Source organism: Undibacterium paludis (genome assembly GCF_022568815.1).
Lineage (GTDB): Bacteria > Pseudomonadota > Gammaproteobacteria > Burkholderiales > Burkholderiaceae_D > Undibacterium.
Genome location: NZ_JAKZHX010000015.1, coordinates 1 through 115,057, shown reverse-complemented (window position 1 = coordinate 115,057; position 115,057 = coordinate 1). Strand labels below are relative to the sequence as shown.

The 115,057-nt window shown below is 51.0% G+C and carries 118 protein-coding genes and 1 tRNA gene (1 of these 119 cut by a window edge); 23 read left to right on the top strand and 96 right to left on the bottom strand.

What is annotated here, in order from left to right:
* Positions 1-1,376 carry the 5' portion of a TonB-dependent siderophore receptor gene (locus LZ463_RS23395; RefSeq protein WP_241458709.1) on the bottom strand. Its footprint begins 769 nt before the window's first position, so the window shows 1,376 of its 2,145 coding nt (coding positions 1-1,376); it begins with the start codon at positions 1,374-1,376; its stop codon lies beyond the left edge, outside the window.
* Between the two features lie 313 nt (positions 1,377-1,689).
* Here LZ463_RS23395 and grxD point away from each other — a divergent pair, with 313 nt between their 5' ends.
* Both grxD and LZ463_RS23385 read left to right on the top strand, forming a co-directional pair.
* On the top strand, positions 1,690-2,001 hold the full coding sequence (grxD, locus tag LZ463_RS23390; protein ID WP_241458708.1) for a Grx4 family monothiol glutaredoxin: 312 nt from the start codon (positions 1,690-1,692) through the stop codon (positions 1,999-2,001).
* A gap of 7 nt (positions 2,002-2,008) precedes the next feature.
* Entirely contained in the window at positions 2,009-2,611 is a 603-nt protein-coding gene (locus LZ463_RS23385; protein ID WP_241458707.1) for a UbiX family flavin prenyltransferase, read from the top strand.
* A gap of 4 nt (positions 2,612-2,615) precedes the next feature.
* On the opposite strand, the gene LZ463_RS23380 is transcribed toward LZ463_RS23385, so the two are convergent.
* Positions 2,616-3,473 (bottom strand): hypothetical protein, encoded by an 858-nt coding sequence (locus LZ463_RS23380; RefSeq protein WP_241458706.1) that lies wholly within the window; start codon positions 3,471-3,473, stop codon positions 2,616-2,618.
* A 215-nt stretch (positions 3,474-3,688) separates the two neighbouring features.
* Between LZ463_RS23380 and LZ463_RS23375 the strand changes: the two genes are divergently transcribed.
* Positions 3,689-5,764 carry an esterase-like activity of phytase family protein gene (locus LZ463_RS23375; RefSeq protein WP_241458705.1) on the top strand — a complete coding sequence of 692 codons (2,076 nt, stop codon included), beginning with the start codon at positions 3,689-3,691 and terminating at the stop codon, positions 5,762-5,764.
* Positions 5,765-5,854: 90 nt separating this feature from the next.
* Here the strand turns inward: LZ463_RS23375 and LZ463_RS23370 are convergent, their stop codons facing one another.
* Complete coding sequence (locus LZ463_RS23370; RefSeq protein WP_241458704.1) at positions 5,855-6,739, bottom strand: LysR family transcriptional regulator; 885 nt, start codon at positions 6,737-6,739, stop codon at positions 5,855-5,857.
* 77 nt (positions 6,740-6,816) lie between these two features.
* Here LZ463_RS23370 and LZ463_RS23365 point away from each other — a divergent pair, with 77 nt between their 5' ends.
* Positions 6,817-7,236, top strand: a complete 420-nt coding sequence (locus LZ463_RS23365) for a DoxX family protein (RefSeq protein WP_241458703.1) — start codon at positions 6,817-6,819, stop codon at positions 7,234-7,236.
* A 12-nt stretch (positions 7,237-7,248) separates the two neighbouring features.
* Entirely contained in the window at positions 7,249-7,911 is a 663-nt protein-coding gene (locus LZ463_RS23360) for a glutathione S-transferase family protein (RefSeq protein ID WP_241458702.1), read from the top strand.
* A gap of 50 nt (positions 7,912-7,961) precedes the next feature.
* Here LZ463_RS23360 and LZ463_RS23355 read toward each other — a convergent pair whose 3' ends face one another.
* From LZ463_RS23355 to petA, 7 genes are all read right to left on the bottom strand, one after another.
* Complete coding sequence (locus LZ463_RS23355; RefSeq protein ID WP_241458701.1) at positions 7,962-10,148, bottom strand: S9 family peptidase; 2,187 nt, start codon at positions 10,146-10,148, stop codon at positions 7,962-7,964.
* A gap of 193 nt (positions 10,149-10,341) precedes the next feature.
* Positions 10,342-10,417, bottom strand: a tRNA-Thr gene (locus LZ463_RS23350).
* Between the two features lie 58 nt (positions 10,418-10,475).
* A complete protein-coding gene (locus tag LZ463_RS23345) occupies positions 10,476-10,964 on the bottom strand; it encodes a ClpXP protease specificity-enhancing factor (protein WP_241458700.1) in 489 nt (162 codons plus the stop codon).
* A gap of 129 nt (positions 10,965-11,093) precedes the next feature.
* Complete coding sequence (locus LZ463_RS23340) at positions 11,094-11,705, bottom strand: glutathione S-transferase N-terminal domain-containing protein (protein ID WP_110256517.1); 612 nt, start codon at positions 11,703-11,705, stop codon at positions 11,094-11,096.
* Between the two features lie 151 nt (positions 11,706-11,856).
* The gene (locus LZ463_RS23335; protein WP_241458699.1) at positions 11,857-12,621 is read right to left on the bottom strand and encodes a cytochrome c1; all 765 of its coding nucleotides are present in this window, start codon (positions 12,619-12,621) and stop codon (positions 11,857-11,859) included.
* 22 nt (positions 12,622-12,643) lie between these two features.
* Complete coding sequence (locus LZ463_RS23330) at positions 12,644-14,056, bottom strand: cytochrome b (protein WP_241458744.1); 1,413 nt, start codon at positions 14,054-14,056, stop codon at positions 12,644-12,646.
* Positions 14,056-14,670, bottom strand: a complete 615-nt coding sequence (gene petA, locus LZ463_RS23325) for a ubiquinol-cytochrome c reductase iron-sulfur subunit (protein ID WP_241458698.1) — start codon at positions 14,668-14,670, stop codon at positions 14,056-14,058. Before petA ends, LZ463_RS23330 begins: the two co-directional genes overlap by 1 nt.
* 343 nt (positions 14,671-15,013) lie before the next feature.
* On the opposite strand from petA, the gene mscL reads away from it, so the two are divergent.
* A complete protein-coding gene (mscL, locus tag LZ463_RS23320) occupies positions 15,014-15,433 on the top strand; it encodes a large conductance mechanosensitive channel protein MscL (protein WP_277624156.1) in 420 nt (139 codons plus the stop codon).
* A gap of 75 nt (positions 15,434-15,508) precedes the next feature.
* Here the strand turns inward: mscL and LZ463_RS23315 are convergent, their stop codons facing one another.
* Positions 15,509-16,270: a Nif3-like dinuclear metal center hexameric protein gene (locus LZ463_RS23315; protein ID WP_241458697.1), complete on the bottom strand. Its 762-nt coding sequence runs from the start codon at positions 16,268-16,270 to the stop codon at positions 15,509-15,511.
* Positions 16,271-16,284: 14 nt separating this feature from the next.
* Between LZ463_RS23315 and LZ463_RS23310 the strand changes: the two genes are divergently transcribed.
* A complete protein-coding gene (locus LZ463_RS23310; protein WP_241458696.1) occupies positions 16,285-17,460 on the top strand; it encodes a Do family serine endopeptidase in 1,176 nt (391 codons plus the stop codon).
* 7 nt (positions 17,461-17,467) lie between these two features.
* Entirely contained in the window at positions 17,468-18,148 is a 681-nt protein-coding gene (locus LZ463_RS23305; RefSeq protein WP_241458695.1) for a DUF2461 domain-containing protein, read from the top strand.
* Here the strand turns inward: LZ463_RS23305 and tatC are convergent, their stop codons facing one another.
* The 29 genes from tatC to phnD form a co-directional block, all read right to left on the bottom strand.
* Entirely contained in the window at positions 18,149-18,922 is a 774-nt protein-coding gene (tatC, locus tag LZ463_RS23300) for a twin-arginine translocase subunit TatC (protein ID WP_241458694.1), read from the bottom strand.
* Positions 18,923-18,967: 45 nt separating this feature from the next.
* Positions 18,968-19,453 (bottom strand): Sec-independent protein translocase protein TatB, encoded by a 486-nt coding sequence (gene tatB, locus LZ463_RS23295; RefSeq protein WP_241458693.1) that lies wholly within the window; start codon positions 19,451-19,453, stop codon positions 18,968-18,970.
* A gap of 58 nt (positions 19,454-19,511) precedes the next feature.
* Positions 19,512-19,730, bottom strand: coding sequence for a Sec-independent protein translocase subunit TatA (gene tatA / locus LZ463_RS23290; RefSeq protein WP_241458692.1), 219 nt, complete (start codon positions 19,728-19,730; stop codon positions 19,512-19,514).
* A gap of 75 nt (positions 19,731-19,805) precedes the next feature.
* Positions 19,806-20,177, bottom strand: a complete 372-nt coding sequence (locus LZ463_RS23285; RefSeq protein ID WP_241458691.1) for a histidine triad nucleotide-binding protein — start codon at positions 20,175-20,177, stop codon at positions 19,806-19,808.
* A gap of 50 nt (positions 20,178-20,227) precedes the next feature.
* Positions 20,228-20,581, bottom strand: a complete 354-nt coding sequence (locus LZ463_RS23280; protein WP_241458690.1) for a phosphoribosyl-ATP diphosphatase — start codon at positions 20,579-20,581, stop codon at positions 20,228-20,230.
* 10 nt (positions 20,582-20,591) lie between these two features.
* Positions 20,592-20,993 (bottom strand): phosphoribosyl-AMP cyclohydrolase, encoded by a 402-nt coding sequence (hisI, locus tag LZ463_RS23275; RefSeq protein WP_241458689.1) that lies wholly within the window; start codon positions 20,991-20,993, stop codon positions 20,592-20,594.
* Complete coding sequence (gene hisF / locus LZ463_RS23270; RefSeq protein WP_241458688.1) at positions 20,990-21,754, bottom strand: imidazole glycerol phosphate synthase subunit HisF; 765 nt, start codon at positions 21,752-21,754, stop codon at positions 20,990-20,992. Before hisF ends, hisI begins: the two co-directional genes overlap by 4 nt.
* Entirely contained in the window at positions 21,751-22,542 is a 792-nt protein-coding gene (hisA, locus tag LZ463_RS23265; RefSeq protein ID WP_241458687.1) for a 1-(5-phosphoribosyl)-5-[(5-phosphoribosylamino)methylideneamino]imidazole-4-carboxamide isomerase, read from the bottom strand. Before hisA ends, hisF begins: the two co-directional genes overlap by 4 nt.
* A gap of 139 nt (positions 22,543-22,681) precedes the next feature.
* Entirely contained in the window at positions 22,682-23,320 is a 639-nt protein-coding gene (hisH, locus tag LZ463_RS23260; RefSeq protein WP_241458686.1) for an imidazole glycerol phosphate synthase subunit HisH, read from the bottom strand.
* Positions 23,321-23,376: 56 nt separating this feature from the next.
* A complete protein-coding gene (hisB, locus tag LZ463_RS23255) occupies positions 23,377-23,979 on the bottom strand; it encodes an imidazoleglycerol-phosphate dehydratase HisB (RefSeq protein ID WP_241458685.1) in 603 nt (200 codons plus the stop codon).
* Positions 23,976-25,064, bottom strand: coding sequence for a histidinol-phosphate transaminase (gene hisC, locus LZ463_RS23250; RefSeq protein ID WP_241458684.1), 1,089 nt, complete (start codon positions 25,062-25,064; stop codon positions 23,976-23,978). Before hisC ends, hisB begins: the two co-directional genes overlap by 4 nt.
* Before the next feature lie 50 nt (positions 25,065-25,114).
* Positions 25,115-25,888, bottom strand: coding sequence for a DNA-methyltransferase (locus LZ463_RS23245; protein ID WP_241458742.1), 774 nt, complete (start codon positions 25,886-25,888; stop codon positions 25,115-25,117).
* Positions 25,889-25,928: 40 nt separating this feature from the next.
* Positions 25,929-27,242: a histidinol dehydrogenase gene (gene hisD / locus LZ463_RS23240; RefSeq protein ID WP_241458683.1), complete on the bottom strand. Its 1,314-nt coding sequence runs from the start codon at positions 27,240-27,242 to the stop codon at positions 25,929-25,931.
* A gap of 17 nt (positions 27,243-27,259) precedes the next feature.
* Positions 27,260-27,913 carry an ATP phosphoribosyltransferase gene (hisG, locus tag LZ463_RS23235; RefSeq protein ID WP_241458741.1) on the bottom strand — a complete coding sequence of 218 codons (654 nt, stop codon included), beginning with the start codon at positions 27,911-27,913 and terminating at the stop codon, positions 27,260-27,262.
* An 11-nt stretch (positions 27,914-27,924) separates the two neighbouring features.
* Positions 27,925-29,175: a UDP-N-acetylglucosamine 1-carboxyvinyltransferase gene (gene murA, locus LZ463_RS23230; protein WP_241458682.1), complete on the bottom strand. Its 1,251-nt coding sequence runs from the start codon at positions 29,173-29,175 to the stop codon at positions 27,925-27,927.
* Positions 29,175-29,411 (bottom strand): BolA family protein, encoded by a 237-nt coding sequence (locus tag LZ463_RS23225; RefSeq protein WP_241458681.1) that lies wholly within the window; start codon positions 29,409-29,411, stop codon positions 29,175-29,177. The genes murA and LZ463_RS23225 overlap by 1 nt, the downstream gene beginning before the upstream one ends.
* 126 nt (positions 29,412-29,537) lie before the next feature.
* A complete protein-coding gene (locus tag LZ463_RS23220; RefSeq protein ID WP_241458740.1) occupies positions 29,538-30,293 on the bottom strand; it encodes an ABC transporter permease in 756 nt (251 codons plus the stop codon).
* Positions 30,294-30,298: 5 nt separating this feature from the next.
* The gene (locus tag LZ463_RS23215) at positions 30,299-31,219 is read right to left on the bottom strand and encodes an ABC transporter ATP-binding protein (RefSeq protein ID WP_241458680.1); all 921 of its coding nucleotides are present in this window, start codon (positions 31,217-31,219) and stop codon (positions 30,299-30,301) included.
* Between the two features lie 206 nt (positions 31,220-31,425).
* Positions 31,426-31,701, bottom strand: a complete 276-nt coding sequence (locus LZ463_RS23210; protein WP_241458679.1) for an STAS domain-containing protein — start codon at positions 31,699-31,701, stop codon at positions 31,426-31,428.
* Between the two features lie 17 nt (positions 31,702-31,718).
* Positions 31,719-32,372 (bottom strand): MlaC/ttg2D family ABC transporter substrate-binding protein, encoded by a 654-nt coding sequence (locus tag LZ463_RS23205; protein WP_489686145.1) that lies wholly within the window; start codon positions 32,370-32,372, stop codon positions 31,719-31,721.
* A gap of 141 nt (positions 32,373-32,513) precedes the next feature.
* Positions 32,514-33,251: an MlaA family lipoprotein gene (locus tag LZ463_RS23200; RefSeq protein ID WP_489686144.1), complete on the bottom strand. Its 738-nt coding sequence runs from the start codon at positions 33,249-33,251 to the stop codon at positions 32,514-32,516.
* 32 nt (positions 33,252-33,283) lie between these two features.
* Positions 33,284-33,760, bottom strand: coding sequence for an outer membrane lipid asymmetry maintenance protein MlaD (gene mlaD / locus LZ463_RS23195; protein ID WP_241458677.1), 477 nt, complete (start codon positions 33,758-33,760; stop codon positions 33,284-33,286).
* Positions 33,761-33,907: 147 nt separating this feature from the next.
* On the bottom strand, positions 33,908-34,678 hold the full coding sequence (gene mlaE / locus LZ463_RS23190) for a lipid asymmetry maintenance ABC transporter permease subunit MlaE (protein WP_241458676.1): 771 nt from the start codon (positions 34,676-34,678) through the stop codon (positions 33,908-33,910).
* Positions 34,675-35,478 carry an ABC transporter ATP-binding protein gene (locus tag LZ463_RS23185; protein WP_241458675.1) on the bottom strand — a complete coding sequence of 268 codons (804 nt, stop codon included), beginning with the start codon at positions 35,476-35,478 and terminating at the stop codon, positions 34,675-34,677. The genes mlaE and LZ463_RS23185 overlap by 4 nt, the downstream gene beginning before the upstream one ends.
* Positions 35,479-35,807: 329 nt before the next feature.
* Positions 35,808-37,271 (bottom strand): glutamate synthase subunit beta, encoded by a 1,464-nt coding sequence (locus LZ463_RS23180; protein WP_241458674.1) that lies wholly within the window; start codon positions 37,269-37,271, stop codon positions 35,808-35,810.
* Between the two features lie 95 nt (positions 37,272-37,366).
* The gene (locus tag LZ463_RS23175) at positions 37,367-42,055 is read right to left on the bottom strand and encodes a glutamate synthase-related protein (RefSeq protein WP_241458673.1); all 4,689 of its coding nucleotides are present in this window, start codon (positions 42,053-42,055) and stop codon (positions 37,367-37,369) included.
* 448 nt (positions 42,056-42,503) lie between these two features.
* On the bottom strand, positions 42,504-43,202 hold the full coding sequence (locus LZ463_RS23170; protein ID WP_241458672.1) for a transposase: 699 nt from the start codon (positions 43,200-43,202) through the stop codon (positions 42,504-42,506).
* Between the two features lie 179 nt (positions 43,203-43,381).
* On the bottom strand, positions 43,382-43,729 hold the full coding sequence (locus LZ463_RS23165) for a nucleoside phosphorylase-I family protein (protein WP_241458671.1): 348 nt from the start codon (positions 43,727-43,729) through the stop codon (positions 43,382-43,384).
* Positions 43,730-43,980: 251 nt separating this feature from the next.
* Positions 43,981-44,958, bottom strand: a complete 978-nt coding sequence (gene phnD / locus LZ463_RS23160) for a phosphate/phosphite/phosphonate ABC transporter substrate-binding protein (RefSeq protein WP_277624152.1) — start codon at positions 44,956-44,958, stop codon at positions 43,981-43,983.
* Between the two features lie 204 nt (positions 44,959-45,162).
* Between phnD and LZ463_RS23155 the strand changes: the two genes are divergently transcribed.
* Complete coding sequence (locus LZ463_RS23155) at positions 45,163-46,353, top strand: aldose epimerase family protein (protein ID WP_241458669.1); 1,191 nt, start codon at positions 45,163-45,165, stop codon at positions 46,351-46,353.
* 9 nt (positions 46,354-46,362) lie between these two features.
* On the opposite strand, the gene LZ463_RS23150 is transcribed toward LZ463_RS23155, so the two are convergent.
* Together LZ463_RS23150 and LZ463_RS23145 are read right to left on the bottom strand one after the other, a co-directional pair.
* On the bottom strand, positions 46,363-47,205 hold the full coding sequence (locus LZ463_RS23150) for a heparin lyase I family protein (protein WP_241458738.1): 843 nt from the start codon (positions 47,203-47,205) through the stop codon (positions 46,363-46,365).
* A 58-nt stretch (positions 47,206-47,263) separates the two neighbouring features.
* Entirely contained in the window at positions 47,264-48,082 is an 819-nt protein-coding gene (locus LZ463_RS23145; protein ID WP_241458737.1) for an NAD-dependent epimerase/dehydratase family protein, read from the bottom strand.
* Between the two features lie 279 nt (positions 48,083-48,361).
* Here LZ463_RS23145 and LZ463_RS23140 point away from each other — a divergent pair, with 279 nt between their 5' ends.
* The 4 genes from LZ463_RS23140 (at position 48,362) to LZ463_RS23125 (ending at position 55,254) form a co-directional block, all read left to right on the top strand.
* Complete coding sequence (locus LZ463_RS23140) at positions 48,362-49,354, top strand: LacI family DNA-binding transcriptional regulator (protein WP_241458668.1); 993 nt, start codon at positions 48,362-48,364, stop codon at positions 49,352-49,354.
* 363 nt (positions 49,355-49,717) lie between these two features.
* On the top strand, positions 49,718-51,568 hold the full coding sequence (locus LZ463_RS23135) for a hypothetical protein (RefSeq protein ID WP_241458667.1): 1,851 nt from the start codon (positions 49,718-49,720) through the stop codon (positions 51,566-51,568).
* 85 nt (positions 51,569-51,653) lie between these two features.
* Positions 51,654-54,065, top strand: a complete 2,412-nt coding sequence (locus tag LZ463_RS23130) for a TonB-dependent receptor (RefSeq protein ID WP_241458666.1) — start codon at positions 51,654-51,656, stop codon at positions 54,063-54,065.
* A gap of 172 nt (positions 54,066-54,237) precedes the next feature.
* Positions 54,238-55,254, top strand: a complete 1,017-nt coding sequence (locus tag LZ463_RS23125) for a right-handed parallel beta-helix repeat-containing protein (protein ID WP_241458665.1) — start codon at positions 54,238-54,240, stop codon at positions 55,252-55,254.
* Positions 55,255-55,285: 31 nt separating this feature from the next.
* Here the strand turns inward: LZ463_RS23125 and LZ463_RS23120 are convergent, their stop codons facing one another.
* Positions 55,286-56,551, bottom strand: coding sequence for a DEAD/DEAH box helicase (locus tag LZ463_RS23120; protein WP_241458664.1), 1,266 nt, complete (start codon positions 56,549-56,551; stop codon positions 55,286-55,288).
* A gap of 276 nt (positions 56,552-56,827) precedes the next feature.
* On the opposite strand from LZ463_RS23120, the gene LZ463_RS23115 reads away from it, so the two are divergent.
* On the top strand, positions 56,828-57,601 hold the full coding sequence (locus LZ463_RS23115; protein WP_241458663.1) for a substrate-binding periplasmic protein: 774 nt from the start codon (positions 56,828-56,830) through the stop codon (positions 57,599-57,601).
* A 67-nt stretch (positions 57,602-57,668) separates the two neighbouring features.
* On the opposite strand, the gene sctC is transcribed toward LZ463_RS23115, so the two are convergent.
* From sctC to LZ463_RS23050, 13 genes are all read right to left on the bottom strand, one after another.
* Positions 57,669-59,588, bottom strand: coding sequence for a type III secretion system outer membrane ring subunit SctC (sctC, locus tag LZ463_RS23110; RefSeq protein WP_241458662.1), 1,920 nt, complete (start codon positions 59,586-59,588; stop codon positions 57,669-57,671).
* 129 nt (positions 59,589-59,717) lie between these two features.
* Positions 59,718-60,473 (bottom strand): hypothetical protein, encoded by a 756-nt coding sequence (locus tag LZ463_RS23105; protein WP_241458661.1) that lies wholly within the window; start codon positions 60,471-60,473, stop codon positions 59,718-59,720.
* Between the two features lie 108 nt (positions 60,474-60,581).
* On the bottom strand, positions 60,582-60,734 hold the full coding sequence (locus LZ463_RS23100; protein WP_241458660.1) for a hypothetical protein: 153 nt from the start codon (positions 60,732-60,734) through the stop codon (positions 60,582-60,584).
* An 18-nt stretch (positions 60,735-60,752) separates the two neighbouring features.
* Entirely contained in the window at positions 60,753-61,178 is a 426-nt protein-coding gene (locus tag LZ463_RS23095) for a hypothetical protein (protein ID WP_241458659.1), read from the bottom strand.
* A 5-nt stretch (positions 61,179-61,183) separates the two neighbouring features.
* Positions 61,184-61,417 carry a hypothetical protein gene (locus LZ463_RS23090; RefSeq protein ID WP_241458658.1) on the bottom strand — a complete coding sequence of 78 codons (234 nt, stop codon included), beginning with the start codon at positions 61,415-61,417 and terminating at the stop codon, positions 61,184-61,186.
* Positions 61,418-61,499: 82 nt separating this feature from the next.
* Complete coding sequence (locus LZ463_RS23085) at positions 61,500-62,306, bottom strand: hypothetical protein (protein WP_241458657.1); 807 nt, start codon at positions 62,304-62,306, stop codon at positions 61,500-61,502.
* 50 nt (positions 62,307-62,356) lie between these two features.
* Positions 62,357-62,974, bottom strand: coding sequence for a FliH/SctL family protein (locus LZ463_RS23080; RefSeq protein ID WP_241458656.1), 618 nt, complete (start codon positions 62,972-62,974; stop codon positions 62,357-62,359).
* Positions 62,971-63,582 carry a hypothetical protein gene (locus tag LZ463_RS23075; RefSeq protein ID WP_241458655.1) on the bottom strand — a complete coding sequence of 204 codons (612 nt, stop codon included), beginning with the start codon at positions 63,580-63,582 and terminating at the stop codon, positions 62,971-62,973. The genes LZ463_RS23080 and LZ463_RS23075 overlap by 4 nt, the downstream gene beginning before the upstream one ends.
* 18 nt (positions 63,583-63,600) lie before the next feature.
* Positions 63,601-64,446, bottom strand: coding sequence for a type III secretion system inner membrane ring lipoprotein SctJ (gene sctJ / locus LZ463_RS23070; protein WP_277624159.1), 846 nt, complete (start codon positions 64,444-64,446; stop codon positions 63,601-63,603).
* 18 nt (positions 64,447-64,464) lie between these two features.
* Positions 64,465-64,872 (bottom strand): EscI/YscI/HrpB family type III secretion system inner rod protein, encoded by a 408-nt coding sequence (locus LZ463_RS23065; protein ID WP_241458653.1) that lies wholly within the window; start codon positions 64,870-64,872, stop codon positions 64,465-64,467.
* Between the two features lie 164 nt (positions 64,873-65,036).
* Positions 65,037-65,825, bottom strand: a complete 789-nt coding sequence (locus tag LZ463_RS23060; RefSeq protein ID WP_241458652.1) for a hypothetical protein — start codon at positions 65,823-65,825, stop codon at positions 65,037-65,039.
* Positions 65,826-66,170: 345 nt separating this feature from the next.
* The gene (locus LZ463_RS23055) at positions 66,171-66,518 is read right to left on the bottom strand and encodes a hypothetical protein (protein WP_241458651.1); all 348 of its coding nucleotides are present in this window, start codon (positions 66,516-66,518) and stop codon (positions 66,171-66,173) included.
* A gap of 224 nt (positions 66,519-66,742) precedes the next feature.
* Positions 66,743-67,429, bottom strand: coding sequence for a response regulator transcription factor (locus LZ463_RS23050; protein ID WP_241458650.1), 687 nt, complete (start codon positions 67,427-67,429; stop codon positions 66,743-66,745).
* A gap of 306 nt (positions 67,430-67,735) precedes the next feature.
* Between LZ463_RS23050 and LZ463_RS23045 the strand changes: the two genes are divergently transcribed.
* On the top strand, positions 67,736-68,830 hold the full coding sequence (locus tag LZ463_RS23045) for a type IV pilus twitching motility protein PilT (RefSeq protein ID WP_241458649.1): 1,095 nt from the start codon (positions 67,736-67,738) through the stop codon (positions 68,828-68,830).
* A 38-nt stretch (positions 68,831-68,868) separates the two neighbouring features.
* On the opposite strand, the gene LZ463_RS23040 is transcribed toward LZ463_RS23045, so the two are convergent.
* The 36 genes from LZ463_RS23040 to LZ463_RS22865 form a co-directional block, all read right to left on the bottom strand.
* Positions 68,869-69,792 (bottom strand): hypothetical protein, encoded by a 924-nt coding sequence (locus tag LZ463_RS23040; RefSeq protein ID WP_241458648.1) that lies wholly within the window; start codon positions 69,790-69,792, stop codon positions 68,869-68,871.
* A 7-nt stretch (positions 69,793-69,799) separates the two neighbouring features.
* Positions 69,800-70,294, bottom strand: coding sequence for a hypothetical protein (locus LZ463_RS23035; protein ID WP_241458647.1), 495 nt, complete (start codon positions 70,292-70,294; stop codon positions 69,800-69,802).
* Positions 70,295-70,593: 299 nt separating this feature from the next.
* A complete protein-coding gene (locus LZ463_RS23030; RefSeq protein ID WP_241458646.1) occupies positions 70,594-71,040 on the bottom strand; it encodes a lytic transglycosylase domain-containing protein in 447 nt (148 codons plus the stop codon).
* Between the two features lie 15 nt (positions 71,041-71,055).
* A complete protein-coding gene (gene pilV, locus LZ463_RS23025; RefSeq protein ID WP_241458645.1) occupies positions 71,056-72,558 on the bottom strand; it encodes a shufflon system plasmid conjugative transfer pilus tip adhesin PilV in 1,503 nt (500 codons plus the stop codon).
* 12 nt (positions 72,559-72,570) lie between these two features.
* Positions 72,571-73,116 (bottom strand): type IV pilus biogenesis protein PilM, encoded by a 546-nt coding sequence (gene pilM / locus LZ463_RS23020; RefSeq protein WP_241458644.1) that lies wholly within the window; start codon positions 73,114-73,116, stop codon positions 72,571-72,573.
* The gene (locus tag LZ463_RS23015) at positions 73,106-74,095 is read right to left on the bottom strand and encodes an ATPase, T2SS/T4P/T4SS family (protein WP_241458643.1); all 990 of its coding nucleotides are present in this window, start codon (positions 74,093-74,095) and stop codon (positions 73,106-73,108) included. The genes pilM and LZ463_RS23015 overlap by 11 nt, the downstream gene beginning before the upstream one ends.
* 14 nt (positions 74,096-74,109) lie before the next feature.
* Complete coding sequence (locus LZ463_RS23010; protein ID WP_241458642.1) at positions 74,110-74,652, bottom strand: type 4 pilus major pilin; 543 nt, start codon at positions 74,650-74,652, stop codon at positions 74,110-74,112.
* Between the two features lie 225 nt (positions 74,653-74,877).
* The gene (locus LZ463_RS23005) at positions 74,878-75,954 is read right to left on the bottom strand and encodes a type II secretion system F family protein (RefSeq protein WP_241458641.1); all 1,077 of its coding nucleotides are present in this window, start codon (positions 75,952-75,954) and stop codon (positions 74,878-74,880) included.
* Positions 75,944-77,557, bottom strand: coding sequence for a GspE/PulE family protein (locus tag LZ463_RS23000; protein WP_241458640.1), 1,614 nt, complete (start codon positions 77,555-77,557; stop codon positions 75,944-75,946). Before LZ463_RS23000 ends, LZ463_RS23005 begins: the two co-directional genes overlap by 11 nt.
* Positions 77,554-78,078 (bottom strand): type IV pilus biogenesis protein PilP, encoded by a 525-nt coding sequence (gene pilP, locus LZ463_RS22995; RefSeq protein WP_241458639.1) that lies wholly within the window; start codon positions 78,076-78,078, stop codon positions 77,554-77,556. Before pilP ends, LZ463_RS23000 begins: the two co-directional genes overlap by 4 nt.
* Positions 78,062-79,348, bottom strand: a complete 1,287-nt coding sequence (gene pilO2, locus LZ463_RS22990) for a type 4b pilus protein PilO2 (protein ID WP_241458638.1) — start codon at positions 79,346-79,348, stop codon at positions 78,062-78,064. The genes pilP and pilO2 overlap by 17 nt, the downstream gene beginning before the upstream one ends.
* A gap of 12 nt (positions 79,349-79,360) precedes the next feature.
* Complete coding sequence (pilN, locus tag LZ463_RS22985; RefSeq protein ID WP_241458637.1) at positions 79,361-81,031, bottom strand: PilN family type IVB pilus formation outer membrane protein; 1,671 nt, start codon at positions 81,029-81,031, stop codon at positions 79,361-79,363.
* On the bottom strand, positions 81,028-81,705 hold the full coding sequence (locus LZ463_RS22980; protein ID WP_241458636.1) for a toxin co-regulated pilus biosynthesis Q family protein: 678 nt from the start codon (positions 81,703-81,705) through the stop codon (positions 81,028-81,030). The genes pilN and LZ463_RS22980 overlap by 4 nt, the downstream gene beginning before the upstream one ends.
* A gap of 521 nt (positions 81,706-82,226) precedes the next feature.
* Positions 82,227-85,574 carry a hypothetical protein gene (locus LZ463_RS22975; RefSeq protein WP_241458635.1) on the bottom strand — a complete coding sequence of 1,116 codons (3,348 nt, stop codon included), beginning with the start codon at positions 85,572-85,574 and terminating at the stop codon, positions 82,227-82,229.
* A complete protein-coding gene (locus LZ463_RS22970) occupies positions 85,571-86,050 on the bottom strand; it encodes a type III secretion system chaperone family protein (protein ID WP_241458634.1) in 480 nt (159 codons plus the stop codon). The genes LZ463_RS22975 and LZ463_RS22970 overlap by 4 nt, the downstream gene beginning before the upstream one ends.
* 216 nt (positions 86,051-86,266) lie before the next feature.
* On the bottom strand, positions 86,267-86,899 hold the full coding sequence (locus tag LZ463_RS22965; protein WP_241458633.1) for a response regulator transcription factor: 633 nt from the start codon (positions 86,897-86,899) through the stop codon (positions 86,267-86,269).
* A gap of 62 nt (positions 86,900-86,961) precedes the next feature.
* Positions 86,962-88,890 carry an ATP-binding protein gene (locus LZ463_RS22960; protein WP_241458632.1) on the bottom strand — a complete coding sequence of 643 codons (1,929 nt, stop codon included), beginning with the start codon at positions 88,888-88,890 and terminating at the stop codon, positions 86,962-86,964.
* A 398-nt stretch (positions 88,891-89,288) separates the two neighbouring features.
* The gene (locus tag LZ463_RS22955) at positions 89,289-89,696 is read right to left on the bottom strand and encodes a hypothetical protein (protein ID WP_241458631.1); all 408 of its coding nucleotides are present in this window, start codon (positions 89,694-89,696) and stop codon (positions 89,289-89,291) included.
* A gap of 381 nt (positions 89,697-90,077) precedes the next feature.
* Positions 90,078-91,175: a type III secretion system export apparatus subunit SctU gene (sctU, locus tag LZ463_RS22950; RefSeq protein ID WP_241458630.1), complete on the bottom strand. Its 1,098-nt coding sequence runs from the start codon at positions 91,173-91,175 to the stop codon at positions 90,078-90,080.
* Complete coding sequence (gene sctT / locus LZ463_RS22945; RefSeq protein WP_241458629.1) at positions 91,172-91,975, bottom strand: type III secretion system export apparatus subunit SctT; 804 nt, start codon at positions 91,973-91,975, stop codon at positions 91,172-91,174. The genes sctU and sctT overlap by 4 nt, the downstream gene beginning before the upstream one ends.
* A 239-nt stretch (positions 91,976-92,214) precedes the next feature.
* A complete protein-coding gene (sctS, locus tag LZ463_RS22940) occupies positions 92,215-92,478 on the bottom strand; it encodes a type III secretion system export apparatus subunit SctS (RefSeq protein ID WP_277624151.1) in 264 nt (87 codons plus the stop codon).
* Positions 92,479-92,487: 9 nt separating this feature from the next.
* Positions 92,488-93,147, bottom strand: a complete 660-nt coding sequence (gene sctR, locus LZ463_RS22935) for a type III secretion system export apparatus subunit SctR (RefSeq protein WP_241458627.1) — start codon at positions 93,145-93,147, stop codon at positions 92,488-92,490.
* Positions 93,144-94,214 (bottom strand): FliM/FliN family flagellar motor switch protein, encoded by a 1,071-nt coding sequence (locus LZ463_RS22930; protein ID WP_489686143.1) that lies wholly within the window; start codon positions 94,212-94,214, stop codon positions 93,144-93,146. The genes sctR and LZ463_RS22930 overlap by 4 nt, the downstream gene beginning before the upstream one ends.
* Before the next feature lie 41 nt (positions 94,215-94,255).
* Positions 94,256-94,843, bottom strand: coding sequence for a hypothetical protein (locus LZ463_RS22925; RefSeq protein ID WP_241458625.1), 588 nt, complete (start codon positions 94,841-94,843; stop codon positions 94,256-94,258).
* Positions 94,844-94,848: 5 nt separating this feature from the next.
* Positions 94,849-95,076 (bottom strand): hypothetical protein, encoded by a 228-nt coding sequence (locus LZ463_RS22920; protein ID WP_241458624.1) that lies wholly within the window; start codon positions 95,074-95,076, stop codon positions 94,849-94,851.
* 269 nt (positions 95,077-95,345) lie between these two features.
* Positions 95,346-96,665 (bottom strand): FliI/YscN family ATPase, encoded by a 1,320-nt coding sequence (locus LZ463_RS22915; protein ID WP_489686147.1) that lies wholly within the window; start codon positions 96,663-96,665, stop codon positions 95,346-95,348.
* 71 nt (positions 96,666-96,736) lie between these two features.
* Positions 96,737-97,726, bottom strand: coding sequence for an FHA domain-containing protein (locus tag LZ463_RS22910; RefSeq protein WP_241458622.1), 990 nt, complete (start codon positions 97,724-97,726; stop codon positions 96,737-96,739).
* Positions 97,727-97,811: 85 nt separating this feature from the next.
* Positions 97,812-99,905: a type III secretion system export apparatus subunit SctV gene (gene sctV / locus LZ463_RS22905; protein WP_241458621.1), complete on the bottom strand. Its 2,094-nt coding sequence runs from the start codon at positions 99,903-99,905 to the stop codon at positions 97,812-97,814.
* A complete protein-coding gene (locus LZ463_RS22900) occupies positions 99,895-100,212 on the bottom strand; it encodes a hypothetical protein (RefSeq protein WP_241458620.1) in 318 nt (105 codons plus the stop codon). Before LZ463_RS22900 ends, sctV begins: the two co-directional genes overlap by 11 nt.
* Positions 100,209-100,628 (bottom strand): hypothetical protein, encoded by a 420-nt coding sequence (locus LZ463_RS22895; protein ID WP_241458619.1) that lies wholly within the window; start codon positions 100,626-100,628, stop codon positions 100,209-100,211. The genes LZ463_RS22900 and LZ463_RS22895 overlap by 4 nt, the downstream gene beginning before the upstream one ends.
* Complete coding sequence (locus LZ463_RS22890) at positions 100,625-100,957, bottom strand: hypothetical protein (RefSeq protein WP_241458618.1); 333 nt, start codon at positions 100,955-100,957, stop codon at positions 100,625-100,627. The genes LZ463_RS22895 and LZ463_RS22890 overlap by 4 nt, the downstream gene beginning before the upstream one ends.
* Positions 100,942-102,174: a hypothetical protein gene (locus LZ463_RS22885; RefSeq protein WP_241458617.1), complete on the bottom strand. Its 1,233-nt coding sequence runs from the start codon at positions 102,172-102,174 to the stop codon at positions 100,942-100,944. The genes LZ463_RS22890 and LZ463_RS22885 overlap by 16 nt, the downstream gene beginning before the upstream one ends.
* Positions 102,175-102,431: 257 nt before the next feature.
* Positions 102,432-102,593, bottom strand: a complete 162-nt coding sequence (locus tag LZ463_RS22880) for a hypothetical protein (RefSeq protein WP_241458616.1) — start codon at positions 102,591-102,593, stop codon at positions 102,432-102,434.
* Positions 102,594-102,725: 132 nt separating this feature from the next.
* On the bottom strand, positions 102,726-103,859 hold the full coding sequence (locus LZ463_RS22875; RefSeq protein ID WP_241458615.1) for a hypothetical protein: 1,134 nt from the start codon (positions 103,857-103,859) through the stop codon (positions 102,726-102,728).
* Positions 103,860-103,959: 100 nt separating this feature from the next.
* Positions 103,960-104,292: a hypothetical protein gene (locus tag LZ463_RS22870; protein ID WP_241458614.1), complete on the bottom strand. Its 333-nt coding sequence runs from the start codon at positions 104,290-104,292 to the stop codon at positions 103,960-103,962.
* Positions 104,293-104,410: 118 nt separating this feature from the next.
* Positions 104,411-104,926 (bottom strand): GNAT family N-acetyltransferase, encoded by a 516-nt coding sequence (locus LZ463_RS22865; protein ID WP_241458613.1) that lies wholly within the window; start codon positions 104,924-104,926, stop codon positions 104,411-104,413.
* A gap of 247 nt (positions 104,927-105,173) precedes the next feature.
* On the opposite strand from LZ463_RS22865, the gene LZ463_RS22860 reads away from it, so the two are divergent.
* From LZ463_RS22860 to LZ463_RS22845, 4 genes are all read left to right on the top strand, one after another.
* Positions 105,174-105,794 carry an RNA polymerase sigma factor gene (locus tag LZ463_RS22860; protein WP_347176290.1) on the top strand — a complete coding sequence of 207 codons (621 nt, stop codon included), beginning with the start codon at positions 105,174-105,176 and terminating at the stop codon, positions 105,792-105,794.
* A 94-nt stretch (positions 105,795-105,888) separates the two neighbouring features.
* On the top strand, positions 105,889-106,119 hold the full coding sequence (locus tag LZ463_RS22855) for a hypothetical protein (protein ID WP_241458611.1): 231 nt from the start codon (positions 105,889-105,891) through the stop codon (positions 106,117-106,119).
* Between the two features lie 100 nt (positions 106,120-106,219).
* Positions 106,220-106,420, top strand: coding sequence for a hypothetical protein (locus tag LZ463_RS22850; protein WP_241458610.1), 201 nt, complete (start codon positions 106,220-106,222; stop codon positions 106,418-106,420).
* 925 nt (positions 106,421-107,345) lie between these two features.
* On the top strand, positions 107,346-107,507 hold the full coding sequence (locus tag LZ463_RS22845; protein ID WP_241458609.1) for a hypothetical protein: 162 nt from the start codon (positions 107,346-107,348) through the stop codon (positions 107,505-107,507).
* A gap of 29 nt (positions 107,508-107,536) precedes the next feature.
* Here LZ463_RS22845 and LZ463_RS22840 read toward each other — a convergent pair whose 3' ends face one another.
* The 4 genes from LZ463_RS22840 to LZ463_RS22825 form a co-directional block, all read right to left on the bottom strand.
* Positions 107,537-108,397, bottom strand: coding sequence for a universal stress protein (locus LZ463_RS22840; RefSeq protein ID WP_241458608.1), 861 nt, complete (start codon positions 108,395-108,397; stop codon positions 107,537-107,539).
* Between the two features lie 71 nt (positions 108,398-108,468).
* Positions 108,469-109,116, bottom strand: a complete 648-nt coding sequence (locus LZ463_RS22835; RefSeq protein WP_241458607.1) for a DUF3106 domain-containing protein — start codon at positions 109,114-109,116, stop codon at positions 108,469-108,471.
* A gap of 184 nt (positions 109,117-109,300) precedes the next feature.
* Complete coding sequence (gene pal, locus LZ463_RS22830; RefSeq protein WP_241458606.1) at positions 109,301-109,825, bottom strand: peptidoglycan-associated lipoprotein Pal; 525 nt, start codon at positions 109,823-109,825, stop codon at positions 109,301-109,303.
* 223 nt (positions 109,826-110,048) lie between these two features.
* Positions 110,049-110,567 (bottom strand): MarR family winged helix-turn-helix transcriptional regulator, encoded by a 519-nt coding sequence (locus LZ463_RS22825; RefSeq protein ID WP_241458605.1) that lies wholly within the window; start codon positions 110,565-110,567, stop codon positions 110,049-110,051.
* Positions 110,568-110,774: 207 nt separating this feature from the next.
* On the opposite strand from LZ463_RS22825, the gene LZ463_RS22820 reads away from it, so the two are divergent.
* The 4 genes from LZ463_RS22820 to LZ463_RS22805 all read left to right on the top strand — a co-directional run.
* On the top strand, positions 110,775-112,166 hold the full coding sequence (locus tag LZ463_RS22820) for a chloride channel protein (protein WP_241458604.1): 1,392 nt from the start codon (positions 110,775-110,777) through the stop codon (positions 112,164-112,166).
* A 74-nt stretch (positions 112,167-112,240) separates the two neighbouring features.
* The gene (locus LZ463_RS22815) at positions 112,241-113,488 is read left to right on the top strand and encodes a putative Na+/H+ antiporter (protein ID WP_241458603.1); all 1,248 of its coding nucleotides are present in this window, start codon (positions 112,241-112,243) and stop codon (positions 113,486-113,488) included.
* Between the two features lie 51 nt (positions 113,489-113,539).
* Positions 113,540-114,730 (top strand): cation:proton antiporter, encoded by a 1,191-nt coding sequence (locus tag LZ463_RS22810; protein ID WP_241458602.1) that lies wholly within the window; start codon positions 113,540-113,542, stop codon positions 114,728-114,730.
* 1 nt (position 114,731) lies between these two features.
* On the top strand, positions 114,732-115,057 hold a 326-nt coding region (locus tag LZ463_RS22805), incomplete at its 3' end, for a glutamate-cysteine ligase family protein (protein ID WP_241458601.1).

Here is a 115,057-nt window from a genome sequence, read left to right as displayed (position 1 = left end):
TGGGTATAGCGCAAGCCGGTCAGCAAGGACCAGTTGTCATTAAACCTGATCGTGTCGCTGGCAAACACGGCGTCCTGCTTGGTTTTTTCATCTTCATAAGTACCGCCGCTGTAGTTGGTGCCATACACGGAAATGATGGTCGGCGCATACAGGTTACCGGTCCCCAGATAGACTTTGGGCGTGACGACGGATGAAGTCGATGTCAGTTCCTGCGTCATGACGCCGGCAGTGATCTGGTGTTGCAGGAAGCCCGAGATGAACCTGCCTTCCAGCCCGGCCTGTACTTGCGAAAATTGATAGCCATGGTATTCCGAGGTCACGCGGTCGCGGTAGTTGCCGCTGTCGCTGCTCAGGTAATACTGGTCTTTCTTGTAGATGCGTGTTGAATCAGAGCCGCGATACGCGATACTGACCGTCCAGTCTGGCACCAGCAGATACGTTACACCCAGGGTCGCGAGTTTGTAATCCACATCACTGCCAGCGCCTTCGCTATGCAGCCGCGTATCGCCGCTGATTGGCTGTGGCAATGCATACAAGGTGCTGGTAATGACATCCGTGCCACCGACGGTCTTGCGTTTTTGGTAGATGCCATTCAGGTTGATGAGCAGGCTGGAATTGACACGGAAATCGAGATTCAGACCCAGGGCGTTACGATTGACCGTACCGCTTTCTTCAGCCACTCCACCATCTTCATGCAGCATGTTGAGGCGATAGCCAAAACGTTCACTTTCGCCAAGACGGCCGCCAGCATCTATATGTTCCTTGATTGCCCCGCCCTGCTGGTAGCCAAGGGCAGCACTGAAACTTTTTTCTGTTGTCGGACGTTTGCTGACGTAGTTGATGATGCCGCCAGGCGAGCCAAAACCGTACATAAAGCCGGACAAACCCTTCAGCGCTTCTATGCTTTCAAACATTTCCAGCGGCATCTCGGTGCCACGATTGATATTGGCCAGGCCATCAATCTTGTAGCCATTCAGATCATCCAGGCGCAGGCCCCGCATCTGTATGGTGGCCGGATGGGTACTGATAGGCGGGCTGATGGCAGTGACCGAAGCATCGTACTTCATGACTTCAGAAATACTGGTGGCCAGCCTGTCTTCAATTTCATCGCTGCTGACGGCCTTGGTGGAAAATGGTGTATCGAGTTCAGACCGGCGGCCCAGCACGCCACTGCTGACATTGTCACCGAGCTTCTTTTTTTCTACCGTCGCCTTGATCACCACTTGAGACAAGCCGGAGCTGCTCATATTGTCAGCTTCTGTTGCCGCACAGGCTGCGGGGATTTGCCAGACCCCTGCACACAAGCCGGCGCTCATCAAAGCGGTGTGCAGTTTGCCAAAGCGAAGTATTGTGGAAGTCGTGAAAGTAGTGTGCATACAGTTCGATGAAAAAAAGCCCGGGCGTACAGGGGACGCCTGCTCAGCTCTGTGGTTTGATTTAAAACATGTGCAAAAATATCTTTAATGACAATTGATATTTAAGCAATAAAACATCGCCAGACGTCTGATAGTTTGGGGATTTTTTCGCATGTCTTTACGGATGCGTCATCCTAGAGGTGGATTGTTACCCGGCTATGACGCATCGCAACACGTCAGAAGCAGCGCTAGCCCGGCTATAGCAGGGGCAGGCAGCGCCGCTTTCCTCTATAATGCAGGTATTCGCAATTCAAGTATTTTAAGGAAGATAGCCATGAGCGACGTTCAAAGCTGGATCAAAGAAACCGTAACCGGAAACCCTGTTGTCCTGTTCATGAAGGGAACTGCCCAGTTCCCGCAATGCGGCTTTTCTGGCCGTGCAGTACAGGTGTTGAAAGCCAGCGGTGTGCAAAACCTGGTGACCATCAATGTGCTGGAAGACCCGGAAGTGCGTCAGGGTATCAAGGATTATTCCAACTGGCCTACCATCCCACAACTGTATGTCAAAGGCGAATTCATCGGCGGCTCCGACATCATGAATGAAATGTTTGAAAGCGGCGAACTGCAAGCCTTGCTGAAAGACTAAGAAGCGCATGACAGATGCAGGCACACCGAAACGCGCCATACGCCTGATCGTCGCCATCACCGGCGCGACTGGTGCAGTCTATGGCGTACGCCTGCTGGAAGTCTTGCGCAACATCCCCGATGTGGAAAGTCATTTGTTGATTTCAGAAGCAGGGGTACTGAACCTGTATCAGGAAATGGACTTGAAGCGCAAGGATGTCGAAGCCCTGGCCGATGTGGTGCACAATGTGCGTGATGTCGGCGCCAGCATTGCCAGTGGCTCGTTTTTGTCAGACGGCATGATCATCGCGCCGTGTTCAATGAAAACCCTGGCAGCCGTCGCCCATGGCTTGTCTGATAACCTGATCACCCGGGCTGCAGATGTCGTCCTGAAGGAACGTCGCCATCTGGTATTGATGGTGCGCGAAACTCCCTTCAACCTCGCCCATTTGCGCAATATGACGGCCGTGACAGAAATGGGCGGCGTCATCTTCCCGCCCCTGCCAGGCTTTTACCATCGCCCCCAGACAATCGCTGAGATGGTAGACCATACCGTCGGTCGCGTCCTCGACATGTTTGCCTTGCCACATGACCTGACGCCACGCTGGCAAGGCATCAAAGACAGCCCCTGAACAATCAATAGCGATCCATGATGAGCTGGGTCTTGAGCGAATCCTCAGCCACAAACCAGCCACGAGATATCAGGTAAGCCTGCAGTTCATCATGCTTGGCGGACGCTGTTGCTTCGCTCGTGGTCTTGAAAGAGGCTTCGACGATGTACTCAATACCTGTGCCCGCCTGGTTCAATATGGGCCAGACTTCGATGTACAGTTTCTGACCACTCCAGGTGCCGACAGAGCGCTTGGCCAGTATTGGACCATACTTGCGTGAATTATCGAGCATGGATTTGCCCCAGCCGCTATACTGCCAGTTGTCCATCTTGCCGGGAATATTCTTTTTAAGCAGGCTGCGCGAATCACTGCTGGATGGTAAGTCCATACCGCTATAACCGGACTTGCTGTCCGTCTTTGTGTTGGAAATACTCAGGGTTTTCTTTTGATAACCCCATTCGATCTGGGCTTCATAATTCTTTTCTGAAGAATCAAAACCATCTGCACTGGCTTTATACAGGGCTTCACTGATATTGCCATTGTCTATGGGATAGCGTTTTTTGTAAGTCAGTTCAAAATTGCTCTCGCCTTCGGTCTTGCGTAGGCGTGCTATCCAGGTGTTGTTGTAGATATCCCTGGCATTGGTGTCCATGAACAGCACATTCATCTTGGTTACGGATGTTGGCATATTGAAGGTGCTGAGCACTGTGCTTTTGAGTTTGTGGTCTGCATCAAGAACCACATTCGGGTTCATCAGCAACTTCACTTCATAGTCGGGCACCATATTGCCGGCAGCACTTGCCAGGTTCAGCCCCGCCCCCAGCATTGCCAACGCAGCCAGGCCCGCGCGCATGGTCGATCTTACAGTCAATGTTTTCAACATGATGTGCTCTCCACAGTTTTTGGTGGGCACACTATAGGTGTCAAATATGACGGACCAGTGACGGATCAGCTACGGTCCTGTCAAGAAAAGGCATGTCACCATGTCATAAGTGGGTCATACGCATGGTGTAACTTCGCTGGATTTTCGCCTTCCATCGATTCGCTTTTCATCAATATCCACGAGGTCACTCCATGAAGTACAGCAAGCAAACCCCAATGCTGCCTACATTGCTGACTCTGACGACACTGGCAACAGCAAGCCTGCTGGCAGCCTGCGGCGGCAGCAATAACAGCACAGTCAGCACGACGCCCACACCTAGCCCCGTGAACGGGATTTTTCTTGATGCGGCAGTTGAGGGGCTGGACTACACTGCAGCAGGTGGCAGCAAAAACAGCACGGCCAGTAGTGGTGGTTACATCTGCAACACCGGTGACAGTCTGGTGTTCTCTGTCGGCGGTATTACACTTGGCTCCACGGCCTGCGCTACCACCGTTACACCACTGAACCTGGCCAACTCCAGCAACGTCAAGGACGATAGCGTAGTCAACCGCCTGCTGGCCCTGCAATTGCTTGATGAAGACAATGATGTGGCCAACGGCATCAAGATTTCTGCCGCTGTTAAAACCGCTCTGGCCGGCCAGACGCTGGACTTTAATGCACCGGCTGCGACATTCAATGCCAGCATGATAGCCTTGCTGGCCAAACTGCCGGGCAATTACCAGAGCCGCACGGTAGATGCCGGCCGCCGCACCCTGGTGCGTGAACATTTTGAAGACACCATGGCATCCAGACTAGGTACACCTGTCGTAGAAACAGTCACACAGAGCAATGCACTGGGTACGGTCAGCGCTGCCATCACCCGTTACCAGATACAGGCTGCCGATAATTTCTTTGTACCTTATGAAGGCAATAATGCTGCCGTCAGGGCAGAGTTCCCCAAAGGCTTCTTGCCATCCTATGGTTCTGGTTTGACATTCAAAGGCAAAGCAGCCGATGGCACGCTGGAGTTTTATGGCATTACCGATCGTGGCCCGAATGGCGATGGCCCCAAGGTACCCAACGCTGTCGTCACAGCTGGTGCAACAGGCACCAGTGATGCCAAATTCTTCCCGTCTCCGAGCTTCACACCATCGTATGGCCTGATCAGCATAGGCAAGGATGGAGCGGTACTGAAATCTGTCACGCCGATCAAATTCAGTTCTACCATCAATGCCTCGGGTTTATCCATCGCTGCTGGCAAGCTTGGTTCATCTGCAGAAGTACCATTGAATGATGCAGCCAGGTATGACGCCGGCAGCAAGACCACCTTCAGCGACTATGGCCTTGATACCGAATCCATCGTCTATGATGCGGCGCGTGGTGTACTCTGGGTATCGGATGAATATGGCCCCTTCATCCTGAAGATAGACATCGCCACCGGCATCATCCTGAAAAAATACCAGCCTGGCACAGGTGCGGGTGACTTACCGGCGGTCTTGCTGAAACGCCGCGCCAACCGTGGCATGGAAGGCTTGTCGCTGGAAGTTGCTACCGGCAAGCTCAATGGCTTCGTACAAAGCCCGCTTGACGATGGCAAGGCCAATTATGTCGTGCCTGGTGCAACAGTCGCTACCAGCGAAAGTATCAAGGACTATGCCAAGTTCAACCGTTGGGTAGAGTTTGATCCGGCGACAGAAAAAACCAGGCTGTATGCCTACCCCATAGACAGCACACAATACACCTCTGGCAAAACCGGCAACGCCAAACTGGGCGATCTGGTGTCACTCGGCAATGGCAAGTTCATCGTCATAGAACAGGGCACTGACCCTGACGGCAAGGCTTTCAACAAGCTGATGCTGGTGCAGGTGCCAAACAATGCTACCGACATCGCCAGCATGGGTACGGACCTGGAAAAAAGCAGCATGACGGGTGCTGCAGTGAATGGCGTCAATTATGCCAATATCGTCGTGCTTCAAAAAACTGTGCTGTTTGATCTGAACAATGCAGGCTGGCTGGCAGAAAAAGCTGAAGGTCTGGCTCTGGTCGATGAAAACACCCTGGCGCTGACCAATGATGATGACTTTGGCATGAAGACTGTGATTGTTGACCCTACTGGCGCCATCGTCGTTGGCGCTGACGTCACCAAGTGCACTGTCGATGCCAATGGCGCCATGACGACCACTGCCAGCGCCCTGGGCTGTACTGCAGGCAATACCATGCGCGTTGCCCGCGGCGCCGATACGGAAAGACCTAACCGTATCTGGCTGTTCAAGTTCAGCAAGAAACTGGCGGATTTTAACGTTCCGTCCTGATCCATCCTATCTTGTCTTTACCGACAGAAAGCCGCCGATGTACTGTTGGATTATCAGCGGCTTTTTTGCAAACAACACTCAAATCAATACTCAAGTCAACACGATCTCCTGCGCCAGATACGAATACACCGCCGACACCCGACGCAAATGCCTGGCTTCGGTATGTGTAAGCAACCATAGCTCGGTCTGACATTCGTCCAGCACCTCTGTCAATTGCAGCAAATCCTTGCGCCCCTGTGCAAGGAACAGGGGCAGGATGCCCAGACCCAAACCCTGGCCCACCAGTTCTGCTACCGTGAGTATGCTGTTGACCTTGTAAGTAACCTGTAACCTGGGAAAGTGCTTCTTGCGCCATATTACGGACGGATGTTCTGGCAAGGCATCATCTGGTGCAATCCAGTGATGGCGCTGGGCGGTTTCTGCGTCGAAATGCCTGATCTTGCTGGTTTTTCCAGCATACAGAGCCACCCTTATCGGCCCCAGGTGTTTGCCGATCAGATGTTGGGGTGGCCGTTTACTCGCACGTATGGCGATATCGGCATCACGCCTGGTCAGGCTGGCCAGTTCATTGCCAGCATGCAAATCCAGGCTCAGCAAAGGATGCAAAGCCTGCAAGGGCTTCAATACCGGCGTCAGCAAGCCATGCAGTATGGTGTCGGTCGTGGTGATACGCACCGCACCAGCCACCTGATCAGGCTGCAATTGCATGGCTGAGCGGGCGGCTTCGAGTTGCACTTCCATCTGCTCGGCATGCACAGCCAGCTCCTGTGCCAGTTCATTGGCTTGATAGCCTGTACGCGAGCGTTCAAACAGGCGTTGCCCCAAACCTTTTTCCAGTTTCTGTATGTTGCGGAAGACTGTGGACGCATCGAGTGACAGGCGCTCACCCGCCTCGACCAGTTTGCCGGTGCGTACCAGTGCCAGCACGACTTCCAGGTCGGCCGCATTTAGTCTGTATTGCATTTTTGCATTCATGGTTTGCTTTTATGCCTATTTTCATTGCGATGACGAAATTTTATATTAGCTCCATCAATCACTTCCTGGAGAACAAAATGACGCATTCAACTCTGTCTGGCAGCAATGCCTACGGCATCACCCTGCTGCGCGTCAGTCTGGGCATCATGTGGATAGCGCACGCTTTACTGAAACTCCTGGTGTTTACCCTGGCCGGCACAGCGCAGTTTTTTACCAGTATAGGCTATCCCGGTTTTCTCGCTTATCCCGTGTTTGCGCTGGAATTATTCGGTGGCCTGGCACTGGTGCTAGGCATCTATAGCCGCCAGGTTGCTCTGGCACTGGTGCCCATCATGGCCGTTGCTGCGACTGTGCATTTTGGCAATGGCTGGGTGCATACCAGTCCTAACGGTGGCTGGGAATACCCAGTATTTCTGATCGCGACATCGATCGCTGTCTGGCTACTGGGTGATGGTGCATTTGCCTTACGCCGCAGCGCCCGGTTTTCACTGGCATGAGCGGGGGAAAACATGAACAGTAAATACACCCTGATCAGTCACAAGCTTTGCCCCTATGTACAGCGTGCAGCTATCACCCTCACTGAAAAAGGGATCAGCTTTGAACGAGTGGAGATAGACCTGGCGCACAAACCTGACTGGTTCTTGCAAGTATCGCCACTGGGCAAGACACCAGTGCTGCTGGTAGACGGGCAAGCCATCTTTGAATCAGCAGTCATTTGCGAATACCTGGATGAAACAACTTCACCTCGCCTGCACCCTGAATCCGCACTGGAAAGAGCGCAGCATCGCGCCTGGATAGAATTTGCCTCAGCCACCTTGAACAGCATAGGTGGTTTTTACAATGCGGCAGACGAGCAGATGCTGCATGCCAAAGCGGCTGAATTACAGACGAAGTTTGTGCAACTGGAAAACCAGCTTGGCGATGGTCCTTATTTTTCGGGGAAAAATTTCAGCCTGGTGGATGCTGCCTTTGCACCGGTGTTTCGTTACTTTGAGGTGTTTGAAGAGATCGACGATTTTGGTTTCTTCAAAAACCTCCCCAGGTTGACCGTCTGGCGTCAGGCACTGCATTCACGTGCGTCTGTACGAAGTGCCGCACATGAAAATTATGCGTCTCTATTACATGAATTTTTACGCGTGCGCGGTTCTGCTCTGTCACATCTTATGCGATAAAAAAAACGGTGCTGTTTTTTGCACCGTTTTCATTTTCCTGCACTAAAAAATCAGAGATTGTTTCTCAGAAATTCCCACTTGGCTTTTTGCAGTGACCACATGGTCCAGTCACCGCGCGGGCCATGACCTGCGCCCGGATACAGTTGCAGGCTATAGTCCTTGCCATTCTTGATCAGTTCATCAATGAACATGATGGTGTTTTGCGGATGCACATTGTCATCCATGGTGCCATGCATGATCATGATCTTGCCGCTCAAATCCCTGGTCGCCTTGAGCACGCTGCCCTTATCATAGCCTTCGGCATTTTCTTGCGGCAGTCCCATGTAGCGCTCGGTATACACGCTGTCATATAAACGGTAATCCGTCACCGGTGCGCCGACAAAACCTATCTTCCAGGCCTTGCTGTGTGTCATCGCATACGAAGTCATATAACCGCCATAGCTCCAGCCGTTCAGTGCTATCCTGTTCATGTCGGCCCAGCCCTGCTTGCGCAGCCATTCCAGACCATCGAGCTGGTCCTGCAATTCCAGCTGCCCCAGTTTCTTGTGGATGGGCCAGGCGCTGACGGCTCCCTTGTTGCTGGCGCTACGGTTGTCGAGTATCCAGACCACATATCCCTGTTGTGCCAGGAAATGATGCCAGAGATTGCTGTTCCAGCGATCCGTCACCTGCGGTGCCATCGGACCAGCATACAGATGCTGATAGACGGGGTATTTCTTTTTCGGATCAAAGTCAGGCGGCAGGAACAACAGGCTTTCCAGCAAGAAGCCGTCGCGCGACTTCACCTGTTGTTGCGTCACCTTCGCCAGTTTCAGTCCCTGCATTTTCTCAGGCATGCCGGCATCATCAACCAGCTTCAGCTGCTGACCGGCATCACTGAACAGGGCTTGTCTGGGTGGCTGTTTCAAACTGCTCCAGCTGTCGATGAAATGGGTGTAGCTGGTATTCCAGCGGGCATAATGGGTGCCGGATTCCTTGCTCAGCTTTTGCAAATGACTGCCGTCGAGATTGACGGTGTAGACATCGTTGCCTATAGGATTGGCTTCATTGGCGGCAAACAGGACGCGGCTTTTTGCTTCATCAATGCCATAGACAGTCCGGATATCCCAATCACCTTTGGTGACAGCAGTTTTCAACTGGTATTGACTGTCATAGCGGTACAGATGCCTGTGGCCTGTGCGGTCTGACTCCCAGATAAAGCCGCCATCCTTGAGGAAGACCGGCAGCGGCAGGCGTTCGGTCCAGGCCGGACCGCTTTCGCGCAATACCTGCCGGCTCCTGTACTGCCCATCATAAATACGCAGATCCAGCCAGGTTTGCACTCTGTCTTGCCAACTGGCCAGCAATTTGCCATCCGGTGTCCAGCCCACCTGCACGATCAAGGTTTCCTTGCCTGGATAAGGACTGTCGGTCCAGCTGGTTTTACCCGCCATGTCAACAATACCAAGCTTTACTTCTGGATTGGGGTCGCCAGCCTTGGGATAACGGGTGCGTTCAGTCCTGATTGGCTGTGCATGGTCGCCACTGAGTGTATAGACCGGTACCTTGCTTTCATCAAAACTCAGATAGGCGATCTTTTTGGAATCAGGCGCCCACCAGAAAGCACGCAGATGACCACGGCCATAAATCTCTTCCATGTAGACCCAGTCAAGGCGGCCATTGAAGGTGGTCTCGTTACCCCCGGTTGTCAGGCGTTTTTCTGTGGCTGTGACGACATCGGTGACATACATGTCATTGCCTTTGAGGTAGGCAACTGATTGCAGGTCAGGCGAAAGTATCGCCTCATCCTCGGCCACGTCCGGCGTATGCGTTAACTCTTTGACCTTGCCGGCGGCCAGGTCCAGCAGCCACAGATCGTTCTTGTACGTAAATAAATAAGCCTTCAATTCTGGCTTGATCTGCGGCGTCAGCTTGTCAATTTGTACCTTTGCTTCTTTCTCTGCAATACCGGCCGCCAGCATCAGTTGCAGGATATTGCCATCGGCTGCCAGTGCCTGTTTCTCCCACGTCGCCGGATTCACCACGAACTGCTGGACTACGCCGTCTTTGCTCTGTGTTTCTATCAACCGGTTTTGAGCGTCCCAGGTCAGGCGCGTCAGTGGTTTGGTGTCGAATTTTTCTTTTTTTGTCGGGTGATACAGCATTTCAAGGCTAAGCATGCCGTCCTGGGCATAACTGGCGCCACTCAAGTTGCAAAGCAACAGGGGGAGCAGCAAATGCTCGACACGTATTTTCATGGGATTCCTTATCTTTTTTTATCTTTGGTTGGCTGTAAGAATGCAAATTGCATCGATTAAATAATTATGACCACCCTGATGCAATGTGGTTCACCACGAAAAACAGAAACGGAAAGAAAATACCGGAATTGAGAAAGAGGAGAAAGGAAAAAAGAAAAAACCCACCGTTATTGCTAACGATGGGTTTTTAATTTGGTGCCGACTGCCGGAATCGAACTGGCCACCTGATGATTACAAGTCAACTGCTCTACCAAATGAGCTAAGTCGGCGAAACTGTTTTCGTTCTTGCTTCGTTGCCGTTGCATTCCCGAAGACCAAGATTATAGGCTACTTTATTATTTTTAGCGAGGGCTTTTCTGATTTTTTTTCAGATTTTTTTTCTTCGGCTGCCAAAACCGGTGTTTCCACGGCTGTCGGCTTGCTAGTGACCGCTGCCAGGCCCAATGCCGGTTTGCCGATTTCCGGTACCGATGCTTCGGCTTCAGGGCTGGTTTCTGTTTCGGTCAGGTCAACTTCAAAGGCCATGCCCTGTCCGTTTTCACTGGCGTAGACCGCAAGCACATTCTCGACCGGCACATAGATGTCGCGTGACACACCGCCAAAGCGGGCTTTGAAGGCAACCGCATCATTATCCATCTTCAGGCCACTGGTTGCGCCGAAGCTGATGTTGAGCACGATCTCACCGTTCCTGACGAATTCCATGGGAACACGGGCAGCGTGATTCACCTTGACCGCCATATAGGGGGTAAAACCGTTGTCGGTGCACCATTCGTAAATGGCGCGCATGAAATAGGGTTTAGTTGAAATCTCTTGCATGGTTCTACAATCAGCGAAATGTACTAAATGTACTTTTAGGAAAGATACTGTAAGGATAGGCGTGGAGTCAAAAAACAACAAGGCTGACGTATTACATCAGCCTTGTTATCCTTACCATGACAGTGCAGCTTATCTGCGCATGACTTTTTCGGACGGTGTCAGTGCTTCGATATAGGCAGGGCGGGAGAAAATACGTTCTGCATATTTCATCAAAGGCGCAGCTGTCTTGGACAGTTCTATGCCGTAATGATCAAGGCGCCACAACAATGGAGCAACGGCTACGTCCAGCATGGAGAACTCATCACCGAGCATGTATTTGTTCTTGACGAACAAAGGGGCCAGCTGGGTCAGGCGGTCGCGGATTTCTGCGCGGGCCTTGTCCTGTACCTTGGCAGAGGCCGTGTTCTTGTCGTTTTCCAGCGTATGGACGTGGATGAACAATTCTTTTTCAAAATTGAAAAGCATCAGACGTGCGCGGGCACGCTGCAGCGGGTCAGCAGGCATCAGTTGCGGATGCGGGAAGCGTTCATCAATGTATTCGTTGATGATATTGGATTCATACAATATCAATTCGCGTTCAACCAGGATAGGCACCTGACCATAAGGATTCATGGTCGAGATATCTTCCGGCTTGTTGAACAGGTCAACATCGCGGATTTCAAAGTCCATGCCTTTTTCAAACAGAACCAGGCGGCAACGTTGGGAAAATGGGCAGGTTGTACCCGAGTAGAGAACCATCATTTTTATAGTTCCTTAGAAACGATCAGGGCGAGGAGCCATTTTTGCGCACCTCACCCCTGGGATTACACGTCCGTCTACGACGGAGAAAAACGGACGATCTCAAAAATTTCCCGGTTTGCACCAGTTGTAGTGCAGACCAGAAAGCTTACATTTATTTTACTTCTTTCCAGTACGAAGCGTTCAGGCGCCATGCCAGAGTCGCCAGGCCAGCCAGGAACATCAGTACCCACACACCGAGGCGTTTGCGTGTACTTTGTGCTGGTTCACCCATCCACTGCAGGTAGGCAACCAGGTCGCCAACCGCATTGTCATACTCGAGGGCAGTCATCGTGCCAGGTTTGACAGTTTCAAAGCCGGCAAATTTATGAACCGTTTTGGATTCATCATGCGCGTCTTTTTCTTCAACCATCTTCACAGTACGTGTACCTTGCAATTCCCACAGTACATGCGGCATGCCGACGTTAGGAAATACCATGTTGTTCCAGCCGGTCGGACGTGAATCATCTTTGTAGTAAGTACGCAGATAAGTGTACAACCAGTCGGCGCCACTTCCTGCTTCAGAGGCTTTAGCGCGGGCGATCACGGACAAATCCGGTGGTACTGCACCAAACCAGGCCTTGGCGTCTTTGGGAGCCATGGTATTTTTCATCAGGTCGCCGACTTTTTCACCGGTGAACAAGAGATTCTGCTTGATCTGCTCATCTGTCAGACCAATGTCTTTCAAGCGGTTGTAACGCATGGCTGAAGCCGAGTGGCAGTTCAGGCAATAGTTAACAAACAGCTTGGCGCCGTTTTGCAGGGCAGCCATGTCCGTAGAACGGTTAGGTGCTTGATCCAGTGGGAAAGTCCCGCTGTTTGCCAGGGCCAGTGCAGGCGCCAGTGCCGCTACAGCGATCAGTTTTTTAAGTAATTTCATGCTTGTTCTTCCTCGCTATTTCTCAGTGCGCTGCAAAAGTAACGCGCTTAGGCACGGGCTTAAATGTTCCCATTGCACTCCACCATGGCATCAGCAGGAAGAAGCTGAAATAAATCAGTGCGCAAACTTGGGAAATACGTTCACGTACAGGGGATGGCGGTTCCACACCCAGGTAACCCAAAGTGATGAAAACGATCCCGAAGACGATGTACACATATTTGTGCCAGTCAGGGCGATAACGGATGGATTTAACCGGGGAAACATCAAGCCATGGCAGGAAAGCCAGGATCACGACAGAACCGCCAAACAACACCACACCCCAGAATTTTGCATCAAGGCCAAAAGGCATCATGCCGACGATGGCCACCAGGGCAACTGCGGCAATCGCGATTTTCAGCAATTGTGGCAGTTTGGTGGTCAGCCAGATCAGGGCAACATAAGCTGCTGCGCCGAACTGAACGACATACAGGAACTCGGAAGTGGTTGCACGCAAGATCGAGTAGAAAGGCGTGAAGTACCAGGTAGGAGCAATATGCGGAGGCGTTTTCAGAGAATCTGCCGGGATGAAGTTATTGTATTCCAGGAAGTAACCACCCATTTCCGGTGCAAAGAAAACCACTGCACTGAAGATAGTCAGGAACACTGTCACGCCAAAAATATCGTGGAAAGTGTAGTAAGGGTGGGAAGGGATACCATCCAGAGGATGACCGTCAGGGCCCAGGTTTTCCTTGATCTCGATACCGTCAGGATTGTTAGAACCCACTTCATGCAGGGCGATCAGGTGAGCAGCCACCAGACCCAGCAATACCAGGGGAATCGCAATCACGTGGAAGGAGAAGAAGCGGTTCAATGTCGCATCAGACACCACATAGTCACCACGTATCCACAGGGACAGGTCAGGACCGATGAAAGGAATAGCGCCAAACAGGTTGACAATAACCTGAGCACCCCAGTAAGACATCTGACCCCAAGGCAGCAGGTAACCGAAGAAGGCTTCGGCCATCAGGCACAGGAAAATGGCAAAACCGAACAGCCAGATCAGTTCACGTGGCTTGCGATAAGAACCGTACAGGAAGGCACGGGTCATATGCAGGTAGACCACGATGAAGAAGGCCGAAGCGCCGGTAGAGTGCATATAACGCACCAGCCAGCCCCAGGGTACTTCACGCATGATGTATTCAACAGAAGCGAACGCCAGGTTGGCATCTGGTTTGTAATGCATGACCAGGAAGATACCGGTCACGATCTGGATAACCAGAACCAGCATCGCCAATGAGCCGAAGATGTACCAGAAGTTGAAGTTCTTTGGCGCATAATACTTGCCCCATTGATCATTCCACAGTTTGGTCAGCGGGAAACGCGAATCAACCCAGTTGAGGGCCTTGTCTACGACAGGCGCGTCTGCCGGGAGTTTTTTCTCAACAAATGCCATGATTAAGCCTCGCCTTTCTCATCTTTACCGATGACGATTTTGGTATCCGACAAAAACATATGGGGAGGCACGTCCAGGTTTTGTGGCGCCGGTTTGTTTTTATATACACGGCCGGCCAGGTCGAAAGTCGAACCATGGCATGGGCAGAGGAAGCCGCCATTCCAGTCATCTGGCAAAGAGGGCTGTGCACCTGCCTGGAACTTGGAGCTTGGGGAGCAGCCCAGGTGGGAACAGATACCGACTGTCACCAGGATATCGCTATGTTCTTTGCGTGAACGAGTCTGCTTGTCGCAGTATTCAGGCATCGCCATTGTGTAAGGTTTTTCCGATTTTGGATCGGCGACCTTGTCTTCAGTCTTTTTCAGACTGTCCATCATCTCTGGTGTGCGTTTCAGAATCCACACTGGCTTACCGCGCCATTCCGTCGTTTGCATTTCGCCTGGTTTCAAGGCCGAAATGTCCACCTCCACCGGAGCACCCGCCGCCTTGGCGCGCTCGGATGGCTGGAAAGTGCTTACCAGCGCTCCTGCCGTTGCCAAGCCAGCCACACCACCCGCTGCGCAAGTGGCGACGAGCAAACCGCGACGGCCGGAATCGACCTGCTTTTCGATACTCATACCAACCCCAATCTGTCAATAATCAAAACTTGATGAAGCAAAACCCAGCTTCTAGCAACCTTAAATTATAAATGAGGCGGATATGGTTTTAAAGAAAAAGATATCTGAAACGCCAACTTGCAGGCATTTTTCAACAATTCAAGCCTGATTTTCCAATTAAGACTAGGTCAAAGTCATGATTGAGCACAAAATTCCATGCAATAGGCAGTATTCAGGCACGGGCAGAAAAGAAAATTGACAAAAAAGCGATGTCAAATTCAAGCTTTTTGCCGTCTTTGCGCATTAAAATCTTGTTACTTATTTTTCGGGCATGTCTTTTTGCCCATCAAACCGGAGATTTTCTATGGGTATGTTGCAAGAATTTAAAACCTTTATCAGCCGCGGCAATGTTGTCGACCTGGCGGTAGGTGTGATTATCGGTGCAGCCTTTGGCAAAATCGTTGACTCCCTGGTCGGTGATATTGTCATGCCTGTGATAGGCCGCATTGTCGGCGGTCTCGATTTTTCGAATTACTACATTCCCCTGAATGGGCAGGGAACACACCTGGTATTGGCAGAAGCCAAGAAGGCGGGCGGTGTGATCGCTTACGGTAATTTCCTGACAGTGACACTCAGTTTTGTCATCCTGGCTTTTGTGATCTTCCAGATGGTGAAACTGGTCAATGCCTTGAAAAAGGCAGAACCGGCTCCGGAACCCGCGCCCGAGGTCACCGCGGAAGATATTTTGCTATTGCGCGAAATCCGCGATTCCCTGAAAAAATAACATCAGGACTGATACCCGCTACGCTCCCTGTCAGAACCTGACAGGGAGCGTAGTCAAAAGAATAATTCCTGCTCTTCACACAGGATTATCAATATCCACAAAAGTATGGCGTATGCCAAACTGTCTGGCGATGAATTCGCCGAGGTTCTGTACGCCAAAACGTTCGGTCGCATGATGGCCGCAAGCGACATAGCCTACGCCTGATTCCCTGGCCAGGTGCACGGTAGGCTCGGAAATTTCACCACTCAGATAGACATTGGCGCCGGCAGCAATGGCCTGATCCAGCATATTTTGCGCAGCACCGGTACACCAGGCCACACGACCAGGTCTGGCTGCAGGTTCCCCTATCAACAAAGGCTTGCGCCCCAGCTTCAATTCTATATGCATGGCCAGATCCTCCAGGGTGGCGATCTCCGGATTATCCAGCATACCAAGCCAACCTAGGTCATTCTCGCCAAATCGCCCGTCAGGAGTAATACCCAAATGACGAGCCAGGCCTATGTTATTGCCAAAATCGGCATGACTGTCGAGCGGCAAATGATAAGCGAACAGTGATATGTCCTGTTCCAGCAGCAGTTTAAGACGCTTGTGTTTTTGACCAATGACACGCATGTCTTCACCACGCCAGAAATAACCATGATGCACGAGTACGGCATCAGCTTGCATTTCCACCGCTTTTTCTAATAATGCTAAACTGGCGGTCACCCCGCTGACGAGGTGTTTAATCGTGCTGCGCCCTTCCACCTGTACGCCGTTTGGGCAATAATCACGAAAGTAATTGACTTGCAATTCTTTTGCCAGGAATTGCGCTAAATCATCCCGATTCACTGATTTCATACTGTAAGCTCTCTATGCGTCGTCTTTGGTTATTGTTTGCTCAAACTATCACTGTCGGTCTTGCTATCTGGTTTATTGTAACCACCTTGAAACCCGATTGGGTGAAAGCCGGTTACAACCCCCGGCAGACCCAGACCCTGAATGCCGGCGTCAACGTGAAAGAAGCGCCGGCCAATAGCGTGCTGGCACAGAGTTCATATAGCGCGGCGGCCAAGCACGCGATGCCTTCGGTGGTCAACATTTTCACCTCGAAAGAAGTGCGCCAGCGCCGCAACCCTTTACTCAATGATCCTTTCCTCCGACGTTTTTTTGGCGAGCAGCAAAATCCCCAGGCAGAACGCCTGTCCAGCCTTGGTTCGGGGGTCATCGTCAGCGACCAGGGTTATATCCTGACCAATAACCACGTCGTCGAATCTGCCGATGACATAGAAGTAGCGCTGTCTGATGGCCGCAAGGCCAGCGCCAAGGTGGTCGGCACTGATCCTGAAACCGACCTGGCCGTCATCAAGATTGATGTACCGAACTTGCCAGCCATCACCTTTGGACGCTCTGACCAGGCGGCGGTTGGCGATGTGGTACTCGCCATAGGCAATCCCTTTGGCGTTGGGCAGACTGTCACCATGGGCATCATCTCTGCCGTTGGCCGCAACAACCTGACAGAAAACGCCTTTGAAAACTTTATCCAGACTGATGCTGCCGTCAATCCCGGCAATTCCGGTGGCGCGCTGGTTGACGTCAACGGTAACCTGCTTGGTGTCAACACGGCCATTTATTCACAGACTGGCGGTTCGGTCGGCATAGGCTTTGCCATACCGGTGACCACCGTCAAGACTGTGATGGAATCCATCATCACCAACGGTCATGTAGTGCGTGGCTGGATAGGCGTGGAGCCACAGGACATCACACCCGAACTGGCTGACAGTTTTGGTCTCAAACAAAAATCCGGCGCGATCATTGCCGGTGTCATCCGTGGCGGCCCGGCTGACAAGGCGGGCATGAAGCCAGGCGATATCCTGATTGCCATCGAAGGCAAGCCTGTCGGCGACACGACCCAGATGCTGAACCTGGTGGCGCAGTTAAAACCGGGCAACAAGGCCAAAATCACGGTTTTGCGTGATACCAAGGAACCTACACTCGATGTCTTGATAGGCAAACGCCCGACAGCACGCAAAGAAGAATCGAAAGAATAAGGACACCATGCACCTGATCGACCTGAAAGCCTACTTATCCGAACTGGGCGAAAACAATAACCGCGCCTGGTTCGTCATGAACAAGCCACGCTATGACATCCTGCGTGCAGAATTTTTACAACTGGTCACAGAAATGATTGCCGAGATCAGCAAGTTTGATCCAGCCATCATCGGCCTGGAGCCGAAAAAAGCCTTATTCCGCATCAATCGTGATGTACGTTTCGCCCATGACAAATCGCCTTACAAAACGACATTTTCTTCATCCATCGTACCCAGTGGCCGCAAAAAGCCCAGTGAAGGCGGTGGTCCTGCATACTACTTCCAAATGGACGGTACGGGTCGCCTGTTCTATGCAGTTGGTGAATACATGCCACCTTCTGACCGACTGAAAGCGATCCGCAATCATATCGTGGCTGACCCGAAGGGTTTTGCGAAGGTCCTGAAAGACAAGAAACTCAAGCAGTATTTTGGCACCCTCCAGGAAGAAGGCAAGCTACAACGCCCGCCCAAGGGCTTTGACGCCGATCTGCCCCATATAGAACAGATCAAGCTGAAAAATTTCATGGTCTGGACAGAATGCCCGATGAAGGGAATGGACAGCGACGAACTGAAAAAGACCCTGCTGACGGCCTATCGCAGCGCCTTGCCGCTGGTCAGCTGGTTGAGATCCGCCCCAGTCAGCGCCTGATCATTGATTGTCTGATTCATCAGTTACCGGCGCCTGAGTTGCCCTGACAAACATGGGGGCAAGCAGCAAACCCAGCTCATACAAAACCCACATCGGTATGGCCAGTGAAAACTGGCTGACGATATCAGGTGGCGTCACGATGGCGGCAATCACGAATGCACCGACGACGACATAAGAGCGTATGGCCTTGAGTTTTTCCAGCGGCACCAGGCCCATGCGCACCAGCACCACTACCACCACCGGCACCTCAAAGGTCACACCAAAAGCCAGGCACATGGAAATAATGAAGTCCAGGTAATTCTCAATGTCCGGTGCAACGCTGATCGATGTTGGGGCAAATTCATTGATGAATTTGAAGACACGGCCAAACACCAGGAAATAACAGAATGCCACGCCGCAAAGGAACAGGACAGATGAAGAAATCACCAGCGGCGCCACCAGCCGTTTTTCATGGGTGTACAAACCGGGTGCAACGAAAGCCCATATCTGGTAGAGAATCCAGGGCAAGGCGAGCATGAATGCGACCAGCAAAGTCACCTTCATCGGGACCAGGAATGGCGAGATAACGCCGGTCGCAATCATTTTCGAACCGGCAGGCAGCGATGCCAGCATGGGCTGTGCGAGAAAGTCGTAAATCGCCGAAGGCCCGGGCCACAACATCAGGGCGGCACAGGCAATACCCAGACCATACATGGACTTGACCAGCCGGTCTCGCAACTCCACCAGGTGGGAAATGAAACTTTCTTCGGGACCTTGTTCCGTATGCTCGCTCATGCGAATACCGCCAATTTAAAAGTGCGCAAAAACATAAGCGGGAAATTAAAAGAAACTGCTGCCGGAACGCGTGTTGACTCTATGGCGCGCCATCCTGGCGGCGCCGGAGATCACGCGCTGTCTTTGACCACTGCGATTTTTATACCAGGCAGGCACAGCAGATGTACGCGCCAGTTTTTTGCGACGGAAATCCTTGACCTTGACTGACAGCTGCTCGGGCGTGGCCGTGTGCAACAGAGCAGAACTGGTTTCCTGCTCCAGGGAGCGCATGCCCTGCTCAGCTTCTGACCAGGTCTGATGGATGGTCTGTTCAACGTTATGAGCGGCTTCTTGCACATCTTTCTGCATCTTGCGCAATTCTTCCAGCTCGATCTCGCGGCTGACTTCGGATTTCACTTCATTGATGTAACGCTGTGCACGCCCGAGCAGTGTGCCAGCCATCCTTGCCACTCTGGGCAATTTTTCAGGACCGATCACGATCAAAGCCACCACGCCTATCAGGGCGAGCTTGCTGATTCCCAGGTCTATCATGTCATCAGGCTGGGAAAAGGTGTTAAATCGCCAGGCAAACCAGCAGTACGGAAAACAATCACAGCTTGGATTTTTCTTTTGCTTCTACATCAATGGTGCTTTTGTCTGCAACCTGCTGTGACGCAGCAGGTTTTTCTTCTTCACCTTTGACACCATCCTTGAAGCCTTTGACAGCCTTGCCCAGGTCGGAACCCACATTACCGAGTTTTTTCGTGCCAAAAACCAGCACGATGACAACCAGAACGATCAACCAGTGCCAGATACTCAATGAACCCATTACTTACTCCTTGTGAGAGCCTTGCTCTCAGAAAATATAGTTGAACCTGCCGGTATTAACCGGCATGGCCGGTAATCAGCGTTGCCCGCGCCATGGCTTGGGGCCGCCTATCACATGCATATGCAAATGATACACCTCTTGCCCGCCATCCGGTCCGGTGTTGATCAGGGTTTTATATCCTCCTGACAAGACGCCATCAGCCTGCTGCACTGGTGCGCAACCATGTTCCTGTGCCAGTTTCGGCGCCAAAGCCAGCATTTTACCCAAGACAGCATGATGCTCCGGTTGTATGGACGATAAAGTATCAATATGTAGCTTGGGGATAATCAACAGGTGCACAGGAGCAGCCGGATTGATATCTTTAAAAGCCAGCAATTCTTCATCTTCATACACGCTGGCGGAAGGAATCTGTTTGGCAGCGATCTTACAAAAAATGCAGTTATCCACGTTTTTATCCATTCATATCAACAAGCAAGCAGGTTTCAAGGCCGCCAGTATCAGGCGTCCTTGCGCGCTGCTTTTTCTTCAAGACCAGAGATACCTTCACGTCTGGCCAGTTCATCCAGCACTTGCTGAGGGTCAAGATCATACTGGGCCAACATGACAAGCGAATGAAACCACAAGTCAGCACATTCATACAATAATTTGCTGGCATCACCAGAAACGCGGGCATCCTTGGCGGCCATCACGGTTTCTGTTGCTTCTTCACCAATTTTTTTGAGTATGGCGTCATCGCCCTTGGAAAACAAGCGTGCGACATAGGACTTGTCCGGGTCACCGCCATTCACCAGTTTGCGGCTTTCTATGATCTTGGCCAGGTGCTGCAAGACCTGTTCTTGCGAAGCTGTCATGTTAAGGTACTCATTTGTAAATGCTTTCGGGGTCTTTCAAGACAGGATCAACGGCCTGCCAGTCGCCATCGTTGAGACTGCCTTCAAATTTCTGGAAGAAGCAGGAATGACGGCCGGTATGACAGGCGATACTGTCAGTTTGCTCTATCTTCAGCAGAACCACGTCTTCATCGCAATCAAGGCGGATTTCCTTGATTTTCTGTACATGGCCCGACTCTTCACCTTTATGCCAGAGCTTCTTGCGTGAACGGCTCCAGTAGACGGCTTCACCGAGCTCCACGGTCTTGGACAAGGCATCACGGTTCATCCAGGCAAACATCAGTACATCATTGCTGCTGGCTTCTTGCGCAATCACCGGGACCAGGCCGTTTTCATCCCATTTAACCTTGTTCAACCACTTTGCGGCACTCATGACAACCTCATGGGGATATGTTGTGCAGCCATAAATTGTTTTGCTTCGCCGACTGTATGCTGGCCATAATGAAAAATACTGGCTGCCAGCACCGCATCAGCACCACCAATCCTGATACCGTCGGCCAGGTCCTGCAGGCCACCTACACCGCCAGAGGCTATCACCGGAATTGGCACCGCATCCGACACTGCACGTGTCAAACCCAGGTCGAAGCCGGAACGGGTACCATCCTTGTCCATGCTGGTCAGCAAAATTTCACCGGCGCCGAGGCGCGCCATGTTTTGCGCCCATTCGACCGCATCCAGGCCGGTGGCATTACGGCCACCGTGAGTAAAGACCTCCCACTTGCCTGGCCCTACATTCTTGGCGTCAATCGCCACAACGATGCATTGAGAGCCATACTTGTGTGCTGCATCTGCCACCAGTTGCGGATTGGTCACGGCCGAAGTATTGATGCCCACCTTGTCGGCACCGGCGTTGAGCAAGCGGCGCACATCAGCCACCGTGCGCACACCACCACCTACTGTCAGCGGGATGAACACTTGTGAAGCCACGGCTTCAATAATTGGCAAGATCAGGTCACGACCATCAGACGAGGCCGTGATGTCGAGAAAAGTAATTTCATCAGCACCCTGACCATCATAGCGACGGGCGATCTCTACCGGATCACCGGCGTCACGCAGTTCCTGGAAATTGATACCCTTGACGACGCGACCGGCGGTCACATCCAGGCAGGGGATAATACGTTTGGCTAAACTCATTCGGTTTCTTCTTCATCATCGAACTCACCACTGAGTTCATCAGCGCGATCTTGTGCCGACGCCAGGTCCAGGGTGCCTTCATAAATTGAACGACCACAGATCACGCCCTCTATGCCATCGTCCTGTACCGCACACAAGGCTTCCACGTCAGCCAGTACATGCACACCGCCAGAGGCAATCACCGGGATGCTGACTGCCTGCGCCAGCTTGACGGTCGCGTCTATGTTCACGCCCCCCATCATGCCGTCGCGGCCTATGTCGGTATAGACGATGGCTTCGACGCCATAGCCTTCAAACTTCTTGGCCAGGTCGATGACTTCGTGACCAGACAGTTTGCTCCAGCCATCGGTTGCGACCTTGCCATCCTTGGCATCGATGCCGACAATGATCTGGCCCGGGAAGGCACTGCAGGCATCGGCCAGAAAGCCAGGGTTCTTGACTGCTGCCGTACCAATAATGATGTAGGACAGGCCGTCGTCGAGATAGCGTTCTATGGTATCGAGATCACGTATGCCGCCGCCAAGCTGCACCGGTATTTCGTCGGTATCGGTTTCTTCCGCATAATCACGCACCGCCTGTATGATGGCCTTGACCGCAGCCTCATTCTTGGGTTTGCCGGCAAAAGCACCGTTCAGATCCACCAGATGCAGACGACGTGCACCCTGACGCAGCCAGTGGCGCGCCATTTCGGCCGGGTCTTCGGAGAAGACGGTAGCCTGGTCCATATCACCTTGTTTGAGGCGTACGCAGTGACCGTCTTTCAGGTCTATAGCAGGGATGAGCAGCATGATAAGAAAAAAGTATGGGTGTCTTTAGACAATAAAAATTACGCTAGGGTTTGCGCTTCAATTGCGCCTGGTAAAGAATCAGTGTAAAAAATTTGTATCATTAACGACAATACCACTACAAAAAAGCAAAGCCGGGCAACTACGGTTTCCAGTGTACAAAATTCTTATACAGTTGCAAGCCGGCAGCCGAACTCTTCTCCGGGTGAAACTGGGTAGCAAAAATATTGTCACGCGCGACTGCGCAGGCAAACAGGCTGCCGTAATCAGTCAGGCCGACGGCATGGCTGTCCTCGGTCGGGCGCGCATAGTAACTATGGACAAAGTAAAAATAAGCATCGTCAGCAATATCTTGCCACAAGGCATGTGACCTTGATTGTTTGACACGGTTCCATCCCATTTGCGGTACTTTGTAACGGGAGCCATCCGCCTGCAGCTGGCCATCAAGAGAAAAACGCACCACCTTGCCAGGCAACAGGCCCAGCCCTGGCGTATCCCCTTCTTCGCTGATATCAAACAGCATCTGTTCACCAACGCAGACACCAAACAGGGGTTTGTTACGTGCGGCCTCCAGCAAGGCCTCTTGCAAGCCCGATTCACGCAGGCAGCTCATGCAGTCAGGCATGGCGCCCTGTCCAGGCAAGACGATGCGGTCGGCTGTCTGGATGTCGCTGACTTCACCGGAAATCAGAACATTTGCTTCAGGGGCTACGGCGCGCAGGGCTTGCGCCACAGAGCGCAGATTACCCATACCATAATCTACAACAACAATTTTATTCATAATGATCACCAGCCAGGCTGGTATCTGATATCAGTAAATACGAGCAATCAATCCGATCAAAGACTGCCTTTGGTCGAGGGGATGATGCCTGCGGCACGCGGGTCGAGTTCGGTTGCCATGCGCAGGGCGCGGCCAAAAGCCTTGAATACGGTTTCGCACTGATGATGGGAGTTGTCCCCACGCAAATTATCGATATGCAATGTCACCAGAGCATGATTGACAAAGCCCTGGAAGAATTCACGGGTCAGGTCCACGTCGAAATTGCCTATCATGGCGCGAGTAAAGGGGATATGGTATTCCAGACCCGGACGGCCGGAAAAGTCGATGACCACGCGCGACAGCGCTTCATCAAGCGGCACATAGGCATGACCATAGCGACGTATGCCTTTTTTGTCACCAATTGCCTTGGCAAAGGCCTGCCCCAGGGTAATACCAACATCTTCAACAGTATGGTGGGCATCAATATGCAGATCGCCGACCGCTTCGATATCGAGATCAATGAGGCCGTGACGGGCAATCTGATCCAGCATGTGATCAAGAAAAGGCACGCCGGTATTGAGCTTTTGCTGGCCGCTGCCATCCAGATTGATGGCCACGCGGATCTGTGTTTCGTTGGTATTGCGGGTAACCGCCGCAATGCGTTCTGTTGGCTTATTCATGTTGATGATAAAGATGCTGCCAGCGCAGCAAGAAAAAGAGCATTCTCTTCCAGAGTACTGACTGTAATACGCAGACAATTCTCAAGCAGATTATGCATTTTACCTACATTTTTGACTAAAATTTTTTGTTCGCGTAATTTCACAAATACTTGTTCGGCATTCGCAACACGGATCAGCACAAAATTGGCAGCGGAAGGATAAACTTGCACACCAGGCAAGCTTGCCAAAGCAGCCATCAATTCTGCACGTTGCTGGCGCAATGCTGCTGCCTGGGCGTCAAGCACTTCCACCCGGGCCAGGACAAATTCTGCTGCCGCCTGTGTCAGCACATTAATATTGTAAGGCGGGCGCACTTTTTCAAATTCATGCATCAGGGCATTATTGCCCGCCATATAACCGAGGCGTATGCCGGCCAGGCCCAGCTTGGAAACAGTGCGCATGACCACCAGATTATCAAATTCTGCCAGGCGAGACATGAAGCTGGCCTGGGCAAAGGGTTGGTAAGCTTCGTCGACGATCACGATGCCTTTGTCACCAACTGCCCGCAAAATCTCCACCATGTCATCTGCATCATACAAGGTGCCGGTGGGGTTATTGGGGTAAGCGAGGTAGGTAATCGCCGGCTGATGTTCGGTAATCGCTGCCAGCATGGCAGTCTTGTTCAATGTCAGATCAGCATTGAGGTCGACACCAATAAATTCCAGCCCGGCAAACAGGGCTGACATCGCATACATGACAAAGCCGGGCACAGGGGCCAGCACTTTGGCGCCCGGTCTGGCGCAAGCGACCGAAACCATGCTGATCAACTCATCAGAGCCATTGCCCAGCACGATGTCATGACCAGCAGGCACACCAAGTTTGTCGACAATCAGTTGCTTGAGACTGGCATAGGCGGGCTGGGGGTAGCGGTTGAGTGCCACGCCGGCCAGATGCTGCGCCAGTTCCTGTTGCATATCAGGTGGCAACAGGTAAGGGTTTTCCATCGCATCCAGCTTCACATAGCCGCTGGCGTCCGGCACATGATAGGCAGACAGGCTGGCGATTTCAGGACGTATCAGTTTGGTGATGCTCAATTCTTGCTCCATGTTCAGTGCTACATGTCTTGAGAATCGCTCTGACCGTACAGCTTGGTCAATCAGGCCGGCAAGACTTCAGTGTCAAGCAGGGCCAGGCGATTTTCTATCATGGCGCAATAGTCGGGATTCAATTCGAAACCGACAAAATCACGCCCACAGCGTTTGGCAGCAACGGCGGTCGTGCCGCTGCCCATGAAGGGATCGAGAACTACGCCACCGGGTGGGCAGGAAGCCTTGATCATACGCTCGATGATTTCGAGCGGTTTTTGGGTAGGATGCTCTTCGCGTTCGGCGTGCTCTCTGTGCAGACGCGACACACTCCAGACATCCTTGGGATTGAATCCCAGTTCCAGCCATTTCGCACCCTCGAAAATCTTGCGGCTGCGGGCTTTCTTGGTGGCGGCATCATACGGGATGCGTATGGCATCCAGGTCAAAATAATAATCCCTGGCTTTGACAAAAAAGCCTATGGTGTCGTGTACCGATGAATACTTGCGTACACTGCCGCCCATCGACGGCACTCGCCTGTCCCAGATGATTTCATTCATCATGCTCATGCGCTGCTTGAGCATGACGAATACTTCTGGTGAATAGCGCCAGGTCAGGAAGATGTACACACTGCCATTCGCCTTGAGCTTGGGCAGTGCCAGGTCAACCCACTGCGTCATCCAGTCCAGGTAAGCTGCTGCCTCCATCTTGTCGGAATCATTGCCATAATCCTTACCCAGCCCGTAAGGCGGGTCAGCCAGCAACAGATCAACGCTGGCGTCTGGCAAACGCGCCAGACCTTGCAACGCATCTTCGCAAAAAACCTGGTTGCGCCATTGAGCCATCATATATTCTGGTTCATGTCGGATAGCGGATAATGACTCATTACTTGAGCCGCAATTCTGCACTGCGGGCGTGCGCCTGCAAGCCTTCGCCATAAGCGAGTTCGGCAGCGACCTTGCCCAGTGTTTGTGCGCCCTGCTCGCTGACATGTATCATCGATGAGCGCTTCTGGAAATCGTACACTCCCAGCGGCGAAGAAAAACGCGCCGTGCGTGAAGTCGGCAACACATGGTTGGGGCCGGCACAATAATCCCCCAATGACTCTGACGAGTAGCGACCAAGAAACATGGCGCCGGCATGACGTATCCTGTCTGCCCATTGTTGCGGGTTTTCTGCTGAAATTTCCAGATGCTCAGCCGCTATATTATTCGCGATGTCACAGGCTTCTTCCATGTCGCGCACCTTGATCAGTGCACCACGATTGGCTAGCGAAGTGCGTATCACTTCATGCCGGGGCATGTCCGGCAGCAGCTTGATGATACTGGCTTGCACGGCTTCTATATACGCTTCATCGGGGCACAGCAGGATCGATTGCGCCAGCTCATCATGTTCGGCTTGTGAAAATAAATCCATGGCGACCCAGTCAGGGTCAGTCGTGCCGTCGCACAGTACCAGAATTTCAGATGGGCCAGCGATCATGTCTATGCCGACCACGCCAAACACCCTGCGCTTGGCCGCAGCCACATAGGCATTGCCGGGGCCAACAATTTTATCAACTGCGGGTACAGTAGCCGTGCCATAGGCCAACGCGCCAACCGCTTGCGCACCACCTATTGTAAACACGCGATCAACACCGGCAATCGCCGCCGCTGCCAGCACCAGCGGGTTTTTCACACCATCCGGCGTAGGTACAACCATAATGATTTCCTTGACGCCCGCTACCTTGGCCGGTATCGCATTCATCAATACGGAAGATGGATAAGCTGCCTTGCCACCAGGGACATAGATGCCGACGCGATCAAGCGGCGTGACCTTCTGCCCCAGCACTGTGCCGTCGGCTTCGGTATAACTGAAACCGGCAGAACCACATTCAGTCTTTTGCACTTCATGATAGGCACGCACGCGTGCTGCTGCGGTTTCCAGCGCGCTGCGACGCTCTGGATTCAGTGAAGCCAGTGCAGCCTGCATTTCGTCTTGTGACAACTCCAGTGCAGCAACGCTGCTGGCATTGAGACGGTCAAAACGATTGGTCGCTTCCAGCACGGCTGTATCACCGTTAGCCTTGACGCTGGCCAGTATCTGGGCGGCGGCGCGGTCTATCGCCTCATCTTCACTGGCTTCAAAGGCCAGCAGGGAGGTCAGTTTTCGGGAAAAATCTATATCGGTCGTGTCAAGCCGGGTAATCAGGGATGCCATGCTTTTCTCTTCTTCAATCAGGCGTTGGCTTTGGAGGCACGATCAAATGCTTCCAGTATCGGTTGCAGTCGTTCACGTTTCAATTTCAGTGCCGCCTGGTTGACTACCAGGCGCGAAGAAATTTCCATGATGTGCTCGACTTCAATCAGGTTGTTGGCGCGCAGGGTGCTGCCGGTACTGACCAGATCGACGATCGCATCCGACAAGCCGACCAGCGGAGCGAGCTCCATGGAGCCATACAGTTTGATCAGATCAACGTGCACACCCTTGCTGGCGAAATGCTGACGCGCAGTTTCGGTGTATTTGGTGGCGACACGCAGGCGCGCACCCTGGCGTACTGCATTTTCATAGTCAAAGCCTGCCGATACGGCCACTGACATGCGGCACTTTGCAATGTTCAGGTCGATAGGCTGATACAGGCCGGCGCCGCCATGCTCATGCAAGACATCTTTGCCCGCCACACCAAAATCTGCGGCGCCATATTGCACATAGGTGGGCACATCAGAAGCACGCACGATGATGACGCGTATCTCAGGATCATTGGTGGACAAAATCAGCTTGCGTGATTTTTCCGGATCTTCAGTCACGCGTATGCCTGCTGCTTCCAGCAAGGGTAGGGTTTCTTCAAAGATGCGGCCTTTGGACAAGGCCAGTGTCAGTTGCGACGTGATAGGTGAAGACATTATTTGACTCGCTGTATTTGTGCGCCAACTGCCGACAGTTTGACTTCCATGCGGTCGTAGCCACGGTCCAGGTGATAGATGCGGTCTATCAGGGTCTCGCCTTCAGCCACCATGGCGGCGATCACCAGCGATGCCGAAGCACGCAAATCCGTCGCCATGACCGGTGCGCCAACCAGTTTGTCCACCCCATTGACGATGGCGGTATGACCATCGATTTCTATCTTTGCACCAAGACGATTCATTTCCTGTACATGCATGAAACGATTTTCAAAAATCGTTTCTGTCACGCGTGAAGTACCTGCGGCGATACAGTTCAGGGCCATGAATTGCGCCTGCATGTCGGTAGGGAAACCCGGGTATTCAGTAGTGCGGAAACCAACGGCTTTGGGACGGCTGCTCATTTGTGCGCGTATCCAGTCCGGCCCTGTCGTCAGGATCACACCTGCTTCACGTAACTTGTCCAGGGCAACATCGAGGATGTCGCTGCGCGTATTCTTCAAAGTGATGTCGCCACCGGTGGCAGCAACTGCACACAGGAAGGTGGCAGTCTCGATACGATCGGCAATCACGGTATGGCTGGCGCCGTGCAAACTGTCCACGCCCTGGATGACCAGGCGGTCAGTACCTATGCCTTCGATTTTTGCGCCCATGGCCACCAGCAGGTTGGCCAGGTCGGTGACTTCCGGTTCGCGCGCTGCATTCTCAAGCACGGTTTCACCTTCTGCCAGGGTGGCCGCCATCAGCAGGTTTTCAGTACCAGTGACGGTGATCATGTCAGTAACGACACGTGTACCCTTGAGTTTCTTGGCCTTGGCATGGATATAACCGGCTTCTATCGTGATATCAGCGCCCATGGCCTGCAAGCCCTTGATGTGCTGATCGACTGGACGGGAACCGATGGCGCAACCACCAGGCAAAGATACCTTGGCTTCGCCAAAACGCGCCAGCAAGGGGCCGAGCACCAGGATGGACGCACGCATGGTCTTCACCAGGTCATACGGAGCTTCCAGCTTGTCGACAGCCGCGCCATTGAGTACGGTTACACCGTTTTCCTGCGTAACCTGCAAACCCATCTGACGCAGCAATTTGAGCATGGTGCTGACATCCTGCAGGGATGGCACATTGTGCAAAGTCACATCACCCGCAGTCAGCAAACCTGCGCATAAGATAGGTAATGCAGCGTTCTTGGCGCCAGAGATAGAAATGTCACCGTTCAGGCGCTGTCCGCCTGTGATCAATAATTTGTCCATTATGCTGCGTACTCTTCAGGTGTCAGGGTTTTCATTGATAAGGCATGTATTTCTTCGCGCATGCGATCACCCAGTACGGCATAGACCAGTTGATGGCGCTGTATCGGGCGCTTGCCGGCAAAGGCGGCAGACACGATAACGGCATTGAAATGCTGGCCGTCGCCTTCGACTTCCAGGTGAGTACATTCCAGACCGGCTGCAATGTAGTTTTTAATTTGTTCGGGCGTAGGAAACACGGCTTGCTCTCTTGATCAAAATGGGTACTGCAATTATCGTCAAATTCAATTCCACAACATATTCAGTGCCAGGCCTGGTACAACACTTAACGAAAGCATTTCATACAATCCTGCAGGTAGAGGCTTCTAATGTCGCAACTTATATCCACGCTTGAGCATGTTGACTGCTATCGCTGCCAACAACAGCGAAAAAACAGACACGATGGTCAGGCTATACAAAGGATCAACATCAGACTTGCCGAAGAAGCCATAACGGAAGCCATCTATCATGTAAAAGAAAGGATTGAAGCGCGAAATACTTTGCCAGATTCCAGGTAAGGAATGGATGGAGTAAAACACACCGGATAAGAAAGTGGCTGGCATGATCAGGAAGTTCTGGAAAGCTGCCAGCTGGTCAAATTTTTCGGCCCAGATACCGGCGATCAAACCCATCGTACCGAGCATGGCGGCGCCAAGGAAGGCGAAGACAGCTATCCAGACCGGTGCGACAAAATGCAGGTCAGCAAACCAGGCTGTCACCACAAAGACACCGGTACCGACAGCAACGCCACGCAAGATGGCGGCCAGCACGTAGGCGCTGAAAATTTCCCAATGTGACAGCGGCGGCAGCAGGATGAAGACCAGGTTGCCGGTGATCTTGGACTGTATCAGTGACGATGAAGAATTGGCGAAGGCATTTTGCAAGACACTCATCATCACCAGGCCAGGCACCAGAAAGGCCGTGTATTTGACACCGGGATAAACCTGGACATGCTCTTCCAGTACATGACCGAAGATCAGCAGGTACAGCAAGGCCGTCATGATGGGCGCAGTAATGGTTTGCGTGGCCACCTTCCAGAAGCGCAAAACCTCTTTATACAGCAGAGTATTAAAACCGGTCATGCCGCTCATTTGCTGCCCTCCATGATTTGCAGGAAGACATCTTCCAGGTCAGCTTGCAACAAATGCATATCTTCAATGAGACAACCATCAGCGCGAAAAGCAGCGAGCATGCCCTCGACTTCATTGTAGTCCGTCACCCGCAAGGCGAACTGACGCGGATCAGCCTGGATTTCATGGCTGATGACTTTTTCACGCAGGCTGGCTGGCAAAGTCACCACGCCGGTGGCGGCCAGAGTCACACGTAATTGCGAACCGGAGATCCGCTTGATCAGGTTGGCGGTACTGTCGAGTGCAACTACCTTGCCCAGTTTCAGCATGGCGATGCGGTTGCACAAAGCTTGCGCCTCTTCCAGATAGTGAGTAGTCAGGACGACGGTATGGCCTTCGCGATTCAGGCGGGCGATGAATTGCCACAGGGTCTGGCGCAATTCCACGTCAACCCCGGCTGTAGGTTCATCCAGCACGATGACGGGTGGTTTGTGTACCAGCGCCTGCGCGACGAGCACGCGGCGTTTCATGCCACCAGACAGGGCGCGCATATTGACGTCCGCCTTGTTGGTGAGGTCAAGATTTTCCATGACCTCATCTATCCATTTGTCGTTGTTCTTCAGACCAAAATAACCGGACTGCATGCGCAACGTCTCGCGCACGGTAAAGAAGGGGTCGAATACCAGTTCTTGCGGCACTACACCGAGCTTTTTACGGGCATTGCGGTAATCAGTGACAACATCATGGCCTTGTACGGTGATATTGCCGGCATCGGCACGATTGAGGCCGGCCAGGATGGAAATCAAGGTGGTTTTACCAGCACCATTTGGCCCCAGCAAACCGAAAAATTCACCTTCCTCGATGGAAAGCGAGACACCGCCCAGCGCCTGTAGCGACTGGTAGCGTTTTTGTATATTGGTAATTTGTATGGCTGCCATATGGCGTATTGTGCTTCTTGGGCGTATTTGAGCCTGTTCGGGCATTTGCACCGGGTGCTGATTAAGGAATTAAAACCCTAAGCCTGGCTTTACACCTTTTCCGGTGACGAAACCTTTGATTATAGGGGATTTTCAGCATTTGGACTGAAATGGCATGCACTGAGTAGAAATCAGCATGCCATTCAGGGAGATACTTGACGACAGGTTCAATGTCGTTCCGGGGAAATGATATTAAATTGCTCTTTCAGACCGTATAAGTCTATCAAGCTGATCAGGCTGGCAGGTGCCGCCTGAAATGCCAGTTGTTTGCCAAGACGGCTTGCCTGGCGTTGCCATTCAATCATGACGGCTACTGCACTGGAATCAATTTTTGCCAATTCTGACAGGTCAAATTGCAATTGCCCGGCAGTAATGGCAGCCAGGCCAGCAGCAGCGACTTGATTTGCTGTTTCATGACTGAGGCTGCCGCTTACTTTATACACAATATGATCCTTCCAGATTATTTGCTGGCGGCCTTTGCCGCACCGGCAGCTGCCAGCTTTTTGTTCTTTTCTGCCAAAGTCTTGATCAGGCCATCGATACCGGATTTGCTGATTTCGGCGGCAAAACTGCCTTTGTAGGTTTCGACCAGCCAGGCGCCGAGGACGTTGATGTCAAAGATTTTCCATCCTGCGGCCAGTTTTTCCAGACGATAATTCAAGACAATGGGCTCACCACGGGACTGTATAACCTGGCTACGCACTTCGACTTCTGTATCCGTCGGGTCGGCACGCAAGGGTTTGAATTCGACGCGCTGGTCCTTGATCTGTGAAATCGCGCCAGAGTAGGTGAACACCAGCAGAGTACGGAACTCATTCGTCAATTGTTTTTGCTGGTCTGGTGTGGCTTCTTTCCAGCTTTTGCCAGCAGCAAGGGAAGTCATGCGTGGAAAGTCTATGTAAGGCAGGATTTTACTTTCCACCATGTCATACACTTTCTTTTGATTCCCTGCCTGGATATCCTTATCATTTTTTGCTGTATCCAGGATTTCCTGGCTCAGGCGCTTAACCAGAACGTCAGGCCCCTCCTGAGCTTGGGCATGTGCGCTGAACATGACCAGGCTGAGTATGCCGGCAAATACCAGCGTAAAAAATTTGCTAAAAGATCGTTTCATTTTTTCTTCCTGTTCTTTCTTGTATTCTTGTTACATAGTTCGCGGTAACAGATACCGCGGCTTCCTAAGTCCGTTAACCTGATAGACATCAAGCTGGTTGACGTCCATGATCAATTCTTACAATTTCAACTTGATACGTCGTTAATCCTCGTCCGGATTCACCTGTCCGGCACGACGTTGCAGATAGGCATCACGGAAGAATACGTATTTATCAAGTGCAGCCTCTTCCAGCAGGCTGCCGGCATCCAGCACTGATGCACGTTTATCAACAAGGCGCACGAAAGTGCCTATATTGCGCACATGCATGGGCCGCTTATAAGTCCACAGATCGCCCTTCATGTCCACTGGCGTTGCAAGGGCGTCACGTACTGTCGACGGCCCAAGGACAGGCAATACCAGATAAGGTCCGGACTTGACACCCCAGCGCCCCAACGTCTGGCCAAAATCTTCATTATGCTTGGGCATACCCGCAGCAGAACTAATATCAATCAGGCCGCCTATCCCCAGTGTGGTGTTGACGGCAAAACGCATCACATCGGTCACACTGTCATTCACCCTGCCCTGCAAAAGGTTGTTGACTGCATTCCAGACGTCACCGATATTGCTGAAGAAATTGCCCACGCCAGTCTGCACAAAACTCGGTGTAGCACTACGGTAAGCCTGTGCAACGGGCTTGACGACAGCCGTATCAACGGTATCGTTGAAGCTGAACATGGCACGGTTAAAGCCTTCAAGTGGGTCACGCGGATTGTTACCTATATTGGTCTTTGTGCTGATTGCATCAAGGGTCTGGTCTGCCTTGTCCTTGATTTTTTCTACTGTGACCGTACTGCAACCAGTCAACAACACACTGCCGAGCAGCAGAAACAGGGCAAACATCCTGCTTATTCCAGGAAATTTTTCAGTCCGATTCATTTTTTTTCTTCCGTATTGCCATCTGCCGCCTTACTGAACAGGAACTGACTGATCAGGCTTTCAAGTACGATGGCATCTTGTGTAAATTTAATTCTGTCACCCGCAACCAGCGTCGCTTCGTCGCTACCTGCCGACAAACCTATGTATTGCTCCCCAAGCAAACCTGCTGTCAGTATCTTGATGGATGAATTTTTCGGGAATTTATAACGTTTTTCCAATTCCATGACGACCGTTGCCTGGAAAGTCTTGTCGTCAAACTTGATTTCACTGATACGCCCTACCACCACGCCAGCACTCTTGACTGCCGCACGTGGCTTCAAGCCGCCGATATTGTCAAAGCGCGCAGTAACAGTATAGGTCTGCTCAAATGACAATGAACTTAAATTGCCGGCCTTAAGTGCCAGAAACAACAGTGCGGCAGCTCCCAGCAAGACGAACAGTCCCACCCAGAAGTCCAATGATTTTTTTTGCATTTTTCTTTTCCTACATTTTTCTACAATTTTGTTCGGCACTCTGTTAGCTAGCGCACATCAATGAATGAAGCAGCTTCTGTCAAGTAACCTGGTCATTGCTTGGCTGGTCTTAGCTGCACCGGCTTGACGATTTCCCTACCTGCATTATTACTGGAACATCCACGCAGTCAGCAAGAAATCGAGCCACAGTACTAACAAAGATGAAATGACAACCGTTCTGGTGGTTGCACGCGCCACACCCTCGGGGGTGGGTTGCGCCTCATAACCCTGAAATAATGCAACAAAGCTTACTGCAAAACCGAAAACGATGCTTTTAACTACACCATTGCCTATATCCTGAAATACTTCCACTCCCGCCTGCATCTGGGACCAAAAAGCGCCATTGTCCACACCGATCAGTTTCACGCCGACGACATAACCACCAATGATACCCATGGCATTGAAGATGGAAGTCAGTATCGGCATGGCGACAATGCCTGCCAGAAAACGCGGCGCCAATACCCTTTGTACAGGATTTACCGCCATCATTTCCATCGCTGACAATTGCTCGCCTGCTTTCATCAGACCTATCTCGGCAGTCAATGAAGTCCCTGCGCGACCGGCAAACAACAATGCTGTCACGACTGGACCGAGTTCACGCACCAGTGACAAGGCCACCAGCAAACCCAGCGCCTCTTCAGAGCCATAACGGTTCAGGGTGTAGTACCCCTGGTATGCCAGCACAAAACCGACGAACAGTCCTGAAACGGCAATAATCACCATTGAGTAATTGCCGATGAAATGAATCTGGTCCGTCACCAGACGCGGCCTGCGCCACAAACCCAGGCAATTGGTCAGGATGGCAAAAAAACTGCGCGCGGCATAGCCAAGATCAGCCATGTTCGAGCGGACAAAACCACCGACTTTTTCCACTATCATGCGCGCGTCTCCAATCCCAGATCTTCCTGCAAAGAGGTGCCCGGATAATGGAAAGGCACCGGACCGTCGGCTTCGGCATGGACAAACTGCTTCACATAGGGATCGCTGGATATCCGCATTTCTTCCGGCGTGCCCTGCGCAACGATTTTCCCTTTGGACAAGAAGTACACGTAATCCGCAATCGCAAAGGTTTCATTGACGTCATGCGACACCAGAATGGAGGTAGACCCCAAAGCGTCGTTCAAGTTCCGTATCAGGTTGGCCGCAACGCCCATGGAAATAGGGTCAAGTCCGGCGAATGGCTCGTCATACATGATCAGCTGCGGGTCCAGCGCCACGGCACGGGCTAGCGCCACGCGTCTTGCCATGCCGCCTGAAATCTCGGAAGGCATCAGGCTGGCGGCATTACGCAAACCCACTGCCTGCAGTTTGAGCAGGACCAGATCGCGTATCATGGATTCGCTCAGGTTTGTATGCTCACGCATGGGAAAGGCGACATTATCAAACACGCTAAGGTCAGTGAACAAAGCGCCATGCTGAAACAACATGCCCATTTTGCGCCTTATCGCATACAGACCCTGAGTATCAAGCTCACCAATTTCCTGGGTTTCCACCTTGACGCTGCCGCGCTGGGCACGTATTTGCCCGCCGATCAGGCGCAGGATCGTCGTCTTGCCCGAACCAGAACCACCCATGACGGCAATCAGCTTGCCACGCGGGAAATCCATACGGAGCTCGGACAAAATAATCCTGTCACCGTACCCGAACTGGACATCGCGAATTTCTACTAGATTAGGCACAACAGAGGAGAGATAGTTTTGTAAAAACTAGATTGTAATGCAGAACGGCAAAAAGGGTTGTACAGACAACTATTAAAGAAATAATAATTAAATGATGAAAATTCTGAATTTACCTATCTTTTTAACAAAAAAATCAGTAAATGCGATTAATTCAAAATTAAATACAAAATGCAAGGGTGAAAAATAATTTTATTAATGAATAATGAGTCAGTTATTTGAGAAACATTACCTTAAACATCACATTCGAGGGCTGATTTTCACGAATACTGTCATGCAATTCAAGAAAACCAGCCTTCACAAGCGACGATTCAGGCAATGACGTCAGGGTCTCAGCGTGGCAATACAGAATCACCCATGAGAAAGGCGTCCACTTCACGCGCGCACTGGCGCCCTTCACGTATTGCCCACACCACCAGTGACTGGCCGCGGCGCATATCACCCGCTGCGTAGACCTTGTCCACATTGGTCTTGTAGCAACCGACACCATCTGTGCTTGCCCTGGCATTGCCGCGTGCATCTTTATCGACACCGAAAGCATCGAGCACCTGTTGTACCGGCGAGACAAAACCCATGGCCAGCAAGACCAGATCGGCTTTCATTTCAAATTCGGAATCTGGCACCTCCTGCATCTTGCCGTCTTTCCACTCGACGCGGCAGGCGATCAGCTTCTCTACCTTGCCACCCTTGCCTTCCAGGCGTTTGGTCGCCACGGCCCAGTCACGCTCGCAACCTTCTTCGTGGGAAGAAGAGGTGCGCAGCTTGGTTGGCCAGTAAGGCCAGACCAGGGGCTTGTTTTCTTGCTCAGGCGGCATGGGCATCAACTCAAACTGCGTGACTGACTTGGCGCCATGGCGATTGGACGTACCCACGCAATCAGAACCGGTATCACCACCACCGATGACGACGACGTGCTTGCCACTGGCCATGATCTGGTCCTTGACCTTATCACCGGCATTGACCTTGTTTTGCAAAGGCAAAAAGTCCATGGCGAAATGCACGCCCTTCAATTCACGGCCAGGTACGGGCAGGTCGCGCGGAGTCTCTGCACCACCGGCAATGATGACGGCGTCAAAGTCTTTTTGTAATTGTTCCGGCGAGATGGTTTCCTTGGCCCAGTTGGTCACATTGGCCGGGAAATCCTTGCCGACGAATACGCCAGTGCGGAAGGTCACGCCTTCAGCAACCATCTGATCGACGCGGCGGTCTATATGTGATTTTTCCATCTTGAAATCAGGAATGCCATAGCGCAGCAAACCGCCGACACGGTCATTCTTTTCAAGCACAGTCACATCATGGCCGACACGCGCCAATTGTTGCGCTGCTGCCATACCTGCAGGGCCGGAACCAACAACAGCGATCTTTTTGCCAGTCTTGATGGAAGGTACTTGGGGCACAACCCAGCCATTTTCCCAGCCTTTGTCTATGATGAAATGTTCTATCGATTTGATACCAACGGCATCGCTATTGATACCCAGGGTGCAGGCAGATTCACAGGGTGCAGGACAAATGCGGCCTGTGAACTCCGGGAAATTATTGGTCGAATGCAGGGTATCAAGCGCCAGTTTGACATTGCCGTTATAGACCAGATCATTCCAGTCAGGGATGATGTTATTGACCGGGCAGCCGTTATTGCAAAAGGGGATGCCGCAATCCATGCAGCGTGCGGCCTGGACCTTGGCCTGGCCATCATCGAGATGAACCAGGAATTCCTTGTAATGTTTCTTGCGTGACTGTGGTGCTTCGCTTGCTTCCTGCAGGCGCTGGTATTCCATGAAGCCGGTAATTTTACCCATTTTCTAACCTCAATTTTGTTGCGGGCATCTGCCCTGTCATTCTGATGTGGCACAGGAGAGCCACGCCGCTACAACAGCGGCATGGCAGGCATCGACTATGCTGCGACTTTTTCTTTTTTGGCGACGGCCTGTTTTGCCGCATACATTTCACCAAGTGCACGCTTGTATTCTGTCGGGAATACCTTGACGAACTTGGCACGGCTGCGTGCCCAGTCGTCGAGCAAATTACGGGCACGGGTGCTGCCCGTGTGTTTGAAATGACGCTCTATCAGGTTGCGCAGGATGGCTTCATCCGTTTCACCTTCACCACCACGGGTGCGGCTGTGCCAGATCGATTTATCCATGGTCGCCAGTTGTACATCACCGGCCAATACCGGCTCCAGAGTCACCATGGACATATTGCATTTGGCCTCGAATTCGCCTTCCGGATCGTACACATAAGCGATACCACCCGACATGCCAGCGGCAAAGTTACGACCCGTGTTGCCCAGAACGATGACGGTGCCGCCAGTCATGTATTCGCAGCCATGGTCACCGGTGCCTTCAACAACAGTAACAGCACCGGAATTACGCACGGCAAAACGTTCGCCAGCAACGCCGTTGATGAAGGCTTCACCGGAGATAGCACCGTACAGAACGGTGTTACCACAGATAATGTTGTCGATTGCCCAGCCACGGAATTCTGTATTTGGGCGAATGATGATGCGGCCACCAGACAAGCCCTTGCCCACATAGTCATTACCCTCGCCCACCAGGTCCAGGGTCACACCATGTGCGAGGAAAGCGCCGGCAGACTGGCCAGCCGTACCCTGCAACTGGATATGGATGGTGTCATCCGGCAAACCTTCATGACCGTATTTCTTGGCGACCTCGCCGGACAACATGGTGCCGACAGTGCGGTTCAGGTTCTTGATCGGCGAAATGAAGGATACTTTTTCACCCGTATCGAGAGCGATTTTTGCCTGGGCGATCAGTTTGTTGTCGAGCGCTTTTTCCAGGCCATGGTCCTGGCCGTCAACATGGCGTATCGCCGCACCTTCAGCCAGTTCTGGCTGATAGAAGATGCGGCTGAAATCCAGGCCCTTGGCTTTCCAGTGCGCAACGGCTTTGGACTTGTCGAGCAGGTCTACACGACCGATCAATTCATCATAAGTCCGTATGCCCAGTTGTGCCATGATCTGACGCACCTCTTCTGCAACGAAGAAGAAATAGTTGACGACGTATTCAGGCTTGCCAGAGAACTTGGCGCGCAAAACCGGGTCTTGTGTCGCCACACCGACCGGGCAGGTATTCAGATGACATTTGCGCATCATGATGCAGCCTTCAACCACCAGTGGCGCGGTGGCAAAACCAATTTCATCTGCACCGAGCATGGCGGCTATCGCCACGTCGCGACCTGTCTTCATCTGGCCGTCAGCCTGTACACGCACACGGCCACGCAAGCCATTCAGGACCAGGGTCTGCTGGGTTTCAGACAAGCCCAGTTCCCACGGCGTACCGGCATGTTTAATCGAAGACAAAGGTGAAGCACCGGTGCCGCCGTCATGACCAGCGATGACCACGTGATCGGCCTTGGCTTTGGATACACCGGCAGCCACGGTGCCAACACCGACTTCAGACACCAGCTTGACCGAAATCGACGCTTTTGGATTGACGTTTTTGAGGTCATGGATCAGTTGCGCCAGATCTTCGATCGAATAAATGTCATGATGCGGTGGCGGAGAAATCAGGCCCACACCTGGTACAGAAAAACGCAGTTTGGCGATGTACTCGGATACCTTATGACCAGGCAATTGACCACCCTCGCCCGGCTTGGCGCCTTGCGCCATCTTGATCTGTATCTGGTCTGCCGACGTCAGGTATTCTGCCGTCACACCAAAGCGGCCAGATGCCACCTGTTTGATGCGTGACCGCAACGAATCACCATCCTGCAAGGGAATATCAACCTCTATCTGGTCTTTACCTACAACAGAAGCCAGGGTTTCACCCTGCCTGATAGGGATGCCTTTCAGTTCTTGCTGATAGCGCGCAGGATCTTCACCGCCTTCACCGGTATTTGATTTGCCGCCTATGCGGTTCATGGCGATCGCCAGTGTCGCATGTGCTTCCGTACTGATGGAGCCCAGAGACATCGCACCTGTCGCAAAACGTTTGACGATTTCCTTGGCAGGTTCTACCTGGTCCAGGGAAATGGCTTTGCTCGGATCTATCTTGAATTCAAACAGGCCACGCAAAGTCATATGACGCTTGCTCTGGTCATTGATGATCTGCGCATATTCTTTGTAAGAATTGTAGTTGTTGGCACGGGTCGAATGCTGGAGCTTGGCAATCGCATCCGGTGTCCACATATGGTCTTCACCACGGACGCGATAAGCATATTCACCACCAGCATCGAGTGCATTGGCCAGTACCGGGTCGCTGCCAAAGGCTGCCTTGTGCAGGCGCAAAGCTTCTTCAGCAACTTCAAACACGCCTATGCCTTCTACATTCGATGCCGTGCCCCTGAAGTATTTGTCAACCAGGGATTTATTGAGGCCAACTGCTTCAAAAATCTGCGCGCCGCAATACGACATATAGGTAGAGATACCCATCTTGGACATGACCTTCATCAAGCCCTTGCCTATCGCCTTGGTGTAGTTGTAGATCGCTTTTTCTGCCGACAACTCACCGGACAAATCCTTGGCCATATCGGCCAGGGTCTGCATCGCCAGGTAGGGGTGAACTGCTTCCGCACCATAACCTGCCAGCAGGGCAAAGTGATGGGTTTCACGGGCAGAGCCAGTCTCGACGACCAGGCCTGTGGTTGTGCGCAAACCCTTGCTGACCAGGTGCTGATGCACAGTCGATGTTGCCAGCAATGCCGGGATAGCCACATAGTTGGCATCCATCTTGCGGTCCGTGATAATCATTATGTTATGACCGGATTTGACCGCGTCGACAACTTCAGCACAGATGGAAGCCAGGCGCGCCTCGATACCATCCTTGCCCCAGGCGATGGGATAGCAGATGTCCAGTTCATACGACTTGAATTTGCCGCCGGTATTGGCGCTGATATTGCGCAGCTTGGCGATATCAGCAAAATCCAGTATTGGTTGTGCTACTTCCAGGCGCATGGGCGGGTTGATGTTATTGGTATCCAGCAAATTCGGTTTTGGACCGATGAAGGACACCAGCGACATCACCATCGCTTCGCGTATAGGGTCGATAGGTGGATTGGTGACCTGCGCAAACAATTGCTTGAAGTAGTTGTATAGCGGCTTCAACTTGTTCGACATGACGGCCAGCGAAGAATCATTGCCCATGGAGCCGATTGCTTCTTCTCCACCGACGGCCATAGGCGCCATCAGGAATTTCAGGTCTTCCTGGGTATAGCCAAACGCCTGCTGTCTGTCCAGCAAGGTCGCGGCGTATTCTGTCTTGTCTTCTGCTGCCTTCAATTCATTGAGCTTGATACGTACCGATTGTATCCATTGCTTGTAAGGTTTGGCGTTGGCGTAAGTGTCCTTGATTTCCTTGTCATCTATGATGCGACCGGCTTCCAGGTCAATCAGGAACATCTTGCCTGGTTGCAGACGCCATTTCTTGATGATCTTCGATTCTGGAATAGGCAAAACGCCGGATTCAGATGCCATGACGACCAGGTCATCATCCGTGACGATGTAACGTGCAGGACGCAAGCCATTGCGATCGAGCGTGCCGCCGATCTGGCGGCCATCGGTAAAGGCCATGGCGGCCGGGCCGTCCCATGGTTCCATCATCGCAGCATGGTATTCATAGAAGGCGCGACGGTTGTCGTCCATCATGGTGTGGTTTTCCCAGGCTTCGGGGATCATCATCATCATGGCCTGGGCAATCGGGTAGCCAGCCATGACCAGCAATTCCAGCGCATTGTCAAAACTTGCCGTATCGGACTGACCTTCAAAAATCAGCGGATACAGTTTTTGCAGATCATCACCGAGTACGGCAGATTTCATGACGCCTTCACGGGCGCGCATCCAGTTGAAGTTGCCTTTGACGGTATTGATTTCACCGTTATGCGCAATCATGCGGTAAGGGTGGGCCAGCGGCCATTCAGGGAAGGTATTGGTCGAGAAACGCTGATGCACGAGGGCCAGCGCAGACACGCAACGTTCGTCCTGCAGGTCTTTATAGTAGACACCGACCTGGTCAGCCAGCAGCAAGCCTTTATAGACGATGGTACGGGCTGACATCGACGGTACGAAGTATTCCTTGCCATGAAGGAGATGCAGGGCTTCAATCGCATGCACAGCCGATTTGCGGATTACATACAGTTTGCGCTCCAGCGCATCAGTGACCATGATATCAGGGCCGCGACCGATGAAGATCTGGCGTATGACCGGCTCTTTTTCACGCACGGTAGGCGACATCGGCATGTCGCGGTCTACTGGCACATCACGCCAGCCCAGTACGACCTGGCCTTCTGCACGCACGGCACGTTCTATCTCTTGTTCGCAAGCCAGACGGGATGCATGTTCCTTGGGCAGAAAGATCATGCCTACGCCATATTCACCGGGTGGCGGCAGGTTGATGCCCTGTTTGGCCATCTCTTCACGATAATACTGGTCAGGTATCTGGATCAGGATACCGGCGCCATCACCCATCAGGGCATCGGCACCAACCGCGCCCCTGTGGTCAAGATTTTTCAGGATCAGCAAACCCTGGTCAACGATGGCATGGGTTTTCTTGCCCTTGATGTGGGCAACAAAACCGACACCACAGGCATCATGTTCATTGGACGGGTCGTACAAACCTTGAGCGTGCATATTACCTCCGGAGGACAATTCAATATCAGGACTTACGTGAAACAGCTGTCGGCCACAGGCATACAGATGGGCTACCTTGGCTATCTTGCAGACTGCTGATGGCAGATTGATGACATCGACTCAAAAACATCTTTCAAATCGACCTGACCATGCCTCCGGGTAATGAAACATGGTGAATGCTGGACAAATGTGTCGGCCTGGATTTGCCTGACAACGACAGTTTTGCGTAAATCCTGTTGGGACTGGGATAGAGAATAGTGCAGTGCAAAAGATTATTCAACTGTTTTATTTAGGGTCAGTGTCAAATTAAAATAAAGAGCATATTTGAATTATTTAATTAGGGACATAGTGAAGAAGAGCGCATTCTTCGATTTAGACTATTTTTCAATTGATCTTGGAAGTTTCCAGGATGCTCTTGACTGTGGCTCGGTGCCACAATCTCAGAAACTCAATCTGCAGTGTCTGCCTTGCGTGGCCGGCCACGCTTGACGGGCTCCACCCGACGTGCCGTCAGCTTGCTCATTTCTATCTTGAATTTGGCCGTACCCAGCATCCAGGCCTTGGTCGTCGCTTGCGTGATTTCATTGATTTGCTGGGCAGACAAGCCTGACTCCAGCTTTTCCTTATAGGCGGCTTCACGCTGGAAAGGGGTGTTGCCCAATGCCCAATAACTGCTGTGATCAGTAATCAGGGGGTCTATATGCAAACCGGCATGATGGCGATAGCTGCACCATGGGTAGTCAAGCAGATCCTGTACCAGACCTGCACGCTGCGGATTGCTTTCTATATAGATACTGCAGGGAATAAAGTATGTCGATGATTCTATGACAGTAGCACGATAGCGCCCCTGCCACAGAGTTCCAGTACGCTGATACTTGCGATTGAAATAGGGGACATAGTGACGGCCCAGCCACTGCATCATCTTGCCCAGACCAGACTCGTCACCCGGGGTCAGCAAAAGATGAAGGTGATCCGGCATCAATACATAAGCATGGATAACCACATCAAACAGCCTGGCGGCTTGCTTCAACCAGTCCAGAAAAGACGTGTAGTCCTCGGCATCATGAAAAATCATGGTGCCAGCATTGCCGCGCTGGATGACATGATGTTGCTGATGCGGGATAACAAGTCGGGCTAGTCTGGCCATGGCAAGCTGTACGAAATCCAAAAGAGTCTGGATTGTGCTTGCCAGAGCCTGGCTTGTCAAAACCTATCGCCCTTGCCGGGTTCAGACACAGTGCTTGCAAAACCTGCCCGTCGACCAGCCCTGTCAGTAACAACAGGGCTGAAACGACATCAGGCCAGCCAACAAGACCGTGGACAAACTCAGGCAGCGATCAGTTGTGGAGCAGGAGTGCGGCTTTTCAGACGGAAAGCCTTGAGCGCACGGGACGCATCAGGTACGGCGACGACTTCAGAAACGCCAGTCATCAATTCAGAAATACGGCTTTTCAGGGCTTTTGCCTGGGTGGCCAGCTTGAAATGTGCAGGACGCTGGGTCTGCACGATGCTCCAGCGGGCTACCGGGGATAGATTGGTGCCATCCAGCAGGGAGCGTTCACGCAACCATTGCTCAAAAGAACGGGTTGTCATGTCGCTTTCTATCCAGATCAAATGATCTGCAGTGATTTTCCTGCTTTTGTCCGTTGGACGAACCAGTATTTCATAAATCATTTTCCGACTCCTTTAAGGGAACCTTTGCTTGATGAAAGTTGTCAGCAAAGATTCTTTAGTCCAAAAACGCTCTGGTTCGCCGTTTAGTTGACACGTTAGGTTACAAAAGTCGGAAATATTTGAATGTTTTTTATTAAAAATTATTAAATTTCTCCAAATATGCCTTTAAATTAGCAATTTATTAGCATTTTATTAGCATTTTTCAGAAATTTGTAACAGGAATGTAATCGCTACACCCCTCTACTATTTTCTTATTTGATCCTTGAAGCTTCCAGGGCAAAACTCAATTTACCGAAGCGAGCGCTGACTTCATCAAATTTCTTTTGCTTTTGCGCATCCGTCAGGTTCGGATTATTGAGGTTCTCACGCAAGACGCTGAACAATGTCAGATCGGCAATAGGCTTCAATTGTGCATCGGTGGAGCGCTGGAAACCTGAAAGATTCAGGATGTCCTTCAACACTGCCTGGCTATTTTTTTGCTTGCCGTAGCTGGCAAAGAAATCTTCGACTTTGCTCTTCATGGCTGGCGACAGGTCTTTGCGGTAGAGCATGGGATCGTTAGGGATCAAGGGCGAAGACCAGATCACACGCACTTTATCCAGCTGATCAGGTGCTTCCTTCTTCAGTCTGTCCATTTCTTCCGTGTTAAAAGTGGCAACATCTGCCTGCCCCTTCAAGATCGCCTCGAAATTCGACTGGTGATTGCCGTTGAGCACTTTCTTGAACAGCTTGGCCGGGTCCAGTTTGTTCTTGGAAAACAGGTAATACGCCGGCACCAGGTAACCGGATGTAGATTTTTTATCACCGTCAGAAAAAATAAATACGCCCGGTTTGGCAATCACTTGCTCGAAACTGGTCAGCGCACTTTTGCTGGACACGATAATCACAGAATTGTAACCGCGTGAGCCATCGCTCTTGACCATCTGTGCAAACACGGTGGCTTTGCCTTCCTCTACGGCGTCGAGCGCGACCTTGCTACTGAGCCAGGCAATTTGTATGGTGTTATTTTTCAGGCCAGCCAGGATATCGCTGTAATTGGTTGAAATCGCCGCACTGACTTCAGTACCTGTGCTTTTCGCCAGATCATCCAGTAAAGGCTGCCAGCGCTTGCGTGTATCTTCTATGCTGGTGGTAGCAATCAGACCAACAGTCAGTTTTTCGGCGGCTTGGGCAAGTGACGCAAACATACCGCACACTAGCAGTATCAGGGGCAGGAATTTCCTAAACATATAACCTCAATAGACAAGACAAATACCCAAAGCATCAGAATGCCGGCAACCTTCTAAGATGCACGATATGGGACACAACAAGCGACGTCCGGGGCGTACTTTGGGACAGGAAGGGGATGGTGATTGGATGCACATTGAAATAAATGCTCGTGCATCAATTGCCCGTTATTATAGCACTGGATGAATTTGAGCAACTATTTCCCAATGCAAACAGTATTTTTACCTATACCCGGATTGCCTGCCTTGCTTGCCCGTAGCTTTACCGGTTGTTTGCTAGCGCCGCTATTTTTTGCAGGCCATGTCATGGCCACTGACAACCGGCCCCAAAATTGGGGACAGACTACCAAAGGCGAAGCTGTGGTGCGGCATTGTCTGCAAAACAGCCTGGGTATGCGCGCCTGTTTTATCAATTATGGCGCGACCATCACCACGCTTGCCGTACCGGATCAGCATGGCAAACTGGCCAATATCATATTAAGTCTGCCCGATCTGCCTGCTTACTTGAAGACCCGGCACAGACATGCTGCTATCATCGGACGCTATGCGGGGCGCATCGCCAGGGCAGAATTCAGGCTAAACGACGAGCTCATCAAATTGCCAGCCAATGAAAAAGGAATAGCCTTGCATGGCGACCCAGATGGATTTGACAAGCGCGTCTGGCAATACCAGGATATTTCTGCGGCAGACAGCACGGGCGTCCGCTATACCTTGAGCAGCCCCGAAGGCGACCAGGGCATGCCGGGACAGATCGAGGTCAGCGTCAGTTACAGCTTGATGAAAACCAGCAATGAGCTGCGCATGGACTATAGTGCGCATTCCCCGGCAAGCAGCAAAACGACCGTCACCAACCTGACCAATCATGCCTACTTCAATCTGGCGGGTGCAGGTTCACGCGGCCTGGATACCCATGTATTCCAGATACTTGCAGACCGGTATACTGAAACAGACGCTAAACGCATTCCTACCGGTCGCATCCTGCCGGTATCGGCGACACCGCTGGACTTGCGCCAGCCAACCACTATCAGCCAGCATCTGATGCAGGCCAGCGCATTGCTGGGTAATCCACCTGGTTATGATCATAGCCTGCTGTTCACTGACTGGGACCAGGGCCTGAAACTGGTTGCAAGTATCAGCGAAAGCACTTCGGGCCGGCAAATGGATGTCTACACGACCGAACCTTCCGTGCAATTCAATAGTGGCAACGGCTTTGACGGCAGTGAGCTTGCCAGCGAAGGGCGAGCCTATCTGCGCCACGATGGCTTTGCATTTGAAACCCAACATCTGCCTGACAGCCCCAATCACCCTGAATTCCCCAGCACCGTACTGAAGCCAGGACAAACCTGCACATCAACTACCAGTCTGCGTTTTTCACTTGCAGGAAAGGACCGCCAATAGGCGGAACCACTAAGGACAGGTCGGTTTATCATCGCTACGCGTAATGCTGAGATCGGCAAAATACACATAGTCGTCACGATGCTGGTTCAGTTGCACATGATGTTTGCGATAAATCCCCCATTTGGGTCGCATATGGTCTGCACCAGTACGCCACAGCTGCAAATCGTTACGCTGCAATTGCAACAAACTCTGGCCTTTTTGATCGTCAAGATTCAGTTGATAAGCGCTGTCGTGATTGGCGAAGCGGATACGTTCACGCACACTGATCCACTGACCCTGCACTTGCGCCAGCGGTACTTTGGCCAATACCTGGTAAGCACTACCATCACTGGACTGATCAGCGATGTGCCGTATCTCCATCATTCCATTTGCGAGAGCCGTGAAGGTGATCAGCGGTGCTTCGGCGAATCTGCCACCATGTGCCTTGATCTGGTGAACATGGGTGAATGAGGGCGAGAACTTCATGTCTGCTGCGATCTTGAAACGCCAGGCGTAGGTATATGTATCGCCTTCATGCGCCTGGAAAGCGACATGCATCCCTGTCTTGGCTGGAGCGATTTTGATCTCGGTACGACTGCGGTCACCGCCGTCAGCCTGGCTGCGCAGATCGAGATTGACGTCGCTTGGCTCTATCGCCAGAATGGCAAAATAAGCGGGCACATCAGCATCACCAAGCACTGCAACATGCGGCCGACGCGGCTGGTAGAAAACGTCACTCGGTGCTTCAACTGCACCTTTGCCAAAGATATCTTCGATAAACTGATAACTGGCGCCAACATCACTGGCAGATGGCTTGAGACAAAGACTGTTGCCATATACGCCGGAACCGGCGACCGGCCCAGCAATTACCATCAAGCTGCAGCACATCCCTGCGCTTGTCAGCAAGCGGACAAATAGAGACGGATGCATATCAGTATTGCGGGCCGGCGGTAACAAAGGGGCCACCCTGGTAGATGCTGGTCAGGTCATGGGGATCGACAGCAGGTGCAGCCTGCGCAAAGCGATCAGCAAATACCCGTGAACTATCCCTGGGCGTGAAACCCAGATGAGCAGCCTTGCTGTTGTCCCACCATCTGGCCTGATTGTCTGAAGTTCCAAAAATAATGCTATGCCCTACCCTCGGGGTAAACAATGCCACCCTGACCAGTTCAACCAGGTCGTCATAGCTGAGATAAGTCACCATCATGCGGGCATTCCGGGGTTCAGGAAAAGATGAGCCTATGCGCAGGCAGACGGTTTCTATGCCAAAACGATCGTAGTAATAACGTGACAAAGCCTCACCAAAACATTTACTGAGACCATAAAAACCATCGGGCCGCAACGGACTGTCGGCATCCACCAGCTCAGTCGTGCGGTAAAAACCCACAGTATGACTGGAACTGGCATAGACAACACGCCTGACGCCAAGCTTGTACACCGCCTCATACAAATGATGCATGCCCAGTATATTCGCCTGCATGATGGGTTCAAATTTGTCTTCTACCGATATGCCGCCAAAGTGCAACACGGCGTCAACCCCCTTGAGCAATTCATGTACCGCAGCCTTGTCAGCAAGGTCACAGACTTGCAACTCCTCACCGGCAACAATATTCTCGACTGTCACGATATCACTGAGGCGCACGATGTTTGCCCAGGGCTTGATACGTTCACGCAAGACCCTGCCCAGCCCCCCGGCGGCGCCTGTCAGTAAAAGACGGTTAAAAGGCTTTTCGCTAAATTGTTCGCTCATCATCATTGTCGATTTTTGGTTAATGTTGGCTGCCAGCTCTGGCAAATTCTTTAAGCTTGAGCAGATTTAGTTAAACGTTTAACTAAGTATATAGGAAATCCTGCCACGGTCAAATATTTCACAATGATGCAGGAAAATGTTCTCAAGCCGGTCGTTGAATGAATGTTTTCCAGACAGTGCAAGCAATATCAATTGATACTGAATACCTTGTTTATGCGCTAAGATTCTGCTCTTGATAAACCCCAAGACACCTTGACCGTTAAACGCTTTTTACAGCCAATGAAGAAAAAACTACCGACCATACGTGATGTCTCAGCCGAAGCTGGCGTATCCACCGCCACCGTTTCCAAATTCATCAATGGTACGCAGAGATTTTCTCCTTCCGTAGAGGCAAAGATCACAGAAGTCATTGCCAGACTCGGTTACCGCTCTAACCCGCTGGCGCAATCGATGATTACCGGGCGTACCAAGTCCATAGGCCTGTCCATACTTGATATCAGCAACCCGCATTTCACCAGCATAGTCAAAGGCGCCAATCGTATCGCCATCGAACATGGCTATACCTTGCTGCTGGTTGATACAGAAGAAAATCTCAGCCGTGAAAAACCGCTGATAGAAGCACTAAGCAGACGAGTCGATGGCATGATACTGTTCTCGCGTACGAGTGAGGCCGAACTCAGCTGGACCGGGCAACTGGAAAAACCACTGGTCTTCTTTGGCCGTCACAGCCAGCTTGGTTTTCCCTGCGTCAGCAGCGATGACCACAAGGGCGCCTATATGCTGGCCCAGCACCTGATTACCCTGGGCCACAAGCGTATCGCCTACCTTGGTTTCAGCAAGTCCAGGCGTGACGAAGAACGCTATGGCGGCCTGCAGGAATGTGCCGCCGAGCACCAGCTCACGGTCGATATCTACAATACCAATTCTCCTTCAGCTGCTGAAGGAGAACGTCTGTGCTCGTCCATCATGCTGGGGAAGAAGCATCCTGACGCTGTGGTTTGCTACAACGACCTGATGGCGCTGGGTTTCATGAAAGAAGCACAAAATCTTGGTTTCGACATCCCCGGGGATGTCTCGGTCGCCGGCTTCGACAATATCCAATATGGTCGCTATACCTCGCCACCATTGACCTCGGTCGACTTGCAGAGTGAAGAAATGGGTGTCACTGCCATGCGCAAGTTGATCAGCATGATCAATGGCGACACCAGCACAGGCCTGACCACGATCGCGCCGCAACTGGTGCTGCGTTCGTCGGTCATGAACAGAAAATAAACAGATAAAGTAGAACGGACAACGACTAAAGCATGCTTAAGCACAGCAAGGTCTTGTGCAAAAAAACGACAAAATAAGAAAACGTTTTACATTTAATTTCATATCACTCAAGGCCAGACGAAGCGCGGCCTGCATTTTTGCATACCTCTCTTTGCCATTCGCCGATTCAAATCACGCTGTCTGGAGAAAATTTTAAAAATCAGGTTTACCTTCAATTTGATTTCAACTACTATTTTAGTTAAACGTTTTCCTAAATTGAAAAATCAACCTATTCCGAGGTTGATAACGGGAAACAGCTAACAAGCGAGGAGATGTATGGTTTGCCGCAATCAAATCCTGGTCAGGTTAAGTGTGTGCGCAAGCATGTTGCTCTTGAATGAGCATGTCCATGCAGGCATGGCAGGCAGCGAAGTCGCGCCACCAGTCACCACACCGGTACAGCAGCCCATGAATTACCTGGTACAGGAGGCGCTGTATCCGCAACTGGATTTTCTGGCGCAAAAACTGCTGAACGAAAGAATGCAAACTACGCTGGCAGGTTACCCGGCATTCAATGGCAAAGACAAATTCCTGCCGGGGAAAATTGCCACGGGCATGGCGCATATCCTGCTCAATACCACGGCAGCCACGCCTGCCCGTGAGCAGGCACTGAAAAATTTTCATGATATAGCTGACATGACAGTAGCACTCGATAATCACAGCTGGGGTATTTACTACTACCTTCTGGCACTGCATCAGATCCATGAGGCTGGTTTGCTCGAGCACGCCGTCAGCCCCGCTACGCTGGCAAAACTCAAACAGCAACTTGACTGGCGCAGCTTCGTCAACGTCAGCGACTTGAAGCTGATCAACTTACCGACCAACTATTATGGCGTGGCCTTTGGAGTCGCCAGACTGCGCATGTTGCTGGGCTGGGAAAGCGTTGCCAGCAGTGAGCAGTTGCTCAGCAAATTGCTGACACACTACGATGCCCATTCGGGCCAGTACGGGTTCTCTGACGAAACCGACGGCGAAGGTCGCTTTGATCGCTACAGCATCTTGTTGATTGCCGAAATTTGTCACCGCCTGATAGAAACCGGTAAAGAAGTTCGACCCGACCTGAAACTCAAGCTCAGAAAAGCAGCCGACATCGCTCTGGCGATGAGCAACACACATGGCGATGGTTTCAGTTTTGGCCGCAGCATAGGCGCCTATGGTGATACCGCCATACTGGAAATCCTGTCCGCCTCTGCCTATCTCGGTGTCCTGACGGCAGAAGAAAAAGATTATGCCTACGCCTATTCCACCCGCATCTTCAACAAGTTCCGGAGCTTCTGGTACGACCCGCAATTGCATTCAGTTGATCTGTGGAGCAAGGGCAGGAAGACCGATGCCTATCGTGGCGTCCATCGCGTACTTGGTGAAAATTTCTCGCTGCTGCACCAGTTACTGACAACCAATGCCATCTGGGTGAAGATGGGCTATGCACAAACCATACCCAAGTCTGATCTGCAAGCCTGGGCTGACAAGACACAACCCCGATTCAGGCTGGACTGGTTTGCACGTGGCGAATATGACAGGGCACTGGCCACTTATCGCGACCGCCAGCATGTGTTCAGCCTGTTGCTGGCAAATGGTGGTCCCGGGCAGCATGCGAACAGCCCATACTATGCCTTGCCATTTTCCAGTGAGCTGATTGCCGGCATTCCGGACAGTGGTTTCGCTCATCCGCAATTACTCCCCAAACTGACGCTCGACGACGGTACGGAACTGATTGCTACCGCCTTCATCAAGAATATCCAGACCACAAACGATGCAGAGGGTCAGTACCTGACATATCAGCAAGACGGACTGACACGCATGACAGCTGAGACAAAATCACCGCAAAAAGATACACGCGTCAAACTGCAAAGTCGTTATCAATTTGCACCAGGCAGCATTTCAAGAACCGATGAATATCAGCAAACCGGTACCGCCCGTATCAGACAGGTCAGCCTGGAATTTGCCAGTTTTTCTGACGAAGCCAGTATCGATGGCAACAGCATCAGTTTCAGCCAGGGTGGCATTACAAAATTCAGTGTCGAGGGTCTTGAATATTGCTCGGTAAAAAAACTCGTTAACGACACTTATTTCCAGACCCCCTCTGGTCCATTCAAAAGCCTGATCACTTGCACCAGCAAACAACTGATCCCCGTCACGCCGCTGATCATCAAATGGACCATGCAATATCAATAAGTCAGAACAAAAAATCCGCAAGAGGGGATCACCCTTTTGCACAAAACTAAGCAGCGCAAAAATACAACAAAATCAGGAGACAACAATGTCAACAAAATCACATGACAAACCGCTTCAATTAAAGCCCTTGCACCTTGCCATCAGCCTGGCCCTGTTGAGTCTGGCGCAAATTGGCCAAGCTCAGCAAAGCACAACGACAGAATCCAGTGAAGGCAAGCTGAATGAAGTCGTCGTATCAGCCAATAAACGCATAGAAAAACTTGAACACGTGCCGATGGCCATTTCGGTGCTTGGCGACGCCACTTTGCAACGTAACAATGTCAGGGAAATCGCCGATGTGATCAACCTGTCGCCAGCCCTGTCCATCACCTATGGATCGACCCCGGCCAATAACGGCATCAATATGCGCGGCATAGGTACAACCTCGATAGGCATAGGTGTTGAGGCTGATGTCGCCGTCATTATTGACGACATCCCCATGGGTATGCAGGTCAAGGCTTTCCAGGATCTGACAGATATCGCCAGGATAGAGATTTTAAAAGGTCCGCAAAGCACCCTGTTCGGTAAAAGCGCGATTGCCGGCGCCGTCAATATCGTGACCAAACCTGTTTCTGGTCCGCTGTCTGGCAACATCAGCAGTCTGTACACCAGTGACGGCGAATGGCGTATAGGCGCAAGCTACGGTGGCGAATTCTCGGAAAAATTCGGTTTTCGCGTCACTGCCAGCGATACCCGTTTCCCCGGTAACGTGAATAATCTGACCGATGGCAGCAAGGTCAATGGTTCCGGCGGCAAGACCTTCATGGCGAAACTGAGCTGGCATCCAACCGACAATCTGGACATCGATTTTTCACCGCGCTATAACAGCACTGTCACCTCCTGTTGTGTGCTGGCCATCACCAGCCTGACACCGGCGGGTGGTTTATTGTCCAATATCGCCCAGTTGCCCGCCAGTACCCTGCTCAACGGTATCAATATAGGCCCATACAATACGGCTGTGCGTAACGATGCCATGACGGGCCAGACATCGACCAGCCGTGGAGCCGGCTTGAAATTCACTTATTCATTTGCGGATGGCGCTACGCTGACCTCGATCTCTTCGGTAGACCGTTACTATGCCAATGACAGTCGCGACCAGGATTTTGTCGATGTCCCTACCCTGTTCTATTACCCTCTGGCAAATGGCAAGGCTGCCGGTGTCAATGCCGGGTATATACAGTACGGCAGCTTTGATGTGAAATCGCAAACCCAGGAATTGCGCTATACCTCGAATGACAAGGGTGCAATACGTTATGTACTCGGTTACTGGTATGGTAAAAATTCCATAGAGCGGCATTTCGTACGCGGCTACAACGGCATCGCACTGACCACACCTGTGCAGTATTTCACCGATACCTATAATGTCAACAACGCTGTGTTTGGCCAGGCGACATGGGACTTTGCCAAGGATTTCAGTCTGCTGGCCGGCTTGCGCTACAACCGCGAAACCTCGGGTTATCGTTTTTCTGTCGGCGCACCGCCACCTGGCGCCTATGTGCAAACCGATTTCTTTTCCAGCCTCGACAATACCGAAAATGCCACTACCGGCAAGCTGAGCCTGCAACATCAGGTCAACAAGAACATGATGGTGTATGCGATGGGCTCCACCGGTTACAAGGGTCTGGCCTATGATCTGACCAGCGGCTTGAATGTAGCAACGGCAGCCCAGCAACCGGTCAAGTCAGAAACTGCCAAAACCTTTGAGATCGGCTTGAAAGGCAATTTCCTTGACAACCGCCTGACCTTGAATATCGCAGCTTTCAACAGCAAGTTCAGCGATTACCAGCAAAATTCTGGCGGTTACCTGCCCGGCACCACTACCTATGTGACCCGCCTCAATAGCGTGGGTGGTGTACAGACGCGCGGTGTGGAGATGGATGTTTCAGCACTGGTCACCAGGGACCTGATCATCAACGGCAGCCTGGCTTATACCGATGCAACGATCACTGATTTCCCGAATGCGCCCTGCTATAACGTCGCTGGCAGCCCAAACGGCGGTTTCAATGCCGAATGCCAGTTAAAGTCCGCACAATATGGTGGGCAAAATGTACAGAACCTGGCTGGCGCCAGAATGCCCAATGCCCCCAGGATCAAGGCAAATATCGGTGGACAATATGACCTGCACCTGAGCAACCTGCCCTTCGACGCCTTCTTCACCGGTAGCGTACGCTATCAGAGCGATGTCCTCACCAATCTGAACCAGGACCCATCGCTGGCCGTGCCGGCCATCAGCGTCACCAATATAGGATTTGGCATCAAGGACAAAATGAACAAGTACAAACTGAGCTTCTTCATCAACAACCTGTTTGACCGCCACTATGCCAATACCGGTTTTACCGGCGTCGGCAGCTGGAGCAGCAAGGCCCCCAATCCTGTGCTGACAGTGACCAACACCACCTGGACACCAGCCCGCGATGCCTTTCGCTATGTCGGCGTCAGGCTGGATGCAAAATTCTGAGTATCTTCAGTAATTTGAACACCGTGATGAATAGCCGACGCTGTTCATCACGGTCTTGAGAAAATCTGGCATTTCCCTTCTTTCCAGATTCCGGCAATTCTGCCGGATGGTTTTCTGCCGTCTGTTGTTTCAAGCGAGATCTCATTCCATCCACACAAGCAAGGAGTACATCATGTTATCTGCAAAACCAAATAGCAAAACAGTTATTCTGAAACCGGCTTTGACATTCATCACTTGCACCCTGTTAGCAGTTACACTGCCAGCAAAGGCGACGACATACAGGGTAACAAACGCCAAGGAATTGCAAGACGCCATCGGCAAGGTAAAGGCCGGAGATGTGATACAACTGGCCGCCGGCACTTACAAAGACAAGTTTGTCATCAAGAACAAAAGCGGCAAAGCTGACCAGCCCATACAACTGACCGGCCCTGCCGGGTCATCTGCCGCAGTACTGGCAAACAGTGGCGGCTATGGCCTGTATCTCGATCATGCCAACTACTGGATCATTGATGGCATCACCATCAATAATTCTGGCAAGGGCATTATTCTCGATACCTCCACCAACAATGTGTTGCAAAACCTGACGGTGCATGATGTGGATGATGAAGGCATACATTTTCGCGCCTTCAGCACGGACAATGTATTGAAGAACAGCCACATCTATAACACCGGCAAGAAACAGGCTGGTTTTGGTGAAGGCGTGTATATAGGATCTGCCAATTCCAACTGGTGCACCTACACTTCATGCAACCCGGACAAGAGCGACCGCAACAAAGTGCTGACGAACAGCATAGGTCCGAATGTCAGGGCCGAGGGCATAGATATCAAGGAAGGCTCATCCGATGGCCTGATACAGGGCAATACCTTTGACGGCAGCGGCATCAGCGGTGAAAACTATGCCGACAGCGTGATTGATGTCAAAGGCAATAATTACGCAATCACAGGTAATACCGTCAACAACCATCCCACCTCCAGTGATAAAAACCTGCTTGACGGTTTCCAGATACATCAGGCCTACACAGGATGGGGAAAGAACAATAAATTCAGCAGCAACCGCTTCAACCTCAATACCAAGGGTTATGGCATCAATGTACAGTCAGGATTGATTGGGAATATCGTCTGTGACAATAACTCGGCGACGAATACGACTGGTGGTGTCGCCAATGTGGCGCTGGTACATTGTCAGTAAGCTCCTTTGAGACGGCCATCAGAAGAATACATCACTGATCAGTCCTGGCAGCCAGTTCACGCAGCTTGTCCTTCTTGCTTTTGCGCTTGCCCTTGATGCCGCCAGTTGGTGCGGTATCAGGCAAGGTGGCGGCATCAACAGCCGCAGCAAGCATGACTGGTTCATAACCGGCAATAGTCTCACGTAGCACGCGTTTGCCCTGGCGTTTTTCTATCAGGCGGAAATGCAGTTCATGTTCAGCCAGGATGAAGCTGATGGCTACACCGCTGGCACCGGCGCGACCGGTGCGGCCTATGCGGTGTATATAGTCATCGGCTGAACGTGGTAAATCATAGTTGACAACGGCAGGCAAGCCTTCAACATCAATGCCGCGTGCTGCCAGGTCCGTCGCGACCAATACCTGTAACTGACCGGCTTTGAAGTCAGTCAGCAGTTGCTGGCGCGCGCCCTGACTGGCATCACCATTAAATGCCGCGGCCTTAATACCTGCTTTTTGCAGCTTGGCAGCAACGGTGTCACTGGCATACCTGGTCGCAACAAAAACCAGCACCCTGCCCCACTGCTGCTCCCTGACAAGATGGGCGAGCAGCCGGGTGCGCTTATTACTTTCGACCTGTATCGCTCTTTGCACTATGTCCGGATTGTTTGCGACGATATCAGAAATCGCAATGCGCACTGGTTCATGCAACAGGGTCAGCGCCAGTTTTTTGACCGCGGGCGGAAAAGTCGCCGAGAAAAACAGATTCTGCCTGTGCGCAGGCAACAAGGCCAATATGCGCTTGATTTCATCGGCAAAGCCCAGGTCCAGCAGGCGATCAGCCTCATCCAGCACCAGGGTCTGCACATCACTTAGTTGCAGGGCATTATTGTCGAGCAAATCAAGCAGGCGACCAGGCGTACTGATAACAACATCAGCACCACCCCGCAAGTGCATCATCTGCGGATTGATTGAAGCACCGCCATAAATGACGGCAATCTTCAGGGGCTTGGGCAAGTGTTCAGCCAGGGCTTCCATGGTTTGTCCGACCTGGCTGGACAATTCCCGCGTGGGTACCAGCACCAGGATTTTCACTCTGCGTGTCTTGCCAGCACCACCTTGTTCGGTCTGTAGGCGCTGCAATAATGGCAAGGTATAGGCAACGGTCTTGCCTGACCCCGTCTGAGCCAGGACCAGCACATCACCACCGCCGGATACGGCCGGAATCGCCTGGACTTGTACCGTAGTTGGTTCAGCGTATTGCCTTGCTTTTACGGCATGCAATAGTTCAGGTGTCAGGCCGAGAGATTCGAAAGTCATGTAAAAAACCTAAAAGATGGGGCACACCAGATAATTCTGAGCAATTCAGGATGAGGGAAGTGTGGTGCATGGCATGCATTATCCAGCATAAATTACAATTATCAACATTTGTTCTCATACTAAAAAACAGTGCGAGTTAATACGCCATCCAAGAACATTGGCCTGTAAGCTGACGAAGTTGGCAGGCTTTAGGGCTTGACATACCACTGTCCACAGGATTGACTTCCATTTACTGCCCGCATATATTGGAACGAGACATACAAAGAGGAGAAAATCGTGTCTTTTCTGCCGGTTCGCATAGTAACCGCACTGTTGTTCTGCATGCTGGCAATGGTGGCTGTAGAGACCGCAATGGCAGAAGAAACACAACTCAGGCTCTACACTGAAGAATACCCTCCTATCAGTTTTTTGCAAAAAGGAAAAGCTGCCGGCCTTGGCACGGAAGTAGTTGAAGAGATCATGAGTCGTCTCGGCATAACGGCACCAATCGAAGTCGTGCCATGGGCGAGGGCTTATACCTATGCAACGACAACACCCAATGTAGGATTGTTCGTCACCACGCGTACTCCGGAACGGGAAAAATTATTCAAATGGGTAGGCCCGGTCTCGGCAACCACAGCGCACTTTTATTCCCGCCGTGGCGGATTGCGTTTTGAAAGCCTGGAACAGGCCAGAAATGCTGAACGCATCCTGATTCCGCGAGAATGGTATCTGCAGCAAATGCTGCGTGGCATGGGTTTCAACAATATCAATTCTGTACCTACGCCAAACGATGCCGTGCGCATGCTGGTGGCAGGGCGGGCACCTCTGATGGCGCTTGATGATGTGACGCTTGCCGATACCCTGGTAGCTGCCGGTGTCAATGCCGGTGATATAGAGACTGGCGCAACCATTGCACAAGCAGTCCAGTACATCGCCTTTTCACGTGACACACCGGATAGTGTCGCCATCCGCTGGCAAAAGGCGCTTGATGACATGAGAGCAGACGGTAGCTTTGAACGCATTTATAAAAAGTGGTTACCCGGGGTAAGCCTGCCTGGAATGCGTTAAGTTAAGCACTAGCCTGCACAACGAACCCGTCCGCTTTTATTAATACAGCACGCTATCAAAGCTTACACTATAAACTGGCAAGCTTTCTGACCTGACTACTGCGCTGAGGCCTGGGCAAGCTCAGACTCTCACTCAGTTTCAGCTCCAGTTTATGTTTTTCTGGCAGATCGGCAGTCACTACCGCATCGTTCTTATTTTCTTCACCAGGTACTCCTGTTTTCACCTTGATTGTAGCCGGGGATGTGGATATTTCGTCCTGGCGAGCTTGTGGCAAGCTTTCTTTAGGAGTCGTCAAAATACGTCTGGCCTCAGTCGATGCACTGGAATTTTCGCTGGCCTCCATTCCACTTGCAGAAGCAAGACGAGGCGTGATCAGGAACAGGCGTTCATGTTCAACGACAGATTTATCCTGACTCCTGAACAGCCCACCAATCAGAGGCATGTCACCCAGGCCAGGTATTTTCTGCTGCTTCTGCGACCTGGATTCCAGATGATAGCCACCTATCATCAGAGTCTGTTGCAAGTCGATAATCGCCTGCGTGCTAATGGAGGAACGTGTCACATTCGAACTGGGATTATTGTCCCCCAGACTACCATCTTCGATATCAACTTCCAGTCTTACCCTGGTCTTTTTCCCCTCCTGCAATACACGGGGTACAACGCGCAACATGGTGCCTGCGGTGACATTGGCAAGGTCGGCGATACGTTCCCCTACCAGAGGTACATACGTAGTCTGGCTCAGGTCCAGTACAGCTGCCACATTGTTGAGTGTCAATACGGTAGGTTTTCCCAATACCCGCGCTTCTCCCCTGCCTTCCATTGCTTTCAGGCGAGCATAAAACTTCCCGAGATTATTGATCAAGAGTGACGAACCCGGAACAGGCAGCTCGACACCCTTGGAGTCGCTGCGCCCTGCATTCAGGGTAACCGCAGTGTTGCCAGCATTAACCCCCCATTCGACACCCATTTCCGCCAGCTTGCTGCGTTCGATATCAATGATAAGTGCTTCAATTTCGACCTGTTGTGGCTCGACATCAAGCTCTGCCAGCAAATCTTTATACATCTCATGCTTATCACCGTAGTCGAAGATGACGATAGCATTGAGGGCAGTGTCAGCATCGATGCGTGGTTTGTCTTCTCTTGCGATCGCAGATTTTCTGGCAGCGCCGGAACTGTTGCGTTCATTGTCACCATTGCGCGCGCCACTATTACCCGCACTGATGTCGCTCTCTTTTCCTGCGTAGTCAGCTTTCTGCCCCTTGGCCAGCCGTGAGCGTTTTTCACTTCCGATATCGAATTTTTCGTTGCCATCCCTGTTGCGCTCTTGCCCATCCTGATTGAGCAGACTCGTCAACAAAGTTTTAACGCCTGGTATGGTTTCTTTCTGGCCGCGAGTGGTAATGACACGATCTGCCGCTGTTGCGTATTTCAGTTTAAAAAGCATGATTTTTTTTTCACGCCGGGCAGCGGCCCTGGTTTCAGGCTTCAAGATGCCCTGAATCAGACGGACATATTCAGTCGGCCCGTTGATAATGATTGCACCTTCATCAGGCAGTTCACCCCAGCCAAATTTTGGCTCAAACAAACCAACCCCCTGAAGCGCTGATTTCGCGTCCTGCACCGTATCTTCGCTGACTTCAATGCGAATGGACTGGTTGTCATGTTTGGGTGAAAGGTAAAGCACGCCGCCATAAACAAACCAGCGAAAGTCATGTGTATGCATGAGCCTGTCAAGAAAATCGCTGCCATTATCTGCTTTGAGCTTGCCCTTCAGGCTCACCTGGTCGCGAATCTTGCTGTGTATGCGCACGCCATAAGTCTTGCCAAATTCATTGAGCACCTCGCCAAGCGTCATGTTATTGCTGTCAATTGCAAAGCCTGTGTTCTTCCATTCGACGGGTGTCATTGCCTTGGCTTCTTGCGAGAGCAACAGTATGAGTAAGGCCGAAATGCACAGTATCACTTTATTTAAGCGTTCAAGTTTCATTGATACTCCCATCTCCCAAATGTACATTCCAGCCATATCCTGGGTCGTTGCTCTGTTGCTCTTGATATTGAACTGCAATCCCAGGAAGCTGGTGAGCTGACCATGTAGCTGATAACATGGATCACGCTGTTACAGCACCCGGGGTTCTTCTGCGAGAAAACCCCTGAATGCTTTCAAATGCGCGTCTTTCAGACTGCTAGCTTCGATACCAATTTTTATGGGAGCCATACCAGGCATATCTGTTTCCCCTGTATTGGCTTTAAGCGCTTCACCACTCCCTTTGGTAATGGTGATCTGATCGTCATACTCAAACTCGACATGATTCCAGACAGGGTTACTACTGCCGCCTTTTCTCAGCGCTGCCTCATAGTAAGCAACTACCTTAAGATTGCTCTGTTCATTCAGTTCAAAACCATGGGATTTCAACATGTTCTCCAGGTCTCTTGTCTTTGCACTTGTACTATTTGGGCGAAGAATACGTGCGCCAGTGTCAGGGCGCGGGTCGCTATGTATACCATCTTCGGCTCCATGCAATACCCAGTTCCAGCAAACGGCCCCCAGATCACAGCCGTGATAATTCACCTGTACAACACCATCTTCTGCACCAGGATGATTTTTCAATTTTTGAGAAAGCGATTCCAGAATTTCAAGTGCACCCTGTTGAGCGACTTGAGCAATCGGCGTTACAGCTTGAGTCGACTGTGTTGCGCTCTGCAATAGTCGCTGCCTGACTGCACGCTCACCAGGTGCGGGGGCGGACGTCGGTGACGACGCGCGCATCCTTTTATTGTCAGCGTCAGTCATTTCATCATTGCTATGCGGACGCGAAGCAGGCAGTTCTGATAAGGCAGGGATATGCGCCTGTGAAGAGTTGACGTTCATCATTTATTCTTTCTGTTGTTCTTCTATGCTTACATCCTGCGTTGCGTCATGAGTGACGCTGGCAGGACTGACAGCGTGCAGCTGCTGTCAGTGAGCCCGTAGACGCTGCAGTTAAATATCATCATCCGCTGCGGCATCTTCAGCTATGCCCTTCGGTGCCTTGAGCGGTTTGGATGGATCAGATACCTGCGGTCCATCGTCATCGTCTGGAATGGCAGAATGAAGCGGATTAGGGTCACCAGGGTTTTGTACGGACATGCTCATGATGGTTTTCCTTTCAGGTTATGGTAAAACGTATGTCAGGTTTTGCAGATGCGCCCGCATGCGTTGTTCTTTCGCAAGAACTCTTGGTTGTGGTACGGCCTGATTCTGATGCATGCCGGCACGCCACTGCGCTGCGAGATCCAGCAAGGACTCCAGGGCGGCACTTGCCTGCAACCATCCACTTACTGCAGGTAACCATTGCGACAATAACAGTATGTTCCCGTCCTCTGTCAGGGCCAGTCCGGCAGCATGGTCCAGTGCATGACTGAAACCGGCCTGCATTGCCTGCGAGATTTGCGCGAGATTCACATCGTCCTGTAAATGCAGGCCCAGTTCGGCGCCATCAGGATAAAGCCGCAGATACACACTGTAACCGTCGATCCGGACAAGCTCGTCTGTAGCCAGTTCATCCAGCCACGCATGCACATCAATGTCTTGGCTCATGACGTTTATTTGGTCTCGTTCATGACCGTTTTCAGCGGCTTTTCATAGAGCTTGAACTGTGCTTCCATGGCTTGCTGTGTCACGCTGCGCTGCTCCAGCAAATGCATGAAATGCGCTGGGTCCGGCTCTTCACCAAGAGCTTGCTTTTCATTGAAATCGACGATGCTGGCAGCCTGCTCGTCATACCTGGCATTCAGACGCGCCAGGCCCTGCAGGGCGGGATTGGAGTTATTACTCATGATGATTTCCTTCCGGGTTGAAAAAGAATCGCAAGAATGATGTACTGCCTTCATGAGTCGTCAATCAGTGCCGCCAGTTCCATCAGCCGATGGCATCAGTCATGGTGCGCCCGCCTTTTTTCATCAATTCGTTAATGGCCTTGATGTCATCGAGTATCTGATTCATGAATGCAGCGATCTGGGCAGTCTGCGCCTGTGATACCGTCGTGACCATGCTCTGCAGATTGTTGACAGCCGTCATGCTGGCTTGTAAGGCCATTTGCTGATTGGCCATGGCTTCATGCTTTTTCAGCATATTTTCTGGTGTAGGTTCATCACGTGCGATTTCTGACTGCAGCTGCTCTATTTTTGTCGCCAGCTGTTCCAAAGGCTGTCCCCAGCCATCGGCATCAGCATGACTCTTAATCATTGTGGAGACTTCACTTTCTTTGAATTTTTCCAGCTTATCTACCTTCGTTCTCATTGCTTCCACATCACTCGGATACGAAGGTGTACCATGCAGATATGCGGAATCATGTTCAATTTCTCTAAGACCTCTACGAAATTTGATGAGCTCCTGACCAGTTTCAGATGCATCAAAATTCTGCTCACATTGCTGTTTAACCTTCTGATAAGCCGTTTGAAATTTCTCGGTTTCCAGTTGGAGTTGCTCATGACAGGTTTGCAGATCGGCTTTTTTCTTTGCAATATTTGAAAACTCGCTGCCGGCTGATTTCATCAGCCCCCTGAGTTTGTGTTCGAACCGACTCCCGAAAGCTCTTGCCAAACTTCCACCGTCAGATGACAAGGGTGTCGATGTCGCATGGAGATTGTTTATATTATCCAGAGACTGCTGTCCTGGACTGAGAATTGGCGGCCTGCTTGCGGGTACTGAAATATCTGTTGGCATGATGTTGCTTTCTGCTCCAAGTGATGTGAACAATCTTCATCCCGCCGTTCTCAGGTAGCAGCATCGCAGAATGCCGTCACAGGCCCGGGTCCCTCGAGGACTGGCAGACTGCGCAGTTCTTCAACTGCCAGTGCAAAATCCACATGCCAGACACCGGTTGCGGTCTCCAGGCTACAACTTCCGGGCGTCAGCCTGACATCTGCCTGGACTTCCCATTGCTGATCGGACAAATGCTCCAGATCGGCAGGATGTACTTTCAAGACAGGCGCATGCAAATCAGGAGGCATCTCCTGCATGACATGGCGTAATGCTGCCAGCAGCCGCTCTTTCGGGGTGCATTCCCCGACCAGCCGATCGAACATGGCTCTGACCAGCGTCAGCACCAATTCTCCAGCTTCTGAGAAAAATCTCTCCCTTTCGTCTTTCAGGGCTTGCAATAGCGCCATTGCACCCTGCTGGCATTGCAGTTTCTTCTGATCCAATAGAGCTTGACACTCCTCCAGCGCCTGCTGACGAGCCTGCAAAGTTTTTACCCTGGCTTCCGCAACAATTTGTCCAGCCATATCTTGAGCGCGGATTATTTGCAACATATCTGCACTTTTCAATATGCCTTGCTCTGCTCTCAGGCGCGGGTCAGTTCGTATCTGATCTCTGCAAAATTGCTTCATACAAGATGTCCCTGTGTTTCCATTTCAACTGTCAATGCCCGCTGACTGCAAAGCAATATGCAACGTCGTGCACGTACGCTTCGTGAAGACAGGGACTGCATGTTAATCAACTCAGTCCGGCATGGATGCATGTCGTCAAACATGGCCGGGAGCGACAAGCGCAGACGTAGCCAGAACCCAGGAAAACCATGCTCAAGCCAGTGTGCAATTTCATGAAGACCAATTTCTTCCAGTGTCGCCACATTATCATGTGATAATAATCTCACTGGTTGTATAGCCCCTATGCCAAAACACCATCGCTTCTGGTCAATTGTCAACTGGCGCAGGGCGACATGTCCTGGTTGATCATGCAGGAGCATGCCAGCATAGAGTCTGGCCGTAGCGAGCACAGCCGGGGCTGACAACGCCGCCAGCTCACACCAGCCCGCGTCAAATTCAGCTGGCACGGCGGGTGTCACGCCCGCCTGATTACACCAGTGGCGATAGCCATCGCGTAGCGCAAATTCGCCCAGTCCGGCAGCCCAGGGAACAGGTCTTGCGCAATTTTTCCAAGGCGCAAACCACCAGTCCAGAAATTTGTCGTCCAGTTTCATCAGTTTGTCAGGCATGATCCGGCCTTTGTACATCTAGGGATTGACAGGTTTGACTGCGTCGTCGACATGACCCGTTTGCTCCGGGCCGGTTCGTAACCACTGTTGCCCCTGCCGCCGGCCAGAAAGAAGAGCCGCGACAGCACAAGCGCCACTGGCCAGTGCGAGCATCAGCAATCCGGCTATTGTCCATCCCAGTCCCCGGGCAGAATCGCTTTGTACACTGAATGGTCCTACCTTGGTCCACTCCACACCTTGCCCCTGTGCTTCCGCCGGGACCATGACGACAGAGACTTTAGCCTTGCCTTCTTCACCGCTCAGTCCGGGGATACTCGAAGCCACCAGATTGCGCATCTTCGGTATAGCGGCATCTTCATCAAAAGGTGGCTGGTATTTGATGAAGACAGCTGCTGACGAAGGTTGTATTGGCTCGCCCGGTGCGATACGCTCCGGTAAAACAACGTGAACGCGGGCAGAAATGACATGATCAAATTGCTGCAAGGTCGCTTCCAGTTCTGCAGACAAACCATATATGTAACGCGCACGCTCTTCGAGAGGTGTCGAGATCATCCCGTCTTTTTTAAAAATATTGCCCAGGTTGGTACTTTTCTTCCGGGGCAGACCTGCCGCCATCATGGCGCGTGTAGCCCTGGAAATATCGCTTTCCGCAACACTGAGAACTATGCCTTCCTTGCTACTTGATTTTCTCGCATCCATTCCATTTTTATTGAGCAAGGCAGTAATCTCATTGGCCTCGCTATCTGTCAGGCCAGCTTGCAAAGTCACTTTCTCGCTGCAGGCTGACAAGAAGCCAAGGAAAAAAAGCAGGAGCACCCTGCAAAATTGATGCCTGTTCACGGCGGACTGGATGCAACTTTTCATCATGTCGGTACTCATGGATTATTGCAGTTTAGTGAGCTGGTCGATCGCGCCGCTGGCTTTGGATGCTGTCTTGGAAATGAATTGCACACGCATCTGGTAGTCATTCAATGCCAGCATGGCCTTCATCATTTGCATGGAGTCACCATTACGGGTTGCCTGCTCCAGCATTTTGGAAACTGCGGCCTGGTCTTTATTGATCTCTGACGCCAGTCCCCTTGTTCTCTCCATCAGGGCATTGCCCAAAGAATTTGGCGCACTTGCCTCGCTTGCCAGCTTGCCTTGCCTGGCGGCAATCAGGTGGCGATCCAGTATTGCCTTGAATTGCGCAGCTTCGCTGGCTTCTGCCGTCGTCATTTCCAGCTGTAACTTTGCCTCACTTGAGACGTTGATGGCACGCAGCGCATTGTCGTTGACAGGTACAGTCATAGATATCCTCAGAACGCACATGATGGAATAGCATTAAGAAGTCATCCCAATGCTGACGGATGCTCGCCAGAATGGGTGATGACATATCCGGCAGCTCAGTACATGAGTAGCGCCGGCATCCACATGGTTCCCAGGCCGTGCAGACAAGTCTTTTAAACGGAGGGTTAAGTTCTGTGATGAGAGAGGTGCAAGTGACTGCCTATGACCCTGCATGCAATAACATAGCGAAATGCCGGCATCCACAGGGTGAACAGCAGCATCACCGGCATGGTGACCCATTCTGAGGACCTGGCCATGGCGCTGTAGGTCCCGGCAATGACAAGATCCACGCAAACATTAATAGCAAAAAGGAACAGTAGCAGGGGCAAATTACCCTGCAGGGCGAACAGGCTGAGTCGTACTACATCTCTGAGCGGATAATTGGTCAGAACGATTAAAGCAGGCAAAAATAAGGCAATGGTTAATAACAGGTGGGTAGCGATACGCGCCTGGATATAGTCGAGGACCCCTAGATGTGGCGATAAAAAGGTTGTGTTACCAATTGGGTAGGCGCCCGCACGCAGCAGAAGCAGGCTCTGTGCAAGAAAGGCCAGCAATGACAGCAGCAGTAACAGCAAAATCCTCGTAGCAGGCAAGCGAAGAAAAGCAAACAAGTCCCTCAATTGTGGCGCCAGACCGTCACCAGCATCACGATACATGGCAATCAATTGTGCACCAAACAGGGCAGGCAGGGAAACATAAATAAAAATGCCGACATAGGGCAGCATGGTCGCTGTTCTCACGAGCACATATACAAACAGACCGATGCCTACCCAATTTTTCCAGAATTTACCAATAATTCCCATTGCCTCAATGGCAGATAAGCAAATATCTTTGAACTTTAATGATACGGTAACGAGTTCAGCCTTCTTATAAAGCATGGGCAGAAAATCAAGATTTGATAACGTTTCCAATTTTATCAGCCCATTACAGTATTGCTAAGTATTATTTTCCAGCTTACATGTCCATAGATTGAGACAGGGTTAGAGTGCGTAAATCTCTCTTTTCACTAAAGCACTCTCATCCTATCGTGAGCGGGTAAAGCACAAGACGCAGTCGAAACAGGCAATGCTTTGGTACTTCGCCTGGCATTGAACAAGAGCAGGCTTTAAGCCTTGCTCCCCGGCTTCCATCCTGGCTCAAGGATGTTTCGCATCTGATAAACAGCGAGTTCAAAACGGTCATACCCGGCGGCATTTCTGTCATTGAATTCACGGAAGAAATCCTGATATTCCTATCCCTTGTGCCATGAATAAACGTTATTCATATTTAGTATATAAGGAAATTTTTGTCGTATGGCGATGATTTTTCTGATGCACTAAAGTATCCTCCCTTGGGAAGAAGGGCTCATCCGTCAATGAGGCCAGGACCCCATTCTGTTCCATGCCATGGGCAGACGATGGCGAAGCCTGGTTCAATATCTCCAGACGCCTGCCACCATCTGAGGAGCCGCCACGGATACCACCATGGTGCACCGGCGATCTTGCAAATCCGTCGGTTGCATGAACAGCATCTGGTAAGATCCTGTTTTGCCTTGTATTACCTAGATTGCGCTGACTTGCTGCCTGAGGAAATACCGAGATGGATGAATTGCGTGAATTAATCATGACGACTCCGCTGACGAGAGAGGACTGCCCGACCTCTCTGTGCGATACGGGCCTGTCAGAATATCTGCATGAGTGACCATGCGATCAGCACGGGTTCCAGCTTTCAGATCACCACAGATAACAGGAGATTCACAGAGCACCACGCGAATATCCCTGACGATGCAATGCAAGACGAGGTGCTGGAATTTTGGCTGCGTAGCCCAACTGCATGCACAGGTCCTGCATCAAGAAGAACATAGCTCCAGCCGGTAACCCTGGCTGTACGCCGTGCGTATCAGCACTCCACGCCCAGCATTAAGCTGCAATTTTTTGCGCAACTTGTAAACATGCTGTTCTATGGTACGACCAGCAATATCGCTATCTACGCCCCAGATCGCATTGCCTATCGTTTCACGGGATATGTACACTCCCGGCTTGGAAAAAAACATCCATGCCATCGTGAATTCTCTGGGTGTAAGCTCTATCGCCTGGCCCTGATAGCAAAAAACCCTGGTGTCAGCATCGACGATAAACTCGCCAAGACAGATTTTTCTGGTATGCGATTTGAGTTTCAGTCGTCGGCAAATTGCATTCAACCGGGCCACCAGTTCTATGCCTTCTACAGGTAAATACACATGGTCCTCTGCACCGGCGTCCAGTACCTGTGCTGCGAACTCCCCATTGCGCTGCCCTGACAGAACGATAAACGGGGTGCTCTCCCCATAGCGGCATTCAATCCATGAAATCAGTTTTTCGCGCTCACTGGCAGCTCCACCATCTTCTATCAGCAAGAGGTCAAACTGTTTGTTCAACAGTGCGCGCGACAGTGCAATATTGGATGCCATCCTTTCACAATGAAAGCCGCTGCTGGCGAGAAAGCTACGGATAGACTCATTCAGCCAGGCTGTATGCAGATAGCAAGCGATATTCATTGGCATCGTGTTCAGGCTTACAGAAAAATAGTATTTGGTCTCGACCTCCAAGACTAATGTGACTTCAAAAGCTTGCCTACTATACGTAAGGATAGGCTGAAATTTTTTCCCCATCTGCTACAGTATGTGCACTCGGTAAGGGAGTAATCGACAAGTTTCTGTCGGCGGATCATTTCCTCAGTCCTGCCTTTGATTATGTATCTCTTGCCATTCGCAACAGGTAATGCTGCCATCAACCTGTCCTCAAGGGATCAGGGCGATGCCTGGCATCATTAGGCGTACAACAATATTGACTAAAGGTGATCCATGAGTGTCGAGACATTTTTTCATCGTGATTTGCTCAAGGAAATTGTGGCACTGGTCAACTCCGGCCAATCCCTGTCGGATATCCACATCGAGCAAGATACGCCACTGATGATCAAGACGCCGCGTGGATGGCAGCAGGTGACTGCCGAGCCCGTGCTACTGGAAGACATGACTCCCGTCCTCCAGGCCATCGACGAAGACTGGGAAGACAAAATAGTTGAGCAGGCGATAGATCGCCCGTTTCTGTTGACCAGTTGCCGCCTGCGCTGCAATGTCTATCGCGTCTCGGCGGGCAATAAGGTGACGATATCGATACGACGCCTGCCATTGCAGCCGATCACGCTGGAACAGACTGGCCTGCCCTTATATGTAAAAACCATGCTTGAAGCTGCCAAGGGCATCATTCTGGTCACCGGCCCCACTGGCGCCGGCAAAACCACGACCATTGCCGCCATGCTGGAATACCTTAACAGCAATCGCAGTGCCCACATCATCACCATTGAAGAGCCTATCGAATATCAGCTGGAGCGCAAGCGGGCCATCATTTCACAAAAAGAAGTGCCTGTTGATACCGCCAGTTTTTCCAGCGGGCTGAGGGAAGCCATGCGACAAAAACCCGATATCCTGATGGTTGGCGAAATTCGGGATTTTGATACCGCCGACACAGTTCTGCATGCAGGGGAATCTGGTCATCTTGTATTGGCGTCGATGCATACCAATAGTGCTGCCAGTGCGATTTCGAAGTTGCTGGGATTCTTTCCCTCAGAGCAGCGCAATCAGCGCGCCATTGCCTTGTCGAATTCGCTGGTCGGTGTGATTTTCCAGAGTTTGCTACCCAGCGAAGATGGCGAAGAATTCGTGCTTGCCAGTGAAATGATCTTCAACAATAACCAGCAGGCGGCGCCATATATCGCAGATCTCGACAAGCTGCACATGATTTCTGAATTGATGAAACGCAAGAGCGATAATATGTCACGCAGCCTGAACGAAGTCCTGGTGCAGCTCGTGACGAAAAAAGTGATCAGCTCGAAGGATGCCATGCGTTGCGCTTATAACAGACTGGAACTACATGAGGCCCTCAATAGTATCCGCTAAAACCCAGGCTTTCCGTGGCAGGCTGCACATTCGGTCATTTACAGATGAAGGACGACCCTGCGCTTGCCGGAAAAAGTCAACTCTGTCCCGTGGATAGCATCCAGGCGGAAACCGGCATAGGTTTCCCCCACAGCCATTTGCCTGCCGTCGCCAGTAACGATGCAGGCATTGGCCCCCGAAACGACCTGACGTATGGTAAAAGGTAATAGCGTGCTGGCAGCAGGTATACTGGCAGAGACCGGGAAGCGTACAGAAAATTCATGGATGAAACGGACAAACAGGGGTTCGAAAATCCTGAGCTCAGTGTCATCCAGTGTTGCCGAGAGCCTCCATTCAGTTTCACTCATCTGAAGAGAGAAGCGGTTCAGCAAACCTGCACTCGCCAGCCTGGACTTGAATTCTTCCTGCAAGTGTAGATTTGATACCTCCCTGCTTGCCGACTCTTTTGAAATCACGGCAACATGATCTGACGCGGTTGGCAAAGCCCCGAACAAACCTGGGGACATGTCGACATGATGCATCCCCGTAACTAACTGGTCATGACAGGCGCTGGCCATTGCCCATAGCGTCGACAGGCACAGCACCGTTGACAGTACGTATTGACGAAACGGCCTGGTTGAAGACGGCATTGTGGTTGCCAGTTCATCCAGTAGAATCGCCTGTTCAATTTCACTGTCAACGGGGTAATTCCAAGTCTCATCCGCGTCGGCAAGCACCATCCATACCATCCCCACCCTGAAATACTCCATTGCCGCCCTCTTTTGCCGTAGCAATGGTCTGTCAGCTATAGCCAGGATATGTGCTTGACCTGAAGCTGGTATGACCAGTGCGTGAAATGCCTGCACGGACAATTCCGTGAGCACCAAATCGCAGCGCGGGTCCGAGCCTATCAGCAAAGGGCTGTCAAGGAGCGGCATGCGATGACCGCCAAGCTGGCCATTCAGTATGCGTAATTCAAGCATATTACATTTATGGATGGATAGTTGTTCTCACTGTTTGAGTGTCATTCAAGTGAGAGGCAGTTCTGTCTTCTGCAGTACTATCCGATCGCGCTGCATGACGAAGCATGTCTGCGGTATCCAGAATCGCATCAAGAATATCAACGTCTTCTATCAGCGTAGCGAGTGATATGTTACGGATAAAAACCTGACACCCTAGCTCTGCATGCCAGAGGCTGTCCCAGCATTCCACAGCGGTCTGCATGAATTCCAGTCTCATCTGTGTTGCCAGCGACCGACAGACTGGCATCCCAGGTTCGTGCGGATAAGCGACAATGCATAGACTAGACTGTACTTCATCATGGCAAATGCTGGACAAAGTCATGACGCCGTCCAGCAACAAACCCAGAACATTCACTTCGGTGTCAGCCGGCAAACCTTCCACCAGCCTGGCCAGCCCCTGCAAGCCCAATGGCGGGAAGTTTGATGCCAGGTCATCCATGCTGCTCATATCTCTATTTTTCATGACAAATATCACTCCATCTCTTTCCACCTGTACACCAGCTGAATGGCGCCCTTGTCTTGTTGCAGGGCCCGGTTTGGAAGAGTATTGCTCAAGCAGTCTGTTGCCATGAAATTCTCAACAATACTCAACAACTTTAAGTGTCATGACAGCACCCGAAGTTCCATCATCCCGATACAGTGAGGTTGATGCGTGATTGACAGCAACTGGCAGGGCGGCAGCCATCCATCAAAAAAGGCCGGGAGTTGGGCCAGGAATCGAGAATTGAAGCGCCCCGCCTTTATCAAGTAACCAAGCTCTATTTAGGGCAGGTGCTGGTAGACTTTGCTGGCATATTTCCAGCGCTGTAATGGCTTGGTCGAGTTATAAGCGCCCACTGCTTGCCAGTGGTCGCCCATACGGGAGAAATTGTTTGCCAGTATCCAGGCTGCCACTTCGATATTGACGCAGGGTTCATAAAGCTGCCGTTCTGATATGCCATATGACTTCAGTCGCGGTAGCCAGCTGCTGTTAATCTGCATCAGACCCAGGTCGTAACTGCCATTGCTGTTACGATTAAGGGCCGCCGGTTTCATTGCTGATTCTGTACGGGCGATCGCATAGAGCAGGCGGGGATCTATGCCGTATTTATATCCTATCTCTTCCCAGCAAGCCATTGCAGGGTCGACATAACATGCGAATAGGGCAGGCAGTAAGAAACTGAACAATCGTGGCAAGAATCCGGACCTGTCTTGACGTTGCGAATACATCGAACATTCCACCATTCAATAATTGCTGGCAAACACCTCAAGCTCCAGGTAAGTATAGTCGAGGTGGGCATAACACCCACAACCTGTCAGTATCAATACTTTGATGTATTCGGCATTCTCGGGTATTTTCTGTATTCCCAAAGCCGTACGCATGGATTTGGAACCATTGGCTCCGTCAGATTTGCTCCCGCATTCCCCGGCATAACCGAGACGATGGTCGTATTTGTCGAAAAAATTGATGCTGATATTGACTTCAGTACTACTGGTCGCCTGACAAAATGTCTTGCCCGACAAAAAAAGTGGCCGCACACCATTCAGATCGTTCACATTGATGCGATATTCGAGCAGGCTGGCAATGCCATAGTTTTCCCAGATATTGGAGTAGACCGGCGTGGGGTTCATCGAAAAATTGTGGAGATTATGCCACTTGCTTTCGGTGCAGCTCAGTATCATGCCACGGCTGTTCCTGGCGATACTGCCTGACTGGCATGCCTCATATTCATTGACCACCTCTCTCAGTTCTGCGGTATTGGTGATCACTTTTTTTGTCGTCAGGGTTTCCGGCACACTGAGATTGCCGTTCTGGTCCACGGCCAGGGGTTTCCAGCTGCTGCCATCCCACATGAATCCCAGCCCTTTATCGATGATGCTCCTGACATCACCAGGTTTGTTGTCGAGTATGGGCAGCGAAGAAAAATCGGATACCGGGTCTTTCCAAAATCCTGAGCGCTGCCACTTCCCGTTTTGACAGCTCAATACTGCACCACTGTCTTTTTCTGTCGCAATACGTCCCTGGGAATAACTATCCGCAGAATTACACAGCGAATCAGATGCAGCCACCACAGCAAAAGCACGCATATTCAGCGGTGTCGTCATGGCATTGAGCTCTGGTCTTGCCGGAATCTTGCTGCGATATAAAAAGTCTGTCGACATCTGCCCGGGCCCATCAAAGAAAAGTGCTGAGGCGAGATGACCGCTTGTGGCAGCGCTGCCGCCGGCACAAGTAGCGGTGTTCAGTTGCGCCAGCTCGGCACTGTCCAGACCCCAGCTGATACCGCGCGCCTGCCCGGCGAGTATGTAGCCGTTGCCGGGGCCCGCCGTCGCCGCTACCGTAGCCAGTTGCGCCTCTTCTATCGACTGGCCGCCATTGGTGAAGACATAGGCATCAAGCTTGTCTGAAGGATTGCTGCGCTGCTTGACGATGATGCAGGTTTTTTGTCCATACACATTTTCTTCCGGGAATCCTGCAGGCAGGTAAGCTGTCGCCTTCAGCGTAGCCAGTTCCAGCGTCAGCAAACGCCCCGTGCTTCCCTGGCGCAGCACTTCATAATTAGCGAAATTATTGATGTATTTGCTCAAGGCATTGACAACACGTGCCTGTTGCTGTGCAGCCTGCTGTCCTTTGCTGTCTTCCAGTGATATGTCGGTCATTTTCTGGAGGCCGAGAAGCATGATCGTACCTATGGCCATGGCACCCATGACTTCAATCACACTGAATCCTTTGGATATCTGTTTCATTTGCCTGATCCTTCAGTTTCTGTGCGCCATCCAGACGACAACACCCGCAGGAATGACGCTTGGTAATGGGATATTGCCAACAGGGTGGTAGTCCTGTGGCAGTGGAATGTCCTGACTGCTACCAGTGACCAGGCTGGTCGCAATATCCGCAGGTGCATGTAAAGTGCCATCAATGGCAGAAATCCCGGCCAGCACCGAATTGCCGGACAGGCTGACGATGGCGTCACAGAGCCCTGTCACCTGCCCCTGTGCCGGGTAAATATAGATAAGGCCATCTTCGTCTATATAGTTGCGCCATTTTCCCTGGAATTGCGCCGTATACATGGGCGGAAAAAACTCCTGAATGCCATGCTCAATGCCATTGCCGGTATTGGCTATGCTGCCGCTGCGTTGTGGATATTGGGTAGAGAAGCGAATCACGGCCTGCCGGTAAATGGCCATGTCTTCAGCCAATTTCCGGGCGGCGGCTTCGTCACTGTCGGGCTGCACTTGCCAGGCTGCACTCACGTACCAACCTGTCAACGCAGTCAATACAACCATGATCATGCTATTCCACATTGATCCCTCCCATCATCAGCCGGGTAGCCGGTTTGGCTGCAATAATGGAAGACATTTGCCTCTGGATTTCACTTCCCAGCAGCTCGTAGTCGCCATTGCGCAGCATGTTCCTGATAACGTTACATTCATTTGACAAGAATAATTCTGTCCCCAGCTTGGTATGCTGTGGCAATCCCAGGGTCTGGCATAAAATACCGCACAGACCATCCGCCATGAGCGCCTGAACGGATGCGGGCGCCAGCTTTTCGTTGGCAAGACTTTGCAATTTGTTGATGGTCCGCACAATACTCGATGCCTGCATGGTGGAAACAATCAGCGAGCCATTCACACTGGCTTGCAATACTTCTGCAGCCATGGCGCTGTCATTGATTTCATCGACAAAGATCATTTTTGCTCCCCAGCGCATGGCCTGTCTGAACATCTCGGTGGGGGAAGTGCCGGACCTGGCAGCGACCATCTGGTAACACACTCCGCTGCCATGATGCCCCCCCAAAGGTAGTTCAGCCACCTCTTCCACCGAGATGGCGATGCCGCCAAATGCAACCAGCCTTTCCTTGAGCATCGCGCATGCCGAGGTCGTCTTGCCGGACCTGGCCTTGCCTGATACCAGAAATAAGCCACTCATGTTCCTGGTCAGCAAACAACGGATATAGGCTTGTGGTATCCCCAATTCGGACAGCAAGGAAATATGTGCGGTAATCTTACGCAAAAGAAAAACATGCCCATCCTGGGTCGCCATGGCGGCAGCAAGGTAACTGACACCGTCATATTCCAGCTTGAAACGTTGCTGTCCGTGCGCAGCAGAAAAACTTGCCTGACAGGCCATGACAAGGCGATCAATATCCTCTTGCAAGACAGGGCTGGCGACCAGTGGGCTGGAATCAGCCCCCGGCACGCCGGTCAACCGGTCTGGCAGCACCGGATGGCCGACGTACAGGTCCGAAAACTCCAGTTCTCTAACTGCAGCAATGTCACGCATGGATTGCAGCCAGCTCAATAGGACTCGAATTCCAGCTTATTGCTGCTCCTGCCGCACAAAGTCGCCCCGGTGGCGGGAGTGATCGGGAAAACATTGGTTTCGGAAGAGTCACTGACTACTCTTGTCCAGCCACTCGCACCGCTGACCATGCTGATGCAGGCATCCTGCGGAACGCTCGTATAGGCGATGATAAAGGTACTTTTTGAGGCCGCTCCCTTGACCGTGACATCCCCGCCCCAGCCGTTGATCATGGCTGCCCCTGTAGCATCTTTCGGAGTCAGTGTGGCTGGAAATATCTTGGCTGTGTTCAGGCTGGCCGTCAGTTCACCGTCATAGGCTCCGGAGCGTCCCATGTAAAGTTTTTTCACCCCGGTACGTATGGATACAACTTCTTCTGCGCCACGATTGCTTTGCGCACTGCTGAATGCGCCTGTCAGCAACGACACTGCGCCAAGAATGACAATCGCCGCAATGCCCAGATAAGCGATACCTTCCAGCAAAGATGCCCCGCGTTGTGCGCGCCTGCCTGCATGATTGTGCCGCTTAGAAAAATTCATACATGTCATCATGATTCTCCATTTCAAGTTGATTGGTTAAACATCGGTGGACTGCGACAGTTCACTAGTGGACTGTAATAGTGGAATCGAGAGTGAAAGACATGTGTCCGGCGCATCATGGCAAGGCGCAAAACACAGCGATAGCGGGGCTATCACGAGTATTTGCAACACCGCCATGTTCGTCGCGCGCATGGCAGGCACTCCGATTTTCACTGTTACAGTCCACTAATGCACGGCACGGGTCATTGCCTGAATCTCTTGCTGGATACCAAAAAAGCCGGTAACCAGCCACCCGATTACAATTGCCAGTGAGACAATGGCAAAACTATTGAGCACCTTCATTTGTATGGAGATCGCTTCTACGCCATCATCCATCCATTCCTTTGCCAGTAATTTCAGTGCTTCTGCAAAGCCTTTATAGTCGGCGTATACACAAAGATCATCGACCAGTTCTTTCGACGGGAATCCATACCCTGCATTCCTGAAAGCCTCCCCGCAATTGAGCCCGGACCTGACGCCCAGGAGAGCGCCATCCAGTCTTTCACGCAGCCATGGCTTAGCCATGTCAGAGAGACGCATCAATGACTTTTCCACGGTAACACCAGAGAATTGGAGGGCGGAAAATGCCATCAGAAAACCGCTGCCGACGATAAGTCTATATATGGAGTAAGGGGCAAATCTGTCGAAAAATATGCGCAGGTTCCCCTTCCAGAAAGGCATGGAGAAAAACAGCAGAACTGCCAGCATCAGCAAGAAAATGAGCAGGTAAATCATCCAGTGCTGGACGAATTCCGACATCAGATACAATGACCTCGCCGCCCCGTGCCAGCGCGCCGGATCAACAATGCGGGAAAACTGCGGTATCACCCTGGTGCCAAACACATAGACGTAGGCAATGATGAGCACCATGATGGCGATGGGGTAGCTGATACCGGCCAGGATGACTGCGCGTATCTTTCTGCCCGCCTGCACCACTTCAATGACTGCTCCCAGCGAGACTTCCAGGCGCCCGGACTGCTCCCCTGCAAGAATGATCATTTTTTCGTTGTCAGGTATCCATTCGCTCAGGCCTTCTGCAAAATAATGGCCGTTCTGCACCATCCTGCGGCAATCACCGAGTATGATTGCCAGCGGCTCATTCTTATTCTTGCCATTGTCGGAAGCACGCCTGTACAGGTCTTCCAGTATTTTCAGCAGAGGCAAGCCGTTGGTAAGCATTTTCTGTACCTTCCGGTACAGTCGCAACCTGGAATTTTCACCAAATTGCAACCTGGCCCAGCGGCGATAGATATCAAACTGCATAAGCGGCCTCGACCACACTCAAATGGGCTGGCCCCTTGGCAACTCCGCTCAGGTGACCAAGCACCTGCTCTGCCATGCGCGGATCAATCAGACCCTGGCTGACCTTGTCAATACCATGTTGCAGCAAACTCCTTCCACCCAATACATGTTCCCAGTACTGCACAGCCTTGACTTTTTCCCCGGCTCGTATCAGGGAAAAAAGTTCAGCATCGGGCACGATGATCTCAGCTACGACCGTTCGCCCTGTCGTGCCTTTATTCCGGCAATGGCTGCAACCAGGGCCAGCCAGACATACCTGCTCGAATGCTGCCCCGGTAGCCATGTGTACACGTGCCAGCATTGCTGGCGAAAGCAGGTCAGGATGTTCATGCAAACGTATTCGACAATGTGTGCACAACAGCTTCACCAGGCGCTGGCTGATGAGTCCCGTGATAACGGTATGGTCAGCAACCAGACTCAGTGGTAAACCGAGATCGACCAGCCTGTCAACAATGGCCATGGCGCTGTTGGCGTGCACCGTAGTCCACACCTGATGCCCTGTCATCGCCGCACGCAAGGCATTCTGACCGGATGCCCTGTCGCGTACTTCCCCTATCATGATGGTGTCAGGATCGAGCCGCATGGCGTTGGCAATAGCGGCAGAGAAAAGACGGCTGCGCTCTTCTTCCGTGCCTGCGTTGGTCACTGCGGTCTGGACTGCCCCTTCTATCGGATATTCCACCGGATCTTCCACTGTCAGAACATGCAAGGTGCCATGACTGTCTTCAATCTCACCGGCTAATACTCTTTGCAATGTGGTTGATTTCCCGGAACCGGTCGGGCCACTGATGATATTCATCCCTATCGGCTGTTCTTTCAGTCTTTGCAGGGTGGCAGCATGCTGCGGTGAAAATCCCAGGCGGATCAGGTCAACGCAATCATTGGCATCGTTGTAGAGCAAGCGCAATACCATTACCATGCCGTCACTGGTCGGTGCCGTAGCGATACGCACGCCATACAGCTCTGCAGGCAGCTTGTCGCGTTCGGAAATACTGGCGTCCTGTCTTTCCGTCGGCTTATAAGAATTGTCAGATACCGAAGTCATGGCGCCATAAATGGTTGCCAGCAAACGTTCGCCATAGTCTTTGGTATGACCACCAAAACGGGTCAGGTCATTGTGTACGCGGAAATAGATTTCAGTACAGTTTTTGCGAACCCGTATGTGGATGTCTGAAGCTCTTTCACGGCATGCGCGGACCAGCAGGTCCTTGGCCGTCACTTGCATGGCGGTGTGTTCTGTATGACGCGCTCCCTGCGCAGCATGGCTCGATTGATAGAATTCACGGATCAGATCAATTTCTACCAGTTGCACCTGGCAGGATTTACCCATTTTTTCAAGACGTGCACGATAAGACAGCACATGTGAATTCATGTCCTGCCCTGCAGCGACCAGGAGCCGTCCATCCGACAGCAGGCAGATCAGGTTCTGTTCTTCCTGGCTAGCCTCAAAAGGACCAAACTTGCTCATGACACTGACCTGCGTATTTTCAGGGCTACTGCTCACTTCCTGCAACACGGGTCTGTCACCACCTTTTGCCAAAGATTTTGAAAGAAAACTGATCATTTGAGCACTCCAATAGCAGCCTGCGACAAGGGTGGTGGTGCAGGCAAGCGCAAGCCGGGGGCCGGGTAGGCAGGATCAGTCTGCACAGCCGCCGGTGAAGGACCGGCAACAGCCAGACGCAATCTCTGTTTTTTTACATTTTCAACGATGACTTCATTCGCCTGTATGGAGCGCACCCGCATGCCGTTGGCCAGGACATCGCCAACCCGCACATCCACTACATTGCCATTGTCAGTTTGCAGGCTGGCAACCATGCGCTGGCCTATGCCTTCCAGGGCCACGATGACCGGATTGCCATTGCTGGCAGGCAGAGCCATGCGCTCTGCTTCGATTTGCCGTGTGTTGATTTCGCTTTGCCTGGCGATGATCTTTGCCTGAACATCAAGCTGCTTCTCTTTGGCTTTTAATATCAACGTTTCGGATTCTATTTTTGTCAGCCGCTCAGAAGCCGAATCTGCCGTGGCAAATTGTGCCGGTAATACACACATCGCCAATACGGCCAGTTTATTGTAGTGCGACATAGATGTTCCCTTCTATAGACCAGTTACCGGTGCGATATGTCAGCTTGCTGACGCGTACCCCGCGTCGTTGCAGGATTTCTTCCAGTTCAAAAGCTGGCATGCTGTCCATGCTGAGTTGAAAACTATAGGTATCCCATTCTGGTCTGGCCTGCTCTGGAGGCGGCGCCTTGCCCTCGGGGATCACTGGCAAGACTCTGGAAATCCTGGTCGCTACCCTGATGAGTTGCAGGTCTGAGAGCAAAGGTTCCACTATCTTGCGGTATTCAAGCAAACTGTCATCACCGCCAGCATTGAGAGAAAAAGCTTTTCTGAGGCTGGCCTTATTGCCACTACTATCTATGCTGGCAGATGGTTCCTGCGCCAGCAAAAAGGCAATGACCGAGTCCTGCCTGAGCCAGGAAAACTGAACGCCATCCTGGCTACAGTTGTATTCTTCAAGCACCCACCCACCCGGGTTAAGTTTGCCAAATTCATGACGGCATTTTTTTAGCAGTTCATCACTGGCAGGTGCAAATTTCCAGGGATGCGGCAAGGGTAGGGGCTTGCCCTGGACTGAGCTGCCAGCCACTCCCTGATCCGCGGCAATAGTACGCATACGCTCAATTCTTGCCTGTTGATAGTGTTGTATGAGCAAATAGGCGACAACCAGTAAGCTGATACTGCCCAATATGCTCAGTACAAGCTTCATCTGACTGATATGCGCACTGACAGGCTTTAATCCCCACCACTGATGGACCCGGATATTGCCGTTTTTCTTGTGAGGTATCAGGTCTTCAATCGTTTTTTGATTGAAATTGTGAAAGCCATAGCTTTCCAGCTCGGCATCACCAACTACCAGGTTCCAGCCGCCCAGACCATAGTCGCCATACAGTCTTTCCAGCACTTCTTCCTTGCTGCCGGCAAAGTCCCCTGTGGGTAAAAAGCTGGCATCACGTACCGCAAAGTAGGCCCACGTGCCATCAGGCAATTTGAAGGCGCCAAGCCAGTTATGTGCGACCTGTTTTCTGCCATCGAAATAAGCACCTTCCAGCGCCATGGTTTTTGACACCACTGCCGCCAGGGAAAACATATTGCGGCGCAGGCCTTCCCTGGTATTGCCGAACCCGGCTTGCGCAGTGGCATTGTCCTTGCGCAACACCATCAGGTCCAGTTCTAGCTTGGCTGCCAGGTCGCGGGCTTCCTTAAGCAATTCCCTGGGTCTTGACAGGGATTGCCAGAACAGGCCACAGACAAATCTGTGCTTGCCGATTTGTATGATATGCGTACTCATCTGTCATCCCTCTCAACTCTTGCCCACTGTATTGGGCGTGATCAGGATGACGATGATCTCTTTGTTACTGCTGGCTTTGTATTGACCGCCCAGCAGCATATTGCCGGCAGTTCCCACACCATTCTGGTTCAGGTTGTCGCTGGTCTGTTCAAAACCGCTGATGATGAGAGTCTCGTTTGACTTCATTGCCACGCGTTGCAGAAAATTCCTTGTCTCTACTTCCGGTGTCTCTATCGAATTACCGTTACTGCTGACAGTACGAAAACCCTTCAGTGCCGATATGTCAGTAGTAAATTGCAGCATCACCGTCCCATTGTTGAGAACATGCGGCAGGATGCTCATATTAAAACCTGAAGTGACCGTACCCGGCGTCAAACTCGTCGTTGCTCCTATCTGGGCTGTCAATGTCGTTTGTGAAGACTGCAGATAACTGGATTGCTTGGCCACCTGCACGGGTACTGGCTGGTTATTGAGTGTCACAACGGAAGCGGTCGTTTCACGCCTGACCTTGCCTTGTTCGGACAAGGCCTGGATCACCAGTGAAGAACCAGAGAGTTTGCTACCCGCAGTTTGCAATATACCAGCCGAGAATACTGAACCACTCGGTTTGGAAACTGTATTGATCAAACCGTATTTGGACTGCAATCCCTGGTAGACCAGATCCCATTTGATACCATAGTCATCACTATCTTCCAGCGTTACAGCCAGGACGGTCACATTGATTGAAATCTGGCGTGACAAGGACTTGTTTTCCGATTCGACATAGGCTGCAATTCGCTCCAGGGAGTCTGGCGTATCAACAACTGTAATAGAGCCTGTAGCGGGAGACGCCACGACCTTGCCATAAGCTGATACCATGGCCGAGATGGTCTTTTCTATACTTCCGTACACAGACAATTGTGAATTGAGTGCGATGTTCTGGCTATTATTGGAAGCTACGCCATGAGCCTGGCCGCCACTGCCAGAATTTGTCCCGCCGCCGCTGGATGACGCACCGCTGGTTACCGCTGCTGAAAAAGTAGAGTCGCCCGGCAAGGCGTGAATCTGGAAGGTTCGCGCATCTGTGTGATAAAACTGGATCACACCGTTACTGTATTGCCAGGACACGCCAAAGCGGGCTGCTACCGTATCAAGCAATCCCTTGAAACTGCCGTTGGCATACATGATCCGTATCGCAGTCCGTGGTTTTGTGTTGTTACCGGCAAACTGACCGCCAGCTGCCATTGTGCCGGCACCAGCTGTTGCTGGACTCATTGAACTCGCCGGTACTCCACCTGAAGATGCAGTACTGGTAACTGCAGAGCTGACAGCGATCGAATTGGCTATACTCAGAGCATCGCTACTTATCTTGGTCGGGATGCCAGAGCGCATGGTCAGACGCTCTGCCAATTCAGACAGTGATTGCACTGTGCGGTCAAATGCTGCCTCCTCATAAAAGATGGGGGGAAGAACTGCCTGGCTGGTCTTGACAGGATTTTTTCCCAACCATATGCCTTCTTCATAGGCAACAGACGAGGGCGCTTTTTCCGCCGGACTCGATTTCATGTTGCCGACATTCTTCAGCATATTTTCTGCCCTGACAGCACTGTCATTCATCCTGATCTCGGTCTGTTTCTGCATACCGGAACATGCTGCCAGCGATACAAGGGCAAGTGTCATGTATAAGACGCGTTGCGACATCATTTATCTCCTGACGATGTAATCCTGAGTACCTTGTTGCCTCTATAAAAAATCGCTTTGACTGGAATTTCGGCGTTTTCCATGCCCCGTACCACCATTTCAACAGCCTGTTCAAAACTGCCATTCAAGGTTGTCCTTGCTTCCACAGCATAGTCAACCGGCAATTCCCAGAGCAATTGCCAGCCCGCCATTGCGGTCCAGCGTGCCAGGGTAAAGTTCAGTGTTTTATCGGCCGGTGCCATTTCCCAGACTGGTGCAACCAAGACAGGAGCCGTGGTAGCCGGCGATGCTTCTCCCGCTGCGACCAGGGCGCTTAACTGCATTTCCTTCTGTCTGGCCGCCGGGAGAGTAGCGGGTTCACTACTGTCAGTAGCTACTGTCCGGTGCTGACGATCAAGTGAGGCGGACATGTTCCAGGGAGCAGCAGAAATTTTTGGCAACAGCGTAGTGCCGGATTCTATGTCTTGGGCCGACGGCCCGCCTTCACGTCCCACAAGGCTGGCAAAAACAAAGTCTGCTTGCAAAACCAGTCGTTCGCTGATTGCAGCAGCATTTGGTATTTGTGATTTGATCTCCGGTTTTTCATTTGCTGCATAAGAAAAACTGCATACGGTGAAAAAAAATAACAAGACTGTCAGCATGGTGCAGAAGCTGCCGGTAGATCGACATGAGTACATAGAATTACCCCTGATGTTGATTCTTCAAAATTGACAAACTGAAAAGCGAGCGCCGGTACGAGCGTATGAAAACGAAAATCGCGGAAGCTCATGCATACAGATGCCGACATCCTTGTTGACCATCTTGTTGAAGGGATGTCTCAGCCTGATAGAAACCATTCTATGAGCATTCCTGCTTTCAATTTCTCAACAAAACTCAATGCGATACCAGTGCTTTAATGACGATTGATTGTATATGGCATGTTTGTCATTGAAACTAATACAAACGTATGATGCTCACTGACTGGCGTTGCTACTGTCGAAGTAACAAAGAGTGAATAAAGAATTCAAATCCTTTTGAGACAAGGACAACCCGGGCTACGAAGAACCCGTGGTTTATAAAGATGCCAGGTTAAAGAAGAAAGGCTGCACCGACCACAACAGAGCTTGCAACTGCTGCACCACTACACCCGGTTGCGCTCCCTGGCCACACGGTCTGGTCAGCCGGGGCCTGTACGCAAGTGAATAAAACCCTTTGATATCTAGCGATATTCAGTTTCGTTCTCAAGAGAAAAACCATCTCCCTGAGTGGCATTGATCAGTTCATCCATACTACGGATACTTTTTTCTACAGCCCTCACCCTGCTTTTTTCCCGACTCAACACGGTGAATATCCCACCGGCGACGTCACTCAAAACCCGGCCCCAATACTCTGACCCGCGTCGCTCACGATACTCGAAAGTGCCATTCTTGATATCAGCAAGCAATTTCTTTCTGACTTCATACTTATAGCTCATGAAGGCCGGAAGACTCATCCCCATCCAGACCTGCAAGGCGTATGAGACGCTCGCGATCGCCACAGGTGCCCCCATTCCTATATGCTCGCCAGTCGCCTTGATCAGTGAAACCGTGCTACCGGCTACCAGCGGTGCCGGCGAACCTGCCACCACCAACTGAAATGGTGAAATGTATCTCTGTACAATCTGCGGGATCAATTCCTCGGCAATCCACTTGGCTTGTGCGGTCCGTCGCCCAACTGTAATGAGCTCACTTTTTTTATTTGCCTGCACAGAGAAATTAAGTACCTCCCTGCTTTCTTGCGACATGTCACTCCAGCCTTTTCCGCTGCCTTGACTTGCTGCATTCTGCATCCCCTCTTCCAGACATTGAAGGTCCTGCTTTTGCTGTTGCAGTAACTCATGGAGCACGACATATTCTTTATCATCAGCAGGCAAATTTTCCTTCGCCTGCTGATGCTTGTTCTCATAAATGCGGTAAATCTCTGCCAGGTCGCCAGGGAGATATGGATGCCGTTTCAAGAAGACTGCGTTATCTTTCCACTCACCATACTCATCCAGATCAAATGACGCCATAGCTGCATGCATATCACTCCCAGTATCATGACAGAGCCTGGTCCATGCTTGTTCTGCCTGGCTTGTATCAGCATGCTGCGCTATCCAGTCAGACCGGGCCTGCGCATACATGTTGAATTGTCTCTCGGTATCACAAGGCTGCAGGTATCTTAAAGATTGCTGCTCATCCATATTCAGGGTCTCAAATACCCGGGTTTTCTTTACAAACTGCTCGCAGGTGGCTGCCAATGTCTTGATTTGCGGATCAAGACTGCTTGCGGCTTTATTTCTGAGTTCTTTCCAGCGCGCCTGGCGGCTCTGGGATATCGGCTGCAATTGACACCATGCTTCATAAACCCGCTCATGATCAGCACTGTTCAATCCCAAGGGATCCAATGCCTGCTGCAACTGCTGTCGCATGTTGCGAAATGCGCGCAGCTCATCCCAGCTTGCAGATATCGGCAATTGCCGACGTCGGCCAAAATAATCAAAAATCTCTTCAGATTTATAATTTTTACTCTCAGTTAATCCTGCTTTCTGCAATATTTTATTGCTTGATTTTTCCACTTTTCGGATGTCTTTCAGAGAACGGTATCGGTCTTTTTTCAAGAACTTAATCGCTTTTTTCAACGGTTTCATATCTGCCGGCCCGGCATCAGCTAGTTTCTGCTGGAGTTCCGCCAGCAAGATGTCGTTCTCAAAGATTGCCTTGCCCGCATGGCAGCAAACTTCATAGCTGTCTTTTAGTTCGTTGATTTGCTGCATGCTGCAAGTTGCGTGCAATACATCCTGCAAATCATAATGCCTCTCTTGCATACAGCCGGGCCGGTTCAGCCTGGCTTTGAGTTGGAAGTATTCCACCGGGTCAAAATCCAGCCTGTCACAGGCATGCTGTATTGACGAGCTGAGTTCGCTGGTCTGATCCGTCCGATCCAAAGCATGCAGGATTTCCAGTGCATATAGTTCATCACTGTGTTCAGGCAACATGACATGCCCGGCCTTGCTGTTGAGTTCTGCTTGCCGGCTTGTTGGCTCATCATATGTGTTGGCCAGTTCCCTGTTTTCTGTTGATTGCTCTTCCAATTTATCGAGCAATACCAGTTCAGCCGGTCCCATGCCGAGATGGATGGCCAATTTTTCCTGGGTCTTGAGGATATTTGCCTTGAATTGATATTTCACCTGCTCCAGTACAATTTCAAGACGTGGCGCCAAGGTCTTGCTAAACAGTTCGAGATCAATATCATCGGTGCTCAGGTCTGCAGTAGCGATCTCTTCATGACCACTGCGGCGCAAAGCCAGCAACTTGCCGGACTTCAGCCAGGCTTCAATGGCTGCATCATTTTTCTTTATTTCGTCAGCCGGCGCACCGATATCTGACACCAGCAGTAAAGATGAAACAAGAAAATCGACAAGGCGTATCAGCGTACCAAAGGGCAGATGGGAGTGCATCGCACCATTCACCACTCCTTCAATCAGGCCACTCATGGTATCCGGCAACGCCTTGCCCAATCGCAGCAAGATACCGCGCTGCACACCAGCCTGGGTGGCTTTGTCGTTGGTATCATGAATAGCCAGCTTGCTTTTTATTTCTTGCAATTCCTGCCGTATGGCCAGCAATTGCTGCTTTTGTTCGGGATGAAGTTGAAATCCATCTCGCATCAGCTTATGCGCGATTTTTTTAAACTGACGTGGCTTGCAAGGCTGCTTCAAGTTGGCAGGTAAAGCACTTTTCTTATCGTCCAGCAGGGGTAGACATTGACGAAATAATTCACTGGCTTGTTCAATCAGCTCTGCGCGGGCGGGCAGCAGTTCGTCATCGACAGGTGTTGCCCTGAATGTACCGTCACGCAGCAAGTCAGCACAGACAATAATTTTCAAATGCAACTCGGCGCTCCATCTAGGTATCATTGCCGTTGATCCCAATGTCGAAACAAGACCAACTATGGCGGCTGGCAGAATGGCCGTGCCACCCGTTGCGGCAATAATCGCAATCGCCGGTACGGCGGCGAGAAGTCCTATTACATTTGGTGCAACGCCACTCCATTGCATATTGCGGCCAAAGGACTTGAATCCCTTCTCTGCCGCGCTCCAGCAATCTTTCCCCTGAGCCAGCTTGTATTTTTCAACAACAGGTGCCCATTGCTGATCTGCTACCGGCCTGGTCAGTTCTTGCTCCCAGGTGCGATAAAAATCGAGTATCTCTTCACTGTTTTTCAAACCAAGACTACCGTCGTCAGCTGCATGATATAGTCGCATTTTCACTTGCTGATGATACTGTTGCTGATGACGCGAGCAACTGGTCGCACTGGCATCTGGTTCGCTGACGGGGACGTTATGTACGATCAGGTTCCAGTTGCGTTTCACGTTGTCTGCCGTGTTTCTGTACAGACGTGCGACAGCATGACTGCCGATTTGCACCAGCGGTAACATGTTCTGGGCAACAGGCACACCAAAATTGATCGGTGCCTGAATCGCAAACGGTATCTGGGCTGCACCGGCAACATTCCAGCCATGTGCGAAATTGTGCGGGCGCGTCATACCTTGGTCCTTTCGGGAACAGAATTTATCGCAGCCCTGTGATGGCGGCGAACGTTACCAGATCGCCCCAAGAGCAGATCTGGCATTTCTTGATCTACCTGCCATTGCCGCGACAGGTGCGCAACCTGGCCCAGCAATATCAGATTTTCGACGACGCCGGCAGAGATGTTCAAACGTCCGGTCAATACAAAACGCTGCCTGTCAGGATCAATCGCAAAACTGGGAGAAAATCCCGTGAACCATGCAAGATTGGCGATCAGTGCCTGCCTTGAAGCGCTCTCTATTTTCCCCTGGTCAATTGGGCCGGCATCGCAGAAGTAGACAGCGATTCCCGCTTCCGATGCCTTACATTCGAACAGCGAGAAATTCACGCCATCAATGACAAGATTGGTATTGTCATAAAAATCCCCTGAAGGGGAGAGTTGGCAGAGTGCACAAAGTTCTTTGATGAACCGGTTATAGGTATTACTGGACATGTCTGGCCTCATGAGCTGAATCTTTCCGTGCGACGGAAGACACTGTCACGCCGCAATAAGGGCGAACAGCATTGAAGGAACGAATATGCCAGTGCAAAGGACAAATACCAAAGGACTGGCAACAGCCTATAGGTAGGGCCTGAACCGGCAAAGGTTGCATGACATTTTCATGACAGGCAACCAGGGGATGATGTGACTGATCAACCTGGAAGGGATTTATGGGCTGTTCAGATGGGCATAGCCTATGCGTTTCGCCGCCAGTACGGCCTGGGTGCGGGTGAAGACGCCAAGAGCACGGAAAATGGCTGAAACATGTATCTTGACTGTGACTTCAGCCACGTTGAGGCGCAAGCATATTTCCTTGTTGCTCAGGCCCTGGCAAAGCAAGGCCAGTACCTCTCTTTGCCTGTCCGTCAAATTATCTTGCTGATATTCTGATTCACAATTATTTTGCGAGAAATTTCTTGAAGACAGCTCTTCGCCTGACAGGATTTTTTCCAGGGCCGTCTTGACTTCCATATTGGATAAAGACTTGGAAATAAATGCTGTTGCACCAGCCTTGAGCACAGCATCGATTTCACGCCTTTCGTCAGAAGCTGAAATGATCACAATCACCGCCGCCGGGTAATGGCGCTTGAGTATGGCGACCGCGTCAACACCTTTTACACCTGGCAAGCCCAGGTCCAGCATAATCAGCCCAATCTGTTGTACTTGCTTGACCTGGTTTATCCCTTCTTCAGTCGAAGTAACGATCTTGATTTGCTCAAAACCAAAATGTTCCCTGAGAAACAATGACAATGCATCCGAGTAGAACGGGTGGTCTTCGATGATCAGTGCATGTTTTTTCATATGGAAGTGGTAACTGAAAAAAATAAATCGGAATCGCGAGCGATAAAAACGGTTTCTGAGTCTCAAATTTCCTGAGTCGTCTCCTCGGCTGAAGCCTGCACATTCCTGATAATGACCTGGCACAAATCCAGCGCATTCAAGGGTTTGTGCAATACGCTGATATGACTTGCCCCGGCATCGCTTAATGCAGGCTCCGCCACGGAGCCTGTGATAATGATGGCGGGAATGAGACGGTTAAACTCTTCCCGCAAAAAATGAATACTTTCCAGGCCATTCATACCTTCACCCAAATGGAAATCACAAATCAGCAAATCCGGCCGGTTGCGCACCTGATCAATCCTTTCCAGGAAATGCGCACAGGAATGTGTCGCCAGAACGTGTGCTCCCCAGTTTTCCAGCAAAATACGCATGCTGTCGAGTATGCTCGATTCATCTTCGATGATGGCAATGGTCTTGCCGCGTATGAGCGTCAAGTCGAGAGGGTGTACAACATTGCCGGGAAGCTGGTAAGCAGGCTCAATATCCATCTTCACCATATCCAGGTCAACAGCAAACATCGAGCCCTTGCCCTCTTGCGATCTCAAACTCAGCGCGATGTCTAACAGGCTGGCAATGCGGCGTACAATGGCCAGGCCCAGGCCCAGGCCACGCCCCTGTATTTTTGCAGTCTTTTCAATCTGGAAAAACTCATCAAACACATGCTCCTGATGCTCCGGTGCAATTCCAGCACCGGTATCATAGACACAAAGACGCAAGTGAGTTTTCTGACGCCTGCAGCCTATCAATATCTTGCCACTGGATGTATAGCGTATGGCATTGGAAACCAGATTCCGTAGAATCTGTTCCAGCAGCAAGGGATCCGTCCTGACGAAACTATGGCAGGGAACTACCCTGAGCTGCAGGTTTTTTTGCCGTGCAATATGCTCAAACTCTATGCGTGTTCCTTGTAGCAGTTTATTCATCAACACCAGTTGCAAGTCAGGCTCAACAACATCAGCATCGAGTTTGGATAAATCCAGCAAGCCCTTGAACATACCTTCCATGATACCGGCACATTGATGGATATTTTTCAGCACATGCCTGGCTTCGGCCGACACCTCAAAATTTTCAAATGCACCGAGATAAAGATTGATAGCCTGCATGGGCTGGCGTAAATCGTGACTGGCTACAGCCAAAAAACGGGCGAGTTCATTTTTTTGCCTCTCCTGTACATAATAGGCATTTTCAAGCTCCCTATTTTTTGTTGCCAGTTCAGACTTCATCTGCATCAGGCTTTCATTGATGCCAAGAAGATTTTCCTGGGTTGCCTTGAGCTCGCCCAGCAACAGGTTGAGCTCCCTGAAGTTATTGGCATTGTTCAATGCAATGGCGGTGTAGGCGCACAGCGACTGAAATACCTGCCTGTGGCGTGCCGAAAAAGAAGCAGCAGAAAAATGTGCCGAGATCACCCCTATGCATTCACAACCTACCACCAGCGGCGTGTAGAGTGCGGCACGGACATTACCTGAATCTTGCGCTCCGAGAGTAGGGTTCTCCAGGATTTCCTGCATGCTCGTCACTGCTCTGGCGGCAGCAGAGTGCGGTGAATTCAGGTCAATCGAAAAATTACCTGGAGCACGCTTTCCATTTTCCCAGACATACATGGGTAAAAGTTGATTCCTGGCTTTGCAGACAGAGTAGATAATCAACACTGAAGGATCAAGCTGGGCTTCTATGTTGCGGCGCAGGCTGTCGAAAATGGCATCACTGTCGAGATTTGCCGTAAGCTCACGCCCGACCTCACCCAGACGTTTGAGAGACTCAGAAGACAACTCGGCTTCATCATTGGCAATCCTGATCTGCTCTTCCAGTTCGTGTTGGTTCAGCCTCAGCCTCAGGGTCTTGTAATTGACAAAAGTATAGATAAAGATGAAGAGCATCAGCACTTCAACGAATTGCGAACCCCAATTCTGGTACCACAAGCTCAAACTGGAAATGGTGGGTTGAAGCATCTTGTGTTATTTAATTTTCAAGATTAAAACAGTAACAAATATTGCTGGAAATTACAATAATGGTACTGGATAGCATGGCGGTTTGAAGATCATACAAACGTATGACTCAATCGCTGATCTCGACTGGAGCAGCACAAGGCTGCTATGTGACCAGAGCGTATGAGTCTGCTCTTGTCCTGAAGGCCGTCGCAAAATCAAGACTGCTTTTGTCATGCATGACAAAAAAATTTCGCCCTGTCCCATGAGCATCAAGACCTTGTTCGCGCAGCCATCAAATCCACGGTGCAATTACTCTTGAGAGCCTGATTTTTTCATCGCTGCTCTTGTCATGATATGTTGCATGGCATGATTGATGCTGCGTGCCGATGCCGACAATCAGGATGTATTCACAGCCAGGGTCATTCCATTGTCCCCGGTCCGCTGCGCAGAAAGTAAATCTCGATAGCAGGTTCTGCCTTGGTGTAATGATGCCCGGTGATCGAAGTACCCTTTAAATGAGCCATTTGCATGTGATGCCGGGTATTGAGCACATTCAGCATCTGGTTTAATTTTTCGCCCGCTTTCACTTCCTGGTGACCTGTGGTTTTTGCGACTTGATTCCATTTCTTTTTTTCCTCAGCCAAGGCTGTTTTGATCATAGTGCTCGCTTTTGCCAGACCTGCGACATCCAGGAATGTCGCTACTATCCCCTTGCCGGCGGCGACACATATGGCTGTTTCTACTTTTTGCTGTGCATCGATGAATAAATTTTTAGCGCCATCATCAGATATACCGTTTCTGCCGCAGTTAAGCATCAACTGGGTCATCCATGTTTTCCAGGTAAGTCAAAAGAAAAAACAAATATTTTTCTAAAATATTTACACTTGCAATAACAATAACACCTTGATACAATTTGTAACAGTTCCATATTTCCTTAACAATATTCGTTTGAGATCAAGTCATGATGTGGCTTGATACAGAGTAAATAGTTGTCTGTTCATCAGAGCGTGCATAGACAAAATTGCACTGGCCATTGAGACAAACCAGAAAGAAATGAGGGGATGGATGATTTTATTAAAAAAACACTTCGCACATCCTGTGTTGACCGTGCTGATTGTCGCAATGCTCATCACCTATGTGGGACACGGCGACCATGACGCCCTCGTCGATTTACTGAAGTGCCTGTTTGTACATGAACATTTTTTTTATTACTGCTGGTACTGAGCGCTTGCCTGTCCCAGGCTTTCCAGTTCCAGGACAGCATTTTTATCATGCATGAGTTCGCGAATGGCTGCATACACCATGGCAACTGCTTCATAACTTGATCTAGGAACCAGACTATTCATCTTGCAGGCACAGTACAAGGTACGCGCCAGCCAGACATGCCTGATTACAGGGATGCCGCACTCGTGGGCGCGGGCTATCATCGCCCGGGCGACCTCGTCTTTTCCTTTGGCAAGTACCTTGGGCACGGGTGTGCTTTCATCAAACAAGATGGCGATTGCAAAGTGAGTAGGGTTGACGACGACGGCATTGGCTTCAGAAGTTTTACTGACGGGCGCCTCGCTGGCCCACTGTCGTGCCAGTTGCTTGCGCATTCCTTTGACCAGGGGATCACCTTCTGATTCTTTGTACTCACGCTTGATCTCTTCCATATCCATCTTCAGTGACTCGACATGCAGGTATTTTTGCATGGCAAAATCCAGCAATCCGATCATCAGGAACAAAACGACAAGCACATGAAAAGTCGAGCGCACCAGGCTAAAAAAACCAAAGTAGATATGAAGCGGATTGCCCGCTGAAAGCTGCACAATGTCCGGCAAATTTTGCCTGATCTGACTGTAAGCCAGCAAGCCTATCAGGCCGGCCTTGATCAGGGAGAGCACCAGTTCCATCAATTTTTTCTTGGAGAACAGCTGCTTCATGCCATTGACGGGATCTATCTTTTCAAATTTCGGGCTCAATACCTCGGAAGCACATAACACACCTATCTGCCCCCAATAGGCAAACATGCCAATCACAGTACAGACCAGGAAAAACACAAAAAAAATCAGAAACAACAGACTGACGGCTGCCTGCATCACCGTGTCAGCCGCCTGTTCAAATGGCAAGCCAATAGTGGTGACTGAAGTTTCCAGCAGCGTCATCATGGCGGCACGCCAAAGAGGCTCAGTCAAGAATGCCAGTTCCATGACGGCCACCAGTGATATCAATTTCGCCAGGTCCCGGCTGACCGCCACCTGCCCCTTCTTGCGGGCATCTTCCAATTTCTTGTCCGTGGGCTTTTCATTTTTTTCTTCACTCATCGTGACACCTGGCCTTTGGCTTGCAGCAGTGATGCCGTGAAATCCAGCACATGTGAAAAGTCACCCACGACATAATGCGAAAATGTGGGCCAGTAAACCAGCAGAATGAAGAGTCCGATAATGCATTTCAAAGGCGAAGATACACTGGAGATTTGCAGATTGGAGGCAAACGCCCCAACCATGGACACACCAAAGTCAACCAGCAAAAGCGGGATCAAGACTGGTCCGCCATAAACAATGATGTGCCAGAAGAACTCTGAAAACTGTTTGACCAGGACATCAAATTGCCCTTTCCCAAATGGCGGCGCCATTGCGAAAGGGGGCCAGACACCATAACTTTCCAACAGTATCCGGACGAATGCAATTAACAGACCTGCCTGTATCATCAACAAGACCACCGCTTGTAGCAGCATGGCGCCCAACGCACTGGCATCACGATCAACAGAAGCGTTGTTAGCCTGCACTTGTATGGGCAAGCGCTGTGTATCCAGTATCGAACCAACTGACTGGGCCACCCAGATCGGCATGGCCATCACTGTGCCCAGTAGCAGCCCTATGCACGCTTCCTTGAAGCTCAGGACACAGATTATCATCACGTCCGGTGGTGTCTGATGAACTTGCCAGAACGTCGGTATCAGTGCAGGCAGGGACAAGGCCACGGCTACGGCATTTTTTGCCATACCGGTCAAGGTCCTGATTCCAAAACCCGGCAGGATGGTGAGGCAAACCAGGGCACGCGGCAAGATCAGCGCCATGCTGATCAAGCCATATTGAATATCAAGCAGTAGCGACGGATGCATGCTGTTTTACAACTCCTGGGTTACACTCGTGCCGCAAAAATCAGCCTTGCCAGGCTCCCGTGAAAACGAGTGGACTGTCACAGTGAAAGCGGGAAGTGAAGGACATGTGCCCGGCGAATCAGGGCAAGGCAAGGTTTTGACAAATAAACACAGCGATAGCGGGCTATCGCGCGTATTTGCAACGCCGCCATGATCGTCGAGCACATGGCAGACACTTCGCTTTCCACTGTGACAGTCCACTAGCGCCCGACATTCGGTATCAAGGTCCATGCCATGCCAAACAACTGTATCAGTTCGCTGCAGAACCAGCGCCCCAAAGCCGCCATCGTAATGGCGACTGCAAGCAATTTAACGACATACGGAAGAGACTGATCCTGTATCTGCGTTACTGCCTGTATCAGTGAAACGATCACACCACATATCGTGGCGATCAATAAGGGAGGAGCGGACATGATCACTGCCAGCCATAGCCCTTGTTGAAAATAGTGGACTGTGTTTTCCATTTATCCCTTTCAGATATAGGACATGGCGAGTGCATTGAGTAGCTTGCCCCAGCCGCCTACCAGGACAAACAGCAATAACTTCAAGGGAACGGTGATCGTCTGCGGACTGACCTGCTGCATGCCGAGAGCCATCAGCAAATTGGCGAGCAGCAGATCAATCACAACAAAAGGGATATAGATCAAAAACCCTATTTCAAAACCGGACTGAAGCTCTGAGACGACAAATGCTGGTATCAGTATCACCACATCACTGGAGCGAGCATCTCTTGCCGCCTCCTTGGGCCAGAGCTTTTTAGCAGACGCAAGAAATTCTTCCCTCTGTTCAGGACGGCTGAACCTGAGCATGAAAGCACGCAGCGGTTCAAAGCTGTTTGCAGCGTGGGCCAGTAATTCCGGGCTGCGAGCCTGCTCAAGCTGGACGTCTTTTTTGAGAATGCGACTGCCTGTTTCCTGTATCGTTGGTGCCATGACAAAGACACTGGCGGCAAGGGCGATACCGTAAATGGCGAGTGTAGGTGGCACTTGCTGCACGCCGATGGCATTGCGCAGCACCAGTAAAACCAGCGAAATCTTCAAAAAGCAGGTTGTGCTCACGACAAGCAATGGCACCAGCGCCAGCAAACCCAGCAGTACCGCGAACGACACCACATCGTACTGGCCACTCATCATGAGCGACCCCAGGTAGTAATACGCACACCCAGTTGACCGTCGACATCAACTGCCTCCCCTATTCCGAGGACGCGCTTGCCTGCCATGATCTGTATTGCTCCGGCATTGCCATCCTCAAGCAACAAGATGGAGTTGCTGTTCACGTTGCGCAAACTCGCCCATTCAAGTTGACAACTACCCAGCCTGAAATCAAGCCTGACCGGCATTTCATCCAAGGAAATGCATGTTTCAGATGTCGCGGCATCAATCAAATGGTCCAGGGCTTTTCGTTCGACAAGCACATTTCCTGTTTCTTCCGCCGGTTCCTGTTGATTCATCTGCTTCTCCACTTTAATGATATGCATGACTTGCGGACTATCAAATTTCACTTGCAGTATTAAATTCCCACAACGCAAATAGCCTGTGCCGCTTACTGAAAAGCAAGACTGGGTGGGTAGCAAAATGTCCCCTCTCTCCAGACCAGCCATACGCGCGCGATGAATGGTATGGCACCCGAGAAAAACATCTACCGGTACCGTGATTTTTTCAATGTTGACGTGGTGCGCAGTGTGGCTCTGCCATTCTCGCCCGGACAAGAAACCCAGCCAGCTTTCTTCACTGGCTGTCGCTCTGGTAATAAAGCTATGGCCATCACCTGCCCAACTCAAATCCAAACACCTCTGCGTGACATCGCCTCCATCCTGTATCGCTGTCAGAGTGTGTACTGAAGCAAACGGGCTCTCCTGCAAATGACCAATGATGTGCCGCTGCAACCAGCTTCCCTGCAATTCTTCATCAAGGTCACCTGGTGATATGTCGAGTCCGCTAAACAGGCGGATGAAATCAAGGCCATTTGCTATTTCCATTGTGCCAAAACCAGCAAGCAACCTGATTGCCTTTGCTCCGGCAGGATCAGGTGATTTAGTCGGTCCGACTCTCAGACTAATCGTGGTGTTGCCCAATTTCATCTGTCGGCAACAGGGATTGGCAGTCTTGTTGGCAAACAGGGCATTCGTTCTTGACAGTGTCTCGACTGTCAATGAATATCTTTTCCATGCAGTTTGCAAATTCGAGGCTGATAAGTGCATGATTGAATACCGTTCGAGCGTTCATTGATGTCTTTCCATAGTCAGCCATCACTCTGCCATGGCAGGATGGTGACACTGACTTGCTTATTCATCTGTCGCTCCAATCCGCCTTCGAGTTCCTTGCGGGTGGTAGTCAAATGCAGATATCGTTGCTGATTGGCTGGATAGAGCAGGAAATTAACCTTGTTCTTGCCCAGGCTGGCGGCAACGGCCAGTTTTTCCCCTCCTGGCAAGAGCAATTCAAAAATGCCACCCTGATGAATGTCTGCCAATTCAGTGAGAATACTGGCGCCTTCCATCCCTGGAAGCTGAAGCAGCAAGGCGGCGGCGCCCGATTGTCCCAGACTGGTTTTGCCATCAGCTTCGGTGGCAGTGTCGGCTTTATCTTGCAGTTGCACTGGCAGGCAAAGTGTCTGCCGGTCCTCGCAGTCATCTGTTTCTTCCGGTAAGTCATCAATAACAGATCTTGCTGCCAGATCCTGCCTTTCGGTCACATGTTGTGATTTTGCAGTACGCTTTTTCCTTAGCCTGGCAGATACCTCTTCAAAGCAGCTGTCTTCTGTCTGTCCGTCATACTTTTGTCCTGTCACATTAATTGGCAGTCTTTGCACGTGCGCTGTTCTGTTCATCTCAATTATTCCTCTTGACCATCTGCGCGTCGCAACTCTTCAATCATCAAATCAAGTTTTTCAGCTTGCTTCCTGGCTTCTGCCAGACTGGTTCGGGCTCTGAAATAAGCAACTCTGGCAAACCTGCTTTCTTTGACTGCCGCACGAGCCAACGTCCGCATTTCTGCAGCAGCCGCCTGCATTTTTTTGAATGCAGCCTTGGCCGCCCTGAATTGTCCGCTACTGATAGACATGTCAAAGAAATCTCTTCGCGCCTGCTGCCAGTACTGCTGTGCCCTGCTTTCTGCTTCTTTGCTTCCCTGATTTTTTTGTCGAAGTTGCAATCGGCATTCACGCCAGAACTGACGCGCACGCAAGCAATCCCGTTCACTCTTTTCAATGCGTTGGCGTCGTATCCTGACCAGTTTTTCGAGAGGACAGTCTTTGCGCACTGGTTCCGGTACATCGTATGCTTCCTGGCGAAGACGACCAGTCAACGAGAAGCCCACAGACAAACGCCGTATCATTTTTCCAGACCCGTCAATACAGCCAATGTGTTGTCAAAAGCAGAGAAGCCCCGTGTATCCTGGCGCAAGAAATCAAGCTGAGCAGGACGCAACTGTATGGATTTATCTATTTGGGTATCCGTACCCATTTTGTACTCACCCAGCCTGACCAGTAACTCAATTTCCTGGTAACGATTGAGTAATTCGCGAAAGCGAGCGGCGGCTTTGCGTTGCACATCTCCGACCACATTGCTCATGACACGGCTAATGCTGGACAAGACATCGATGGCGGGGTAATGTCCCTGTTCAGCCAGCTTGCGGCTGAGCAGGATATGCCCATCCAGCAAGGATTTTGCTTCATCACCAATGGGGTCTGATGTCGATTCACCATCAACCAGCACGGTATACATCGCTGTAATTGAGCCCTCACCGGAATTGCCTGCCCGTTCTATCAACCTGGGCAACATGGTATAAACAGAGGGTGTAAAGCCCCCGCGCGCCGGCGGTTCACCGGCGGCCAGGCCAATTTCCCTCTGAGCCCTGGCAAAACGCGTCAGGGAATCGATCAACAGCAAGACTTTCTTGCCGCGATCCCGGAAGGCCTCTGCAATTGCAGTCGCAGTGAAAGCAGCCCGCGCCCTTTCCATGGAAGTGCGGTCCGAAGTTGCACAAACGATGATGGTTTTTTTCAACAAATCTTCGTCCAGCTCGTGTTGTAAAAATTCATTGAGTTCACGCCCACGTTCACCGATGAGGCCAAAGACAATGACGTCTGCAGCACAACCCCGTGCTATCGCAGCCATAAGGGTAGTCTTGCCACATCCCGGTCCGGCGAAAATACCCATGCGCTGACCTTGCCCCATGGTGAGCAAGCCATCGATGGCTCGTACGCCCGTTGTCAGAGGCTGTACTATGCGTGGCCGTTCAACTGCCTTGGGTGCATCGCGTATGACAGGGACATGTGTTCGCCATGTAGACACGACATTCTTTGCCGCAGGAGCCCGGTACTGCCAGCGGCCAAAACCATCGAGCACCGATCCGAATAAATGATCTCCCGCTTCAACCATATGCGCACGTCGTAAAGGGGTGATCAACGTTTTGCTGGAAACTCCCTCAAGCGGCGACAGCGCAGACAGTATGGCGGCCTTGTCGGTAAAGCCGATGACCTCGGCCAGCATGGGTATGCCTGCTCCGGCCGGGTTATGGAGATGACATAGTTCGGCAATTTGCACCGTCGGCATATGTGCCTCTATCAAGCTGCCCAATACCTGTGAGACCTTTCCATGGCAGTTCAGCCCAGGTGTTTGAGGCAGTCCGGCGATCTTGACCGCAACCATCTCTTGCAGCTTGGACAAAGCAGTTTCAATTCCCTCACTCGACTCCAGAGCATGTGCAATCGTCATCTGTATCACCAGTTCATCTCGATTTTTCGCTTACCCAGCAAACTGATCTTGTTGTCCTCAATACCGAGCAGGCGTATTCCCCTGTACTCTTCACCAACGAAGAAACGCTGACCGTCTTCAGTCACCAGGCTGGCATTCTTGCCGGAAATAACTTGCCTGATTTTGAAAGGCAGCATTTGCTCTGTATTGACCACATGCGAATTGATGGGAATGCCCAGTGTATGTTCCTGCCGGAATTTTTCCAGGATACGATCCAGGGTCGCTCCCTGCTCGGCATTGAGATCGGCCCTGACTTCCCACAGTTCGGGACTCAGTTGCAAATCCACGTATTTCATCAGATCGGCTTCCGTCAGTTTTTTCCTTAGCAGCATTTGCAGTTCGGCCAGGCTCTCGGGATGTTTTTCCATCTGCTCCTGTGTTGATGCCGGCTCAAGTTCGGGTGAAAGTCCGGGACTGATCTGGAGCCTGGTCTGTGTGTTGATCTGATCGGCGGCTGGTCTTCCGGTCATAGCATAGGCTGCTGCCGCAGACAGTACCACGGCGACAACTGCTGCCAAGGTAGCGGAACGCCTGATCCGTCGCGAAGACCGCGGCTTAGTGCCCCCTTTTGCAATCGGGTCCTCTGAAAAATCAGCCGCTCCTGGTGACACGTCGCTGTGTACCACAGCCTTTTCCTGCTGCTTTTTGGGTGCCGCCTGCCAACCATCTCCAGACCATGCCAACCCTATCCAGACATCTTCCAGGCAGGCGAAATCCCCCGGCTCCAGGTACACTTCTGTCTGCTGCTGCGCCTCTTGCTCTGCATACAATTTCCCTTCTTGAGAGCGCAACAACCATGTCCCTCCCTGCAATTCAAGCCGGGCGTGCAAGGCACTGATTCCCGGGTCAACCAGGACTATATCAGCGTCCTCTCCAGAACCAAGGCTGAGTGACTCATCCCCCAGCGGAATGGTCGCTCCACGATGCAACCCGGTGTATACACGTAATTCCAGCATGCTTGCTCCTTGAAGATTTCAATTCATTACCAGTGAGTTATCACGCTGGCAGTTGGAGTTCCAATCTATCTTCTCAGGTACATTCTCAAAGTTCTATCATGCCAACCGGCTGTACACGCGAGTGCTGGGTCAGTTCAGAAAATGCGAATACCGGCACAGAAAAAAATTCTTCCTCGATCAGGCGCCTGACGGCTCTGCGAATGTCGGCTGCCGTCACCAGAACTGGTGGTGCAGCAGGCGTCCCACCGGTACCGGACAAATCCCCCAGCTTGTCCAGCAAGTCCTGTTCGACTTCAGGGTCAAGATCCAGGTAATTACCCTGGTTGGTTTGCCTGAGTGCACTGCGAATGGTGTCTTCCACTTCAGGTGAAAGCAAGACAACCTCGATGAGACCGTCACGTGCCACCTCATGGCACAATTGTCTCTTCAGGGCCAGCCGAACATAGTCTGCAACGATGTCAGGATCACGCTCTTTTTGTGACCATTCCAGGATGGTTTCCAACAAGAGCCGGGCGTTACGTAAGGCCACTCCCTCCCTTGCCAGCCGCTGTATGACATCAGTCAATCTCGGTAAAGTGACGACTTTCGCCAGTTCCTTGCCAAGTTCAGGGAAACGTCTGTCAGCCCAGCGCATGAACCGCTGGACTTCATGCACGCCAACAAACATCTGGCAATTTCTCAGCATTTCAACTTCGATGTCGGAAGCAAAAACGTCTTCCCACATCATGTAACGTATTCCCAGCTCTTCCAGAGCCTGCCTGTCCGTAACCTTGACCCATACTCGTTGGCGACGTGTACCAACGAGTTTTTCTTCAGTCGCTTCAAAGCCCAGCTCCAGCATGCGTTCAAGATTTTCGGTCGTAGCCGCCCAGCCTGCCTTGATTTCAACATCAATCAGCGGCACCTCGGACATCAGAAACTGTATACGTCCAGCGGGGACCGTCGGACGGACTTCAAAGGCAATGGCTTGCAGATCAGGGATGCCCTTGTGTTCCAGAATTCCGTTACGCATGATGCGTACGGCAGTAGAAATACTCTCGGTATGCCGGATGTCATCTGGATGGTCAGACATTCTGACGAGAAAAGGCTTGGTCGCCGAAAAAGTGGTCAGGTCGACGATTTTTGCATTATTCTGATCCGCTTCAGCCTGACGTTTTCGCATTTCCATTTCTATGCCGGGCTTGAGCAAACCAAGCAGCCCTCCCCCCGCAAGCAGCAAGGACAGCATGACGAACACTGTCGTCGGCATACCAGGGATAAGACCAAAGATGAGCATGATTGCAGCAGCTGTCAGCAGCGCCTTGGGTTCTTTGAACAATTCCGCCACAATATCCTGGCCTATATTGCTGCTGGCTCCTGTATCGTGCTGATCGTCATTGGTAATACGTGTCGTAATCATGCCAGCAGCCAAAGAAATCAGCAGGGCCGGAATCTGCGCAATCAGGGCATCGCCAATCGACAGCACAGAATACACACGCATGGCGTCACCAGCCGGCATGTCATGCTGCAAGACGCCAATGGATATACCGCCGATCAGATTGACGGCAACGATAAAGATGCCGGCGATGGCGTCACCCTTGACGAATTTCATGGCGCCGTCCATCGCTCCGTGCAATTGACTTTCTTTGCCAAGGCCGGCGCGCTTGCTTTTTGCTTCTTCCGCTGTCAGTATGCCAGCACGCAGATCACTGTCTATCGACATTTGTTTGCCTGGCATGGCATCGAGGGAAAAACGGGCAGCCACTTCTGATACGCGTTCTGAACCCTTGGTGATGACAATGAACTGCACCACCGTAAGTATCAGAAAAACCACGAGGCCAACTACCAGATTGCCGCCCACAACAAAGTTACCGAAAGTTTCTACAATATGGCCGGCATTTGCCTCCAGCAGAATTTGGCGGGTAGTCGCCACTTCCAGCGCCAGCCTGAACAATGTTGTCAGCAACAATACTGTAGGAAAGGTAGAAAATGCCGTCGGCCCTGGCATATACATGGACACCACAACCATCAGACCCGCTGTACAGAGATTGATGGCGATAAGTATGTCCAGCAACCATACCGGCATGGGCAAGACCAGCATGAGCACGATGGCAATGACCACCGTCGCTGCCAGCAATTCTGCACGCTGTGCAATTTTTGCGGCAAAATGATTGAGCAACATGGCAATGCTATTCAACATGATCATGCTCCTCTTTCATGAACGTATGGAAGGCTGCAGCCCGTCTCAGCAAAACTGCTGCGACGGCCTGATATCGGCATTGTCGTAAGAACTGATGGTGCGGCAAGTCGAGCTCTCCCTCCAATTCGATTTGCACCAGACTCGCCATCAACCAAAGATGTTCATCATCGGGCCACACCGAAAGACAGACACGCAACAATTGCCGGGCGGGTTCCAGTTGTGTCTGCTGCACCAGCCCCCAGATCAGGCCAATTGCAAGTAACAGATCTTCATCCAGCGGAACCGACTGCTTACGGGGTCGCTTCATGATTTATATTCCTCATCAACAGTATCGCAAACAGGGGCCTGCATATCCATCTGGGCCAGGCGCAATCGAAAGCCGATCGCAGACTCAACAATATTGATACCCTCCAGCACTGGCATGCGCTCATCTTCCGGTTGACTCAATGCAAAACTCAGGAGGCGTCTTTGTAATGCACGCATGCGCGGCACTGCCCCTGATGTCCAGGCCGGGTTGGCGTTTGTCAGATAAGGCCCAAGTGCCTGCCTCAGACAGGTACTCACCGTATGCTCCTGCTCATGAATGGCTGGCAAAGATGCCTGCAATTCACCAGGCATGAGTTGACGGGTGGTCACTGACACCGGTGTAACGGGACTGACATCGCCGAACTCGCCGACATCGGTATGTGTCAACCTGCCCCGCTGCAAGACAATGGAATTCATGTGAATAACTCCTTCGCGACGGTGAGATCTTCTGCATACCTGGCACAAACAACTTCGTCCGGCACACCCAGATCACAGACAACGTAAATAGCGCCATCGACAAAACTGACTGGCCGCCATTGTCCGTAGCGGGACATGTTGCTGCCGCGTTTCTTCAACAGCTCCGTGCTGTTTACCCGGTGTACTTCATCGCGTCCCAGTCCCAGACCAAGCAAAACTTTTTCTGTAGCGGGATAGGCAAACACAACCAGCCCATCACTCAGCGACATCATCATGACTTGCTGTTCCTGCACAGCCTGAAAAATGATACGGGTCAAGGTTTCACGCATGATGCGTCCTCCTCTTCCTTATGATGTTCTTCCTTATAGTGCTCTTCTTCATGTTCTTGCCCGCCTTGCCTCTGGTCTTGCTGCGATTTTTTTCGCCGCAGTCGGGCACGCATAAGCTCTTCAAGCTGCACCTCGCGGGAATGTGTACTTTCCAGCGCGAATGCCAGTGCAGCATTTCTGAATTCGTCAAGTATTGTCAGTCGCTGGCTGTAAGAATCACTTTGCCAGAAACTCATAGGGAAAGCGGCTATCGTCCTCTCCATCAAACCAAACAAACGCATTTTCTGCAGGTTCGTCAAAGACTGGAATTCCACCAGGACTGAAGCCATTTCTGTTGCCTTCATCTTCCTGGCATCAAACACACTCAGTAGACCTAAAGTCACGTCGACCTGACTTGCCTTGACAGCGACACCCAGGTTAAGAGATATATCCTGTCGCAGGCTGGCAGCAAATGAAAAGCAGCTTTGTACAGTAAAAAAACTCTTGCTGTCATTCATCGATAGCCACAGCCGTGGCCCGGGGCTATATGCAGGGTTGTGACGAAAGCTCGAAGCCATATGATTGCGCAGTTCAGCCAGCCCGCGCATAAAGAAGTCATCGCCAAAACGCTGGCGTAAAGCATGTGCCAGCCCTGCCGGGCTCAATGCCATCTCTTTACCGCCCATGGGGGTATTATTCAAGTTCGCGCGTACTGAAGCGAGACTCAATTCTTTTCCGTTCGACACCGGTCCCAGCAAACTACCGAGTACGCGCTGGAACTGGTCTTGCTGCTGCCTGGCCGCACTCAGGCTCTCGCCATGCTGTTGCTCCAGTTCAGCCAGCCATTTCTTGACTTGCGACCCTGCCTGGGCAGTATCTTGTCCCTTAGAATGAGCGTCATTCAATCGCTCAAGCACTTCCCTGAACAGGGTATGGCGTTCCAGTGCATCATATTCCCGTTCCAGGGATTCCCTCAGCACAGACTGATCTTCTTCCTGTATGCGCCCTATCAGGCTGCTGGCCGCGATGGAAAGATCGCTTTCATCATTATCTTCCAGCTTCAGCGCACTCTGGCTCCTGACCGGCTGACGCCGGTTCAAGGGCAGACGATCAGCCAGTGTCATCCGCCGCAAGGGTGGTGGTGCAAACTGATGCACTCCGGCCTGCTGATGAAATTCTGCCAGCGACATGCTGGAGAGACTGCTGTCAGCACCGCCCTGGCTTTTGTGATGCAACATCTGGGCACGCTGCAAGCCTGCCCATGCATGCGACAAATTAATTTGATTGGAGGCATCCATATCTGAAATTGGATAGGCAATTCATTGTGGGATCACTGCAGTTTTTTCATTCGGCATAGACGTGCCTTGGTCATTTTTTTACTCCAACTGACAGAAGAGCCGATCTGCTTAACAAACAATCCCTTCCTGTTTATGGCATGGGATTGTCTGCCTACAGCATTTATCAGCACTGCCCCGTAACGGGGCAGTGCTAGCATTTAGCCCTTGATGTCATTGGGTTGTTGCTGGACAGGCACTGGCGCTTGTTCATTGGCAGAGGCAGTAGCGCCATGTCCGGACGGTGGCTGCACCGCCGCAGCCGGGCAGGGGTTGATATCTTTGGTGGAGCTGATAATAGGATTGGAAGCGGCGATATTCATGAATTTCTCCTGTAAGAGGTAGACTGAAAGATTGTTAAAAGTGAGGTTAAAGGTGACGCAAAAAAGTTAAATACTCAAATGAATACGTGATTTACTATATACAGTGAATGAAATCAGTTTTTACTCAGAAAATTAATGCGATTTGTCATATAGCTGCTGATAGGTTTTGGGGGTAAGTTCATTCGATACGACGTATGTTTTACCATTCATCCTGAATGCAATAATGCCCTGTTCCTCCATTTCCTTAGTCTGTACAGGTCTTCCTTTGACTTCTGCAAACATGGGCGGCAAGGACTTCTCTCTATAAAGCGTGTATCCGTCACGGTTTTGACTACTGCCTCCCTCTTTAAGCTCCAGCTTTGCAGCGTCTGCAGGGCTCATATTCCAACTATTGGAGTAATCGACCATCTCCCATTGTTTTGCATAGTTAGAAGCTGCCTCAAATCCCTTGTTCTTTACAGGGTCATCACTTCGGAAATAACATTTATCACCAATAATTACATATTGATCCGTATTGGAAAATGTCGTTCCCTCAAAGCTACCGAAATTTGGAACATCGTCATTCTTTGCTGTATGACACTTATGCACAGCATTAAAATCTCCTTGCTCTGATACTGGAATGCATTTTACTTTTGCCAGTGCCGGTGTTGGTGTCGGTGTTGGTGTCGGTGTCGGTGTTGGTGTTGGTGTTGGTGTTGGTGTTGGTGTTGGTGTTGGTGTTGGTGTTGGTGTTGGTGTCGGTGTCGGTGTCGGTGTCGGTGTCGGTGTCGGTGTCGGTGTCGGTGTCGGTGTCGGTGTCGGTGTCGGTGTCGGTGTCGGTGTCGGTGTCGGTGTCGGTGTCGGTGTCGGTGTCGGTGTCGGTGTGCCACCAAATTTAGACAAGAATGGCTTCATCTTGTCCATGATTGCACTCACCGTTTCTTCCGGCATTCCCATGGCTGTAAAGAAACCCCGAAACATTTGCTCGAAACCTTTGCTTGAGTCCGTTTCAGGTGGTTCTACACAGAGGCCAACGTCAGTTTTAGCTTTCGAGAATTTGTCGATACCCTCCTGCCCCTCCATAAATCCGACTTTATTGCCGTCTTTATCAAAAATATCCCACGATTTGGTATTGCCATTGGGATCTTCAATTTCTTTCGCTGTCGCTCCCTGGTACTTTTGGCCGCTGACTGAAAAGTCACCTTTCACCACAACTTGGTTGTCTTTGGAAACAACGTCCCAACTCTTATCCACTTGTGCACTGGTAAAATTATTGACTGTTGGCATATCTCTCTCCTATAAAGGATTGCAGTTGATTTAAATGGATGCAAGTTCGAACAGGCACAATCGCCGTTCTTACCCGCATCATGACAAGCAAAATTTGCGCTTAATGTGTCTGCTCAAATTCTGTTGTACTGGATGGAATCTCACCCGCAGAATCCTGCAGGGCGCGATCGCGAATATTTTCGATCTCGTCAGGTATGGCCAACAATTCGTCCAGCCTTTCGATACTGCGTGCCGTGTGGTTGCCTGGTGTACTGATTTCCTGCAAGGTCAGGATTTCGTTGTCAGTACTGAGCATGTAGTTGGTTGTGCAGTTCTTACAGATGTCGTAACTGCTTTTGAAGAGTATCCCGTTGGACAATTGCACGGTCTTTTCTTCAGTGAGATTGTTGATCCATTGAGTGATAACTATTTCTTGTCCATCTGCCGTTGCCATGGTCGTCCTTTGTCGTTGATGTTGAGGGATGATCTTTGTTGCAGCGCCTGCTTGATCAGTGTGGCTGTCTGCAATGTTGAGTGCCCGGTCTGATATTTCGGTTCCAGGCCATGCTCTTTCATTCGCAAGCGGCCTTGCCGGTGCTGTTTTCACTCAGTCTGCTATCTGGCCTTTTTCTTTGTCTGTCGTGTTGATTTTTTCTGCACCGACGCTGCAGGTTTGCCGGTATCCATTCGGCCTTGCCGGCAAAGAAATAATAGTGCTCGTCTTTGTCGACGAGCTTCCAGCCCATGCGCCTGGCGAATTGCAGACAAAGCTCGTTATCGTGTTCTGCCCGACAAAAAATGGGATCGTGATGAGAAAATATCCAGTCCAGGATGTCGGGTATCAGCAGGCTCCAGCGTCCCTGGAATTCCGGCAGAATTGCCAGATGCAGTTCCCCGTTATCGATGATGAGTCCACCAAATTGCTGACCATCACAAACAAAGCCAAGTGAGGGGGATTGATGAAAACGTGCTACAAATCTTTCCAGCGTCAATCCGTTTTTTTCAAACCAGTCTTGCGAATAGCGACGCGTATCGGCATCAAAATAAACAGCCAGATCAGCACTGTCTGCCAAGCATAATCTGTTCAAGATAGCTTCCTTTCTCCGCGCATATTCTGAGATTCTCCTGTGGAAACAGCAGCGCCGTGCGCTATTGCCTCAAGAATTATCCGCACCAGGCAGGATGGTCGATAAGTATTTTCCCAAGCACAGAAGTTCCCGGATTTACGTGGAAACAAAAAACTAAATCTCAACAATTTTCAATGTCTCATCAAATCTCATCGAAGTGATTTTTACCCTCTTCGCTTTGCTATTGTCCGTCCCACGCAAAGTACAGATGACCTGCTCTTGCGCCATGTTCAAGATGAACACAATCTGCTTCGAAAGGGTGACTATGGACAATTTTGAATTTCATGAAACAGATACAGCATCTGTTATTTCTTCAAATGGGATTACTGCTTCAGCCAATGTAAATGTCGAGAAATTATTCCTTGACCATCACCAGCACGTTCTGCGATTTGTCCGCAGATATCTGCGCAATGAAGAAGATGCAGAAGACGTTACTCAGAATACTTTCATTGAGGCGCTGCGATCCGCCGAGCGATTCAGTGGCATGTCCAAACCTTCCACCTGGTTGTTCGGCATCGCATTGAACCTTGCTCGCAGCCATGTGCGCAAACGCTATTCGTGTCAGCTTGATTTTGTTGACGAAAACGTCCTTGAAATGCAGGTTGATGAATTTTCTGACCCAAGCCGCATCATAGAAAATCGCGAAATGCTCGACAAGGTGAACAACATGATGGAAAACCTGCCGGAGAAAATACGTCTTACCTTCGAATCTGTGCTGGATGGTGATAACAGTTATCAGGATGCTGCGACAGAACTGGACATACCGATAGGTACGGTGCGTTCACGGGTGTCACGCGTCAGGTCCAGTGTCAAGCAACAGTTCTGCTGACAGCGTCTGCGTGGAACTGCATGATGCTTCAAACTACTCAAGTAGGCAGTCCGCAGTAAATCGATATTTTTCAATCTGACTAAAGGAGTTGATTATGCCAGCAGCAGCAATTGCAGGAGCAAGTATTGCCGATTCGGCGGCAAACATGGCCGCCCAGGAAGCCATCGCCGCACAACAACGTGAGAACATGCTCAGGACCACCGCCATACAGGCAAAAAATGCAGAGACCGCAGCTCTGTGCAACATGATTCTTGACTGTATCAAGGCGCTCAATGAATTGCGTAAAAAAGGTGGTGCAATGATGGGCAGTGCAATTGGCCAGTAAGTTCGCCTGATTTGCACTCTTGCTTCACCCGCATTAAAAAATGGCAGGAGCAACACCTCCTGCCATCCTCAATCTAACCCGATTTGAAAGAAGAAAAGTCATGTCAAACGCACAGAGTATTTTTCAAAGTATGCCAGTACCCAAGGATGCCACCACGGAACAGCGCAAGAACATGCAGCAAATGCAGGAAATGACCAATGAACAGATGGATCAAAGTCTGTGGGCCGCCGCACAAGGACTGGCCCTGAACAAGCTTAAACTTTTCCATACCATGGCCAAGCAGGTCAATGACCAGCAATAGCGTACACATGCATCAGGCTTTACTACATCGAAAAAGATGCAGAGCCATGCTTTCACGTATATCTTCCACTTGCACAACGCCCCTTGTATGAACCCTTTAATAACTTATAAAGCATTCAGGTATTGGCTCAACGCAGGATTTAAGAGTCGTCATGCATTGTTTCTCGCCATCAAACATGGAAGGCCTGGTATATGATTTTTTTTAAAAATTTGTTCTGGTATAAAAAACGCGGATTCAGTTGGCGGATTTCTGCAAATCTGGCCAGAAATACAATTGCACGTTAATGTTGGTCTATGCTACCCGCGCGGGCAACATTAAGTAGTGACGGCAGGAGTGGTCTGATCAGACAGAAAATAACTCATGAAAAATGACGCAGTGTGAATCCCGGCATCCATGTGAAAAACCCGTTTCTCAAAGAGAAAACGGGTTCTTGTTTATGCTCTAAATAAGTGCGATATTAAAACGGTTATACCTACCTAAAAATGTAAGCAGCGGAATTTTCTCTATGAGAAAAATCGATTTCTGATATTTACATCAATTTTTTTTAAACAAATATACTCAGATAAGCATCGTTGTTTACATTGTCAGACTGGCTTTGCGAATTGAAGGAGCAAGGATTAAAAACTGCTTATATTTAGAGAGAAACGACAGATAAGGTCAATCGTTAAATTGACGATTTGTTTGATAGGACTGCAATTTTCAGGAGAGGCGTTACTGAATACATCATGCCGATGAACGACAATCAAATGTTATCACAGGCCAAAAGAAATTCAATCATGTCTTTGTTACAGCCCAGGATTAGACCTTCACAAACAAAAACTCGCTGAAAATTGCCCAACTTTGCTGGATAAATTGCATCTATTGTGACCCACGTTTAGCACACAATCCTACTTATCTTGATGAATAGGGAGCAGGAGGGATTGACGTGGCATTACCAGATATTATTCGACGCTGGCACATTCGTGACCAGATTCCATTACGGAAAATCGCTGCCCGTTCATTACCCGGAAATTTGGCCTACTACAAAATCGCCTCAGTTCGCGGCAGTGAAATTCCTATTTTTTCAGGGCAGGCTTGCGCGAATTAGTCGGCAGAAGTGAGCTTAAAAACAAATCTTCATTCATCTACAAGTTGCCGCAACAATAGTGCTGGAATCGTCGTTGCACGCAAAAAATCTGTTGTAGCATGCCCCAACAACATGCTGCGCAAAGGCGTATATGGATACGCTGCGAGCACAAGTAAATCAATTGACTGAGCCTTGATCATAGATTGAAGTTGTGACTTTATTTCGCCTTGATGGAATGCAGCACTGATTTCGATCCCGACACTGGTAAGACAGTTTGTTGCCCAGTTGATGGCTTTCAGTGTTTCTTCATTTGCTTCGGCACACATCAATAAATGGATAGAGAATCCTGTAAAGAGAGGGTTGCTCGCTATGAGTTGAATACCACGACGACATATCGTACCGCGATCAAACACGATCATCGCTCTTTGCAGTGAGTTGAAAGCGTCGTCAACAATAAGTACGGGTCTATTCAGTACCCTGATACATCGTCTGACGTCGGGTCCTAAATTTCCTGGAGAAAGACCTCGCCGGCCAAAAACGTGCAACCGGATATCCCTATCCCACAATTGAACAACTTCTGAAAACTCGCCTTCTTGATGAGAAAAATGTGCCGTCCTGTCACCAAAGCTGATACTGGCTTTGAATTCGCTCCTACGCACTTGACCAGGATGCACAGTCGAGATATTGCGTAGTTGAGCACTGGTCAACGGTACAGATACGTCTTGTGCTTGCCTAATATCGATGACCTGACTGCGCCTTCCAAATGCTTCTTGCCCGGCGAAAGGGCCGGCGACATGCATAAATTCCAAGGGCGCATCAAGTCGAAGTGCCGCCCAGGTCGCATAGTCCGCAATGTTTGCCGCATAGGCAGACTGATCAACCCAGGCGATAATTTTCTGATTTAAATTCATGGATTTGCTTTTTTTTGCCTCGTCTGGTCATAGATTGACTTCGGCCTATTTGTCGGGCAAGTTCAAGATAGTTATTTCGATTCTTCAGATGCACTGGCTGACGCGCCCTGATCCGGCGCTTTAACCGCGCTAGCAGGCACAACAGCATTGGCTGGTGCCACCTGCTGTACTGGTGGTGAAGGTTTGGGTCTGACTTGAGGTTTTAATCTGATGACCGTAGCAGGTATATTTGTCACTGTTCTCTTTTGCTTGTCGGCAGCGAATTGTTTTTTCTCTTCTTCGCTGAGTTCTTGATAGTGCTGCCACTGGGCAGCTTTTTGACTGGACTTTATTTTTGAGGCGCGTGCAAAATTTTCTCTTGCCTGCATCCTCTGCTCTGGTGTTAGTTTGACCCATTCACGCATGCGCTCTTGCGCCCGTACTTTTTCGTCAGGACTAAGTTTTTGATAGCGGTTTGCTATTTCTATCCATTTCTGCTTCCTGTTGGCATCGATATTTTTCCACTCGCTTGCCAGCGGTGACAATGTGTTCTTTTGGATATCCGTTAGCGTACCCCATGGCGGCCCTGTTTCAATTACATGGGTCGTTTTGGTAAAGGATGTTTTGGGAGAATTGTTGAGAGATGGCTGCGCGCTGGTGCTCACATGTGCCAATAGAAGTAATTGTACAGCTAGGCCAATCACAAGGATTAATCGATGGATTGCAGACTTGAGGTTCATTTTATGCCTCCAGCAATTAGATGTTCAGGCCAGCGGTATCAGGGCATATCGTCCTTTGACTGTTGCTATCGCGCCATATGACCATTTGCAAAAGTCGATCATGGTAGGGCTGGCGACCAAGCAGTGTGCCAGCCCTTATATTCATTTAAGCGAGTAAACAGGTTTATGACCTGCCCACAACCTACTATTTAGTAATGTAGACAATGTCATCGCGACGATTTTCAGCCCAGGCCGCTTCGTCGTGCCCCATTGCTTTTGGTTTTTCCTTGCCATACGAAACCGCTTCCAACTGTGCATCTGGTGTGCCGAGCAAAACCATGGCTTTACGCACGGCTTCTGCGCGTTTTTGGCCTAATGCAAGGTTGTATTCGCTACCACCTCGTTCATCTGTATTACCCTGTATCAAAACCTTTTTTGTCTTATTGCCAGCGATGTACTTCGAATGCGCCTGTACCAGATTCGCGTACTCGGGTTTGACTGCATACTGGTCATAATCAAAATAAATGCTGCGCTTGGAAAGAATGTTTTTTGGATCGTTCAATGGATCTACAGATGCCGTGACGGTTTCAACCGACCGCGTATTTGGCGTTGGTTTTTGAGCAGTAGTAACCGGCGTGGCTGGCTTTTCCGCGACTTTGACTGGGGAACTGCATGCTGACAGCAGAACGACTGCTGCGCTGGCGAGAGATAACATGCTGGTAGAGCGCATTTCAATTTCCTCTTTGATTTAATTATGGGAAAAAACCCTGACACATCATCAGGACTACCCACACCTGATTTCCCTTACTGTCAGGTGCAGTGATAAAAATGCGGTAAGCGAACAACCCGGACACTCATCCCGGCGCTTCAGTCAGGCGAAAAAAAGCCCCCTCCGAGAAGGGGGGTAAAAGGAAGCATTAAACCTGCACTCCCACTCTCGTCTTGCAACCTGGCTACATCGTAAATGGCAAAGGCAATAAGGCAAATCCCTCGTCCAAAACTTCGATGCTACTTAACAATCCCTGCAGGCCGGAATCCAAATTGCTTGCTGATTCTGCATCAAGCTGCAATAAGGCTTCCGGCAGTAATCCCCTGGCCGGTTTCGGGGCACGCATTAACAAGGCTGCCCCTTCTTCCGTCAAACTGACTCTGACTACGCGCTGATCCTTGGGGTCGCGCGCCTTACGGACATAACCTCGTTTTTCCAGGTTGTCCAATAAGTTACTCGTCGTTGTCTGGTGAATTGCCAGTTTTTTAGCCAGTTCCCCTACACGCAATCCATCTGTCTCAGAGAGCTCCTGGATGATCCACAGTTGTGCGCCATTGACACCGCATTGTTTTTCTATCCATAAAGAATGCTGTTGCGCTGCGCGTATGACAATACGCAACTTCTTCAGAATATCGAGTCTTGCCTGAATTTCACTATTTTCTTCATTATCAGCACTAGTTTTGCGTGCTACTTTTTTTATCATCAAGTATCTCCTGCGAATAAAGTGTATCATAACTCCATTCCTACAAATATAATTTGTAGGAATATGTTTTGCTTAAATATATTATGACTTACGCAAGATTGTCCCGGCAAGGCGCAGCGACGAAGACAGTACGAATAGTACGGCTAGGAGCTGCAACGCAGCCGGGGCGGTTTTGCGTAAGTCCTATATATGTAAAAAGTGATTAACTTGTCCGGCAAATACTTAGCTTATGCCGAAGGAATAACCCACTTCATTATGCATTTACCTCCCCGCAGAAAGCCATACTCACTTCGGACCGGTCTCGTCATTTCCAGGGTTTCAGATGTCTGGCACCGGGGAGCTGCATGGATCATCGGCCCCTTATTGGTAGGCCTGCTGGCTGTAGGTCTGGCGTTCGGCGGTGAGCAGGCTGCCAAACTGCATGCACAAATGGTGAAAGTGTCGCCATATTCTCCTCTCGTAGTCATGCCTTTGGGATTTGCCCTGCTGTTCTATCTTGGTCGGCGCTTTTTTCCAGGTACGCAAGGTAGTGGCATTCCCCAGACTATTGCCGCCATTGATGCAACTGGCACGGAGAAAGAAAATACCCTGCTGTCACCCAGGATAGCGTTAGGTAAAATCCTGATGACCCTGGGTGGACTTTCCGTTGGTGCCTCAATCGGCAGGGAGGGGCCAACTGTGCAGATCGGCGCATCCGTGATGCATATGTTTTATGGACATGGCCCATTCCAGAACCCGGAGACCCGGCGTATTTTGATTATGGCTGGCGGCGCTGCCGGAATTGCTGCAGCGTTCAATACACCGTTGGCAGGCATCATGTTTGCGATTGAGGAACTGAGCAAGAAACACGTGTTTAATGCCAATAGCTCCACCCTGGTGACTGTGATTCTTTCGGGCTTGATTTCCTTGGCAGCCTTAGGGAACTACACCTATTTTGGCTCAACTGGAGCTTATCTGGACTGGAGTTCGGGCATGTGGGCAATATTGCTGTGTGGTGTCATTGGCGGCGCGTCTGGCGGCTGTTTCAGCCAGTTGCTGATTGCCAGTTACAGCAAATTACCAGCACGTGTGACAAGCTTTATGAAAAACCGTGGCGCACTGTTCGCAGCCTTATGTGGATTGCTGATTGCAATACTCGGTGTTTGTACAGATGGATTGCCCTTTGGTACAGGTTATGCCACAACCAGGCTAACCTTGGAGGACAGCGGCGTCTTACCCTGGTATTTCGGGATCAGCAAAATGTTGGCAACTATACTGTCCTCCATGAGTGGAATAACTGGGGGGATATTTGCTCCCTCATTGGCGGTGGGAGCCGGTATTGGTGACAATGTTGCAGACCTGTTTCCGAATATGGCCACGCATAGCGCGACCGTTTTGTTGGTCATGGCTGCATATTTGTCTGGAGTAACCAGAGCACCGGTAACATCTTTCATTATCATGATGGAAATGACAGACAGTCATCAGATGCTGGTACCATTAATGACAGCGTCGGTCATCGCTAGTGCTGCATCTAAAATGATTTGTCCTACTCCGCTTTATCACAAATTGGCAGAGCGGTTTTCTGTACCGGCTACAGCAAGCTTGCAGCCCAGCCGGTAATGGCGCGTCCGGCTGCGCCACTCATTACAGTGGCGGCCGACACTTCCCTTTAACAAGCAGATATCAATAAAAACATGAACACTATACAAGTGGTCGGCGCAGTTATTTTCTTTCTCGCGCTGGCCCATACCTTTGCCGCAAAATTTTTTGAAAAACTTGCTCATAGAGCGCCCAAACACGCAGGCTTATTTCATCTGCTTGGTGAAGTCGAGGTGGTTTTTGGATTCTGGGCATTCATCCTGATCGTTGCCATGGCAGCGATTTCTGGCAGTGAAGCCGCAGTTACCTATGCTGAATCTCGTCAATATACAGAACCATTGTTTGTTTTTGTCGTGATGGTAGTTGCCGCTTCAAGACCGGTACTGGAAATTGTTGCGCGATTTTTGTCCGTAATTGCAAAGCTGACTCCCTTGCCACGACCATTGGCCATGACCTGGTTTGGCTTGGCAGCAGTGCCTCTTATGGGTTCGCTGATCACCGAACCGGCAGCAATGACACTGGCAGCGCTGATGCTGGCCCCATTAGTGTTCCGCCAGGGAATCCCTGAGTGGCTGAAGTACGGTAGCCTGGGCGTACTGTTTGTGAATGTTTCCATAGGTGGAACCCTAACATCGTTTGCCGCACCACCAGTGCTGATGGTGGCAGCGACCTGGAAGTGGTCGACAACTTTCATGGTAATGACGTTTGGCTGGAAAGCGTGCATTGCTGTATTAGTCAATGCATCGGTTATCACCTTCCTGCTGCGCAAACACGTCAGCACACCCATTGCCAGTAATAAAGCAGGAGAAATTCCTGTTCCGCTGATTGTCAGCCTGGTGCATTTGATGTTTCTGGCTGGGGTGGTGATTTTTGCCCATCATCCGGTATTTTTTCTTGGCCTGTTCCTGTTCTTCATGGGTTATACGCAGGCCTATGAGCGCTTCCAGAATCCGCTGATCCTGAAAGAAGGCTTGCTGGTCGGCTTTTTCCTCGCAGGACTGGTTGTTCTTGGGGGAATGCAGCAATGGTGGTTGCAACCCATCGTTTCCAGCCTCAGTCCAGTTGCCTTGTTTTTTGGGGCCCTTGGCCTGACTGCCATTACTGACAATGCCGCCCTGACTTATTTGGGTTCATTAATTGTTGGAATGAGTGATCAATCCAAATACATGCTGGTTGCGGGTGCAGTGGCAGGCGGTGGATTGACCGTGATTGCCAATGCGCCCAATCCGGCAGGAGTAGCTTTGCTGCGTCGGGGTTTCAATGACGAGTCAATTGGCGCTGGCGGTTTATTGCTGGGCGCAACGCCCCCTACCTTGATGGCTGCGGTGGCTTTCTTGTGGTGAAAACCAAGTCGTGTCAGGCCAGGAAAATCGACGTACTTAAAAGGAGTTTGAATGTTCGAGTTCTTCAATTCTAACCTGGCCGAGCTGGCATGGCCTTTTGCTCTTGTGTTTGCCTGGCTTGCAGGTGAATTCGGACACCGCTGGACTGGTTTGCCACGTATCAGTATTTACGGTCTCGTGGGCTTCTTGCTGGCGAATTCGCAACTGGGCATGTTGTCTCATGATGGTCATAGCGCCATTTTATTATTAGCAAATATCGCCTTCGGATTGATTTTGTTCGAATTTGGCTATCGCATTAACATCCGCTGGCTTCGTAATAATCCCTGGATAGGCCTTACGGGTGTGCTGGAGGCAACGCTTACTTTCTCAGCCGTGTATGTGGTGGCGACCTGGTGTGGAACACCCATACTGACGGCTTTATTGTTAGCTGCACTGACCATGTCTACCTCTCCAGCCGGTTTGTTACGTGTCATTAATGAACAGCGTAGCGCTGGCCAGGTAACTGAAAGGATATTGCATCTGGCAGCAATCAATTGTGTGATGGGTGTGTTTACTTTCAAGGTCATTGTAGGATTTTGGGTCTTCCAAAACACAGGCAGCCTTTTACAGGCATCCGTGAACAGTTTGTTAGTGCTGATCACATCCATCGCAATGGGTGCCTTGTTCGGAGTGCTTCTGCCGCTCATATTACGTCAGCTTGGCAATCTGGGACAGGATGCAACTGTCGCCTTCGCTTTTGCGGTGATTTTATTGGTAGCACTGACGCATGCAGCCAAGCTTTCACCAATACTGGCAACGCTGACTTTTGGATTGATGGCAAGGCATAGACGGATTACCTTGAGCCGCACTCAAAGAAACTTTGGTCCATTGGGTGATTTGCTCACCGTCATGTTGTTCGTTTATGCAGCTTCCACGTTGGAATGGCAAAAAATCATCTCCGGCGCAGGCCTTGGTTTGGCCTTGGTGGCTGTGCGCTTTGCAGCAAAACTCTCTGTCACATCGCTGCTGGCCCACATAAGCGGGATCCAGACGCGCAAAGGCGTAATGACTGGCTTGGCTCTGGCACCTATATCTGTATTCGTAATTCTTACTTTAGAACAGACGCGCTATCTGGGTATCAGTTTTGCCGATGAGTTGACTGCACTTGCGGCCATGACCCTGCTATTGGAAATAGTGGGGCCAATATTGACTCAACGCGCCTTGATCTGGGCGAAAGAAGTACCCGAACAGGAAGGAAAATAAAATGTCATTAGAACCTTTTAAGACTTCGAACGCCTTGTCTTTGGGTGTCGAACTTGAACTTCAACTCATCAATCTTTCTGACTTCGATTTATCCGCATCTAGTCCTGATCTTTTACATTTGCTTGGACGTAGGCCATTTCCAGGAAACGTGACACCTGAAATTACGGAGAGCATGATAGAAATTTGTACAGACGTACAAACGAATTATCAGGGAGTGTTGGCGCAGCTTCGGAAGATACGAGACACTCTGGTAGAAGCATCAGATACTTTGGGAATCGGCATTTGCGGTGGTGGCACCCATCCTTTCCAGAAATGGACAGACAGGAA

Excerpts from the sequence above, each read along its gene's own strand:
- grxD (WP_241458708.1), top strand. The coding sequence starts at position 1,690 with ATGAGCGACGTTCAAAGCTGGATCAAAGAAACCGTAACCGGAAACCCT.
- LZ463_RS23385 (WP_241458707.1), top strand. The coding sequence starts at position 2,009 with ATGACAGATGCAGGCACACCGAAACGCGCCATACGCCTGATCGTCGCC.
- LZ463_RS23380 (WP_241458706.1), bottom strand. The coding sequence starts at position 3,473 with ATGTTGAAAACATTGACTGTAAGATCGACCATGCGCGCGGGCCTGGCT.
- LZ463_RS23375 (WP_241458705.1), top strand. The coding sequence starts at position 3,689 with ATGCTGCCTACATTGCTGACTCTGACGACACTGGCAACAGCAAGCCTG.
- LZ463_RS23370 (WP_241458704.1), bottom strand. The coding sequence starts at position 6,739 with ATGAATGCAAAAATGCAATACAGACTAAATGCGGCCGACCTGGAAGTC.
- LZ463_RS23365 (WP_241458703.1), top strand. The coding sequence starts at position 6,817 with ATGACGCATTCAACTCTGTCTGGCAGCAATGCCTACGGCATCACCCTG.
- LZ463_RS23360 (WP_241458702.1), top strand. The coding sequence starts at position 7,249 with ATGAACAGTAAATACACCCTGATCAGTCACAAGCTTTGCCCCTATGTA.
- LZ463_RS23355 (WP_241458701.1), bottom strand. The coding sequence starts at position 10,148 with ATGAAAATACGTGTCGAGCATTTGCTGCTCCCCCTGTTGCTTTGCAAC.
- LZ463_RS23345 (WP_241458700.1), bottom strand. The coding sequence starts at position 10,964 with ATGCAAGAGATTTCAACTAAACCCTATTTCATGCGCGCCATTTACGAA.
- LZ463_RS23340 (WP_110256517.1), bottom strand. The coding sequence starts at position 11,705 with ATGATGGTTCTCTACTCGGGTACAACCTGCCCATTTTCCCAACGTTGC.
- LZ463_RS23335 (WP_241458699.1), bottom strand. The coding sequence starts at position 12,621 with ATGAAATTACTTAAAAAACTGATCGCTGTAGCGGCACTGGCGCCTGCA.
- petA (WP_241458698.1), bottom strand. The coding sequence starts at position 14,670 with ATGAGTATCGAAAAGCAGGTCGATTCCGGCCGTCGCGGTTTGCTCGTC.
- mscL (WP_277624156.1), top strand. The coding sequence starts at position 15,014 with ATGGGTATGTTGCAAGAATTTAAAACCTTTATCAGCCGCGGCAATGTT.
- LZ463_RS23315 (WP_241458697.1), bottom strand. The coding sequence starts at position 16,270 with ATGAAATCAGTGAATCGGGATGATTTAGCGCAATTCCTGGCAAAAGAA.
- LZ463_RS23310 (WP_241458696.1), top strand. The coding sequence starts at position 16,285 with ATGCGTCGTCTTTGGTTATTGTTTGCTCAAACTATCACTGTCGGTCTT.
- LZ463_RS23305 (WP_241458695.1), top strand. The coding sequence starts at position 17,468 with ATGCACCTGATCGACCTGAAAGCCTACTTATCCGAACTGGGCGAAAAC.
- tatC (WP_241458694.1), bottom strand. The coding sequence starts at position 18,922 with ATGAGCGAGCATACGGAACAAGGTCCCGAAGAAAGTTTCATTTCCCAC.
- tatB (WP_241458693.1), bottom strand. The coding sequence starts at position 19,453 with ATGATAGACCTGGGAATCAGCAAGCTCGCCCTGATAGGCGTGGTGGCT.
- tatA (WP_241458692.1), bottom strand. The coding sequence starts at position 19,730 with ATGGGTTCATTGAGTATCTGGCACTGGTTGATCGTTCTGGTTGTCATC.
- LZ463_RS23280 (WP_241458690.1), bottom strand. The coding sequence starts at position 20,581 with ATGACAGCTTCGCAAGAACAGGTCTTGCAGCACCTGGCCAAGATCATA.
- hisI (WP_241458689.1), bottom strand. The coding sequence starts at position 20,993 with ATGAGTGCCGCAAAGTGGTTGAACAAGGTTAAATGGGATGAAAACGGC.
- hisF (WP_241458688.1), bottom strand. The coding sequence starts at position 21,754 with ATGAGTTTAGCCAAACGTATTATCCCCTGCCTGGATGTGACCGCCGGT.
- hisA (WP_241458687.1), bottom strand. The coding sequence starts at position 22,542 with ATGCTGCTCATCCCTGCTATAGACCTGAAAGACGGTCACTGCGTACGC.
- hisH (WP_241458686.1), bottom strand. The coding sequence starts at position 23,320 with ATGAATAAAATTGTTGTTGTAGATTATGGTATGGGTAATCTGCGCTCT.
- hisB (WP_241458685.1), bottom strand. The coding sequence starts at position 23,979 with ATGAATAAGCCAACAGAACGCATTGCGGCGGTTACCCGCAATACCAAC.
- hisC (WP_241458684.1), bottom strand. The coding sequence starts at position 25,064 with ATGGAGCAAGAATTGAGCATCACCAAACTGATACGTCCTGAAATCGCC.
- LZ463_RS23245 (WP_241458742.1), bottom strand. The coding sequence starts at position 25,888 with ATGGCTCAATGGCGCAACCAGGTTTTTTGCGAAGATGCGTTGCAAGGT.
- hisD (WP_241458683.1), bottom strand. The coding sequence starts at position 27,242 with ATGGCATCCCTGATTACCCGGCTTGACACGACCGATATAGATTTTTCC.
- murA (WP_241458682.1), bottom strand. The coding sequence starts at position 29,175 with ATGGACAAATTATTGATCACAGGCGGACAGCGCCTGAACGGTGACATT.
- LZ463_RS23220 (WP_241458740.1), bottom strand. The coding sequence starts at position 30,293 with ATGACCGGTTTTAATACTCTGCTGTATAAAGAGGTTTTGCGCTTCTGG.
- LZ463_RS23215 (WP_241458680.1), bottom strand. The coding sequence starts at position 31,219 with ATGGCAGCCATACAAATTACCAATATACAAAAACGCTACCAGTCGCTA.
- LZ463_RS23205 (WP_489686145.1), bottom strand. The coding sequence starts at position 32,372 with ATGAAACGATCTTTTAGCAAATTTTTTACGCTGGTATTTGCCGGCATA.
- LZ463_RS23200 (WP_489686144.1), bottom strand. The coding sequence starts at position 33,251 with ATGTTTGCCCTGTTTCTGCTGCTCGGCAGTGTGTTGTTGACTGGTTGC.
- mlaD (WP_241458677.1), bottom strand. The coding sequence starts at position 33,760 with ATGCAAAAAAAATCATTGGACTTCTGGGTGGGACTGTTCGTCTTGCTG.
- mlaE (WP_241458676.1), bottom strand. The coding sequence starts at position 34,678 with ATGATAGTGGAAAAAGTCGGTGGTTTTGTCCGCTCGAACATGGCTGAT.
- LZ463_RS23180 (WP_241458674.1), bottom strand. The coding sequence starts at position 37,271 with ATGGGTAAAATTACCGGCTTCATGGAATACCAGCGCCTGCAGGAAGCA.
- LZ463_RS23175 (WP_241458673.1), bottom strand. The coding sequence starts at position 42,055 with ATGCACGCTCAAGGTTTGTACGACCCGTCCAATGAACATGATGCCTGT.
- LZ463_RS23170 (WP_241458672.1), bottom strand. The coding sequence starts at position 43,202 with ATGGCCAGACTAGCCCGACTTGTTATCCCGCATCAGCAACATCATGTC.
- LZ463_RS23165 (WP_241458671.1), bottom strand. The coding sequence starts at position 43,729 with ATGATTTATGAAATACTGGTTCGTCCAACGGACAAAAGCAGGAAAATC.
- phnD (WP_277624152.1), bottom strand. The coding sequence starts at position 44,958 with ATGTTTAGGAAATTCCTGCCCCTGATACTGCTAGTGTGCGGTATGTTT.
- LZ463_RS23155 (WP_241458669.1), top strand. The coding sequence starts at position 45,163 with ATGCAAACAGTATTTTTACCTATACCCGGATTGCCTGCCTTGCTTGCC.
- LZ463_RS23150 (WP_241458738.1), bottom strand. The coding sequence starts at position 47,205 with ATGGTAATTGCTGGGCCGGTCGCCGGTTCCGGCGTATATGGCAACAGT.
- LZ463_RS23145 (WP_241458737.1), bottom strand. The coding sequence starts at position 48,082 with ATGAGCGAACAATTTAGCGAAAAGCCTTTTAACCGTCTTTTACTGACA.
- LZ463_RS23140 (WP_241458668.1), top strand. The coding sequence starts at position 48,362 with ATGAAGAAAAAACTACCGACCATACGTGATGTCTCAGCCGAAGCTGGC.
- LZ463_RS23135 (WP_241458667.1), top strand. The coding sequence starts at position 49,718 with ATGTTGCTCTTGAATGAGCATGTCCATGCAGGCATGGCAGGCAGCGAA.
- LZ463_RS23130 (WP_241458666.1), top strand. The coding sequence starts at position 51,654 with ATGTCAACAAAATCACATGACAAACCGCTTCAATTAAAGCCCTTGCAC.
- LZ463_RS23125 (WP_241458665.1), top strand. The coding sequence starts at position 54,238 with ATGTTATCTGCAAAACCAAATAGCAAAACAGTTATTCTGAAACCGGCT.
- LZ463_RS23120 (WP_241458664.1), bottom strand. The coding sequence starts at position 56,551 with ATGACTTTCGAATCTCTCGGCCTGACACCTGAACTATTGCATGCCGTA.
- sctC (WP_241458662.1), bottom strand. The coding sequence starts at position 59,588 with ATGAAACTTGAACGCTTAAATAAAGTGATACTGTGCATTTCGGCCTTA.
- LZ463_RS23105 (WP_241458661.1), bottom strand. The coding sequence starts at position 60,473 with ATGATGAACGTCAACTCTTCACAGGCGCATATCCCTGCCTTATCAGAA.
- LZ463_RS23100 (WP_241458660.1), bottom strand. The coding sequence starts at position 60,734 with ATGAGCATGTCCGTACAAAACCCTGGTGACCCTAATCCGCTTCATTCT.
- LZ463_RS23095 (WP_241458659.1), bottom strand. The coding sequence starts at position 61,178 with ATGAGCCAAGACATTGATGTGCATGCGTGGCTGGATGAACTGGCTACA.
- LZ463_RS23090 (WP_241458658.1), bottom strand. The coding sequence starts at position 61,417 with ATGAGTAATAACTCCAATCCCGCCCTGCAGGGCCTGGCGCGTCTGAAT.
- LZ463_RS23085 (WP_241458657.1), bottom strand. The coding sequence starts at position 62,306 with ATGCCAACAGATATTTCAGTACCCGCAAGCAGGCCGCCAATTCTCAGT.
- LZ463_RS23080 (WP_241458656.1), bottom strand. The coding sequence starts at position 62,974 with ATGAAGCAATTTTGCAGAGATCAGATACGAACTGACCCGCGCCTGAGA.
- LZ463_RS23075 (WP_241458655.1), bottom strand. The coding sequence starts at position 63,582 with ATGCCTGACAAACTGATGAAACTGGACGACAAATTTCTGGACTGGTGG.
- sctJ (WP_277624159.1), bottom strand. The coding sequence starts at position 64,446 with ATGAAAAGTTGCATCCAGTCCGCCGTGAACAGGCATCAATTTTGCAGG.
- LZ463_RS23065 (WP_241458653.1), bottom strand. The coding sequence starts at position 64,872 with ATGACTGTACCTGTCAACGACAATGCGCTGCGTGCCATCAACGTCTCA.
- LZ463_RS23055 (WP_241458651.1), bottom strand. The coding sequence starts at position 66,518 with ATGATTAATTCACGCAATTCATCCATCTCGGTATTTCCTCAGGCAGCA.
- LZ463_RS23050 (WP_241458650.1), bottom strand. The coding sequence starts at position 67,429 with ATGAATATCGCTTGCTATCTGCATACAGCCTGGCTGAATGAGTCTATC.
- LZ463_RS23045 (WP_241458649.1), top strand. The coding sequence starts at position 67,736 with ATGAGTGTCGAGACATTTTTTCATCGTGATTTGCTCAAGGAAATTGTG.
- LZ463_RS23040 (WP_241458648.1), bottom strand. The coding sequence starts at position 69,792 with ATGCTTGAATTACGCATACTGAATGGCCAGCTTGGCGGTCATCGCATG.
- LZ463_RS23035 (WP_241458647.1), bottom strand. The coding sequence starts at position 70,294 with ATGAAAAATAGAGATATGAGCAGCATGGATGACCTGGCATCAAACTTC.
- LZ463_RS23030 (WP_241458646.1), bottom strand. The coding sequence starts at position 71,040 with ATGTATTCGCAACGTCAAGACAGGTCCGGATTCTTGCCACGATTGTTC.
- pilV (WP_241458645.1), bottom strand. The coding sequence starts at position 72,558 with ATGAAACAGATATCCAAAGGATTCAGTGTGATTGAAGTCATGGGTGCC.
- pilM (WP_241458644.1), bottom strand. The coding sequence starts at position 73,116 with ATGTGGAATAGCATGATCATGGTTGTATTGACTGCGTTGACAGGTTGG.
- LZ463_RS23015 (WP_241458643.1), bottom strand. The coding sequence starts at position 74,095 with ATGCGTGACATTGCTGCAGTTAGAGAACTGGAGTTTTCGGACCTGTAC.
- LZ463_RS23010 (WP_241458642.1), bottom strand. The coding sequence starts at position 74,652 with ATGAATTTTTCTAAGCGGCACAATCATGCAGGCAGGCGCGCACAACGC.
- LZ463_RS23005 (WP_241458641.1), bottom strand. The coding sequence starts at position 75,954 with ATGCAGTTTGATATCTATCGCCGCTGGGCCAGGTTGCAATTTGGTGAA.
- LZ463_RS23000 (WP_241458640.1), bottom strand. The coding sequence starts at position 77,557 with ATGATCAGTTTTCTTTCAAAATCTTTGGCAAAAGGTGGTGACAGACCC.
- pilP (WP_241458639.1), bottom strand. The coding sequence starts at position 78,078 with ATGTCGCACTACAATAAACTGGCCGTATTGGCGATGTGTGTATTACCG.
- pilO2 (WP_241458638.1), bottom strand. The coding sequence starts at position 79,348 with ATGAGTACGCATATCATACAAATCGGCAAGCACAGATTTGTCTGTGGC.
- pilN (WP_241458637.1), bottom strand. The coding sequence starts at position 81,031 with ATGATGTCGCAACGCGTCTTATACATGACACTTGCCCTTGTATCGCTG.
- LZ463_RS22980 (WP_241458636.1), bottom strand. The coding sequence starts at position 81,705 with ATGTACTCATGTCGATCTACCGGCAGCTTCTGCACCATGCTGACAGTC.
- LZ463_RS22975 (WP_241458635.1), bottom strand. The coding sequence starts at position 85,574 with ATGACGCGCCCGCACAATTTCGCACATGGCTGGAATGTTGCCGGTGCA.
- LZ463_RS22970 (WP_241458634.1), bottom strand. The coding sequence starts at position 86,050 with ATGTCCAGTAATACCTATAACCGGTTCATCAAAGAACTTTGTGCACTC.
- LZ463_RS22965 (WP_241458633.1), bottom strand. The coding sequence starts at position 86,899 with ATGAAAAAACATGCACTGATCATCGAAGACCACCCGTTCTACTCGGAT.
- LZ463_RS22960 (WP_241458632.1), bottom strand. The coding sequence starts at position 88,890 with ATGCTTCAACCCACCATTTCCAGTTTGAGCTTGTGGTACCAGAATTGG.
- LZ463_RS22955 (WP_241458631.1), bottom strand. The coding sequence starts at position 89,696 with ATGACCCAGTTGATGCTTAACTGCGGCAGAAACGGTATATCTGATGAT.
- sctU (WP_241458630.1), bottom strand. The coding sequence starts at position 91,175 with ATGAGTGAAGAAAAAAATGAAAAGCCCACGGACAAGAAATTGGAAGAT.
- sctT (WP_241458629.1), bottom strand. The coding sequence starts at position 91,975 with ATGCATCCGTCGCTACTGCTTGATATTCAATATGGCTTGATCAGCATG.
- sctS (WP_277624151.1), bottom strand. The coding sequence starts at position 92,478 with ATGGAAAACACAGTCCACTATTTTCAACAAGGGCTATGGCTGGCAGTG.
- sctR (WP_241458627.1), bottom strand. The coding sequence starts at position 93,147 with ATGATGAGTGGCCAGTACGATGTGGTGTCGTTCGCGGTACTGCTGGGT.
- LZ463_RS22930 (WP_489686143.1), bottom strand. The coding sequence starts at position 94,214 with ATGCACTTATCAGCCTCGAATTTGCAAACTGCATGGAAAAGATATTCA.
- LZ463_RS22925 (WP_241458625.1), bottom strand. The coding sequence starts at position 94,843 with ATGAACAGAACAGCGCACGTGCAAAGACTGCCAATTAATGTGACAGGA.
- LZ463_RS22920 (WP_241458624.1), bottom strand. The coding sequence starts at position 95,076 with ATGTCTATCAGTAGCGGACAATTCAGGGCGGCCAAGGCTGCATTCAAA.
- LZ463_RS22915 (WP_489686147.1), bottom strand. The coding sequence starts at position 96,665 with ATGGTTGCGGTCAAGATCGCCGGACTGCCTCAAACACCTGGGCTGAAC.
- LZ463_RS22910 (WP_241458622.1), bottom strand. The coding sequence starts at position 97,726 with ATGCTGGAATTACGTGTATACACCGGGTTGCATCGTGGAGCGACCATT.
- sctV (WP_241458621.1), bottom strand. The coding sequence starts at position 99,905 with ATGTTGAATAGCATTGCCATGTTGCTCAATCATTTTGCCGCAAAAATT.
- LZ463_RS22900 (WP_241458620.1), bottom strand. The coding sequence starts at position 100,212 with ATGAAGCGACCCCGTAAGCAGTCGGTTCCGCTGGATGAAGATCTGTTA.
- LZ463_RS22895 (WP_241458619.1), bottom strand. The coding sequence starts at position 100,628 with ATGAATTCCATTGTCTTGCAGCGGGGCAGGTTGACACATACCGATGTC.
- LZ463_RS22890 (WP_241458618.1), bottom strand. The coding sequence starts at position 100,957 with ATGCGTGAAACCTTGACCCGTATCATTTTTCAGGCTGTGCAGGAACAG.
- LZ463_RS22885 (WP_241458617.1), bottom strand. The coding sequence starts at position 102,174 with ATGTTGCATCACAAAAGCCAGGGCGGTGCTGACAGCAGTCTCTCCAGC.
- LZ463_RS22880 (WP_241458616.1), bottom strand. The coding sequence starts at position 102,593 with ATGAATATCGCCGCTTCCAATCCTATTATCAGCTCCACCAAAGATATC.
- LZ463_RS22875 (WP_241458615.1), bottom strand. The coding sequence starts at position 103,859 with ATGCCAACAGTCAATAATTTTACCAGTGCACAAGTGGATAAGAGTTGG.
- LZ463_RS22870 (WP_241458614.1), bottom strand. The coding sequence starts at position 104,292 with ATGGCAACGGCAGATGGACAAGAAATAGTTATCACTCAATGGATCAAC.
- LZ463_RS22860 (WP_347176290.1), top strand. The coding sequence starts at position 105,174 with ATGACCTGCTCTTGCGCCATGTTCAAGATGAACACAATCTGCTTCGAA.
- LZ463_RS22855 (WP_241458611.1), top strand. The coding sequence starts at position 105,889 with ATGCCAGCAGCAGCAATTGCAGGAGCAAGTATTGCCGATTCGGCGGCA.
- LZ463_RS22850 (WP_241458610.1), top strand. The coding sequence starts at position 106,220 with ATGTCAAACGCACAGAGTATTTTTCAAAGTATGCCAGTACCCAAGGAT.
- LZ463_RS22840 (WP_241458608.1), bottom strand. The coding sequence starts at position 108,397 with ATGAATTTAAATCAGAAAATTATCGCCTGGGTTGATCAGTCTGCCTAT.
- LZ463_RS22835 (WP_241458607.1), bottom strand. The coding sequence starts at position 109,116 with ATGAACCTCAAGTCTGCAATCCATCGATTAATCCTTGTGATTGGCCTA.
- pal (WP_241458606.1), bottom strand. The coding sequence starts at position 109,825 with ATGCGCTCTACCAGCATGTTATCTCTCGCCAGCGCAGCAGTCGTTCTG.
- LZ463_RS22825 (WP_241458605.1), bottom strand. The coding sequence starts at position 110,567 with ATGATAAAAAAAGTAGCACGCAAAACTAGTGCTGATAATGAAGAAAAT.
- LZ463_RS22815 (WP_241458603.1), top strand. The coding sequence starts at position 112,241 with ATGAACACTATACAAGTGGTCGGCGCAGTTATTTTCTTTCTCGCGCTG.
- LZ463_RS22810 (WP_241458602.1), top strand. The coding sequence starts at position 113,540 with ATGTTCGAGTTCTTCAATTCTAACCTGGCCGAGCTGGCATGGCCTTTT.